Raw genomic sequence first — 114558 nt, forward strand, 5'->3', positions numbered from 1 at the left:
AGAGCTGCTGGAGGGCTTCGGCGAGGGCCTTGACGACGACACCGCTCTGCTCGCCCTCGGAGTCCCCGCCCGCAGGACCGCCCCTGCGACCGACCACTCGACAACGAAGCAACCACGATGAGCCCACTGAACATCATCCGCCGGGACGCCGAGGCCGGACCCGTGCTGCACGTGGCAGGCGCCCTCGACTACCAGCAGGCCGCGTCCTTGCGCGAGCAGGTCGAAGCGCTGGCCCTGAGCGCGGGGCAGAGCCTGGTCATCGACCTGTCCGGCCTGGAGTTCTGCGACTCCAGCGGTATTACCGCCCTCCTCGCCGCCCGTCGTCGCGCCCACACCGCCGGCGCCGACCTGGCCCTGGTCGACGTCCCCGCCAACACCTTGCGCATCCTCACCGTCGCCGGCCTGGATCAGGTCTTCACCATCCGTTCCAGCACGGACTGACGGACTACGAGACGGTGGACGTCGGCGGGATCCACCGGCGGGCGCGGGGCGGCGTGCTGGAGACGTCGTATTCCTTCCTGAGTTCTTCGGGGATGGCGTAGTGCATGACGCGTCCGCGTGTGAGGGAGGACAGCTCCAGGACGGCGGTGAGGCTGCCGAGGCGGTCCAGCGCCCAGGCGCCGAGAGGCGAGCGGTCCTCGATGGCCTCCAGCACACCGAGGAGGTGGGGGACGGTCTTCACGACGGTGTCCCACGCGGTGCTGGGTACGCGCAGCCAGTCGGCGCAGGTGTCGCCGATGAGGTAGCGGATGAGGGCGGAGACGACCGGGTCGAAGAAGGTGCCGGGCACGACTTCCTCGTAGAGGTCGATGAGCTGCCGGGTCAGGTGTGCGCCTTCCTCGGAGGGCCCCATGTGCCGGATCATGTACAGGTCGAGGAACTGGCGGGCTTCGTCGAGCGTCTTGGGGACCGCGTCCTGGTCGATCCCGAGCATCGCCCCGACCACACGCCAGGCGTAGTAGTAGGCCTCCGCGCCCTCCGTCGACATGTGGATGTTCAGGCGGTGCAGGCTGTCCAGCACGAGCAGCGAGAAGAACATCTGCCCGCCGATCAGGTCCTCCTGACAGATCGGCGTCCCGAGCGTCTCGGTGTCCCAGCGGTTCTCGCGCTTGAGGTGGTGGCGGATGGACGCGTGCAGCAGGCGGACCTTCTGCGCGGCCGGGATGAAGCGGCTGCCCGCCTCGAAGGCCCCCGGCTGCATCAGATAGACGGTGAACTGGCCCGTCTCCGCCATCCGCTTGGAGGGGTACGCCAGTCCGTGGGTCGTCGACAGCAGCTTCGCCACGGCCGGCACGACGTAGCAGGCGGGCATGGAGGCGAAGGAGAGGGCCGTGGAGATGTGCACGTTGTTGTCGATGAAGAACAGCCGGGCCTTCTCCATCTCGCCCCAGTCCACCCAGGCCGGCGGACAGCTCGTGGCCGCGAGGTACTCCCGGGCGGCGTCCGGCAGCCCTTCCGGCAGGGGAGCCCCGGCGGTGGAGACGTACCGCATCAGCGTGTTGAACTTGCCCACCTCCCCGCGTTCGAAGAGCGTGGCGACGGTGGCGTCGGCGAGTTCGTCTCCGGGCTCGCGCAGGGCGGTCATCGATGCCTCGGTGTGCAGCATGACTGGGCTCCTCGTTCTCGGGTTGGGTGCGGGTTGACGTCGACGCGCGCTGCTCGCGCGGGCGTCAGGACAGGCGGGCCGCCGCCGAATGGGCCAGCGCCGTCAGGGCTCTGGCGGCGGGCGCCGACACCTCCGCTGTGTGCAGAGCGTCCAGCGCCTCCCGGACGCGGACGGTGATCATGTCCTCGATGCGGTCGGGCGTCCTGAGTTCGCGCATCATGTCGCGTACGGCGCGCAGGCCCTCCGCGTCCAGATCGGGCCGGCCCAGCAGGGCGCGCAACCGGTCCCGGTCGTCGGCACCGGCGAGGCGCCAGGTCTCGGCGAGCAGTGCCGTGGGCCGCTGACCGCGCACGTCGTCGGCGTTGGCCTTGCCGGTGCGCTCCGGGTTGCCGAAGAGGCCGAGGAGGTCGTCCCGCAGTTGGAACGCCTCGCCCAGCGGCAGGCCGTACGCGGAGTAGCCCTCGCGGAGCCGACCGGCCGCGCCGGCCAGGGCGCCACCGATCAACAGGGGCTGCTCGACGGTGTACTTGGCGGTCTTGTACCGGATCACCTTCAACGAGGCCGCGGTGTCCGGGTCCGTGCCGGTACGCAGGATCTCCAGGCACTCGCCCGCGATCAGCTCCCGGGTCAGTGCCGACCACAGGGGGCGGGCCCGGGCCAGATAGGCGGCGGGCAGACCGCTGGTGGCGAACAACTGTCCGGCGAGCCCCATCAGCAGATCGCCCACCAGCATCGCCAGCGACCTGGCGGACGCCGAGGCGCGCGGGCGGTCGAGGACGGTGCCGCGCAGTGCGACGTGGGCGGTGGGCCGGCCGTGCCGCATCGGGCTGTCGTCGATGAGGTCGTCGTGCACGACAGCGGCGGCATGCACCAGCTCCATCGAGGCCGCCGCCCGCACCAGAGCGTCGCTATCGGGCTGGCCCGCACCGCGCCAGCCCCAGTAACAGAACGCCGCCCGCAGCCGCTTGCCGTCCGCGACCGCCGCCTCCAGCTGGTCGGCCACCGGACCGAGCAGGGGGTCGATGTCCGCGAACAGCTCGGCCTCCTGGCCGACGAACTGACGCAAAATCACATCGACGCGGTCCTTGAACCGCGCGGGTTCCCACAGGTCAGATGTCATCGGCGGCCCGTCGAGCCAGCGTGTGCCGGGCCAGGGTCTCCAGGTGGGCCGGGGGCACGGTCGCGAACCGGTCCCGCACCAGGCGCCCGCGCGCCAGCAGATCGTTCTCGGCCTCCGCCGCCAGCTCGGAGGTGTCCGAGCGGCGCAGCAGCCCTTGCGCCGTGCCCAGGGCGGCGCCCAGCGTGCTCACCCCCAGATCCGCCAGGCCCACGGCCAACAGCACGGCCCGCTCACCGAGTCCGCCGATCCGGCTCGCTTCTCGCGTCATGACATCTCTCCCACCAGAGCACGCACACCCGGCGCCCGCTTCCTGCGGGCCCGCACATCATGGGCCCACGCCAGGCACATGCCGGGGGAAACTCACGATCGAGTGAATGCTTTGCTGGATGACGGCCCGGGTCCCCTGGCCGTCACTGGAAAGCGTCACGACCTGGTGTGTGCCGGGGTAGCCGATGCGGAATGTGTTGTCGTCGATGGGGGCTATGTGCCACACGACGTAGAAGGAATGGACAGCGAGCTTGGGCGGGTACGAGCGCTCTGATGAGGTGACCGAGGCAGGGCACGCGTCGAAGGCACCCCAAGATGCTGCCCGCCAGGGCAAGGCCAGCAGTTGCTGGAGGTAGTGGCAGAGGTGCCTTCGGCGGGCACCGCGATCTCGTCGCTCTGTGCGCGCAAACCGGATACCCGCGCTAGAGCCAACCGGCCCGCACGCTGGTCACCGCATGTGCATCCACATCGCTCTTCGGCCGGCCGAGTTCCCCGGACCAGACCCGCTCCAGCATCCGGCCGACGGTGCCCACGATCTCGGGGGCCGCTGTGCGAAGACTGTCCGCGTCCGCCACCGAGATCTCGTCCGCGGAGATGACGGCCTCGTCCAACAGGCTGGAGATGTCGGTGAGCCTGTCGCTCAGCCACGTCAGCGGGTCGTTGGACAACTCCTCGACGAAGGTCCGCGGGCCGGGTTCCCAGCCGGCGATGCCGGGGTGGTGGTGCGTGCGGTCGAAGGTGTTCGGGGCGGCGTCCGCGTCCTGGAGGAGATCTACCCGCCACAGAGGGCGCCCGATCGTGATGGGGCGAGCCGAGTAGAGGGAACCGGGCAGCTCGCCGCTTTCGAAGACTCGTAGTTCCAGCCGGACCCCGCGCTCGGGACTTTCCTGTCCGTGCAGCGGACTCGGGTTGAGGAAGTAGAGGTCGCTCACCACGACGCCGATCCGCTCAAAGGCGAATGCGTACAGCACACCAACCCCCAGGGGCTACTCGTGAGCCAGGCGAACCCTGTCCTGCCGAGCCTACGGAGGTCCGCCCGCGCCGCACGATCCAGAACCGGCCAACGACGCACCAGGGCGCCGCCACGGCGATGCACGCCCTGGCTGATACGGGCGTCCGTTCCCCCGGAGCCCGCTCACCGCGACCCGTGAGTATGTGACGGCCGTGCGGGCGGCCCTGCGCAGGGAAGCGATGGCCGAAGCGCCGGACGGCTTCCGGTTCGCCCCGGTGGTGCACGACCTCTCGCCCCGCGAGGGCCGACCGCGGTGCTCAGTCCACCTCGTGGCGGCTCGCGCGGCGCGCCCCGACCAGCAACAGGGCGGTCGCGAGCAGCAGGACGGGCCAGGGAGTGAGCGTGAGGACCACGGCGTCGATCACGGTCCAGAGCCCCAGGATCCACGCGATGAACGACGGCGGCCTGATGCCGCGGCGATCCAGCCAGAGCACGGTCAGGCCGACCACGACAAGCGGCACGCCGAAGCTGCCCAGGCTCAGCCAGTACGCGCTGTTGGCCGGGCTCATCGCCGAGAGGTCGTCATCCCGCAGCGCCCCGCTGAACCACGCGTCCGCGTGGGTCGCGGCCTCCTCCACGGTCAGGGCGCCGAGTGTGTGCAGAGTGCCGTACAGCACGATCAGCCAGCCGGCCCACTTGATCATCTGAACTCCCCCTCGTACTCCGCGAGTTATACGCTGACGTACAAGGCGAGAGTAGAGCCGTTATACGGCTTCGTACAACAAGTGGGAAGGTGGGGTGGGTCACCCATGGGCGCGCTGCGCACGCCGCGGGAGAAGTGGATCGAGGAGGGGCTGCGCGCGCTGGCCGAGGGCGGCGTGGAGGCCGTGCGGGTCGAGGCCCTGGCCAAGGCGCTCGGGGTGACCAAGGGCGGGTTCTACGGCTACTTCGCCAACCGGGGAGCGCTGCTGGAGGCCATGCTGGACACCTGGGAGCGGGAGTGCGTCGACGACGTCCTGGCCCGGGTCGAGCGGGAGGGCGGCGACCCGCGCGAGCAGGTCCGGCTGGCCGGGCGGCTCACCTTCTCCGGTGACCGCCTCCTTCCCATCGACCTGGCCGTCCGCGACTGGGCCCGCCGCGACGAGGCCGTCGCCGAACGCCTGCGCCGCGTGGACAACAGCCGTATGCAGCTGGCGCGTGACGCGATCAGCACCTTCTGCTCCGACCCCGACGAGGTCGAGGCCCGCAGCCTGCTCGCGTTCTGCGCGGCCATCGGCAACCACTTCCTCGCCGCCGACCACCTGGGCGGCACCCGAGCCCAGGTCATGACGCGCGCCGCCAACCTCATCCTCGACATCCCGCCCGGCCAACCTGATCGGTGACCCGCGCCTCACAGGCTCGCCAGGAGATCGTCGAACGGGGGCGGGACCTGGCCGGGGGAGAGGGCGTCGACGAGGAGACGGCCGTAGCGGATCTTGCGGCCCTTCTTCGTGCCGAGGAAGCGCCGCAACTGCTGGTGCCTGGGCCGGCCGTCGTGCGCGGGCTGGCGCAGGAAGGTCTGCCAGGCGCGGAGGTCACCCTCGGCCGCGACGATCTCCTCGACCGCTGCCGTGCCCAGCGCGCGGATGAGTTCGTCCTCCAGGTCCGCCACGCACACGAAGAAGTCCCGGCGCGGTGCACGCGCCCGCTCCAGACCGCGCTGGTAGAAGCTCTGTTCGTTCTCGTCGCACAGCCCCGTCAGGCGCAGACCGAGGCCGGGCGGTCCGAGCAGGCGCGCGTAGCGGCCGATGCTCATCGCCCCGCCCATCGGTACGACGCACACCCCCTCGGCGGCGAAGTCCCGGCCGCGCCGGGCGGCGAGGGCTTCGACGGCCGCGTGGTCACTCGGCCCTTCGAGCAGCACCGCCGTCCGCACCCCCAGCTCCACGGCCAGCTCGCCCGCCGGACCGCCGGGACCGCCGTTCGCCCAGCCGCCGACCGCGTCCCGGAATGCCCGCATGTCCACCATGGAGCGAGTGTGCACGTCCGCGCGACGGCACGGCACGGAATATTCGCCCCGCTAGGCCGCAGGCGTCAGTGCTGCGTCAGCACTTCTGGGAACCATGGCGCCCCTGGTGTCGTCCGGGAGGAAGTTCATCATGAGCGCGTCTTTCAACGAGTCCTGCGACGGGACTTCCGCTGTGTCTGCCACGACGTCTGCCACGACGTCTTCCAGGGACCGACGCCCGTCGGCCGTCGTACGGCGTGGCGGGCGATCCGGCGCACTCCTGGTCTTCCTGATGGTCGTGTGCGCCGCGCTGGGCTGGGGGCCCGCGTCCTCCTCGTACGCCTTCGCCGCCGATGCCGCCGCGCCCGCTTCCGCCAGGCAGATCGTGAACATCGTCTCCGCGCCCAGCGGCTTGTGCGTGGAGGTCCCCGCCTCGGAAGTCGGCCAGCCGGTGCGCCAGGGCCGTTGCTTCGGCAAGCCAGGGGCGCGGTGGTACCTCCAGTCCTCCGGGGCGGCGAGCGACGCGGTCAACATCGTCAGCGCCGGCAGCGGAGCCTGCGTGGAGGTGGCGAACTCCAGCCCGGACAACGGCGCCGCCATCCGCCTCGGGGCCTGTGACAGCCGCCCCGGGGCGAGTTTCCGGATCGTCCCGGTCGGTGACGGTGTCGGATTCCAGACCATGACGTCTACGACCCCCAAGTGCCTGGAGGTCACGGAGTCCTCCACCGCGGACGGGGCGGCACTGCGGCAGTGGGACTGCAAGCAGCAGGCCGGCGCGATGTTCTTCCAGCGGCAGCCTCCCCGGCAGTGGGAGACCACGCTCGTGAACGGCAACAGCGGAAAGTGCCTCGGGATCCTCAACCAGAGCCGTCTGGACGGCGCCAGGGCGATCCAGCGCACCTGCACCGCCGGCACCGACGAGCGGTGGCAGGTCGTCGAGCTGGGCGAGGGCAACGTGGCGGTGGTCAACGGCAACAGCGGTAAGTGCCTGGCCATCAGCAACGGCAGTCTGGACAACGGCGCCAACGCGAACCAGTTCTCGTGCGACGGCTACAAGTTCCACACCTGGGCGATGAGCCCGGCGGGGGACGGAACCTACACGCTGGCCAACCTGAGGAGCGGAAAGTACCTCGGCGTGCGCGGCCAGAGCACGGAGGAGGCGGCCCAGGCGGAACAGTGGGACCGCACGGCCAACACGGATCAGCTGTGGCGGATGAGCCCGACGGGGACGTGAGCGCTCCCTTAGCTTGTTCTTTAACTACCAGGATCTTCCGGATCTGCCGATGGCCTTGAGGGTCTCAGGGCGTTTGACGGTTTTGCCGACGTCGTAGCGGGGTGCGGGGTGGCGGTTCTTGGTCCCGGGCGGTCGTCCGGGACCGGCGCCACGAGGTTGGGGAACACGGGCGGGACAGAGCAGGTGGGCTCGGATGTTCCTGAAGCCCCGGCGGACCCGGGCCAGGTCGGGCGAGGCGGAGCTGGGTGTGCGCGACGGCCAGGAGCCAGGTCCAGCGGTCCGCGGCTTCGGGTGTACGCAGCTTCGGGGTGGTCCAGCCGAGCGTCTGTTTTGCGAACCTGAAGGTGTGCTCCAGGTCGAATCTCCTCAGAAACCCCTGCCACCAGCGGTCCACGTCCGCCGGGGGCGGCACCGGTTTTCGACGACCACAGCCATACCGGCGGAGCCTCCCGTTCCTTGGAGAGGTGCTCGGCTTTGAGGCGGACCAGGGTGCCCTCGACGATGGGGAGTTCACCGTCGTGGTCGAGCCAGGCCGAGCGGTGGGTGAGACGCGGGTGGACCCGGTGCCACGCCTGGGCCTCGGCCTTGCCGTAGTTCATCGTGTCGGTGGCCGTGGTGATCGCCGGTTCGGGCCAGGCCTCGGGTTTGTTGAAGCGGAACTCCTTGCCGTGCTTCGGCGGTCGCCCACCCTGGGGATGGGCCAGGGCGTACTCCTGGAGCGGGGGCCTCGGCAGCCTCATCACCCGGTCGCCGCGGATCTGGCCGACCAGTTCGACGGGCAGATCCCGCAGGACCCAGGCCAGGCGGGTGACGTCATAACCGGCGTCCATGACGATCGTGATGTCCGGGGCGCCGGGCGTCCACTGGCCGGCCGCGATGAGCCGTTCCACCACGGCGCGGAGCTGGGCGGCGGTGATGGCGGTCGCGTCGTCTAGAACTCGCTCCGGAAGCATGACGCTTGTGCGAACGCTTCCTGCCGGACATCGTGATGCAGCAGACTCACCCCTGGCGGCCTTGGTCCCCATTTGGGTCTTGTGAAACGCGCGCTCTGGACAGCACGCAGGCTCACGCCAAGGCCGCCCCCACGTCCGCCGAACTCCCTCCTGAGCGTTCAAGTTCGGGACGCAGTTCGAGGCCAGAAGAAAAAGATCAAGCTAGTGCGACGGGTCTAACCAAGGCAACCTTGCTGAAGAACGTTGCCCACCGTTTCTTCACACAGCTTGTGGAAGCTAGGGAGATCGCCGGGGAATAGTGCGCACACGCATGTGTTTTCTTCTTGGGTAGGACTGCTACTTCCCCCAGCCCAACGCACCCGCTGCTCACTGGCGACTGTTCGCGCCCATGCAGGTGAACAATCCCGTTTTGGACTACCTCTCGCCGCCGATACCAAGCTGCGGAGCAGGCGAATGGTCGGCCCCTGGGTGCCGCGCGTCACGCCCTGGCCTCCGAGGTACTCAAACACTCACTCAGCTTGTTCTTTGTCTTCCGGAGCTGTTCGGGGCTCAAAGATAAAGAACAAGGTAAGTGCCTGTTTCTGAACCCCGAATCGGCAGGTCAAAAGCCGTCGGTGTCCCGTCTCAGTTGGTCTGGTCCGTGGACAGTGCTGTGACCTGCGGCGACCAGTTCATTTGAGACGCCGGGGGGCCGGGAATCTCAGGTGATCCGGTCCCGGGGGTCGGGATGGCGGGTGTTGTCTCAGGTGATCGGTCTGGCTCCGCCGTCGGGTTTGACCGCGTCCAGGGGCGAGGCGGCCACTGACCCGGACGCGCCGGCACGGAGGAGTGACCTTCCGGTCACTGCTGTCTGAGCGCGGCCGAGGGTCGGTCTGTGTGCGCCGGCGATCCACGCGCAGTGGCGATGGTGGTTGTCACATTCGTAGGCACGGCGGTGTCTTCATGCCAAACAGGCAAACGTCCAAGGAGAACACCATGGCGCTACGCATCCCGAAGGCCGAGCTCCCCGCCGGGCTCCGCGAAAACCTGGTCAAGCAGCTCGGTTCCGTGCCCGAACCCAACGAGGTGCTGTGGAACAACCCCAAGCTCGCCGAGGACAACCAGGAGTTCGCAGCCAAGGTGGCCACCTGGGACGCGGCCGACGCGAGCCTCAAGACGTTCGCGCACATGGCCGTCGCGGCACAGGTCGGCTGCAGCTGGTGCCTCGACATCAACTACTTCGCGGCGCTGAACCAGAACCTGGACCTGGCCAAGGCGAGCCAGGTGCCGCGCTGGCGGGAGTCGGAGGTGTTCACGCCGTTGGAGCGGGAGGTAATGGAGTACGCCGAGGCCATGACGAACACGCCGACGACCGTCACCGATGAGCTGTCGGCGAGTCTGCTCGGCCGGCTCGGCCCGGCGGCGCTGGTCGAACTCACCGTGTTCATCGGCTTCGCCAACCTGGCTGCCAGGTGCAACACGGCGCATGGGATCACCTCGCAGGGCTACTCCGATGCCTGCGAGATCCCGCTGGCCGGGCGTCCTCAGACGTCCGGCGTAGCGTCGGCATCATGACCGAGGACCCGTTCGTCGCCCATCGCAGCCTGCTGTTCACGGTCGCCTACGAGATGCTCGGTTCCGCGGCCGACGCGGAGGACGTGCTTCAGGAGTCCTGGCTGCGGTGGGCCCAGGTCGACCCGTCGCGGGTGAGCGACGCGCGGGCGTACCTCGTCAGGACCGTCACGCGGCAGGCGCTCAACCGGCTGCGGACGTTGGCGCGCAGCCGCGAGGACTATGTCGGCGAGTGGCTGCCGGACCCGCTGCTGACCACCCCGGATGTCGCCGAGGACGTAGAGCTCGCGGAGAGCGTCTCGATCGCGATGCTGACCGTCCTGGAAACGCTCGGGCCCACCGAGCGGGCGGTGTTCGTGCTCCGCGAGGTCTTCGAGCTGCCGTACGGCGAGATCGCCGAGGCCATCGGGAAGTCCGCGGCCGCGGTGCGGCAGATCGCGCGGCGAGCGCGCGAGCATGTGGCGGCCCGGCAGCCGCGGGTGCGGGTGAGCCGGTCGGAGCAGCAGGCCGTGGTGGAGCGGTTCCTGCTCGCGTTGCGTACCGGGCAGTTGCAGGAGCTTGTGGAGGTCATGGCGCCGGACGTGGTCCTGATCGCCGATGGTGGCGGGCTTGCGGCCGCCGCTCTGGCTCCGATCCACGGGGTCGAGCTTGTGGCGCGGGTGCTCGCGCGCACGAACCGGGCGGAAGCGACCCCGCTCGCGACGACGGCCGTGTGGCTCAACGGGGCACCTGCGGGCCGGATCGAGATCGACGGCGAACTGGCCACAGCGGTGAGTCTCGTGGTGGAGAACGGGCAGATCACCCGGGTCTACTTGGTGCGAAACCCGCGGAAGCTGACGAGACTGGACAAACCGGTTGAACTCGCCAGGTAGGCCAACTCCCGCTCCGGCGTGGTGAGTGTTCCGGGCGAAACCGCCCGGAACACTCACCACCACAAACCGGGCCGGAACCCGACGGCGGCCAGGACCGAGGATGCAGGACGGACGCGGGATGGGCCCACGATCCGACATAGATGTTCCCTGACCCTCGAAAGGCCCTACCACTTGAGATGCGTGAGACCCCGCCGGGCCAGGCCAGACCGGACGCACGAGCCCTGACGGACCGACCCACGCTCCGGGGTTCGGAAACAGGCACTTACGGAGAGCCGTCGGCGTCCGCCTCCGCCGCCAGACTCCGCACATGCGCCCGCGCCTCGCCCAGAAGCTGAACGGGCACGAGCCAGTAGTCGTAGATGCCGCCCTGCGCGGAGTTGTATCCGCAGAGCACGGCCACGCCGGTACCGAGGCGTTCCTTGAGCTCCCCGGCCAGCCAGCCGACGAAACCGCTGTTGTCGGACGCCGACGGGAAGTGAAAGGCGAGGACGCCGAAGACCTCCGCCTCCCCGCCCCGCGCCGGTTCGAGAACCGACCAGCTCTGCGCGTCCCGCACCAGAGCCAGGGCCTCGGCGGACGGCTGAGGTACCGGCCCCGCCGGGTATTCGTGGTAGGCCCATGTGCCCGGCAGGACCTCGAAGTCGGCGTCCGCGAGCACGTCGCGCAGCCGTGCGCGGGTTTCCTGGGGTGATTCGTGACTGATGCTGACCATGGCCCGTCCAACCGAGCCCCCCGCTCCTAAATTCCCGCCACCCACCGCCTGCCGTGACCCGCCGCCCGGCCACAGGGGAGAATGAGGTCCACTTACCCCTCGACCAGGAGAAACATGTACAAGCGCCTGCCCGTCCTGGCCCTCTGCCTGGCGACGGCCGCTCTCGGCATCTCGGCGTGCGACGACTCCGGCGACAACCGCTCCGGAGCCCCGGCCCGGGCGGCGTCGACGGCCCCGCCCTCCCCCGAGAGCCCGTCGGCCGCCTCCTCCGGGGACGACGCGAAGCCGCGCCAACTGACGGGCGCTATGCCCGCGTTCTTCCTCAAGACCATCCGGGACCACTACCCGGACATGGACAACATCAGCGACGAGAAGCTCCTCGCCCACGGCAACGCCTTCTGCGCCGCCGAAGGCCAGGCACTCGCCGATCAGGCGAAGAAGACGATGAAGGAACTCGGCACCACCCCGAAGCAGACCGCCCGGATCATGGGCAGCGCACACGGCTACTGCCGCCTGGGCAGCACTCAGTCCGGCAACTGAGCGTCAAGCCGGAAGCGGCTCCTCCAAGAGGGCGCGTACGGCCGGTGTGTCGGACCGCTCCGCAAGCTCGGCCCGCAGCAGCTGCCACTGCTTCGCCACGGCGACCGAGGAGGAGTGGAAGAGGAACTCGGCGGTGCGAAGCGCCCGCTCCAGTGCCTGGTCGGTGTCTCCGCAAGCGAGCTGAGCCCGGGCGAGGAAGCCATTGCACAGGGCCGCGTTCTGGCCTTCCACGGGGGAGCCGCCTGCCGGGCCCGCGTCGAGGAGGGGCAGGAGGTGGTCCACCGCCGGGCCCATCTCGTTCAGGCTGAAGTGGGCGGCGCCGGCATGGAACTGGATCGCCTCGCCCGTGAACCACTCCAGACAGTCGGGGTCGTCGTCGTGCAGCGCGGGGCTGTGCAGGGTGCGGGCGATGTCCATCTCGCGGGCGCTGGCGCGGTGTTCACCCTGCTCCGCGTACGCGCGGCCGCGGAGCACGCGGATCAGGGATGCCAGTCTGGGGCTGTACCGCGAGCGCAGGCAGGCGTGTTGGGCGGCGTCGAGCAGCGTGAGGGCGGTCCGGACCTCGCCGTAGTGCAGGTGCTGCATGGCGAACTGCGTCAGGGCCCAAGCGCCCAGCCGGTTGTCCTCCGCGGCGGACGCCGCGCGCAACGCGGCCATCAACGCGGACTGGGCCCGCCTCTGGTCACCCAGGTCGAAGGCGAGCCGGCCGCTGTAGCAGGCGGCATCGGCCGTCAGGGCCAGCAGGCGTGCTCCGGTGGCCCGGTCGTAGGAGGCGTTGCGCGTCAAGTCGCACAGCAGCAGGAGCCAGGAGTCGGCGAGGATACGGGTGCCGGTGGAGCCCAGGGCGTCGAAGAGCTTGCGGCCCTCCAGCCGGCGAAGCTCCAAGGAGGAGACGGCTGTCGCGGAGAGCCGTAGACCACGGCGGTCCGGGAGTTCGAGCGGGGCGGCGGCGTTCAACCAGGCAGTGGTGAGGCTCCTGATGCTTTGGTCACAGGCGGGGATGGCGTCGTCCCGACCGTCTGGCTCGGGCGACGAGCGTGCGATGCCTTCCAGGGCCACGAGTGCCTCGTCGCAGCTCCACGGCTGCTGGAGCAGTGAGGCATGTCCGGTAGCCACATACAGCCACTCCGGCCAGCCGAGGCGCACCACGTCGGTGCGCGGGACGCCGTGCACGTGTGCCATCGCGTACTGGGCGCTCAGCTCGGGAGTGATCTTCCCGGACTCCCAGCGCGCGACCTTCTCCCGGCGTGCCGCCATGGTTCCGAAGCCCAGTTCGGCATGGGTGTCGGCGATGAGCTTGGCATAGGCGGCGTGGGACAGCTCGTCCCGTCGGCGCAGCAGCGCGAGGGGGTGGCGGATGGAGCGATAGGTCATATGCACGCGGATTTCGATGCCGTGGGTTGTGATGCCCGTGGGAGAGATGGGGAGAAACATCCGCTTAACCGTCAATCCGGACATTCCCAGCATAGTCAGTAGGCGTGAGGGGTGCAGGGGACAGTAGATGCGATGTGCATCAAAAGGAGCGGCTGGGGCTCGTTCCCAGGCTTGTTCCGGGCGGGGCAGGCACATCCGAGGCACACCTGGATTGCTGGAGAACCCCGTGCGTTCGCGGTTCCCTTTTCTTACGGCCGTCCTTCGTACCCGCACATCAACAGGGAGACGACTGTGCCCCCTCAACTCGCCGTTCCCGTCCCCGGACCGCCACCTGAACGCTCGGCCGCCCGAGGCGCGCCGACGACGGTGCCGACCGGCGCCCGCGGACACCGGACCGACCGCCCCATGTCCGTACTGCGCTGGCCCGCGCAGGCCGACGAAATCGAGGCGCACCGAGCGCGGGGGGTCCCCCGTCTGCTGCTGGTCGCGGCGGGTACCCGGCCCCCCGTCTGCGTCGACCCGCTGGAGGACTGGACCCGCACGCCGGTGGACGAGGTGGACCTGCGGGCGCGCTGGGCCGCCCTGTGCGCCAGGTCCGCCTGCCGGAAGCCGAAGATCGACCAGCACGGCGTCCTCCGGTACGCGGGCCAGAGTGTTCCGCTCGCCGCCGGTGAAGCGGCCCTGGTGAGGCTGCTCCTGGACTCCTACCGATCGGTAGTGAGCCGGGACGACCTGATCGCACACATGTGGCCGCACAGTGCTCCCGCGCAGCGCAACGCCCTGGACGTGCGCGTACTGCGGGCGCGCCGCCGTCTCCTGCCGCTGGGCCTGGTGATCAAGACCGTATGGAGTCAGGGCTATCTGCTCGACGCCCAGCAGGACCGGGAGGCCTCGTGACCGGCGCAGATATGACCGACTCAGACATGACCGGCACGCATAGCCGCACGGAGGGATGGCAGACCCTCGCCGGCCTGGCGCGACGCGGGGCCGAACGCCGGCCGACAGTCGCGGCCGTACGGTGGCGGGACGGCGAAGGGGTGTGGCGCACCCGGTCGTACGCCGACGCCTGGCGGGAGAGCGAGGAGATCGCCCGCGGGCTGATGGCGCTCGGCCTGCGCCCCGGTGACCGGGTGGCGATCCAGAGCGCGCTGCGTCCCGAGTGGTCGTTCACCCTCCTCGGTGCGGCGGCCTCCGGTCTCGTCCTGGTCTCGCTCCTGCCCACCACGGTGCCGGAGGAGATTACACATGTCATGAACGACTCAGGTGCCACGGTTCTCATCTGCGAGGACGCGGACCAATGGGCGAAGGTGACGGCCGTCCGGCCCCGGCTGCCCGCTCTGCGCCACATCGTGCTGATCGACGCCCCGGACGGAGCCGACGGCGTCATGACGCTGGCGGAGCTGCGCGCGCTGGGCCGCGAACAGATACCGAGCGCCGCCTTGCGCCGGCGTGAGGACGCGGTGCGGCCCGACGACCTGCTGGTCATCATCTACACCTCCGGCACCACGGGGCCGAAGAAGGGCTGCGCCCTCTCGCACGGCAATTACGTCAGTGTCCTGCGGGCTCACCCCGCCCCGCCGCCCCAGCCCGCCGACGCCCCCCCGGGCCTGAGCAACGGCACCCTCTACGTCGTGACCGGGCCGCACACCATCGCTCTGCTGATGCAGCTGCTCACCTGGTGGTCCGGCTACACCCTGGCCTACTTCAGCGGCGGCTCGCCGGAGCGCATGCTGCGGGAGATACGGGAGACCACTCCGAAGATTCTTCCCTTGGTGCCGCTCGTACTGGAAAGGATCTACAGCGCGGTTCTCGGATCCCGGCCGGAGGGGGAGCGGCGCCGGCTTGTGGAACAGGCCCGGCTCGGCCTACAGGTCCGGGAGCGGCGCGCCAGGGGCGAGAGCCTGCCAGCTGAGCTGGGCCGCTGGTTCGATGAGGCCGAGGCGGGTGTGTTCGCCGAGGTGCGCGCTCACTTCGGTGGCAGGGTGCGACGGGTGACCGTATCCGGCGCCGCGGTGTCCCAGGACCTCCTGGCCTTCTTCCTCGGCTGCGGTGTCCCGGTCGTGGAGTGCTACGGAATGACCGAGACCGCCGCGGCCGTCACCTCCAACTCTCCGGATGACTACCGACTGGGCACGGTCGGCAGACCCCTGCCGGGAGTCGAGGTGGACATCGCGCCGGACGGTGAGGTGCTGGTGCGAGGCGGCAACGTCTTCTGCGGCTACTGGGGCTACGACGAGGGCCGGTTCGGCGCCGTCCGCGATGGCTGGCTGCACACCGGCGACCTCGGCGAGATCGACGAGGACGGCCGGCTGCGTCTGCTGGGGCGCAAGAAGGAGGTGATCCAGCTGTCCCACGGCATGGCCGTCACCCCTCACCCGCTGGAGAGGCAGCTGCGGGCCAGCCCCCTGATCTCCCACGCGGTGCTCTACGGCGAGAGCCGGCCCCATCTCGTGGCACTGCTCACGCTCGACGAGCGGCACGCGTCGGCGTGGGCCGCCGAGCGGGGGCTGCCGACCGACCTGGGTGCCCTGGTCCGCCGCCCGGAGCTGCTGCGTGAACTCGACGGGGTGGTCGCACGCGCCAACTCCCGCCTCCAGGAGTACTACCGGGCCAAGGCGTTCACGGTGCTGGACCGCGATCTGTCGGTGGGCACAGGGGAGTTGACCATTTCCCTGAAGGTGGCCCGCCCGGTGGTGTACGCGCTCCACCGGGAGCGATTCGAGGCTCTCTACGACTGATGGCTCCCCGCACGCGAGATGCCCGGCAGATTTCCTGCCGGGCATCTTGCAGTGTGGCGGCCGCCACCGTGCAAAGCACTCAGCCCACGAGCAGCTTGGGGCGGTGATGGTCCAGCCAGACGTACAGATCGAGCACCTTCTCCAGCAGCATGCGATGCCGCCCTGGATGCGGCACCCGGGTCGGGTCCGCCTCGGCCGCGCGCAGCGCCGTGGGCCTGTCGACGAGGGTGAAGACGTCGTGGTCGGCGAGGGCGAGGACGCCACGCACCTGCTCCTGGAGGGCGCAGACGTACCGGCGGTCCTGCGTCATGGGATAAGGGCTCTTGGTGCGTCCCAGCACCACGTCCGGGACCACCTCCCGGGCGGCCGCCCGCAGCACGCTCTTCTCGCGGCCGTCGAAGACCTGCATCGACCAGGGAATGTTGAAGGCGTACTCGGCGACCCGGTGGTCGCAGAAGGGCACCCGGACCTCCAGCCCCACGGCCATGCTCAGCCGGTCCTTGCGGTCGAGCATCCCGCCGAGGCTACGGGTCATGTGCAGATACAGGAGCTGGCGGGCACGTCGCTGCTCGGCGCTCTCCCCGTCCAGGACGGGGGTCTCGGCGAGCGCGTCGCGGTACCGCTGCGCGGCGAACTCCGGTATGTCCAGGGCCACGCGGAGATCCGGCGGTGTGTACGGGCGCTCCTGCCGGGCCGTGCCGAGAGCGGCGGTGAGCCAGGGGAAGCCGGCGGCCTCGCTGACCGCCCGGTCGTGGAACCACCAGTAGCCGCCGAACATCTCGTCGGCCCCCTCCCCGGAGAGGGCGACCGTGGAGTGTTCCCGGATCGCTCGGAAAAGCAGGTACAGGGAGTGGTCGAGGTCACCGCGGCCCACCGGCAGATCCCGGGCACTCACACAGGCCCGGCGGACCTCCGGGTCGGCCAGCGCCGCGGGGTCCAGCACCAGATCGGTGTGGTCGGTCCCCAGGTGATCGACGACGGCGCGTACATAGGGTGCGTCCGGGCTGATGTTGTACTCGTCCGGTACGAAGTGCTCACTGTGTCCGGCGAAGTCCACCGAGAACGACCGCAGCCGCGCCGCCCGTCCGTCGGACGCGAGTCCGGCGAGGGCACTGGAGTCAAGACCGCCGGACACCAGCAGGCAGCGGGGGACATCGGCGACCAGCTGTTCCCGTACGGAGTCGTGGAGCAGCTCCCGCAGCCGCCCGGAGGTCGTGGCCAGGTCATCGGTGTGCGGCAGGGCCCGCAACCTCCAGTACTCCTGCTCGCGCACGCCCGAGCGACCGACCGTGGCCACATGGCCCGGCGGCAGTTCGCGCATGCCCTGCCACACCGCGGCACCCGGCGTCTTCACGCCGAGCACGATCTCCCGTATGCCGTCCAGGTCCACGGTCCGTGGCACCGCGGGGTTGGCCAGGACGGCCTTGGGTTCGGAACCGAAGAGCACCCCGTCGGGTGTGGGGTAGTAGTACAGCGGCTTGATGCCCAACCGGTCCCGGACCAGGAGCAGTTGCTCGGATCGGCCGTCCCAGACGGCGAAAGCGTACATGCCGACCAGGCGCTCGGTGAGCGCGGCGCCCCACTCCAGGTAGGCGCGCAGCACGACCTCGGTGTCGCAGGCGGTGCGGAACGGGTGGCCCCGGCGGCGCAGTTCCGCGCGCAGCTCGGCGAAGTTGTACACTTCGCCGCTGTACGTCAGGGCCACGACGCCGTCGAGGGTCTGGGCGGTCACCGGCTGCGCGCCGCCCTCCAGATCGATGATCGCCAGACGCCGGTGGCCGAGGGCCGCATGCCGGGAGTACCAGGTGCCGGAGCCGTCGGGACCGCGGGCCGTCATGGATCCCGTCATGGCTTCGAGTACACCCTCCTCCCGGGTGAGATCGCGGTCGAACGACACCCAGCCGGTGATTCCACACATACCGCTGCTCCTTGCGTACGGGGGAAGAGGTCAGTCGGTGAAGATGTGATCGCCGCGGACGGTCTGCCCGTCGGCCGTCGGCTCGGCCGGGTCCGAGCCCATCGAAGTGATCCTGTTGTCGCCGTCCACGAAGACGACCTTGGGCTCGACCTTCTGCGCCTCCGCGTCCGCGACGACGCCGTAGCCGATGATGATGACCAGGTCGCCGACGTTGATGAGACGGGCGGCGGCGCCGTTGATGCCGACCACACCGGTGCCCCGGGGGCCCTCGATGATGTACGTGGAGAGGCGGTTGCCGTTGTTGATGTCGACGATGTCCACCTTCTCGCCGGGCAGCAGACCGGCGGCGTCCATCAGGTCGGCGCACAGGGTGAGCGAGCCGACGTAGTGCAGATCGGCCTGGGTGACCGTGGCGCGGTGGATCTTGGACGTGAGCATGGTGCGGAACATGGCTGTACTTCCTTTCGAGGTGACTTGCGGAGTGGATCGCTGCTCTTCAGGGGGTGGATTCCGGTGGTCTTTCAGACCTGCACGGACTTGATCTCCAGGAACTCCTCCAGGCCGAGGACACCGTGCTCACGGCCGTTCCCGGACTGCTTGTATCCGCCGAAGGGGGCCCGGGGGTTCAAGTCGGCGCTGTTGACCCCGACTTGACCGGCGCGCAGGAGCCTGGCCACCGCGAGGGCCCTGTCGCGGTCCGGTGACCAGACCGCGGCGGCCAGCCCGTAGTCGCTGTCGTTCGCCAGCCGTACGGCCTCGGCCACACTGTCGTAGGGCTCGATGGCGAGAACCGGACCGAAGACCTCGTCGCGGTGCACCGCCATCCGCGGGGTGACCTCGGAGAGCACCGTGGGGCGGACGAAGTAGCCCCGGGGCAGGCCGTCCGGCGGCAGGGCCCCTCCGGTGACGAGGCGTGCGCCTTCGTCGAGGGCTCTGGTGATGTGCGCGCGGACCCGGTCCCGCTGAGTGGCGGACACCAGCGGGCCGAGGCGGGTCCCCTCTGCCAGCGGATCACCGGCCGTCATGGCCTCGGCCGCCTGCCGTGCCGCCCGTTCGACCTCGCCGAGCCGGGAGCGGGGCACCACGAGCCGGGTCAGCGCGCTGCACGTCTGGCCGGAGTTGAGGAACGCGTTGACCACGACCCGCGGCACCGCCTCGACCGGGTCGGCGTCGGGGAGCAGCACCGCGGGGCTCTTGCCGCCCAGCTCCAGCGTGACGCGTTTGACCGTCTCCGCGGCCAGTCGGCTGACCCGTTTACCCACCGCTGTCGACCCGGTGAAGGACACCAGATCGACGCCCTTGTGCGCGGCGAGTGCTTCGCCCACCACCGCCCCGGTGCCGCTGACCATGTTGAATACGCCGGGCGGCAGGCCGGCCTTGTCGAAGATCTCCGCCAGTGCCCAGGCGCCGAGCGGTGCCACCTCACTGGGCTTGAGGACGACGGTGTTGCCCGCGGCCAGGGCATAGGCGACCTTCGCGGCGATCTGGTGCAGCGGGTAGTTCCACGGGGTGATCGCTCCTACGACGCCGTAGGGTTCGCGCACGATCAGTGAGCCGCCCTCCTGACGTTCGTACGCGTACGCCGATGCGACATCGGCCGCCTGCCGGAACGACAGGACGGGCAGGGCGACATGCGCGGCCCGGGCGAACGCCAGCGGCGCCCCCACGTCCCGGGCGGTGAGCACGGCCAGCTCGGCCGCTCGCTGTTCCAGCCGGTCGGCGACGCGCCCGAGGTACTCCGCGCGGCGGGCAGTCGGGGTGTCCCACCATCCCGGAAAGGCGCGTCGGGCCGCGTCGACGGCCGCGTCGACGTCGGCGGACGTGCCCTGCGGGACGGCGCACATCACCTGCTCGGTCGTCGGGTTGACGACCTCGATGACGTCGGTGCCCCGCGAGGGTCTCCAGGCACCGTCGAGGTAGATCTGACTGTGGTGGTGCATGTCGTTGTCTCCTTCGTGCTGCTGGGTGGCTACCACCGGGCTCGCAGCGCCCGGCCGACCTCGTCCACCGCTTCCTGGAAGGCGGTCAGTCGGGGGAGGAGGAAGAAGATGTGGAGCATTCCGGCGTATCGGCTGACGGTCGTCGGCACTCCGGCGGCCCGCAGCCGTCGGCCGTACTCCTCTCCCTCGTCCCGCAGCGGGTCGTACTCGGCGGTGAGGATCAGCGCCGGCGGCTGGCGTGACAGGTCGTCGGCGAGCAGTGGCGCCGCCCAGGGGTGGGTGGCGTCTTCCGGGCGGGCCAGGTAGAGGTCCCAGAAGTGCTCCATCGCGGCCCGGGTATTGACGTAGCCGCGGGCGTGCTCCTGGTAGGAGGGGAACGGGGAATCGCGTGCGGGCGCGGTGATCGGGCAGATCAGCAGCTGGAGGCCGATGTCCGGGCCGCCGTGTTCGACGGCTATCCGGCAGGCCGCGGTGGCGAGGTTGGCGCCCGCGCTCTCCCCGGCCACGACGAGGCGGTCCGGTGCCGCCCCGAACTCGGCGGCCCGCAGGGCGAGCGCGTCGACGGCCGCGTAGGCGTCGAGCACGGGCCCGGGGAAGCGGGTCTCGGGCGCCAGCCGGTAGCCGACCGAGGCGACCACCGCTCCCGTGGCGGCGGCGAGTCCGCGCAGCGGGCGGTCGACGAGGTCCACGCTCCCCGCGACCCAGCCGCCGCCGTGGAAGAACACCACGAGGGGCCGGGGCCGCCCGTCGGGCGGGCCGGGCCGGTAGACACGGACGGGGATCGGCCCGCCGGGGCCGGGGACCGAGGTGTCCGTGACCTGTGCCATCGGTGCGGGCGGGCCTTGCACCTGTATGAGCCCGTCCAGGAGTTCGCGGATGACCGCCACGCTCACCTGCTCGAACGCCGGGAAGCCCTGCTCGTCCAGAGCGCGCAGTACACGCTCCGAGTCCGTGTGGAGGGGCATGGTGCTCCTTCGGATCAGGGGCGGGTGCCCGGGGCGGGCCGCGGGGGCACGGCCCGGTAGTCGGCCCGGTCGAGGCGGGCCGTGCGGCGGCGGTAGTCCGCGGTCTGGCCCGGCCAGTTGTTGGTGACCCGCCCACTGCTGTGGCGGTACCAGCTCGTGCACGTCGACCAGACCGACCGCCGCAGCCGCCGCTGCACGTCCCGGTCGAAGGCGTCGGCGACCTCGGCGCGCACTTCCAGGAAGCGCGTCCTGCCCCGGGCGAGTTCGCGTACCGCGGCGGTGATGTACCGGATCTGACTCTCGATCATGTAGATGGCCGAGCCGGCGCCGATGTTGGTGTTGGGGCCGTAGATCATGAACATGTTCGGGAAGCCCGGGACGGCCATGCCCAGGTAGGCCCGTGCGCCGTCGCGCCACACCTCGGACAGCTCCCGCCCGCCGCGACCGCGCACCCGCAGGGAGGCCAGGAACTCGGTGGCCGCGAAGCCGGTCGCGTAGATGATCGTGTCGACCGGATGCCGGGTGCCGTCCGCGGTACGGACCGCGCTGTCGGTTATCTCGGTGATCGGCTCGGTGACGAGGCTGACGTCGGGACGGTTCAGGGCCGGGTAGTACGTGCTGGAGATGCCCACCCGCTTGCAGCCCAGTTCGCTGCGTGGTGTCAGCTTCTCGCGCAGTTCGGGGTCGTCGAGCTGCGTGCGCAGCTGCATCTGCGAACCGCGCTCGGTCAGCCGGGCGGTCGGCCACCGGCGGGTCAGCCCGGAGACCAGGGCCTCGTTGAAGAGCCACCAGCCGAGCCTGGCCAGCTTCTGGGGCAGCGGCGGCAGCCGGCGGGACCACCGGGAGGGCGGCCGATAGGTCCGGTCCCACTTGGGGACCACATACGGCGCCGAGCGCTGGAAGACGGTCAGGTGCCCGGTCAGCGGCGCGATCTCCGGGACAATCTGCAAGGCGCTCGACCCCGTGCCGATCACGGCCACCCACCGGCCCGTCAGGTCGTGGTCGTGGGACCACCGCGCGGAGTGGACCGTGTGCCCGGTGAACCGGTCCGCGCCCGGTATCCGCGGTATCCGCGGATTGCTCAACTGCCCACAGGCCGGCACCAGTACCTCGGCCTCGATGGTCTCCCCCTCACCGGTGCGCAGCCGCCACAGCGCGGAACTCTCATCGAACTCGGCCGACTCGATCTCGGTGTTCGGCCGCAGGTGCGAGCGCAGTCCGTACTTGTCCGCGCAGTCGTGCAGGTAGCGCAGGATCTCGGCCTGGGAGGCGTACCGGCGGGCCCAGTCGCGGCGGGGTTCGAAGGAGTAGCAGTACAGGTGCGAGGGGATGTCGCAGGCCGCGCCGGGATAGGTGTTGTCGCGCCAGACCCCGCCGATGTCCGCGGCCCGCTCCACGATCACGAAGTCGTGGTGTCCTGCCCGCTTCAGCGCGATGGCGAGACCGATACCGCCGAAGCCGGCGCCGACGATCGCGACGCGGGGGCGACGCCCGCCGCGCCCGGCCCGCTGGCGGGCCCTCACTGCCCCGCCTCCGCGGGCGCGGGCGGGATGTTGTGGTTGAAGCGCAGCAGGTTCTCCGGGTCGTACTGTGCCTTGACGCGTGCCAGCCGCCGCAGCCGCGCGTCGTCCCAGAACCCCGCCACCCGGTCGGTCCCGGGCTCCTCGCTGAGCAGGTTGAGGTAGGACGCGCCCGACCCGAAGGCCCGCAGCGCGGCTCCCGCCTCCTTCACCCAGGCCCGGCACCGGTCGTTCTCGGCGGGGTCGTGCCACTGCCCGACGATGTGGATCAGCCAGCTCTCCTCGCGGTGGGAGAAGGCCGTGGCGTCCGGTTCGATCCGGGTGGGCTGGGCGTCGAAGGGGATGACCTGCATGACCGTCTCCGGCGACGGGAGATCGCTGCCGATGCGGGCCACCGTCTCGATCTCCGCGCTGCCGAAGCGGGGCAGGAACTCGCTGGTCCAGTACTGCTGATGGCCGCGAGGATTGGCCGGGTCCAGCATGGACTGCACGGTCACCAGCGGCATCGGCTCGACGACGTCGATCAGCGGGCTGCCGAACTCCCGGATCGGCCGGATCACGTCCCAGCCCTCGTCGAGCGGCCCCGAGTAGCGCAGGAAGAAGCCGACGACGGGCCGTCCCCGGTGCTCCTCGGGGAAGAACCCCAGGGCGGGAACGCGCAGGAAGACGACGTCGGTGCTCAGTTCGTCGGGCGTCGAGCTGATGGTGTCCCGGAGGAAGCGCAGGACCTCGACGGCCTGCTCCACCGGATACGCCACCATGCCGGCCAGCATCATCGGCCCCACGGGGTGCGCCCGGTACTCGAAGGAGGTGACGACGCCGAAGTTCCCGCCTCCGCCGCGCAGTGCCCAGAACAGCTCCGGATTCTGTTCCGCGCTCGCGGTCACCACCTCGCCGTCCAGGGTGACCATCTCCGCGGACAGCAGGTTGTCGCACGTCAGCCCGTACTTGCGTTGCAGCATGCCCATGCCGCCGTTGAGAGTGAGGCCCGCGATGCCGGTCTCGGAGACCTGCCCCGACGGCACGGCCAGGCCGTGCACCTGGGTCTCTCGGTCGACATCGGCCAGCGTCGCCCCCGCCTGTACGCGTGCCGTGCGCCGCTCCGGGTCGACGTGGACGCCCCGCATGAGCGACAGGTCGATGACGATGCCGTCGTCACAGGTGCTGTGCCCGGCGATGCTGTGTCCACCACCGCGTACGGCGATGGGGAGCCGCTGCTCCCGGGCGAAGGCGATCGCGGCGATGACATCGGCCGCGCCGCGGCAGCGCGCGATCACCGCGGGACGGCGGTCGATCATGGCGTTGAAGACGGCGCGCGCCGCGTCGTACGGGGAGTCGGCAGGGGTGATCACTTCGCCGAGGAGCGCGGCGCGAAGCTCCTCGACGGCCGCGGAATGCAGGGGGTTCATGGATGTTCCTCCAGGGAGCGCGGAGAGAGTGCGCGCGCGTGTCAGTGGTGAGCTGCTGCCGCTTCGGCCCGACGGCGTGCGATGAACTCCTCGAACTTGTCGTGGAGTTCATCGGTGGCACGCATGAGGCGGCCACTCTGCGGGTTGACGAGGGAGTGCACGGACTGGGCTTCCGCGAGGAGCCTGCTGCCGTTCGTCCGGTAGATCTCGTAGTGGCACTCCAGGTGCCTGCGGGGTGTGATGGCCCACGTCCTGATGGTCAGATCGTCCAGGTACTTGGCCGGCTCGTGATAGCGGGCGCGGAAATTCGTCGTGGTGATCTGGTAGTTCCAGAAGTCGACGCCGACGGCCAGTGCGAAGGCCTCGCGGCCCAGATCGAACCACGGCACGAAACTTGCGTAATACGCATGTCCTTGCACGTCGCACTCGCCCCATCGGACGCGTGCCGTGGTGTCGACGTGATTCCAGCCTTCGAGGTTCGGTACGGATTCAACCCAACGCGGCATGGCGGCTCGTTTCTCGTGAAAGGTTCTACGAGTGCTGCCCGGAGGCATTTATACGGCTCGACCATAGGAACGCCGTAAAGGCGCGTCAATCATTCCTGACGTGCATCTTTCACCGTGCCGCAGATGCCCTGGCATCTTTCTCGGAACTTACAGAAATCCTGGTCGAAACGGGACTTCGGTTGACATGGATTTCTCGACGCGCTTAGCGTTCCGGTGAACGAAGGAGCAGGGCGAATCCGGCCCACTCGCATTCAGCGCGCATTATCCTTTCGTGTTTCGCGCAGTTCATTTCGCATTTCACAGAACGTCAGCGAATCGGCGGTGTTTGTCGATGGACATTACGGAATACCTCCGCTGCTCGGTGCCGGCGGCGGTGCACTCGGCAGGGGTCGACCTGGTGGACCTGCGCCGCTGGGACCTGGCCGTGACCCGCACCGGGGGAGCCGTGCTGCGACGCGCCTTCAGCGCCTCGGAACGCGCGGCGGCCAGGTGCGCGGCGGATGGCGAACTGACCCCGGCACGGATCCTGGGGCACGCCTTCGGCATCAAGGAGAGCGTGGTGAAGGCTCTGGGAGGACTGCCGCCGGGCTCCGCCTACGCCGACATCGACGTCGGCACCGGGCCACCGGAGCAGGACGGCGGCGGCCGGCAGGTACACCTCCGCGGTGAACTCGCCCGCTGGGCCGCCCGGCACGGCGTCACGCTGACCGGCGGCACCCGTGAACTCGCGGACGACATGGCCGTGGCCTGGGTCGTGGCCGCCCCCACCATCACCCCGGCAGGTCCCCGATGAACAGACCCACGGCATTCGTCTTCCCCGGCCAGGGCAGCCAGTTCCCCGGCATGGGACGGGAGTTGGCGCGCTTCGGCCCCGCCGCCCGCGATCTCGTCGACCGGGCCGAGGACGTCACGGGCCTTCCCGTCGGCGCCCTCATGACCGAGGCCGACGCGGACACCCTCGCGGACCCGGAGTACGCCCAGGTCCTGGTGTTCGTCTGGTCCCTCGCGGCGCTGCACCGGCTGCGCGACAGGGGCCTGGCCCCCTCGGCCGTCGCCGGGCACAGCCTCGGCGAGTACACCGCGCTCACCGCCTGCGGCAGCCTCGACCCGGACACCGCGCTCTCCCTGGTCTCCTGCCGCGGACGGGCCATGAGCACGGCCGCCCGGCAGACCGCCGGCACCATGGCCGCGATCGTCGGACTGGCACCGGAAACCGTCCGCCGCCTGTGCCAGGAGGCCTGCGACGACACCGGCTTCGCCGTCGTCGCCAACCTCAACTCGCCCCGGCAGACCGTGGTGTCCGGCACCGTCGCCGCGGTCCAGCGCGTGGTCGACGCCGCCCGGGACGCCGGGGCGCTGCGCGCCCGCCGCCTGCCCGTCGGCGGCGCCTACCACTCGCCCCTGATGGCCGGGGCGCCACTGGGACTGATGGGCAAGCTCGCCGAGGCACGCCTGGCCCCTCCCCGCATCCCCCTGGTGTCCAGCGCGACCGGGCAGCTGGTGAGCGACATCGAGGAGTACCGCGAGGTGCTGTTCGCACAGATCCTCCGCCCGGTGCGCTGGCAGGACACGGTGCACACGCTTCTGGGGCTCGGCGTACGCACCTTCGTCGAGGCCGGGCCCGGGCGGGTGCTGTCCGGACTGGGACGGGAGATGGCCCGCGAGGCCCGGCACCTGAGCGTCCACGAAGCGCTCGGCGCCACACCGCCGCCCACGGCGGTACCGGCCTCGCCCGCGGGGCCGCCCACCGCACAGGACCACGTCACCTCGAAGGCAAGGAAAAGCACGTGAGCGATCTCAACGGGCGCATCGCGCTGGTCACCGGGGCCACCAAGGGAATCGGGCTCGCGGTCGCCACCGACCTGGCGCGCGCCGGAGCCACCGTCCTGCTCAACCACCGCCGGAACCCCGAACAGGCCGAGGAAGCCCTGCGGACCGTGCGGCAGATCCAGCCGGACGCCGCCCTGGTACAGGGCGACATCTCCCAATCCGCGGACGTGGAGCGCATGTTCCGCCTCATCCGCGCCGAGTACGGCGGCATCGACGCGCTGGTGCACAACGCCGGCATCACCCGGGACGGCTACGCCGTGATGATGGGCGACGCCAAGTGGCAAGAGGTGATCGACACCAACCTCACCGGAGCGTTCCTGTGCATGCGCGCGGCCGGCCGGATGATGGCCGCGCGACGCCGGGGCTCCATCGTCACCATCGGGTCCACCAGCGCCTTCAACCCGCCCGCCGGCCAGGCCAACTACGCGGCGGCCAAAGCGGGCGTACTGGCCATGGTCAAAGCCCTCGCCAAGGAACTCGGCGGCTACGGCGTCCGCGTCAACGCCGTCGTCCCCGGCTTCGTCGACACCGCCATGACCCAGAAGATGCCGCCCGCACAACTGGCGGAGAACCTCAAGCGCGTCCCGCTCGGCCGCATCGGCCGGACCGAGGAAGTCGGCTCGGCCGTGCGCTTCCTGCTCAGCGACGACGCGGCGTACATCACCGGCACTTCCCTCGTCGTCGACGGCGGACTCATCAGCTGAACCGCCCGAGCACCCCCGACCCCACCCATCCCAAGCAAGGAGCCCCTCATGACGATGACCCTCGAAGAGGCCACCCACCGCGCCGGAGCGCGCCAGGAACTGGCCGAAGGCGTCAAGTGCCTTCTGGTGGAACGGCTCTCACTGGACGTCGACCCCACGACGATCGGCGACGACCAGCCGCTCTTCGGCCGAGGCCTGGAACTGGACTCCATCGACACCCTGGAACTCGCGATGGCCGTCGAGGACACCTACGGCGTCACTATCACCGACGACGACACGCACAGCCTGCTCTCACTCAACCGGCTCGTGGACCACATCGAGGCGGCCTGGACATGACGCACCACCAGTCACCCCCGCGGGCAGCCGTGCTGAGCGCCGACGACATCGCCCGTCTGCTCCCGCACCGCCACCCGTTCTTCCTCCTCGACCGGGTCACCGCGCTCCACCCCGGCGTGAGCGCCGAGGCGATCAAGAACGTCACCGCGTCCGACGCCGTACTGGCAGGGCACTTCCCCGGCCGCATGCTCTACCCCGGCGTGCTGCTCGTCGAATGTGTCGCCCAGCTCGCAGCGGTGATCTACGGCAGCGCCGGCGCGCTGCGCACGACCGGCGAGATCGTCGGAGACGTGGCGGACCGCGTCGGCTACCTCGCGGAGATCCGCCAGGCGAAGTTCCTCAAACCGGTGCTCCCCGGCGACCAGGTGGTCTTCCGGGCCCAGAGCGGCCCCCGCCTCGGCGGACTCATCTCGGTGACCGGACAGGCCTCGGTCGGCCGCGAACAGGTGATGACCGTACGGCTCGCCGTCACCGAGCGCGAGGACGCGTAGTCGGCCCCGCCTGACCCACCCCCCATCTTTTTCCTCTCGTCTGCCCAAGGAGAGCCCCATGAAGACCAGCTACACAGACACGACCGAGGAGTACACGGCGCTGCGCGAGGCGTGCGGACTCATCGACTACGAAGGCATGGGCCTGGTGCGGGTCTCGGGCCCCGCCGCCGCCGAGTACCTCGGCCGGGCCGCCACCCGCGGCGTCGACTTCCTCCTGGAGGGACAGAGCACCGCGGCCCTCCTGCTGCGCGAGAACGGCACCGTCATCGCCGAGGTGCTCATCCACTGCCACGCCGCGCACTACCTGGTGGAGATCTGGCCGTCCCAGGCCGCGGAGGCGACCGCCCACCTGATCGACGCCGCCCTGGCCTACGAGGACGTGACCGTCCAGGACGTCAGCGCGGAGTACCGCGTCCTCGCGCTGGAGGGCCCCGCATCCTTCAAGACCGCACAGAGGTACCTGCCCTTCCCCGTCGCGTCCATGGCGTACCGCAGCTTCGCCACGGCCGAGTGGGGCGAAGGCCAGGGGCTCGCTGTCTCGCGGACCGGGGTGACCGGCGAGTACGGGTACAAGTTCTTCGCCCCCGCCGCCGAGGGGGCGCGGCTGCGGGCCGAGCTGCTGGCCGACGGTGCCGTCGAATGCGGCAAGGACGCACTGGACGTGTGCCGGATGGAGGTCCGGTTCGCCAGCCTGGAACACGAGAGCGCGGGCCACGAGGTCACCCCCTTCGACCTGGGCCTCCAGTGGATGGTCGACCCCGGCCGGGAGGTCGCGGGCCCGGCCGCCGAACGTGACGGCGCGCTCCGCTCCCCGGTGTGCTGGATCGCGGACGAGTCGCTGAGCGCCCGCCCGGAACAGGGCACTGCCATCGCGGTGCGGGACGCCGAGGTGGGCGTCGTCACCCATGCCGTCCGCTCGCCCAGGCTCGGGCGGATCATCGGCACCGGCCGGGTGGACGCCGCGGTGGCCGCCTCGGGCCAGGACTTCCAACTCGCCGGGTCCGATACGGCGATCCGGACGGTCTCCGCCCCGTTCCTGACCGCCACCAGCCTCGACGTACCGCTGGATTGAGACCCCGCGTGGCACAAAGTGCGGCGGTGTGCGCGCGGAGCGCGCCGCCGCACCCCGGCTGTAAGGAGAAGACATGAGTTCCACCAAGGGCTTTCAAGAGGGCGTCGCCATCACCGGAATAGGCCTCAGCTGCGCGCTGGGCAACGGCGTCCAACAGGTGTGGCGGGGCATCCGCGAAGGACGCAGCGGCATCGGCAAGACCGAACGTATCGACGTATCGACACTGAGCTGCCAGTACTCCGGCGAGGTGCCGTCGGTGCCCGCGGCCGGGCAGCGGCTGCGCGGACGGCTCGACCGTGCGACGACGCTGGCCCTCAACGCCGCCGAAGAGGCCATCGAGGGAGCCGGGCTGAGCCTGACGGAACACGACGCCTACCGCATGGGCGTCGCCGTGGGCACCTCGGTCGGCGGCCTGGAACGCGGTGAGGAGTTCCACTGGGACCTGCTGCGCGACGGGCCAGGGGCGCCACGCCGCGACCGGCTGTTCCACTACCCCCTCTACACGTCCGCGGACGCCCTGAGCATCGCCTTCCAGCTCAAGGGGCCCAAGGTGGTGATCTCCAACGCCTGCGCGGCCGGTTCCAACTCGATCGGGTTCGCGGCGGACGCCATCCGGGACGGCCGGGCCGACATCATGATCGCCGGCGGCGTCGATGTCCTGGACATCCTCTCGCTGGCCGGATTCGACAGCCTCAACGCCCTCGATCCGGCCCCCTGCGCCCCGTACTCCCGCAGCACCGGCCTCAACATCGGTGAGGGCGCGGCGATCCTGGTGCTGGAATCGGAGTCGTCCGCCCGGCGGCGCGGTGCCGCGATCCTCGCCCACCTCCTGGGCTACGCCCTCACCAGCGACGCCTACCACGCCACCGCGCCGGACCCGGCGGGCAACGGAGCGGTCCGTGCCATGCGAAGGGGCCTCGCCCAGGCACAGCTGACCGCCGCCGACGTCGACTACGTCAACGGGCACGGCACGGGCACGCCGACCAACGACAGTGCCGAGACGAAGGCCGTCACCTCCCTGTTCGAAGGCCTCTCACCGGCACCGGTGAGCAGTACCAAGTCGCAGGTCGGCCACATGCTCGGCGCGGCCGGCGCCCTGGAGGCGGCGGCATGCGTCCTGGCGCTGCGGGACGGCGTGCTGCCGCCCACGGTGAACGTCGAGGAGGGCTTCGACGCGCCCCGCGACATCGTCGCCAACCACGCCCGTGAGCAGGAGCTGGACGTCGTCGTCTCCAACTCCTTCGCGTTCGGCGGCAACAACTGCTCACTCGTCCTGGGACGCCACCCGGCCCCGCCCGCGCCCCGTCCGGACCGGCGTGTCGTCATCACCGGCGCCGGACCCGTCTCCTCGGTCGGCAGCGGACGGGAGGCCTTCCTCGCCGCGCTCAGGGAGGGACGGTCCGGCATCGGCCCGGCCCGCCTGTCCGACCTCGCGCTCTCCCGCAGCGGACAGGCCGCCGAGATCGACATCGCCGACTGCCGTCGCCACGTCGACCGCGCGTACGCCCGGCGGCTCGACCAGATCGGACTGCTGACCCTCGCCGCCTGCCGACTGGCCCTGGACGACGCGGGCCTGCGGATCGGGAGGTCCGACGCCGAACGCGTCGGCATGGTCTTCGGTACGTTCAACGGGCCCGTGGAGACGGTGGAACAGCTCAGCAGGACCATCGGCACGGATGGCCCGCACCGGGTCAACCCCCGCCTGTTCCCCAACTCCGTGATGAACGCGGCGGCCGGACACGCCTGTCTGGCGCTCCGGATCCGGGGCCCGCTCTCCACGCTCGCCACCGGCTGCGTGTCCGGCCTGAGCGGTCTGGGTTACGCCGCGGATCTGATCCGCCGCGGCGAGGCCGACGCGATGCTCGCGGTGAGCGCGGACGAGCTGACTCCGCTGGTGCACTACGGGTTCGACCGGCTCGGCCTGCTCTCCTCGGACACCTGCCGCCCCTACAGCAGCACCCCCAGCGGGACCGTTCTCGGAGCGGGCAGCACCGCCCTGGTCGTGGAGTCCCTGGAACACGCTCTGGCCCGCGGCGCCACGGTACTGGCCGAAGTACGGGGACACGCGACCACCTCGGACGGCTACCGCATCGCGGGCAACGACCCCTCGGGCCGGGCCTGGGCGGAGAGCTTCAAGCGGGCGCTGGACGACGCGGGAATGACCGCGGCCGACATCGGAACCGTCTACGGTGACGCGCGCGGAACCGCCGTGCTCGACCTGGCCGAGACTCGCGCGGTCGCCCAGGTGTGGCAGCCCGGCGCGGTGGGGCTGAGCAACCTCACCGGATACGTCGGCCATGTGCACAGCACCACCTCCCTGATGTCGGCGGTGTGTGCCACCGAGACGCTGCGCACCGGGTGGAGCCCGCCCCTCGCGGGCCTCTCCGAGCCGCTCGACGGGATCGAGGGATACCTGCGGCCGCGCACCCAAACGGAGCGAGCCGACCATGCCGCCGGTCGCTCCTGCCTGCTCACCGCGGCCAACTGGGGCGGCACGTACGCCTCGCTCGTACTGAGCCCGTGGGAGGCCGAGCAGGGGAGGACGTCGTGAGGGGCAACCCCCCCTTGGTCCTGCATCTCGCCACTCCCCAGCAGACGCCGCCCGCCGGCGACCCACGCTGGGGCACCTGGCTCACCGACGCGGAACTCGCCTACGCACGCGGCCTCCTGCGGGCCGAGGAACACCTGTCCGCCCGGAAGTTGGCCAAAGAGGCCGGCGCGGGAGTCCTGGGGTGGCGGTGCGAGCCACCCTGGCAGGACATGGAGGTGCGGCGGCGTCCGGGGGCCGCACCCGCTCTCCACCTCGGCGAGACACTCTCCCGCGAGTCCCTGGCGCCGGGCACTGCAACGCCGGGCATCTCACTGACGCACGCCCGCGGTTACGCGGCCGCGCTCGCCTGGCTGCCTCCCGGCGGGGGAGCGTCGTGAGGGCCGGCCGGCCCGGCGGCCAGGTGGCGGTGGTCACCGGAGCCCTCGGCGGGATCGGCCGGGCCGTGACCACCCTGCTCATGGAGCAGGGCGCGGGGGTCGTGGTGACCGACCTGGACGGCGAGGCGTGCCTGGCCGCCGCAGCCGAGCTGAATCGCGGCCCGTCCCGCGGCCGGGCCTTCGGCCACCCCCTGGATGTCACCGACCCCGACGCCTGGGAGCAGGTGACCCGGTACGCCCGCCGCCGCTTCGGCCACCTCGACGTCCTGGTCAACAACGCGGGCACCTTGGCGATCGACGGCGTGGAACACCTCGGCGCACACGACTGGGAGCGCGTGGTGGACACCTGCCAACGCGGCACCTGGCTCGGCATGCGGGCGGTCACGCCGTGCCTGCGCTCGGCGGGCGGCGGAGCGGTCGTCAACATCGCGTCGGTCTACGGCATGGTGGGCTCGGGCGCTTCCTTCGCCTACCACGCGGCCAAGGGCGCCGTCCGCGCCATGACGGTCGCCGCCGCCGTCGAACTCGCCCCCGCGGGCATCAGGGTCAACACGGTCTGTCCCGGCATGGTCGAGACCTCGATGACCACCACGGTCCCTCAGCAGTTCGTCGACGACGTGGTCGCGGCGACACCGTTGCGACGCCGGGCCCGCCCGCGCGAAGTCGCCGCCGCCGTCGCCTTCCTGGCATCCGACGCGGCCTCCTTCATCACCGGGGCCGAACTCGTCGTCGACGGCGGCTACACCGCCCGCTGACCCGGCTCACGAGCCTCCCGCCTGCCCCGAGCCCGAGAAAGGAGGAGAGGCGATGGCCAAGCACGCCCGGCCCAGGTGCCCGTGGACCGCCCTCGGCGTGATCTGCGTCGGCTTCTTCATGATCGTGCTCGACACCACGATCGTGCACGTCGCGGTCCCGGCGATGCTGGAGGACCTGGACGCCGGTCTGGACCGGATCCTGTGGATCGTCAACGCGTATGTCCTCACCTACGCGGTCCTCATGATCACCGCGGGACGATTCGGTGAGCGCTTCGGCCCCAGACGGGTCTACCTGGCCGGGCTGCTGCTGTTCACCCTCGCCTCCGGCCTGTGCGCCCTGGCCGAAAGCGCCGGCCAACTGATCGCCCTGCGCGCCGTTCAGGGCGTGGGCGCGGCCCTGCTGACCCCGCAGACCGGCGCCTTCGTCACCGTGCTGTTCCCACCGGAGCGCCGGGGTGCCGCCTTCGGCGTACTGACCAGTGCCATCGGGCTGTCCATCGTGGCCGGGCCGCTGCTCGGCGGGTTCCTGGTGACCTGTGCCGGATGGCAGTGGATCTTCCTCGTCAACGTGCCGGTGGGGCTCGCCGCGCTCGTGGCGGCGTTCGTACTGCTGCCACGCCCGGCGCCGGTCCGGCGTCACGGCTGGGACCTGGCCGGTCTCGTACTGGTGACGACAGGTCTCACCGCCTTCACGTTCGGCCTGCTGGAGAGCGACCACGCCGGGTCCGCGAGCATCGCGGGTCCGGTCACCGCCCCGTGGGTACTCGCCTCCGGGCTCGTACTCCTGTCGGTCTTCGTGCTCCAGCAGCGCCGCACCAAAGGCCGGCCCCTGCTGCCCCGGGCGCTGTTCGCCCACCGGGACTTCGGCCTCGCCAACCTCATCGGCGCGGGCATCCACTTCGCCGTGATCGGCAGCGCCTTTCCGGTCGCCCTGTTCCTCCAAAGCGTACTGGGCTGCTCGGCGTGGGAGGCGGGTCTCGTCACCGCGCCGACGCCCCTGGCCGCGGTCGCCGTCGCCCAGGTGGCCGGCCGCCTCGTCGACCGGTTCGGCGGCAAGGCCCTGCTGCTGGTTGGGCTGTTGACGTACGCGGGCGGTCTCGCGCTGATCGTGGTTCTGGCCCGGCCGGGCATGAACCCGTGGGGTCTGCTGCCCGGGCTGCTCGTCGCGGACATCGGCATCGGCTGTGTGCTGGCACCGGTGACACACCTCGCCATGAACACCGTGGACAGCTCGATGGCCGGCGCCGCTTCCGGCGTACTGAACACCACCCGGCAGGTCGGCGGGGTCCTCGGCAGCGCGGCGGTCGGAACCCTGCTGCAATATCGCCTGGCGGCCGACGCCCATCAACGGCGCCTCACCGCAGCGGAGTTGCTGCCGCGGGCGGCGCGGCGGGCCTTCGTGTCCGACCCGGGCGGCGAGGTGCCCGCATTCCTCGATCCGCGCGGTGTGGATCTGTTCCTCCGCCTGGGGGCCCAGGCACAGCGGCAGGGCTTCGTCGACGCGATGCGGGAAACGGCGCTCCTGCCGATCGGCGTGCTCCTCCTCGGCGCCGCCTGCTGCCTGGCCCTCTCGGGCGGCACGCGGCGCTCCGGCGCGGACAGCGGATGAGGACGCCATGAACGGACGTACGCCACCGCGCGGCGCGGCCCATCCGCCCTCTCCGCCCTCTCCGCCCTCTCCGCCCTCTCCGCCCTCTCCCACCTCCCCACCCCACGAGTTCACCGTGGTGCGCGGACAGCCGAACGACGAGGAACTGGCGGCGGTGGTGTCGGCGCTCCTGACGCTCTCCCGCAGCCGCGCGGTCGGCGCGCGCGGCGATGGCGCGGCGGTGCGCCGCGCGCTGTGGACGCGGTCGTGGTCGTGGTCGCCGGGAGGCTACCGCGCTCCTGGCTCGTGGCAGCGCTGAGCGGGAATAGCTCAGCGGGAATCAGCGGAAATTGGCGAGCGGGAATTGGTGAGCGGTGCCGCCCTGCTCGCGTATTGCGGGCTGCCCTCATGTCATTTCCGGGGCCCTTTCTCTTTCCTTACACCCAGCCTTGCTATTCACGATTTACGGATCATACGCTGCGCTCGCTCATCAAATGCCGACCGGAAAAGCGCGTCGGCCTGAGAGAAGGAGTCGGCGATGGCCGGAACTCTTGGAACTGCCCGGAGCAGAAAGCGGTCGGCGGTGATCACGGGGAATTCGCCTCAGTCGCAACTCGCCTCCCTCACCGGAATGCGGTTCCTTGCCGCAGCGCTGGTGGTCTGCACTCATTTCGGGCTCTACGTGCGGGGAAACCCCGACTTCTGGCGCAACTCGGGCCAGGTCGGTGTCTCGTTCTTCTTCATCCTGAGCGGATTCGTGCTGACCTGGTCGTCGCGCCCGGACCGGAGCGCCCGCGACTTCTGGCGCCGTCGCCTGTGCAAGGTCTTCCCGAACCACCTCGTGACGGCCGCCGTCCACTTCGCGCTGCTGTGCCTGGTCGGCGCGCGACTCACGGAGTGGCAGCTCGTGCCCACGGCGCTGCTGGTGCAGTCGTGGATCCCCGGCTTCGACCTGACCACCGCGGTCTCCCCGGTGAGCTGGTCGCTGTCGTGCGAGCTGTTCTTCTACGCCGCGTTCCCGTTCCTGCTGCGGTGCGTCGTCCGTATCCGCGACGGGCGGCTGTGGTGGTGGGCGGCGGGGACGGTCGCGATGATCGTCTGCGTACCGGTCGTCGCGACGTACCTGGTCCCGGACGGCAACCCCATGACGCCGCTGCTGCCCTACATGAACAACGACGCCTGGTTCGTCTACTTCTTCCCCGTGGCCCGCGCCCTGGAGTTCCTCCTCGGAATGCTGGTCGCGCGCCTCGTCATGGAGGGGAGGTGGCTGCCTGTGGGCAGGGTCCCGGCGATGCTCGCGCTGGCGCTCGGTTTCTGGATGTCGATGGGCGCGGGGCTGTACTCGTTCGTCGCGATCACCGTGGTCCCCCTGGCGCTGGTCATCGGTTCGACCGCGGTCGCTGACGCCGGAGGGCGCCGGTCCATCCTCAGGGCCCGGCCGATGGTGTGGCTGGGCGAGGTGTCCTTCGCGCTCTACCTGGTGCACAAGCCCGTCATCGACTTCAGCGCCAGGGCGCTGGGCATTCCGCGCTTCAGCGGCATGGACCTGATCGCGCAACTCGGCTTCTTCGCCCTGATATTCGGGGCGTCGGTGTTGGTGGCATGGGCGCTGTACCGGATGGTCGAACGGCCGGCGATGCGGCGTTGGAGCCGGGCGAGGAACCGACGGCAGACTTCTGATTGACGAAATCGAAAGGGTGAAATGCAGGGCTCCGGCCGGTGGCGACCTTCCGCCACCGGCCGGAGCTATTTCTGTATGCCCGATGTCGATACGTTGTTCTGCCCGATGCCCGATGCCGGATGCCGGTGCGTCGGTATCGCATTGCGCAGCATCATTTCGGCATGGCCTGAGCAGGTGCCTCCGCCAGACCGAAGCGCCGATGAAGCGCGCGCAACGGACGGGGCGCGTACCAGTTGTGCCTGCCCAGCAGCCGCAGGCAGGTCGGCACGAGGACGCCGCGGATGAGCAGCGCGTCCAGCAGGACAGCCAATCCGCTCCCCAGGCCGAACATCTGCATGAAACTCACCGAACTGGTCGCGAAGGCCAGCAGGCTCACCGCGAGAAGCGCTGCCGCCGCCGAGACGATGGATCCGCTGCGGCCCAGCCCCCGCGGGACGGCCTCGGCCGTGGGCAGCCCTTGGTCGTGCAGTTCCTTGATCCGGCCCAGTACGAACACCTCGTAGTCCATGGACAGCCCGAACACGACGCAGAACATCAGCAGCGTCATGGCCGTGTCCATCGGCATCGGCGTACAGCCGAGCAGCCCGGAGAAGTGCCCCGTCTGGAAGATCCACACCATGGTGCCGAGGATCGCGCCCATGCCGAGGGCGTTGAGCAGCAACGCCCGCAGGGGCTGCGTCACGCTGCCGGTGAAGAGGAACAGCAGCACGAACGTGCTGGTGGCGATCATGGCCAGGGCGAGGGGCAGCCGGTCCCCGATGGCCTGCTTGGTGTCGACGGCCCGGGCGGCAGGACCGCCGACGAGTGCCTCGCCGGGTCCGGGCAGGGCCACCGCACGCACCCTTTTGACCAGGTGGGCGGCTTCTTCTGAGGCAGGCGGGTGGCTGGTGCGCACGGTGATGTGGTGCAGATCCGACCCCGGCGAGGTCCGTGTGTCGTGGTCGATGGAATCCACGCCGGTCACTTCCGATACGGCCCGCGCGTACGCGGCGACGTCCGACGGCGCCGACCCTCCGGTGACCACGACGTCGAGGGAGTCGACGCCCCCGCCGTGCGGGAATTCGGCGCGCAACGCGGCGGCGACGGTCCGGCTCGGCGTGTTCTCGGGCATGACGCGTTCGTCCGGGGTGCCGAAACGGACTCCGAGCAATGGCGCCGCCGCGACCACGAGGACGGCGAAGGCGGGCAGGGCGGTCCGCAGCGGGTGGCGAAGGACCGTGCGGGCTATGCGCTCCCAGAGCCGGTCACCTCCGCCGGCCCGTACGGACCGGGGAGTGAGGCGCGGGCCGAGCACGGTGAGCAGCGCAGGTGTGACCAGGAGCGCGCAGAGCGCCGCGGTGGCGACGACGCCGAGACCGGCGTAGGCGAACGAGCGCAGGAAGGCCAGTGGGAAGACCAACGGCGCGGCGAGCGCGGCGGCGACCGTGGCGGCGGAGAACACGATCGTGCGCCCGGCCGTCGCCACCGTCTGCCCGACCGCCTCACGAGGGTCCTGACCGGCGGCCAGTTGTTCGCGGTACCGGCTGACCATCAGGAGCCCGTAGTCGATCGCCAGTCCGAGGCCGAGAGCGGTGGTGAGGTTGATGGCGAAGACCGATACGTCGGTGACGCGGGCGAGCAGGTGGAGTTCGGCGAAGGTCCCGAGGACGGCCACGACACCGATCCCCAGCGGCACCAGCGCGGGCGCCAGGCCACGGAAGACGAGGACCAGCAGGGCGAAGGTGACCGGGATGGCGATCCCTTCGGCCAGTCCCAGGTCCTTGGCCACCTGGGTGCTGATGTCGTGACCGAGACCGGAGGGCCCGCCCGCGACGACGGTGAACGCCCTCCCCGGAGCGCCCTCCTCGCGGCCGTCGGCATCGGCATCGGCCTTGTCATCGGCATCGGCATGATCGGCTATGAGCGCGGCGGCCCGCTCGGCTACCTCTTCACCGTCTCCGGCGAGCTGTACGAGTACGAGCGCGCCGCTGCCGTCCTCCGCCCTGAGGGCAGCGGCCGGTGTCCGCCAGTACGAGACCACATCCTGGACTCCCTGGCGCCGTGAAAGCCGGTCGGTGAAGTCATCGCCCGCGGCCCGCACAGCGGGGGAGTCGACGGTGCCCGCTCGTGGCCGGACCAGCAGGACGAGATCGGGCGTACCGCCGAATTCTTTGTCGAGCAGCCGGGCCGCGCGGCTTGAGGGGGCGGTCGGGTCCTCGAACCCGCCGCTCTTGAGCTGTCCGAAGACGCCGATCCCCGCGGCGCCGGCCGCGAGCGTCAGCAGCCCGGCCCAGATGAGCACCGTACGTGCCCTGTCGAAGAGGAAGAGTCCCAGTGTGCGCAGCATGTGCTGCCTCCCGGAGGGCCGGGCGGGCCGTGTGCCGGGAGGCGCACGGACCCGACGATGTTTACGCCGTTAACTTTGCATTCCATGTGCACGCTGTCAACATTGGAGGGTGAGTACACCCAAGGCGCCGCGGAGCGGCTACCACCACGGTGATCTGCGCAACGCACTCGTAGGGGCGGGCGTCGCCCTCGCCACGAAGGGCGGCCCCCAAGAGGTGGTCCTGCGGGCCGTGGCCAGGGAGGTCGGCGTCTCGCCCACGGCCGCGTACCGGCATTTCGCCAACAGGGAAGACCTGCTGCACGCCGTCAGACTGGCGGCGCTGGCCCGGCTCGCCGGGGCCATGGAGCAGGAGGTCATCGCGGGGAAGCGGCGGCGCGACCCGGTCGAGGACGCGGTGCGCCGCCTGCGTGCCCTGGGGGCGGGCTACCTCCGCTTCGCGCTGGCCGAGCCGGGGCTGTTCCGGATGGCCTGCTGCGACACCTCGGCGCAGACCGCGGACTTCTCACTGGTCTCCGACTCCCGCGCCTTCGCCCTGCTGACCGAGGTGATCGACACGCTCGCCGGGCACGGTCTGATCGAATCCGGCAGCCGGCCGTACAGCGAGATGGCGGCGTGGGCGCCGATCCACGGCATGGCCACCCTGCTGCTCGACGGCCTGCTCGACGCCCTTCCGCCACGACAGCGCCAGGCCGCGGTGGACCGGGTCATCGAGGTCACGGTCGAGGGGTTGTGCGGTCAGGGCGTCGTCGCGGACGCAGGCCGGTCGTGGACGCGACGGCTGTGGTCCCCGGTGCGAAAGAGGGAGGGCGGACCGGGGGAGAGGCCCTGACCGGCGCCGACACTCCGTGGCGCTCCTGCCGCGGACGGTGAGGGGCTGGAGAGCGCCCAGGTCGAGCTCCACGGGTATGTGCTTGCCATGGGTATTCCTGTCGGGGTGTGTGCTTGTGTGTGGGGGGCGACCGTCCGTAGGGAGCGGCCTCCTTGTGCTCCCCACTTTCGCCCGCGGGACATGCCCGGCGGACCCGACCGGCGTCCGCAGCGGACCCCGCCGACCGGCGGGGTCCGGGGCCGCCCATCAAGAAGTCGCCCGGGGCGACCAACCATGGCGAGTGCGCGTTGTGCGGGCTCTTTGGGATGCCTCACCCGGTGAGCCGACGGTCGATCACCGTGCGGAGTTTCCCGCTTGCCGCACTGCGTTCGAAGTCCGAGGGGCTGACCGTCTCGACCGTCAGGTCCAGCAGCCTTTCGCGGGTCACCGCCTCGCGCAGCTCCGGGCTGTGGGCCAGCAGGGCCTCGGTCACTGCCCCGGGGTCGCGCACCGCTTGTTCGTCGACCCTGATGACGATGCGTTCGCGGCTCTCCGCCGGTTCCACGACCATCTGCAACTCGCCGCAGTAGCCGAGGCGTTCCGCGACGATGCGGGCCAGAACCCGGTAGTTGAGGAAGTACGTACCGGCGCGGACCACGTCTCCGGTGCGGCCGAGCAGTTCGAACCGCGGAGTGGTACGGCCGCACTCGCACGCACCCTCGACCCAGCGCCCCAAGTCCCCTTGTTCGTAGCGGGAGATGGACGGCGCGCTACGGGTGTGCGGGGTGAAGACCAGTCGGCCCGTCGCGCCGTTCTCGACCGGCCGGTCGGCGTCTGTTTCGAGGATCTCCAGGGTGAACAGGTCGTCGAACAGATGGTGGACGCTGCCCTCGGCGCTCGCGCACTGGTGGCCCATGGTCCCGAGGTCCGTGCCGCCGTACACGAAGGAGCGGAACACTTCGACACCGAAGTGTTCCTGGAGGTGCGCGCGCTGCTCGGCGCTGAAGTGCTCACCGCCGTAGAAGATCTTCTTGACGCCCCGGTACTCGCCCAGCACGTCACCGGCGTGCTGGAACAGCTGCCAGATGTACGAGGGCATAGCCATCAGGGTGTTCGCGCGGTGCCGGACGATCAACCGGGCGTCCCGCCTGTAGTCCGTGCCGGCGCAGACGGGCAGCTGGGCCGCGCCGATCTGCTCCAGCAGGCCGTGCCCGTACAGAAAGCTGGCGTACATGTCACCGGCGTAGAAGAGGTTCGCCACGCGGTCGCCGCGCACATCCAGCCCGGCGGCGACGAGCCCCTCCCCGGCGCGGCGCAACTGGGTGCGGAAGTCCGCGTACGTGTAGACGGACACCGCCGGGGTCCCGCTGCTGCCGCCGCTGGAGAGGTGGAGCTGGGCCTTGTCGGACGGGATGTGGGTGGTGAGCCGCTGGACGTCGGCCTTGGTCAGGACGGGACCCGTGGCGTCGGGCCGCTGCCGGAGCGGGGGCACGGGTTCGCCGGGGGCGCGGCGGCGCAGGTCGTCCAGGCGGGTGTCGTGGGCGAAGCGGTCGTCGAGGCGGACGCTGACGCGGCGGCTGTAGCGTTGCAGTGGATAGAGGCCGTCGTGCGGTTCACCCGGATAGCTGTCCAGCATCGAACCGACAGGGGTCACGCGCAGCGCACCGGCGGTGAACAGCGTGGACGCGAGTTCGGGGACGTCACCGCGCGCGGCGGCGAGCCCGGCCGTCTGTAGGAAGCGGCGCATGGGGCGCAGTGTCGTGACGATCCGGGTGCGGGGGAGGGGCTTCACCCACACCGTGCGGTACAGGGGTGAGGCGCGCAGCGCGCTCCGGTGGTCGACGAGGACGCGCCAGGATCCGGCGGGGCTCTCGTGGACCCGGGTGAGCCCCAGGTGTTCCTCCGATCGCGCCACCAGCACGGTCGTGGTGATCTCGGCCTGTTCCCGCGGCGTGGGGCGGGGCGGCGGCAGGGCGCCTCCCCGGCGGTCCAGGGCATCGGCGAGACGGTCGGCGAACGCGGACAGTTCCGCTCGGTCGTCGGTGTCCAGGTAGACGACCTGGGGGCTGGAGCACGCCTGTTGGTCCAGTCGGCAGACGCTGTCGGCGATGCCGTGCAGGGTCTGCTGGTCGTCCCACAGGGCGGGGGTCACGTAAGCGAAGGAGATCTTGTGGCCGAAGGCGATCAGGCGGCAGCCCTTCGGCACCTGGGCGGCCACTCCGGCTATCGCCTCCTCGCCGCCCCAGGCGGCCACCGCGTCGGCCGGGGCGCAGACGCGCTTCAGCCAGTCGGCGCGCGACGAGGGGAATCGCAGCACGATCAGACGGGCGGCGAGGCGGCCGTCGGGGTCGAGTGCGCTCAGCGCCTCCAGCAGGAGGTGGGTGAACAGCGAGTCGCTGCCGCTGACCTTGACGACGTTCATGTTGCCGGCGAGCAGGCCCTCCACGGCGCTGAAGATGCCGACGATCGGGTCGTTGCCGGCCGTGACGTGGGTCAGCAGGCCCACGGGCTGCCAGGACTCGAAGACCGGGGCGCGGAAGTCGGTCCGCGCCAGGCTCTGCGGAGCGGTGCCGCCCAGCTCCACGGAGACCTTCCGCTCCAGGCCGTCGCGGCGCAGGAAGTCGGCGATCTCGGTCAGGCTCTGCTCGGCCGCGTCGGGATCGTGACCGTGGGCCACGAGGTGCTCGGCCAGCCGCGTACGGGTGGGGTGGTCCGGCGTGCTCAGGATGCCGCTCAACCGGTCGCAGGCGGCGACGACTCGGCGGGCGGGCAGGGGCCGCGCCAGTTCGTCGGCGACCAGGACGGGAAGCTCCGCGAGGCGCTTGTCCGCTTCGGTGTCGTCGATCCAGGAGCCCTGCCAGAGATGGTCCTGGGGGCTCTGGCCCTGCTGGAGATGATCCTGCGCGATGGGGGTCATGACGCTTCCTTGAGCAGTTCCGCTGCGGCGACCGCGCAGCTGCGATTGGTAGTGGTGCCGGCGCGGCCGTGGAGTTCGAACCACGGTGTCTCCAACCCGCAGCCGCACTCCGAACCCGGGTGGATCGACACCAGGTCGCCCATGACGACGCTGTGCACCGGCACCGACGTCATGAAGGGCGCCACGCAGTGCAGATAGCCCTTCTCGCCGTAGGGCAGGGGGCGCAGTGTCCTGATGTCGCGCGCGAAGATCCGCGACCAGACCGGCGCGTGCAGGTTGTGCCGTGCGCACTCGGCGTAGGTGACACCGTGTTCCACCGCTCCGTAGCTGTCGCGGACGCGTTCGTGCGGGATGCCGAGCTGCTCTTCGACGCGGTCGTACAGTTCGTGCTTGCTGATCTGGCGGCCGGTGTGGCCCTTCCAGCCGCCTCCGAGGTAGACGAAGGAGTCCGGGCTCAGCTTCAGCGGCGGGATGCCCATGGCACGCATGCGCTCAAGGGTGAACCACAGGAACGAGGGGAACCCCAACAGCCGTACGGGCAGGCCTTGTTCCGCGTAACGCAGCAAGGCGCTCACGCAGCCGAAGGCGTCGAAGACGTGCTCGTCGCCGACCGCGCGCAGTGCGTAGGCGCGCTCGTTGACGGGGGCCAGGTCGCACAGGAAGTCGTCGGTGAAGGCGGTGCCCAGCTTGAGCCGGCCGGTCGGTTCGTAGCTGTAGAGCAGGTAGTTGGTGGGCTGGTCCGGGGTGACGAAGCCGTAGTGGTCCAGAACGAAGGCGGCCATGCGCATCACGGAACCGATCGACCAGCGGTCGAAGAACATCTGCGACTTCTGGCCGGAGGTACCGGAGGAGGTCAGGTGCATGGACACGTCTTCGGGGGCGACGGACACCACTTCGTGGGCCTTGAAGAAGTTCGCGTGGATCAGCGGGACCCGTGCCACGTCGTCCGGCGTCCGCACGGACCCTGCGTCCCGGCTCGGACGGGCGTTCCACACGCTCCGATAGAAGGACGACCTCTCCGCGTGCCAGCGACAGGTCTCGTCTAGAGCCGAGGCGAACAGCTTGTCGATGTCGGTGCCCGTGGCGTAGGGGTCGCGCAGGTCACCCAACCGCTGTACGTGAGCGAGCCGTTCGGGATCGGGGACCGAAAGGGAACCGAAGTACCTCTGGTGGGCGGGCCGTGCGGCCGGCGCGGAGGACTGGGGCATCATGCGTCCCCCCGGCTCGACCGGCCGTGCAGCTTCAAGTATGGGGTGAACCGGTCGTCCACGCAGAGCGAGCGGGTATCGGGGCGGTCGGTCGTGCGGCTGAGTACGACGTAGTCGTGCCAGACACCGTCCTTGAGGCGCATCGCCGGGTAGACGGCGCCGGCGGCGAAGCCGTACGCGAGGAACCGCTCGATCTGCCGCCGGTCGTGCAGGGGCAGCACCGCCTCGACGTACGCCGCACCGCGCTCCGCCATCGCCTGGACGACCTCGCCGAGCATTCCTTCCGGCGCTTCCGGCGCTTCCGGCGAGTCCAGGGATGAAGGGCCGCCCAGGAGGAGGCCGCTGCCCGCGGTGGGGTCGATGACCGCGAACTGCTCGTACCTGCCGTCCGACGAGGCGAGCAGGGTGTTCGGCTGGTGCAGCGCCACGCCGGTCTCTCGGGTGTGCGCCCGTGCGTAACGCCGACGGACCAGCGCCGCGTCCTGGCTCACGTCAAGCCCGGCGCCTGACCGCGAAGAGGTGCGCTCGACAGACGGCTCAGGGCGTACGCCCGTGAAGTCCGAGTTCGAGTCCGGGTCGAAGTCGAAGTCGAAGCTGACGTCAAGGCCGTGGCTTCCGGCGGCCGCCAGCAGGGCGGCGACCTCCTCGGGGACGCGGCCGAGCGCCTTGCGAGGGGCGGGAACCCCGTCGCGGTAGCGGACCAGCAGGGCGAGCGTCTCCGTCTCCCGCAGCTTGACCGCGCCGGGCAGCAGGCCCATGGGCTGGAAGCCGTGCCGCAGCAGCACGCGCTGTGCGGCAGGTGAGACACAGCGAGCGGTGGCGTACACCGAGTCCAGCCGCCCCAGCGGGCCGAAGGCCGAGGCGACCAGGGCATCCAGCAGCAGGCCCGCGATGCCCTCGCCGCCACGGTCGGGATGGACGGCGATTCCCTCGACCTTGCCGATGCGCGCGACGGGGTCGGTGCGCAGCAGCCCCGATCCGACCACGGCGCCGGTCGCCACGTCACGGGCGACCCACCACTGCACGGCGGCATCGGTCAGGGCGGCGGTCATCGCCTGCGGGTCCGTGCCCAGGCGCAGCGGGTACGCGTCGCCGTACACCGTGCGGTACAGACGCAGCAGGACGGTCACGTCGTCGAGCGCCGCGGAGTCGATCAGGACGGTGTGCGAGAAGGGGCGAGCGAGGTGTGGACGCTCGACGGTGGCGGTCAAGGTGTGTCCCTTCGGTGCGGGGTGCGAGATGCGAGGTGGGGAATCAAGAGGCAGGGGGCGGGTTTTCGGAGAGTGGTTCAGACAGTGGTACGGAGGTGGGTGCCGCGGCGGCTGCGGAACGCGAGGACGGCGGCGATCGGCAGCAGTCCGGCGGACTGGACCAGGAAGAGGCTCTGCGGGGAGAGCAGGTCGCCGGCCAGCCCGAAGACGAAGGCGGCGACGGGAAAGCCCGCTCCGAGGAGCGCCAGCATCGCGGAGAAGAACACCGGCTTCGCGGCGGTGGGCACAGCGCGCTGGAAGGCGGCGACGAAGACCACGTTCACGGCGCCCACGGACCAGCCGGCCACAGCCAGGCACACCAGAAGTGCGGTCCGGTCGGGCACGATGCCGGGGACGACGGTGGCCGCCCCGAAGAGCGCCACGCATCCTCCGCCGACGGGTCCCGGGTGCCCGGGAAGCCGCTTGCCGGTGAAGACGCCGACGAGCATGCCCAGCCACAGCGCGCCCTCCAGCAGGCCGAGCGTCAAGGCCGGCGCGTGGAGCACGTTCTTCGTGTACAGGGGGAGGACGACGAACGTGGCGGTGATGAAGAAGTTGGCCGCGGTGAAGCAGACCAGTGCCAGCTTGATGAAGGGCAGCCCGGACAGGAGCCGCCAGGCCTGGCCGATCCCGGACGAGACCTCCTCCTGTGCCTCGCCGCCGAGCGGATGGAAGCGGACGGTGCGCAGACAGACGGCGGCGCCCAGGTAGGCGATCGCGCCGGCCCCCACCACTCCGGTCGGACCGATCAGCTCGACCAGGACCGCGCCGAGCAGGGCACTGGCCATGCCCACCAGAGAGAAGCTCGCCTGCTCGAACGCGGTGGCGTCCTCGATGTCGCGATCCTGGACCAGTTCCGGTATGGCCTTGGTCAGGCACGGGTCGAACAGCGCCTGGCAGGCGGCCAGACCGAACATGACGGGACAGACGGCAAGCGTGGGCATTCCGGCCGGTGCGGCGAAGCCCGCAAGCGTCACCGTGAGGACCACCCCGCCCAGCGCGGCGCCACTCAGCACGCTCCGGCTGCGGTGTCGGGCGATCACACGTGCGATGACCGGCGCGAGCACCACAGGAGGAAGCGCCGCGGACATCAGGAAGAGCCCCGAGGCCAGCCCGCGATCCCCCGCGGCCACCTGGCCCATGAGCCACCACAAGGCACCCATCTGGTACATACGCGTCGCGCTCTGGCTCAGCAGCTGAGCGGCCCAGACGCGGGCGAAACCGCCGTTGCGGACGATCAGCGGCGTTCGCTCGTGACCGGTGTCCTCGATGGGGGGAGCGGTGAGCTGGCAGGCCATCGGTGTGCTCCTTTGCTTGACGCTGAGCTGAGCTGAGCTGAGCTGAGCTGAGCTGAGCTGACCTGAGTGGAGGGGAGAGCTGAGCGGGCGGAAAGGAAACGGTGAAAGGGGACGCTGGGCGGTTCCGTTTGCTGTGCGTTCCTTGTGCAACCACCCTCGCCCGCTGCCCCCGGGCGCAGGATCCGCCCGCCGTCGGGAGTCGCCCCGCCGATCGGCGGGGCGCGGGTGCCGCCCCCCCGCTCACCGCAGGCGCCGCACCTGGCCGCGGCTTACGGTTGGCACGTGGGACAACCAGGGCATGAGGGGACGATCCGGGTGGTCGTCGTCGATGACGAACAGCTCGTGCGTTCCGGTCTGCGGATGATCCTGGCGGCGGCGCCGGACATCGAGGTGGTGGGTGACTGCGGTGGCGGCCAGGCCGTGGACACGGTTCTCGCGCACCGCCCCGACGTGGTGATGCTGGACATCCGGATGCCGGACGTGGACGGGCTGACCGTGCTCAGGCGCCTCAAGTCGACACTGGGCGACAAGGCTCCGGCCGTCACCATGCTCACGACGTTCGACGCGGACGAATACCTGATCAGCGCCCTGTGCGACGGTGCGTCCGGATTCCTGCTCAAAGACACCGAACCGGAGCAGCTCGCCCGGGCGGTCCGGGTCCTGGCCGCGGGGGGACAGACCCTGGACCCGTGGGTCACCCGCACCATCGTCGGGGGGTTCGTGGAGGGCGCCGACGGCGCCCAGACCGCCAAGTGCGCCCTGAAGCAGCTGACCGACCGCGAACGCGAGGTGCTCTCGCTCGTCGCGCGGGGACTGTCGAACGCCGAGATCGCCCAGCACATGCACCTGGCCCACGGCACCGTGAAGGACCACGTCAGCGCGATCCTCGGCAAACTCGGCGGGCTCAACCGGGTCCAGGCCGCGGTGCTGGCCGTGCGGGCGGGCCTGGCCGGCTGCGACCCCGCGGGCTCTCAGGAACCGCTGTGAGGAACCGGCTGTCCGAACAGCACAGACGCCTGCTGTTCCTGCTTCTGCCAGTGGCCCTCGCCCTCGTCGACACCATCGTGTCGATCGGCCCGCTGGGGTCCTCGCCGGCGGAGGTGATGATCGGTCTGGCAGGTGGCTTCGCGCTGCTGGCGCGCCGACGGGCGCCGATGGCGGTCTTCCTGGCCATCGTGCCCGGTGCATACCTGGGCACCGGCTGGTTCGCCGCCATGGTCGCTCTCTACACCGTGGCTCGTCGGCACTCCGACCGCCGTCTGCTGATCTCCTGCGCTCTGCTCGTCGCCGTTGCCCACTACCTGCCCTATCCCCTCGGCGTACTGGCGGAACAAGGGTGGGAGAACTTGAACGCCGAGAACGCCGTACTCATATCCCTGGTCCCGGTCGCACTCGGTCGCGCCGTCGCCATGCACGCGGAACTCGCCACGCGCCTGCGCGAACTGACCGAGAGCCGAGCCCGGGAACACCAGCTGGCGGCGAGGCAGGTGCTGGCCACGGAGCGGGCAAGGCTGGGCCGGGAGATGCACGACGTCGTCGCCCACCAAGTGAGTCTCATCAGCCTTCAGGCGGGCGCACTGCGCGTGAGCAGCGCCGACCCCGCCGTCAGGGAAGCCGCGGACGCCATCCGGACGTTGTCCGTGCGCACCCTGGAAGAACTGCGGCACATGGTCGGTCTTCTCAAGGCCGCGGGCGGAGACGGCGAGCTGACCCCTCAACCCCTCCTGACCGACCTGCCCCGGCTCATCGACGAAAGCGGGCTCGACATCGACGCCGATATCGAGGCGACGGCGTGTGGCACATGCCCCGACGCCGTGGAGCGGGCCGCCTTCCGCATCGTCCAGGAGGCTCTGACCAACGTACGCAAGCACGCGCCCGGCGCGAAGGTCTGGGTGAGCCTTCAGGACCAGGGCCATCAGTTGTTCGTAGAGGTTCGCAACGGCCCCGCCTCCGACGGCGCGGAGCCCTTGGGGCTGCCGAGCGGAGGTCACGGGTTGGTCGGCCTGCACGAGCGCGTCCACCTTCTGGGCGGCAGCATCGCGACCACGGCGCGCGCGGACGGCGGCTTCCTGGTCAGCGCGATCCTGCCGATCAGCGGGCCCTGACCCTCAGGTAAGGCGCTCGGGGACAGAGGCGAACAGGTCCTCGTACTGGACGAAGAGGCGCGGGACAGGGGCCCCGGCAGGGGCGTGGGCGCCGGTCTCGGAGAGCGCGGTCCAGCACGCGGCCGTGAGCCTGCGGGCGTGGGCCCCGGGCCAGGGCCGGGGGAGCAGCTCGGGGGGCAGGAGGGGATCCGGTTCCATGGCGTGGCTGAAGGCCGCGGCGAGCTGGATGAACATGGCCAGCTGCTCGGGCCCGGTGGGGCCGTCCGGCCTCGCGAGACGGTCGAGGTACACCTGGGCGAGACCGGCGAGGCGGTCGTGGCGCGCGGCGATGTCGCCCAAGGGCCAGAGGGCTGCCGCCAGGGCGGGCGGGTGATCGAGGCCCCCGACGCGCAGGTCGGTGCTGGTGAGGCAGGTGACCGCGTGGGCGACGTCGAGGTGGCGGGCCTGCGCCTCGACGAGTTCCTCGATGGGGTTCGCGCTGACGTAGAGGCCGCTTTGGACCGGGGCGGCGCCGAGGTGGCGCAAGGTGTCGCGGAGGGTGTCGCGGGAGGTCCTGTTCGACTCGGGGATGGCGAAGGCGAACAGGTGCCAGACACCGTCCCAGGCCGCGAGGCCGTGGTCCTGGCGGTAGGCGTGGCGGACGTAGGCGACGTCAGGGGTGATCGAGCCGGTGAAGTCGGCGACGGCCTTCAACAGAGCCTTGCGGCCACGTCCTTGGTGGGTGAAGCGGCCCTCGGCGACGAGCCGCTTGATGCAGAGGCGGACCTGTTGGTCGGTCATGCCCAGAAGTCCGGCGACGGCGTACAGCTCACCGGAGTCGACGGTGCCGTCCTCGCGGACCAGGGCGTGGACGAGTAGTCGGGTGGGAACGGTGCTCATCAAGCCTCCTGGCGGTTCGTCGTCATGCCCGGCGCGATGGGCCGGTGCATGGTCGTCACGGCGCCGAACCCCATCAGTTTGCGCAGGTAGGGGGTCTTCTCCGTGTGTACGGGGAGGAAGCCGTGGCGTTCGTACAGGGCGCGGGCGCGCGGGTTGACGTCGATCACGTCGAGACGGACCCGCCGACAGGAGTGATCGGCGGCCACGCCCGCGATCTCGCGCAGCAGGAGGCCGCCGATGCCTTTGCCGCGGTGCTCAGGGGCGACGGCGATGCCGTCCATCACGAGTTCGCCCTCGGCGGGGCGCCGTTCCATCAGGGCGAGAAGAGCCAGGCGGGGCAGTCCGCGCAAGGTCCCGTAGGCGGCCAGGATGTCGCCCGCGCCGCCGCCTATCAGGGCGCGTTCGGCGAGTTGGTAGCCGGCCACCCCCGCCACCTCGCCGTCGACGAGGGCGGCCACACCGCGGTCGTGGTGGAGATGGGACGCGAGGAAGGCGCGGGCCTTGTCCGGTGGGTTCATGGCGGCCCCGAGCTTCCGCCCGAAAGCCTCCCAGTACAGGGCGGCCACGCGCGTCTCGCTGCCCTTCGGGATGCCCCTGCGTATCTCCGGGCCATCCACGCTCGTCGGGCCATCCACACTCTCCGGCCTGTGTCCCCTCGGCGGGGTGTCCATCGGCTCCATCGGCATTCCCTCCGCACGGCGGGCCGGGGCGCCCACCCTTGCACTATCGACCTTACTACGCTCATTCTAAGTACGAACGTATCAGAAACGATAGATTTTTTGGGGGAGAGATGAACCGACTGATGACTCCGCTTGTGCGGCGCCGACGGCGCGCCCTGACGTGGTCGCTGGTCGCGGTACTGCTGGTGGGTGCGGGGACCGTCGGTGTCGCGATCTGGCAGAACACCTACGCGCTGCGGGAGGAGCGCATCACCGTGCGCCACGACGGTCGGCAACTGGACGGAGTCCTGGCCCGGCCGCAGAAGGGCAACGGCCCCTTCGGACTGGTGGTCCTCGTCCACGGCGACGGGCCTGTCGACGCCACGCACGACACCTTCTACCGGCCCCTGTGGGAGTCGTTCGCCAAGGCCGGCTACGCCTCGCTCTCCCTGAGCAAGCCCGGCGTCGGAGCCTCCGAGGGGAACTGGCAGAACCAGAGCATGGACGATCGCGCGGACGAAACCCTCGCCGCGATCACCTGGGCCCGCACCCGCCCCGACATCGACGGCAGGCGCGTCGGCCTGTGGGGAGCCAGCCAGGCCGGGTGGGTGCTGCCCAAGGTCGCGGCCCGCGACCGCGCCGTCCGGTTCGTCATCGCGGTCTCACCGGCCGTCGACTGGCAACGGCAAGGGCGCTACAACCTCCTCGCCGAACTGCGCCGGGACGGCGCCACCCAGGACGAGACGCGAAAGGCGCTGCGACGGCGCGAGACGACCCTGCGCCTGCTGCGGCAGGGCGCGACCTTCGAGCAGTACCGCACCGCGGTCCCCGACAACGACGGCATGACCGCCGAACGCTGGCGGTTCATCACCAAGAACTACCGCTCCAACGCGAGCGAGGACCTGCGCGCCATGCGCGGCACACCCACGCTCCTGGTGCTGGCCGGGCACGACACCAACGTCGACGTCGCCGACACCGAGGCCGCCTACCGCCGCATCCTGCCGCCCGCCTCCCTGACGGTGCGGCACTACCCCGACGCCACCCACTCGCTGGTCGACAACGCCGTCGAGAACTCCGAGCCGCGCCTCACCCTGACCGCCGTCTTCGCCCCCCGGCGCCTGTACGCCGTCGGATTCCTCGCCCACCAGCGCGACTTCGTCGAGCAAATCACCGACCGCAAGGGGACCGAGTGACCACCGCGACCACCGCACCCCCGCCCCGAGCGGCCGGCGGACGCCTCGCCCACGTCGACGCCCTGCGCGGGTTCGCCCTGCTGGGCATCCTCGTCGTCAACATCGGCTATCTGGCCTCCGCCTACCACGGCACGGGCCTGGAGGACCCCGGCTTCACCTCGCCGCTCGACAACGCGGTCCGATGGTTCGTCACGGTGTTCTTCGAGGCCAAGTTCTTCCTGTTGTTCTCGTTCCTGTTCGGCTACAGCTTCACCCTCCAGCTCTCCTCCGCCGAACGGCACGGCGCACGTTTCGCCTCCCGCTTCCTGCGGCGCCTGGCCGGCCTGTTCGTCCTCGGTGCCCTGCACGCGGTCCTGCTGTTCCCCGGGGACATCCTCACCACGTACGCGGTACTCGGCCTGATCCTCCTGGCCGCCCGTCACCTGCGGCCCCGTACCGCCGTGTACACCGCCGCCGCCCTCTTCGTCCTCACCGCCGTCGCGTACGCCGTACTCGCGCTCTCCGCCCATGCGGCGGGCGGCTCCGGAGTGGACCCGGCCACGGCGGCCGGTGCCGAAAGGGCCACCGAGGCGCTGCGCGGCGGCCCGGCATCAGTGGTCGCCGCCCACCTGGAGCAGCTTCCCGACGTGCTGATCCTGCTCGTCCTCTTCCAGGCACCGGCCGCCCTGGCAGCGTTCCTTCTCGGCCTCGCGGCGGGAAGGCGCCAGGCCCTCGGGGACATCGCCCGCCATCGCGGGACGCTGGGGTCGCTCCAGTGGGCGGGCTTCACGCTGGGGCTGTTCGGCGGTGTCGTCTACGCCCACGCGAGTCTGGAGCACCCGGGCAGTCCGTACCAGATCCTCGCCATGGGCATCGACGTCGTCACCGCCCCGCTGCTGGCCGCCGCCTACGCCGCGACGGTCCTCAGGCTCGCCCGCGGCCGGTACGCGGACCGGCTGATCGCGCTGCTCGCCCCGGCGGGCCGCATGACCCTGACCAACTACCTCGCCCAGTCCCTCGTCTGCGCCCTGCTGTTCACCGGCTACGGCCTGGCCCTGGTCGGCGATGTCCCGCCTTTGGCTGTCCTGGCCATCGCCCTCGTGCTCTTCACGGCGCAGGCGGCCGCGAGCCGCTGGTGGCTGCGTCGGCACCACTACGGCCCGCTGGAATGGCTGCTGCGCGCCTGGACCACCCTGACCTGGTCACCCCTGCGCTTACCAGCGGCTCACAACAGAACGCCGCGCCCCGGTCCGCTTCCAGAACGGCGTGGGGCGCGGCGGTCGCCGCGGATCAGGTGCCGGGCTTGCGGCCGTAGACGAAGACCTCGTCGCCCTTGCGCAGCATGTCCCAGTACTTCACGGCGTCCTTCTTCGTCATGTTGACGCAGCCGTGGGAGCCCGGCGGGGACCAGACGCTGATGCCGACCGAGTGGAACGCCTGACCGCCGTCGAAGAACTGGCTGTAGGGCATCGGCACGTCGTACAGGCTCGACACATGGTCGATGTCCCGCCAGTAGACCTTCTTCAGCCCCGTACGGGTCTCGTGGCCGTCGCGGCCGGTGCGCACCGGGACCGGGCCGTACTTGAGGTCCTTGCCGTCCTGGATCCAGCTGAGCTGGAGCGTCAGGTCGACACAGGCGATCCGCCCCTTGTTGGTCGGGCACTTGCCCGCCTTGTTGGGGTTGTCGCCCACCGCCTTCTGCTTGTTCATGAGGTTCATGACGCCCCAGGTGACGCTGCCCGCGTACCCGGCGTTCGGGGTGATCTTGTGCTTGGTCTGGAAGGCCTTGATGGCCTTGCAGTCGGCCGCCGACTGCTTGCCGTCCACCGGGCGGCCGAGGAACTTCTCGACCTGCTTCTGATACGGCCCGGTCTGCGTCGAGCACGACGCGGCCTGAGCGCTGCCGGTGCCGAGCGCCACGGTGAGCGGGGCCACCAACACGGTGATCCCCAGGGCGACGGCTCCTCGTCTGCGTATGTCCCCCACAGCTGTCTGCTCCTCATTCGTCATTCGTCCGCGGTTCGGACTCCACCTGCTAGACGGCACGGCCCCGGGGTTCGTTGTAGGGCGAATTGACACAGGTGTGTAACAGGGGGTGTTTTGTCGCCGGGACGCGGGACGGACGAGGCGCGTAGGCCTGTGTGGAGTCGGGCATCAGAACTCCCCGGATGCCTGCTGGATGATCTCTTGTGCCGCCTGGACGAGATCGGCGTTGCTCTCGGCCGGTGTGCCGTCGGGTAGTTGGAGTACGTCTTCCAGGCCGATCCGCGTGTCCAGTCGGCGTGCGGCCGCCAACCCGAGGATGGGCCAGGCGGCGTCGTCCTCCCCGTGCAGGAGGATCCGCGAGGTGGTGACTGGGCGGAGTTCGTCGAGCAGGTCGGCCGCGGCACGGATCGCGGTCTGTGGGCTGGTGTCGGTGATCTCGGCAAGGACGCGCAGGACGCGGTGGGATGCGGGCCAGTTGAGGAAACGCCGTGCCGCGAGGGTTCCGGAGTAGATGCCGGCTTCGATGCCGATGCCTCGGTCCAGCAGGGCGGTGGCGACTTCGGCGGCGCCCTCCTCATGCCAGTTCACGGAGGCGTGATCTGGCAGCACAGTCCAGGCTCGGACCTGCGCCGCGCGTGCTCCGGGGTCCGGTGTGGCCCAAGCGCCGGTGGTGACACCGACGGGGATGCCTGGAACGGCGGCCCGTACCGCTCTGAGGGCCGCGGCGACGGCAGCGGGGTCCAGAGTGTCCGCGCCGTCGCGGTCCTTGGGGTGGAGATGGATGTCCTGGGCGCCGGCGGCGACGGCTGTACGGGCTGCCGCCGCCAGCTCCTGTGGGGTCACGGGAAGGTGAGCGCATTCGGTACGGCCTCTGGCGCCGTTCAGACAGACTTGCAGCATGGAGTGATCTTCTCAGCCGGGTCTGTCATGCGGAGACTGCTTCGGGCTCACTGGTCCCGCGGGCCGCCAGCCCTTTGACCTGCGACGTCAAGGTGGCGGAAGCTCACTGCATGACGCGGACACTCCATCCTCTGGGGAAGAAGCCGTTGCTGGCCGGCCCCACTATGCCGATCACGTTGCCTGCGCATGCCGGCTGGTCGTAGACCACCACCGGTGAGTTGGTGTAGTTGTGCACGATGAGATTGAGCGCGCCGCCGGTATGGCACGACCACCGGGCGGGGTCGGTGAAGACACGTCCGTTCAGGTCCAAATTCCCGACTGCGGCGTTGGCCGACTGGGTAAGTCCGAGCGTGAGCAGAGCGCTCCCGCCGAGCACGCCGAGTGCGCGCGTGAGACGACGCAAGGCGACCTCCCTGATCCTGAGATTTCGGCCCGCTCACCCGCCGGTTCGATCTGAACCCTCGGGGCGGCGCCTTGAACGGCCCGAACGGTAAGGACGAGAGCGTCCCAGCCGCCAGGGGCTTTCCCCACTCTGGGACGGTGGAACGGCGAAACCGCCTTCGACCAGCGACGATACGCGCCGCCTGGAACGCCGATACGGGATGGCCCGTCCCGGACAGCCGATACCGCCGTGTCCCCGGAGTCGAACTGAGCTGCGAGGGCAGTGGACCCTCGAACGCGTTTCGTACGCCAAATGTGCGCCAGGCGTACGGTCCCTGGATAGGGTGTGGCTCAGGAGGCATTCATGTCTGAGTTGTTCGACGCGGTCGACGCGCTTGTCGCGTCCCGCTCTTCGCTGCCGTCGGCGGAGGAGCGCAAGCGGCTGCGGGTCGCGCACGGCCTGACGCTGGACGAAGTCGCGGCCGCGTTGAAGGTGCGGCGGGCCACGGTGTCGGGCTGGGAGTCGGCGAAGAAGCCGACCGAGCCCCGAGGCCCGGAGCGTGAGGCGTACGCACGACTGCTGCGGCAGCTCGCGGAGCTCTACCCCGCCGACGCAGTCGTACCCGCCCAGGACACCACGGCCCCGGCCACCGCCGCGCCCGGCCCGACGGGATCGCGGACGCTGCCCGCGGACCTCGCGCCCGCCGACGCGGACATGACCGCGACCGAGTACGCCCGGACCAGCTCCGCCCCCGACGCCTCTGCTGTGGCGGCCGCGTCGCGTCCGGCCCGCACCACCAGACCGTCGTCGACACCGTCGCGGCGTCCGGGCGCGAAGAAGGGGGCCCCTGCCGTCGCCTCGGCCGCCACCCCGGCGGCCATCACCGACCCACGGTTCGAGAACGGTCCGCTGGCAGTCGTCGATGTCGAGGACGGGCAGGCGCTGGCGTACTGCACCGGCGGCCTCGTCCTGGACGTACCCGCCAAGTCGATCCCGGCCCTGGTGGACTGGACACTCAAGGAGGCGAAGCTCGGACAGCCGAAGCTGTCCGGTCCGGGCAAGGACGCCGACCCGCTGCTCGTGCTCACCGAAGCCGCGCTGAAGCGCTACGGCCTCCCGGCCACGCTCACGGAGGAGGAGCGGCTCGCCGGCCGCCTGCCGGACAGCCACAAGGTCATCAGGCAACTGGCCCGCGCGGAGTGGAAGCTGACCAAGCGCGGCTTCGGCCCCTGGGCGCGGATCTACCGCCCCGCCACCGGCTCGGAGCGCGCCTGCGTCCAGCTGTGCATCCCGTCCTGGAACGCGCTCGACACCCGGCACTGGGCCGAGGCCGGACAGCTCCCCCCGGCCGAACTCGCCCGCGTCCTGGGCGTATACGCGTCCCGGGTCATGACCCCGCGGGGCTCGACCGCCGTGACCGGCCTGGAGCTGATGACCGCGCTGCACCCGCCGACCCGCGCCTCCGAGCCGGACGCGAAGGGCAAGCGCCACTCCGAGCACAACCCCGGCAGCCTGGGCAAGGACCCGGTGGACTGCGCGCCGTGCGAGGCCCCCGACGGACATCCGCTGCTCAAGGACCTGCCGCGCTTCCACATCCGAGGCCCGGCGGAGAAGCTGTTCGAGGAGGCGTACGACTGGGCGCGCCCGATGACCGATGACGAGTGCACCCTGCGGCACCTGGTCGGCATCGACGTCAACATGGCCTTCGCCGCGGGCGCCAACGGCCTGCCCGTCGGCCTCGGAGCGCCCACGTACGTCACGAACCCGGTGTTCGACCCGAAGCTGCCCGGCAGTTGGCTCGTCGACCTCTCCCACGTCGACCTGTCGAGGGTGAAGGCCGGCAAGGAGTGGGTGGAACTGGACGGGACGCTGCTGCCCAACCCGTTCACGCCGAAGGGCGAGCGCCCCGAGGGCCCGGCCTGGTACGCGACGCCCACCGTCGCGTACGCCGTGGAGCTGGGCTACGAGGTCCACCCTGTGGAGGCGTACGTCCGGTACGACAACGGCCGCTACCTGGACGGTTGGTACAACCGGCTGCGCGACGCCTACCTCGCCACGATGGCCGACCTCGGGGTCGGCGCCGACCTCGCCCCGGCCGACTTCCTCGCGGCGATGGACGACTACCGCAGCCGCGACCCTGAGCTGGCGATCGTCGTCTCGGCGATCAAGGCGACGGTGAAGGGCGGTCTGGGCAAGCTCCGCGAGCGCCCGCGCGGTGAGGGCTGGCGCCCCGGCGAGCCGTGGCGCGCCCTGTCCCGTCCGACGTGGCGGCCGGACATCCGCGCGGCGGTCATCTCCCGCACCCGCGTCAACCTCCACCGCAAGATCGTCAAGCACGCGGCGTTCACCGGGCAGTATCCGGTCGCGATCCTCTCCGACTGCGTCGTCTACGCGGCAGGCGGCACCGGCCCGCTGGACTTCCTGCCCTACCGGGACGGCAAACCGCTGCCCGGCGGCTTCAGACTCGGCATCAACCCCGGCCTGGTCAAACACGAGGGCACCCAGTCCGTGCTGTGGGGTGAGGAGGTCCGCGAGCGGTTCAACGCCCCGGAGCTCAACCTCGCCCGGTACATCAAGGACGGCACCGTCACCGACGTCGACAACGGAGAGTAGGAGAAGGCGACGATGAGCCTGTTCGGGGACGGCCTGGAAGCCGCGGTGCAGAAGGCGCTCACACGTCCGGCGCCCAAGAACGCGGGCCCGCAGATGCGGTACCTGGTCAAGCAGCTCAAGGGCACGAAGGCGGTCGCGGAACTGCTCGGCGTGTCCCAGCGGCAGGTGGAGCGGTACGTGGCGGGCAAGGCCAGGAAGCCGCGCCCGGATCTCGCCTCGCGCCTGGAGCGCGAGGTGAAGAAGCGGTGGCAGCCGCAGATCCGGGCCAGGGCCCGCGAGAGGGCGGCGTCCACGGACGGCATCGTCATCGACACCCGCGCCCGCATGGGCTACACCGCGCCGATCGGGTCGACGGACCAGGACCGCATCCGCCACCTGACCGTCGCCCTGCCGCCGCAGCACGCCGCCCGCCTCTTCGAGGCCCAGGAGGCCGGCGCAAGCGACCGCGAACTCAAGGAGATCACGGCCGAAGCGCTCAGGGAGGTGTACTTCCAGGACGGAGGCCGCCGCGCCGGCAGCCTGGAGGAGGTGCGTTTCACGGACGTGGAGCACCTGGAGTTCGAGCTGTAGCAGCGGCGACCCGAACGGCACGGGAGCCGCGTACGACTTGGCGCTTCGTCAGGCCAGTGGCCCCGCGGCGCCTCTCCTCACCCCAATGCTTCGAGGAGTTGGCGTTCGCGTTCGACACTCAGGCCGGCCCGTCGTGGCCGGTCAAGACCCGCTTCCCGCTCCCAGGCCAAGGTCTGTTCCAGCAGCTCCGTCAGGGGACGGTGCCGCAGGCCGGCCGCCGTCGCCGCAGCGCCGTCGCGGGCACAGAAGCCGGCCCAGTCCGGGTCGGCCACCCACAGCGCGAGCGACTCCGGCCCCATGGCCTGCACCACCTTCTGCCCGAGCAGCCAGTCGTCGTCCGCCTCCACCACCGGCCCGGTGTGCCCGCCGATCTCCCGCGACAGGGCGACCCACTCCCCGAAGGGCACGATCGGGCCGACCGCGTTGTACGTTCCGGTCGTCCCCTTCTCCGCACAGTCGAGCAGCCAGGCCGCGAGGTCACGCGCGTCGATGACCTGCGTCGGACTGTCCGGTGAGGCCGGCACCAGCAGCGGGGCCAGCGGCTCGCGGGCCGCGCGGGCGACCCAGTACCCGGATCGGCCGCTGTGGTCCCCGGGGCCGCCGATCAGCCCCGCACGCGCAATGAGAAGCCGGTCTCCCACCGCGGCTGCCGCAGCCTCCTCGCAGGCCACCTTGGCCTGCCCGAACTCGTCGCGGCCGGCCGTATCCCCCTCGGTCGCCGGGAGCAGCTGCGCCGACTCGTCCGCGTGCGCCTGCGCGTGCGAGGCATAGGCGCTGACCGACGACACGTACGACCAGTGGCGCGCCCGCTCGCCGAGCGCCGCCAGCGCCGCGCGGACGAAGCCTGGTTGCGAGGACACCTCGACCACGGCGTCCCAGTCCCGGCCCGCCACACTTTCGTACGCCGACGGCTCGTTCCTGTCAGCTACGACCAGCGCGGCGCCCTCGGCTGTCCCGCCGCTCTCCCCGCGGGCCAGGCAGGTCACCTGATGCCCGCGTTCCAGTGCCTGCCGCGCGACCTCGCGGCCCACCCATGCCGTTCCACCCAATACCAAGACGTTCATGACGCTCACTCAACATCAACTGTGAGCCGGTGCGTCACCGCTTCGCCGAGGGCGTAGCGGTCCTGGGTAAGCGGTCACTCTCAGACGGAGCTGCGGGCATCTTCGCGTTCCGGTTCCGGTGTCGGATCCTTCTTCCTTCCGACAGCAGGCAAGGCAATCAGCAGTACAACCGATCCGAGAAGTGCGATGACCGCGATCCAGCCCGCCCCGACGTGCATGGCGTGGATGAACGCGTCGTCAGCAGCCCGAGCGAGAGCGGGCCGGTGGGCCGCGGTGGCGACATGGCGGGCCTGTTCGGCTGAGACTCGCGCCTGGTCCTGCACCGGGCCGGGCGCGCCCTCCAGTGACGGCTCGATCGCACGTCGGTACATGATCGACATGATCGTGCCGCCTACTGCGATTCCCATCACGCTGCCGGTCTGCCGCACGGTGTTGGTGACGGCCGATCCCGCACCGGCCTGGTCCAACGGCAGGTCACTGATCAATGCGGCCGTAACGGGCCCGATCACCATGCCGACCGACAACCCCTGTAGCAACAACAGGACCTCGATCCAGACGAGCGGAGTCTGGAGCCCGAGGAACCCGTACCCGCCCATGGTCAGCGCAGCCACGGTGAGCGCGGGCACGGTGACAAGGCGCAGCGGCAGGCGGCGTACCAGGCGCGAGGCGATGGGTGCCCCCGCGAGCGCGCCCAATGCGGTCGGGATATTGGCCAACCCCGCCTCCATCGGCGAAAATCCGAGCGCGCCTTGCAGGTAAAACGCGTTATAGAAGGTGATGGCGGCCACGCCGAAGAGCAGCAATCCGAGCGCCACATTGCCGCCACTGAATGCGCGTTGTGCGAACAGTCGCGGATCGAAGCTGGGCACCTTGACGCGCAGTTCGACGAGTACGAAGACGGTTAGCAGAACCAGACCGACAACGATCGGCGCCCAGACGTCGGTACGAGTCCACACCGTCACCTGTCCCGCCCGGATCAGCCCGTAGGCCAGCGCCACGAGCCCACTGATCGAAAGCAGCATTCCAGCGGGGTCCAGTGGCCGCAGGGTGGGGCTGCGGAAATTCGGAACCAGTACGGTGAGCCCGACCAACGCCAATACCGCGACCGGGACATTGATGAGAAATACGGAACCCCACCAGAAATGGTCGAGCAGGAACCCGGCCAGCACCGGGCCGGCAGCCATTCCGACACCGGCCGACGTCGAGAAGATGCCGATCGCGGCAGCCCGCGCGGGGCCGGTGAAGGTCCACATAAGAATGGCCATCATGGCGGGCGTGATCAGCGCACTGCCCACCCCCATCGCGGCTCGGGCTGCGATCAGCTGGCCCGCACCGCTTGCGTACGCCGCCCACAGCGAGGAGCCGGCGAAGACGACCAGCCCGCTGGAGAACACAGTCCGGTGACCGAACCGATCGCCCAACGCGCCCGCGGTGAACATCAAAGTGGCGAAGGCCAGGGTGTACGAACCGGTCGCCCATTGCAGCTGACCGGGATCGGCCCCCAGCCCACGGGCCGGGTCCGCGAGGGTCTCCAGCGTGGTGCTCAGGACGGTATTGTCCAGCCAAATAAGCAGCGAACACGACATAAGAACGGCGAGAATCAACTGCTGCCTCAACCTCGGCAACGTTGGAGGCGTGGTCATGAATACCTTCGGATATCGATCGGCGGGAACCTGAACGACTGGACCATAGGTAAACTCCACGACGCCGTCAAGCTTAGATTTTCTTGTCTTTACTGTTGCGACCGAACGGCCTGTATGCCCTCTGTCGGATTTGCGGACCGAACAATTTTGTGCCCTCTGACCGATTTGCGAGTCGCGGAAATTCATGACTCCCGGGTTTGCGATTGGACGTATTTCATGCCCTCGGGAAACCGCGTGATCGCGGCGCTCGCTGCCAATCCGAGCGTGACACCGACGGCGGCGGCGATGGTCAGCGCCGCGACCCCCGGCCCGAAGGCGAGCATCGCCAGACAGAGCACTGGCAGCCGCCGAAGGGGCGTGGGCGGCTGTCGTCTCACGCCAGGCGGGATCAAGAAGAACCGTGTGACGCGCCGGACGACCGCGTACTTCCGCATGGCTCGGCCGAGCGCGATAACACGACAGCGGTGATGGCCCCGTTGATCCCGGGACCATCACCACACCCCCGAACAACGCCCGCTTCGTGACCGGGCGTGCCGTTTCGCCGTTTCGAAGAACTCAGGTTCAGACCTTCGGTGATATGCCGAGGCCCACATTGTTGGCGGCCCCTGACGAGTCCACCGCGGCGCTCTGGGACATGGTTCGTCCGAAGCACACCGACCACGAGTTCGGCCCGACCCCTGAGGACGAGCACACCCAGGAGCCCAGCCGGGCGGATGAGGTGTACAGGTCCATCGATGCCTTGACGGAGTAGAGGCTGGTTCGGTTGTTACGCACGATCACCGCGGCCTGGACGGCGCCCCCACCCGGCGACCTGATCGCGCATACCTGCGCGGCCACACTGGCGGCGATCGCTTTGGTACCGGCGCAACGCCACGTACTGGGGCTGGAGGTGATCGGGTTTGTGTTTCCGTAAGCACGCCAGGTGCCGCTGTCGGCGGCTGCGGCGGCTGCGGCGGGTCCGGCGGTCGCCAGACTCAGCCCGAGAACTGCGGTGATGATGGCTGTCGATCCTGTGACCATCCGTGCGAATCGCATGTGATTCCCTTCCGGTTCTTCTCTGGAAGCTCTCGCCGTCACCAGATGACCAGGCGATCTGAGCGCCCCGCAGTACGAGCAGTACGAGCAGTACGAGCGGGACTACCACCCGGCCGGGCGGCACACGGATGCACCGCCCGACACGAGTTCGTTTCGACCCCGGCCACGCCGAACGCCATGAATGCTCCGGGCTGCCGGGACGTGCGGCTACGCCCTTAAGCCGTGGCTTAAGGGCCCACGGCCACCCTGCGCGGGGCGCTATCGGTTCCCGTCCAGCAACTCCCGGCCCAGGACGGTGGCCATGTGCAGTACGGAACCACCGCGCCGGCTGGTGGTGATGAGGCGCGCTTCGCGCAACGCCTTGGTGTGCTGACTGACGGCCGCCAGGGATACACCGAGTCGCGCGGCCAGTTCGGTGGTGTTGCAACCGTCGGCGGCGACGCGCAGCGCGGCGGCCCGGGTACGGCCGAGCAGGGTGCCCAGGGGATCGTCGGTCATGGGGCCCTCGGGATGCCACAGCGCAGCGCCGGTGGCCGGGTCGGTCACCGCGGGCACGGTGAGCCGCGGCACCGACGCGTCGTCGTACGGGTCGTACAGGAGGCTGAACGCACGCCAGGTGAACAGAGTCGGTACCAGGACCAGCCCTCTGCCGTTCAGATGAACCTCGACGGGGCGGGGGTAGCGAATCTCCAGCACGGGCGGGCGCCAACGCACCAGCGGCGGGCTCAGAGACGCCAGCAGCGCGTCGACTCCCCCTTCGAGGAACGTGCGGGCGTACTGCGCCCGTACGACGTCCAACTGGGGCCGGGACGCCGCCCAGTACGGCGCTACGGCCACTCGGTGGCAAGCCACGAGGCCCGCCGCCAGCAACCGCCGGGCTTCGCCGTCCCCGTCGGCGACGGCTCGCGCCCACGGCATGTGGGCGGGGCGGACCGCGACGGGCTCCAGCTCGCGGCGCACCTGGGTGCGCGGCGCCCGCAGCAGAGCCTCCACGGCGTGGTCGATGTCGGGTGAGTCGCCGGCCAGCGCCAGCAGGTCGAGACCCGGGCCTCGACCCGGCAGCAGTGCGGTGAGGGGCTCGGCGTCCTCGCCCAACTGGCCGGCCACGGTGGCGCGCCACCGTTGAAAGGGCAACGGGAGGGAACGCCTGCACAGCATCTCCAGGCTGTAATACGTCTCCGCGGCGGCCCCGATGGTACTGGCCACCCGGGTGCGGGCGAGATCCTCCGCGGTGAAATAGATCCGCAGCACCACAGACTCCCGTCACGGAGCGGGGGACACCCCCAGACGCGGTGCCGGTCCCCGGCCGCCACCTCCGTGGCGACCGTGGCATTGTCGGACGGGGCGAGCGGGTTCTGGAACGCGCTTTCCGGACCTTTGACCGTGCGGCGTTCCAAGGCTTCGGGTTCGGCGCCCCCTTACTGAGCCACCGGGCAATTCATGAAGCTGTCGAACAAAGTGTGGACGTCGGCCTCGGTCCAATCTGCCGGATGGTCCCGCAGATGTTCGAACCTCTGGTACAGGAACTCCCAATCTCGGAAATCGGGCCCCGCTGTCGAGTAAGGGAGGTCGAGTCCCGCATTGGCCTGGACGTCACGGAGATAACGTACGATCTGCCCGGTATCGTTCATATTCATCACTGCGTCGTAGTACGGCCTCGCGAGCTGCGCCTGACGGAGTGCCTCGAATCCGTGGTACTGGTTGACTGCATCGAACGCGGCTTGACCGACCAGCCCTCTATTGCCGATCTCATTGATCCGTGCCGTCATGTGATGGGACAGCATGCCGATTGCACTGTTGTCCGGACCGTCGCCGGGCCAGAGGTTGTTGATGTTGTTGTTCATCGAATCCAGCATCGACTGCACATCGGCCACGGTTCGGAGTTGGAAATGGTTGGCCGCGTTCCCGCTGTGCGCGGTCCACCAGTTGGCCAGCGCATCCTTCATGAGGGCGTGGTCGATCACATGTCGTCGATGCTGGCCCGGGGTGACGGCGACGATTTGCTTGGTGGAGGAGGAGAAAGCCCTGCGATCCAACACGCGTTGAATCGGGAGGTCTTGACGCTCCCGCGCCCCTCCGGAGGAGTGACCGGCGGACATGCCCTGTTCCCCGGCCGCCACTGCCTGAAAGGTTTCCCCCACGTCCGCCCGCTGTAGTGCTCGTGTGGCGTTGGCTTCCGCTTCGCGTTCGAACCGGTCGGACGGGTCCGAGACCTTCAACCCCGAGCCGTTAACGGTGCCGGCGACAGGCCCGGAGCGTTGTTGTATGACATGGGTCAACTCGTGGGCGAGGGTGTGCTTGTCGCCACCGCCTTCGCCGATGATGACGTGGTTGCCGGACGTGTAGGCACGGGCGCCGACTTCGGCGGCGGACGCCTTGGCGGCCGAGTCGTTGTGGATGCGGACGTCGGAGAAGTCCGCGCCGAGGCGTGCTTCCATGTCGGCGCGGGTGGCGTCGTCCATGGCACGCCCGGGGGATCGCAGGACGTCGTGAACGGCGGACCGCTGCACCGCAGGCTGTCCGTTCTGCTGATGCCCACACCCGGCGCTGTGCTGATGCTGATCCTGGGCCCAGGAATGGCCGGCCTGGCGGAGCAGTTGTACGACGGCGGCGTTGCCGGCCGTCGCCTGTAGGCCCGGCAGACCGTGCGGCCGCGAGGGCGAGGACGACTTGCGGGCTGGAGTACGGCCGCCGTCGGCCCTCGTGCCCGAGGGGTTCTCGTGATCGTGCAAGGGGTCTTCCTTTGGTGCGAGTTCGTCGACTCCCTCTGCATACGCTGCGGGGGACCGCTGATGCCAGGTACGGCCGGGCAGTGACGGCTGGCCGGAGGGGCAGGGCCCACGGGGTATCGCGGTGTACGGTCATGAAGTGCGTTGACGCCGCGACGTTCAGGGGGCCTTCATGTCTTCCACCCCACCTCCCTCGTTACCACCTCCGGGGAACGAGCCGCCGAGAAGCGGTTCACCTTCGACCGAGCCGTCCTCGCCTGATCCAGGGCCGACTCGCGTAGGCACTCGGTCTGCCGCGTCCGGTGACAGGGACGGGGACGGCAACGCCCGGCCGAACACGGCCTGGCAGTGGACGCTCAGGGTGTTCGCGGTGATCGGCGCTATTGGCGTCCTCGTCTCGTCGGCTGTCGCGATCTGGGGACTTCCCGCGGCCGTACAGAGTTCGGATGTCGCGAAGAGGGCCGAGGCCCGTGAGCGGAACAAGGACAAGCAGGACGACGCGAAGGAGGAACGCCTCACGGTCGGCCCCGCGATCGACATCGCGGCTGGGGATCCGAACCTCCATTTCAGCCGCCGGTTCGCGCTCGCTCAGCGCACCACGAATGCGGACAGTCTTCCGGACGGCGGCTTCCTGTCGCACAAGTACTGGGCCTGGTTCGCGAAGAACAAGGGCCTGCGAGTCAATGAAGCAACGGTCCGCGTCACCATCTTTCCCATCCACCGGGGCACGGTGGTGATCCAGAACATGCGGATCACCAACCTCTCCTGCCGGCCCACGCGCTACACCGGTACTGCTGTGGTTCCCCCCAACTTCGGAGACAGCGGAGGCGAGGCGCTCCCCACGGCAGTCGCCTTCGACCTTACGGAACCCATTCCGAGGCCGTGGAAGAACGAAGGCCTGATGTCTGCCGACGGCGCGTGGAAACTCTCTGGAAACGCCTTCGCCAAGGCCATCTACCTCGATGGGGGCGAAGATTTCGACGCCAGGGCGTTCGACCTCTCCTTCTTCACCAAGGACAAGGACTGTGAGTTCGGTGTCGAGGTGAACGTCACGACCGCCGGGCGGGGCGACGAGTGGTACCCCGTGATCTTTCCCGGGCGACGGTTTACCTACAAGGTGGCTGGACGCCCGGAACGGTACGAGACTTCCGTAATCAGCGAAAGTGTGGAGAAGCCACCTGTTCTCAGGGGCCCACGCACCCCAATGGAGCCGCCAACCCTACGGAAAGGCACGTTCTTGCCGGCTCACGGTCGCACCTGAACGCTGTCGGGACATGCCGGGGGCTGCCGAGGGCCTTTACGTGATCACAGGAGGAAAGCCCGCAGGTGCTGCTACCGGGCTGACCGCCTGGGTCGCCCTGTCCATCTGCACATAGCTCGCCGTGTACTCGACCCCTTGCGGTACGAAGTACTCCAGTTCAGCAGGGTTGGTCGACATCTGGCCGTAGGTACGGACATGGAAGGTGACGCCGTACCAGAAGGGTGAGCCTGCGTTGTTCTGCGCGTGGCGTGTGCACGCGAGCAGCATCAATTTGAGAGGCTCCTCAAACCTGCGGTTGAAGTTCTGGTTCGTGCTGTTGGTCATGGGCGTCAGATTGATCGAGACTCCGTGGCCGCCCAGGTTGTCGTTCCACAGGTGCCCCTTGATCCAGCCGTCGCCGTCCCTCTGGTTGAGCTCGTTGACGATCGTGCATTCGGCGGGCGCTGGACGAGAACCCCCGTAGGTGTTCCCAGGCGCGTTGACACTCGGCCCCAAGGTGACCGAGACACTCGACCCACCCGTGCGGGTCAGTGGCCCGCCGTAGGGGTTCATGGGACCGAAAGCAGGAGCGCCCCACACCGGCGAGTGCCTGTCCCAGGCGGGGAGCGGCAGATTCCCGGTGGCGCCTCGCGTGGCGACCCGCTGCACCCGGACTTCCCCGGTGGCGGGCGCCCTGCTCGACCGGTCTTCCTCCACTGGCGACTCGCGCTGTACGGGACTGCTCATCGCACGGGTGGCGTTGGCCTCGGCCTCTCGCTCGAACCGGTCACCCGGATCGGAGACGCGCAGCCCCGCGCCGTTGTCCGTGCCCGCCACGGGGCCTTGACGTTGCTGGATGACGTGGGTGAGTTCGTGGGCGAGGGTGTGCTTGTCACTGCCACCGTCGCCGATGACGACATGGCTGCCGGAGGTGTAGGCGCGGGCGCCCACCTCGGCGGCCGACGCCTTCGCGGCACTGCCGGTGTGCAGGCGGACGTCCGAGAAGTCCGCACCGAGGCGGGTTTCCATGTCGGTGCGGGTGGCCTCGTCCAGGGGCTGTCCGCCACTGCGGAGGACATCGTGGACGGCGGACCTCTGTACGGCCGGCTCGGCTTGCTGGTGTCCGCAGCCCGCACCGTGCTGGTGCTGTTCCTGCGCCCCGAGGTGGCCTGCCTGGCGGAGCATCTGAACAGCCGCGGCGTTCCCAGCGGTGCGCTGCAGTGCCGCGAGCGCCTGGGCGGACGTGCTCCCGGCGGCCGCACCTGTTGACGCCTGGGTGCGGTCCGGTGGCCGGCTGGGCTTCTTCTCGTCGGCGGGTCGGGGGTTTTCGCGGGGGCGCATGGAGGCCTTCCGGGGAGCGGACTCGGGATCCTCCCTGCATACGTGGCATGCGGCTCGCCGCGCCAGGTACTGAGGGGCAGTGTTCAGTGGCTGAACAGGCAAGGGGGCGGGTCGAGATATCCGAGGTCCTGGCACCAACTTCCCTGGGGTACAGTAGATCTTGAGCTGGTCACCGCAACACGCGGTAGCTGGCGATGCGTCGGTGGTCCAAGGAAAGACGCCCCGCTTCCTGCGGGGAAATGCAGGTGCAAGGCCTGCCCGGCGCTCGATACGGGGCCCGTACGCGCACAGCGCGTACGGGCCCTTTGCGTTCCCGGACAACCGGCAGCGTGCCGGACGAGCGCTCGCGTGCCGGACGAGCAGTCCGAGGCTCTGGTGGACCAGTCGGTGAAGCTGGTCCGCGTCATGACGGGATGCCAGTTAAGGCATCCGGCCCCTCGGCCCGCCGAGGGACGCTGTCAGTGGCCCGTGCCACACTCCCGGGATGCACCACGACTCCCTCGAATTGCGTCAACTCACTTCGCCCCAGATGGTCGACGCCCGGCTCCGTCATGCCTTGATCGACTGCTGGGTCGACGTCACCAACGCCGGCGGGGCGGCAGGCTTCCCGTTCCCGCCCATAGATGCCCAGCAGGCAGCACCCGCCCTCGACGCCATCCTCACCAACCTCGCTCCGAACACCTGCCGCCTGCTCGTGGCTCTGGCCGAGGGGGAGGTGGTGGGTTGGCTCAACATACGCCGCGACCCCTTCGCCCTCATCGCCCACTGGGGAACGCTGCACCACGTTCAGACCCATCCCCGCGTCCGCGGTCGCGGCATCGGCGTCGCGCTGATGGCACGGGCCCGCCAGGTCGCGAGGGAAGAGATGGATCTGGAGCATCTGCACCTGGCCGCGCGCGGCGGGGTGGGACTGGAGCACTTCTACGGTCGGCTCGGGTGGAAAGAGATCGGCCGCTGGCCCGACGCCCTGCGCTTGGCCTCAGGAGACGACCGTGACGAGATCCTCATGATCCTCGCGCCCCTCTGAGGATCAAATCCGGGCGCTCTTGCTCGGTGGGATCCGTAGGAGTGCGCCGTGCGCAAGGGCGGATCGGTCGGCGTGAGTTGGTTCTACTCGTTGGGGGGTACCCCCGGCCCCCGTGCGATCAGGACATCGGCTTCGTGGTGCCAGCCGAGGGAGGAGTAGAGGTGCTGTCCTTCCTTACTGGCGATGAGAAGGCCGGTACGGGCGCCCTGGGCCACGGCGGCCTCCGCCAGAGCGCTCATCATGGCGCGGCCCAGGCCGCGGCGGCGGTGCGCCGCGTCCGTCTCGATGCGGTCGGCGATCGCATCGGCGCCGATCACAGCGATGGCGCCGTGCGCCGCCACCCCTCCGGAGGAGTCATGGAGGGAGACGACCGTGACTGGTCCCTCCGTGCGGACCTCGCGTTCATACGGCGCGGCCGGCGCGTGCTGCGGGTGCTCGGTCAGATCGGTCGTCATGAACCACTCGGACCGTTGGAGCACCTCGAGTCCGGCGGCGCTGACGACGGCTTCGACGGTGCCTGGGAGCAGCGTAGGTACCGTGAGCCAGGTGGTCTGTTGTGCGGCGGCGACGGATGCTGCCAGCCGTGCCAGGGACTTGGGTTCCTCGTCCGCACGCAGCGCGAACACCTCGACCTCGCGGCCAGGTTGGTTGCACTTGGACCACAAGCCGTCCTCGCCGGACTCGACCGGCTCGGCCGCGGGCAGGGAGCGAGCCACGGTCCAGCCGTTCAGCCAACGTCGTATCAGTGCTGATTCGATCTTCGTCATCCGGCGATTAGAGCATGACCACCATTCTCGTGTTTCCGCTCAACCGGCCAAGGCAGCGGTCGGCGAGGTTCTCTACGGGGTGGGCCTGTATACAGGAGGCGGACTCCGGCCCGGTGGCCCTACCCGCCCACAAGACCGTCCAGGATCTTGGCCACCTCGGGGGGACGGAGCCACACACCGAGGTGGCTGGCGTCCACGGTGTGCACGTCGAAGCGGTTACGAGGTGTGAGTCGGTCGGCCTCCGCGATCATCCGGTCCTGCATGGCCGGTGGTATCGCCTTGTCCTGCGAGAAGCGGATGTAGGTGCGGGGAATCCGGCCCCAGGTGTCGGCTCGGCCCCGCGCGTCGGCTGTCAGTACCTGCGGGGCTTCCGCCGGCTCGAAGGTGTTCAGGCAGGCACGGAACTGCTCGTCGGTGGCGTCGGCCATCAGTCCGTACTTGAGCGCGGCGAGGAACTCGGGGCCCCCCGAACGCCAGTTGACCATCGAGGTAGCGACCTCGGTATGCCCGAGCGTCGCCAAGTAGGCAGTTATGCTGGGCAGTTCGATACAACACCAGGCGGAGACGTAGACGACCCGGCTCAGTAGATCGGGCACCACATTGCCGACCCCGCTGATCGTCGCTCCGCCGCCGCTGGTGCCGACGAGGACGACGGGGCCGAATTCGCAGACGCGCCGCACGGCGTCGACGACGTGGGCGACGTTGTCCTCCAGGGTGACTTCGGCCAGCGGGGACGACTGCGCTGTGAACGCGTCCAGGTCCTGGGGTGCCTGATACGAGAGGGGAAAGCAGGCGTCGGCGCCGTGCCCGGGCAGATCCACCGCCAACGACCGGTGCCCCAGGAGGGTGAGCTCCCGCAGCAGTGGCGACCAGACGGCGGAGTTGCTGTGCGCGCCGTGGACGAGTACGAACGTCGGGCGATCATCCGGACGCGCCTGACTCTGACGTCCACTGCCAGAGGACATGGTCTCTCCTTCGGTCACCATGAGGGACGGGCAACTGCCCACCCTCCCATCCGTGCTGACGGCCCAGAGCACCGAGGCCCGTGATCGAGACGGACACTATCCGTACGCAGGCTTTGTCAGACCCCCCTGTCACCATCGGCGCATGGGGTTCTTCGACGATCTGGTGTTACCCGAGGAACCGGCCGCGGAGCGGACCGCGTTGGTACGGCTGAGCCCGCCGGGAGAGGGCGCCGCGCGTTACGCGCCGCCCGTCGACTGGTTCGCGCCGGTGCTGCACTCGCAGTTGGAGGTGGCCGGTGCCGGATCGCATGTCCGGGTGGTGATGACGGGATGGTCCCTGTGGCCGCACGCGGCGACCCTGCATCTGTCAGTCTTCCGCAAGGCCCGCTGGCGGAGTGCGGACTCCGGCCGGCAGTCGGGGCTCAGGGTCGGTCTGTTGTTCTGCGACGGCCGTCGGGTGACCTCATTGGACCCCACGGTGCAGCGAGCCGTGAAGTGGACAAGGCCGGATGGAGAGAAGTCCACGGCGATGACGGACCAGGCCGTCGGGCTGATCCCACTGGACCCCGGCTTGCACGGGTCCCGCCGGTCCCTCTTCAAGACCGACGTCGACCTGTATCTGGCGGAACTGCCACCGCCCGGCAAAGCGCATCTGGTCGTCGAGTGGCCGGACGAGGGCATCGACGAGACGCGCACCTCGATCGACACGGCCGCCTTGCATGCCTCCGCGGCGCGGGTGCTCGAGGTCTGGCCGGGCCTGGAGCCACCGGACCCCGCGGGGCAGCCGGGTTCCTTCTCGACCATCGAGATGGGAGGACCGCCTGGCTTCCTCGCCCCGCCTCTGACTGGACATCAGCGCATGATGCTGCGCCGCCAGGAGGAGGAGCGGCTGCGCTATGAGCCGCGGGCCGACTGGGAGCGGATGGCCTACGGCGATTGGGGGAACGCGGCGGTGATCCGGGCCCGGCTCGATGGGGGCGCGCCGCCCAGCACCCGCGCCGCAGGGCAGGAGTCGACCCCGCTGCACCTGGCGGCGGAGCGCGGGGCGGCGGAAGCGGTCGCCGCCCTTCTGGCCCATGGCGCGGAGGCCGACGCACGCGATGAGGACGAGCACACGCCTCTGTGGTACGCCGCCTGCACCGTGGACGAGGGCAGCGTCCGTGCGCTGATCTCCGCTGGTGCCGATGTGTGGACCCCACAGATAGGGCCCTGGTCACCGGGCCGGCTGCTGCTGACCACACCGCTCGCTCCACTCGTCGCTGGACTGCCCGGGGCAGTGGAACTGCCTGTCGAAGAGGCCGCTGCCTTCCGGGAAGCGGACGCGCTCATCGCGGCGTGCGGCGATCGAGAGCTGTGGACCGAGGGGCTCGGTCTCTGCTTCGTGCGGGGGCTGAGCGAGGAAGAGGTCATACGGCGCCTGGGTGCTGACCCCGCCAAGTGCCCGACGGCGGACCTTGAACACGGCCCCTTCGACCTGACGGACTATGACGAACCCCTCCGCTATGCAGGCGTGGTGAGCGTGCCCGGCGCGCCCGGCGGCTGCGTGATCACACAAGAGGGGTACATGCCGAGCGACGACGCCGTGCTGCGCGCGATATCGGCAGGCACTGACGCGTACGGCATCTACTTCAACCCCAAGGGCGGCACTTTCGGAACGCTGGCTCGGGACGGTGAAGTCGCTCTGTCCGAGGAGATCGACCTGTGGCCGGACGAGTCGGCCCCGGCCGCCCACTGGCACTTTCGCTTCTGGCAGCGACGGCACACGTTCCCCCACGGCGCCAATACCCTCGCCTACGCCGCTGCTATGGCAGGTCTGCGTATCAGCGACGCCCAGGAAGCGGTGGAACGTCGCTCGTCACGCCGCTGGGTGGAGCTGCCGCCACAGCTTCACGATGTCCCTTGAGCGGGCCCTGGAGGCTCTCGCGAAGGCTGCGGTGTGTCAGTCCTCGTCCGCACTGGACAGAGCTTCGGCGATCATGCGGGTGGCGAAGTCGGGGTCGTCGGTGATGCGGTTGATGTGTTCCGCGAGCAGGAAGGCAGTGGCTTCCAGGGGATTCATCTCCGCCTCCGTCCAGTCCCCGTACTGTTTGCGCCACAGGTTGGGGCTCAGGCCGGTGCCCGCGGCGATGACCAGGCCGGCCATGGTGGGGATGGCCTCGGGGCGGACACTCTTGGGCATCATGCGCATCGTGGTCACGAGCGTGGGCACCACGTACTCGATGACGTCCTTGCCGTGTTCCTCGTGGGCCTTCTGCAGCCACGTCATGAACATGTAGATGAGCGTGCACGCCCCGTCCAGTACGTCATGGACCTCCCTGGGACCCAGTGACGTGGCGAACTGGTTGACCAGCGCCTGGTGTTCGGAGCTGGCCCCGCTCTTGCCGTCGCGGATGCCTTTGAGTCGAGAGTCGATGATCATCAGGGCTGCGCCCACGTCGCCGACGGGAGAGTGCGCGGGATCGCAGGGCGATGACACAGGATTCCTCCTCGGTGGCAGCGGTGGGCAGCGCGGCGTGTCTGTACGCTAGACGGCCAATGCGGGAAAGATCCGGCGAATGCCCTTCTTGGCGTGGAGGGGCTGTCATCCCTTCGCTAACGCGCTTTTTGTGATCGCGAATGATCTCCCAGGGGCAGAGATCGCGGGTGTTCGGGCGCTGGTTCTGCCAGGCAGGTCAGTTGTCGATGGCCTGGTAGAGGGTGGTCCAGAAGCCGTGCATGGCCCGCGCTGGATCCGGGGTGGACATCCCGTTCATCGACGACGGTAGCCTGCTCGGTCTCGGTCACGACCCCGTGTCACCGGCTGCGGAGCGTTTCGGCGACACCGTCGGCTCACTGTCAACGCCGAGCGGAGCGACAGTCCGGTGATTGAGGTGTCCGTCGCCGAACTCCGCAACCTGCTCGCCGGTGCCGATCGAGACCTGGCCGACCCTCTAGCACTGGTAGCCGATTCTTCGAGATCCCGCCTCACCGGCGGCGCCACGTGGTGGCGTTCCAGCGGCGCTTGCTGGAGCTGGGGGCGCGCTCCCTCGGTCTGAACGATCAGGCGTGGAAGGTGGCCACGGAGAAGGACCTGATGGTCGAGCGGTTCGCCCGCGAAGGTATCCCCCAGATGGACACACTCACGCTGAGCGGTGCGAGCCGGTGGCCGTGCGTGGAGGCATTCGAGCGGCTGGGGCGGGATGTGGGGGCCTAGTCGACCTCGTTCCCCGCCACGGCGGTGTCGTCTTCGAAGTCGACGTCCACCCCGGCTTCAACTCCGTGCGCCCCGTCGAAACCATCGCCATCCCCTACGTCCAGGCCCACCTCGACCTGCTGTGACCCCAATCTGTATTTGGGGGGGACTTTGCATTTGCCCAGAAGGGATGGTGGCCGATGGATCGGGCGAGCCCTCTGCTCCGGTTGGACCGAGCGCCGATGAACCACTCGATCACGGCGCCCTGCGCCTGGGACGAGAGTTTCACCCGCCTCAGATGACGTCGGCGAGCGTGATGGCCAGGGCCAAGAGGCCGAAGGCCACCGGTGCCACCACAAAGAGGGACAGTAGCGGCAGGAAGCCGATGAGGCCTTCGCGGATCTTGCGGCCTGGCCGGAAACGCCCGTGTGGGCGGGGCAGTTCCGTCCGCAGGTCGAGGCGTTCGGCGGCGCGGTCCGAAATGAGTACTCCCGCACCGGGCGGCCGTGCCATCAGCGCGCGACGGACGAGTACGTCGATGGTCTCGTCACCGCCCCTCAACTTGTTCAGGATGAGCCGCACGCCGTGCGCGTCCGTCAGGATCAGCCGGTCGTCGGTCCGCGTCTGGCCCGGCACCTCGAGACGGCCGACCTTGGTGAGCCGGGCGAGATCGATGGTGTGCCGCCCGGTGAGGGTGCGGGCGAAGAGGAGGTCGCCATCGTGCAGGCGGGCGTGCCAGCCCATGTGGGCATAGACCGCCACCAGGCCGCTGACGAACAGCGAGACCAGGTTCAGGATGAGGAACCCGTCGGAGATCCTCCCGGCCCGGACGAGGACGACGGGGACCGCGAACATGACGACGGGTATCAACAGGACGCCGCTGTCGGCGGCCAGCCGGGCGGTGCGGCCCTGTCCGGCGGAGGCCGTGGTGGTCTCGGTGGAGTCCGCGGTGAGCCCGCGCGTGTTGGTCGTCATGGCTGTGACGCTATCGCCCTTGGCTTCGCCCCGCGGTTTCCGGTCACGTGGCCAGGTCCAGTCATTCCCCGACGGCCAGCACGTGTGCGCGCCCTCCCGCGTGCGTGCCGAACTCGCCCTCCGGGTCGGCGGCTTCGACGTAGCCCGCGATCTTGTCCGGCTGCTCGGCCTCGTAGTGCATCGGCACCGCGCGCCGGGCGTCGAGAGTCTCCGCGGCAGCGGCGGCTTGGCGCGGGACCGGCGCGGCGGACAGCGGGCTTGGCGGTTGCAGGTGCGGCGCGTCGACCACCGCGCCGTTCGCGGGCAGGAACACCGAGAACGCAGTTGTCCGGCGGCTCATGAACAGCGGCGGACGACGTGGTGGCTGGTACGTGGACGGCGCCGCGGTCCCAGGATGGAGAGCGCGGTGCGCCGCCGGGACCACAAGGGCCGGCCGGGGTGATCAGCAGCTGTACCGGTCCTGGGAACCGCTCCCCGAAACGCACCGCTGGTCGTGGCGCGCGGCAGCGTCTGGAACTATCAGCCGCAGCACCTGCACGCCGTCTATCGCAGGGTTACCTCTCCTCCAGGCCCCGCACCTCCACCACACGGATCAAGGAATTCAGCATGGCGGAACTTCGCATACTCATCGTCGGCGCCGGGATCGCGGGGCTGTCCCTGGCCCGGGCCCTCGAGGGCAACGGCATGAGTGCAGACGTAGTGGAGCGCGACGGTGAACTACGTTCCGCGGGAACCGGGTTGTATCTTCCGGCCAATGCGGTGCGCGCACTGAAGCAGTTGGGCTTGGGCGATGAACTCGTAGGCCGGGCGCACCCCGTGACACGGCAGCGGATCCTCGACCACCGCGGCCGCGTCCTGGCGGAGTTCCCCCTCAGCACGATCTGGGGCGAGGTGGGCGGCTGCTTCGCGATCAGCCGGAGCGAACTGCACGTCATGCTGCGCTCCTCGCTCGTTGCCCCGGGCATACGGCTCGGCACCGCCGTGACCGACATCAGCGCCGAGGGCACCGTCACGTTCTCCAGCGGTGAGCAGCGGACGTACGATCTCGTCGTCGGCGCTGATGGTGTCGGGTCCACGGTGCGCCGTACCGTGTTCTCCCACGAGGCACCACGTTTCCTGGGGCAGGTCTGCTGGAGGTTCGTCGCCGAGCAGACGCCGGAGAGCGCAGGGACGACCGACTGGACCGCGCGACTGGGCAGCGGAGGTCGCACCTTTCTGACCGTCCCTCTGGATGACGACCGGGTCTACTGCTATGCCGACATCAACAGCGCGGATCCCGAGGCGCCGGCCGGTGACTGGCGGTCACTTTTCGCGGGGTTCGCCGGTCCCGTCCCGTCCTTGCTGGAACAAGCCGGGGGCGCGCACTTCGCATCGCTTGCGGAGATCGCTGTCACGGACTGGGTGCGCCCGCGCGTGGTGCTCATCGGCGACGCCGCGCACGCCTGTTCGCCCAGTATGGCCCAGGGCGGGGCGATGGCCCTCGAGGACGCCCTCGTGCTGGCGGACCTCCTCAGCACGGCGACCGCCGAGACTGTCAGCCCGGCTCTGGCCGCTTATCAGGAGCGCCGCAGGGCCCGCATCCAGTGGGTCCTGGCACAGAACCACCGGCGCGACAAGGCCCGCAACCTTCCCTCCCCTCTGCGCAACCTCACCCTCCGGTTCGGCGGGGAACGCCTCGTCCGAACCAACCACGCACCTCTGCACGACACTCCGTAGCTCCCTGCCCCTGGCATCTGGCGCGGTGCCGGAGAGCACCGGATGAGCACGGGCACCGACGGGATCTACCCAGGCCTTTGGCAGTAACCCTGCTGGAAGGCAGCCCAGAAGTCCTCGTCGATCCCGGTGCCGGCGAACGAGTTCCAGTTGGTGTGGGCGACGAGTTGGTCGCGCCCGTCGCGGCTGTTGAGGACGTAGGTCAGGTACCCGGGTGCGCTGCCGCCGTGGCCGTACGCACGGCCGCACTTGGTCGCGTAGACATAGACCCCCAGGCCGTAGGCGACAGCGGGCGGGGCGCTTCCCGTTGTGGGGACCGTGTCGGTGAGCATCCGGCGAAGCAGGCCTTGGGGCAGTAGACGTCCTCGCAGCAGGGCCCGGTAGAAGCGTGCGATGTCGGCCGCGGTCGTGACGAGGGCGCCCGACGCGCCGGCCTCGGACGGGCTGAACGCGGTGACGTCGAACCGGGTTGGGTCCGGCGCGTTCGGCAGCAGGAGCGAGACGTCCGCGTAGCCGTGTACGTGGGCTCCGTCGATGACGGTCTGTGCCAGCGGGTACGAAGTGTCGCGCAGCCCGAGCGGGGTGAAGACGCGGCGTTCGAGGTTGGTGCGCAGATCGCGGTCGGTGATCCGTTCGACGATCAGGTCGAGGAGCAGGTAGTTGGTATTGGAGTAGCGGAACCGGGTCCCGGGAGCTGGGAAGTACCGGGGCTGGGCGAGGCCGATCCTGATCAGCTGGTCACGGGGCCAGTACTGGTCAAGCCCGCGGAAGTAGGGAAGCAGCCCGTCGATGTAGTCGTACAGCCCGCTCGTGTGGTTGAGCAACTGGCGGACAGTGATGGGCGCGCCGGACAGTGCGTTGTCGGCGCGGACCTGGTCGGGCAGCAGGCTCTGCACGGTGTCGTCGAGGCGCAACCGGTGCTCGGCGACGAGTTGCAGGACGACCGTTGCGGTGAAGGTTTTTGTGACGCTCCCGGTGCGGAACTTCAGGTCCGGCGCCATCGGCGTGCCGGCGGCACGGTCGGCGACGCCGGCCGCGCCGAAGCGGTCGTCCGAGCCGCGGCGGGCGAGGAGGAAAGCGCCTGGGTTGGGGTTCGGGTCCGCCACCACCTGGTCGACCAAGGCTTGCAGGGCCGGGTCACGGCGGCTGCCGGCCGTCTGTCCGTCACTGGCCTGGCGTGCGGCGGCCGTACCGGGTGGCAGCAGGAGGGCAAGAGCAAGTCCCAGACCCCATAAGCGGGTTGAGCGGTGTCGGATCATCGCAACGTCCTCTCCGATAGCAATATGGACGTACGGTTATAGCACGCGATACCGTCCTCTCGTGCCGAGAGTTGCCGACCATGACGCCCGACACGGGCAGATCACCGACGCCGTCCAACGCCTGATCGTGCGACACGGCCTCGCCGCCGTGACCGTCGCGCGGACCGCCGCGGAAGCGGGAATGTCCGTCGGTCTGGTGCAGCACTACTTCACGGCGAAGGACGAGATGCTGCTGGCCACGTTCACCCGCGTGAACGGGCGTTTCACCGCACGGGTGGACGAGCTGGTGAACCGGGGCGAGGCCGAGGGCCGAACCATCGCCGAGATGCTGCGGCAGGCGTTGGCCGAGCTCGTGCCGCTCGACGACGCCCGCCGCGCCGAGTTCCTGGTCCGTCTCGCCTTTGCGGACCGGGCCGCGCACAACGCCCGCCTGGCCGCCGTCCAGAGAGAGACCCTCGTGGGCATCCGCTCACGCGTCGCCCAGGCCATCGACAATGGCACGGCATGCGGCGAGGTCGCTCAGGGAATCGACGCGGCTGACCAGGCCCTGCAAATCGTTGCGTTCACCGAAGGACTCGCCCTGCACGCGCACATCGACCCCGACGGCACACCGAAACCGGCGATCCTCGCGGCGCTGGACGGCCGGCTCGGCCGCGTCTTCACGGGAACCTGTCGACATACTCAGCCCGGCTAGAGATGGGCAAGGCGGCACCTTGGGACGCAACACCCGACGGCATCACGATGGTCGTGCTCGCTGGGTGTCACTTCAGGTGTCGGGTGAAGAACTGGGCCGCCGCGACCGCCGCGACCGCCGCGACCGCCGCGACCGCCGCGACCGCCGCGAACTGCGGGACGCCGGTGCGCCCGCCCTAGCGCCCGTCTGACAATTCCCGTCGGATCAGCGAGCGTCCGCCGAGCCGGCAGTCCGGAGGTGCTCCGACCGTCCGGCGCGTTTTGCCGGGCCGGATCACGAACGGCGGGCCAGCAGGTGGGCGTCGAGGAAGCCCCGTTCGGAGCCCGGATCGTGAAGCAGCCGGGCGAAGGGAACGAGCCCGGCATCGGCCAGCAGTTCGGCGAGGCGGTCCGCCGGCCAGCTGTAGGCAGGCGCCACCTTGTGGTCGAACCAGACCGGCTCCGGTCCGTCGGTCCCGAAGAAGGACACCAGGAGCAGACCACCCGGAGCCAGAACGCGTACCTGCTCGGCGAGCAGCCCCGGCAGTTCCTCCGGAGCGGTGTGGATCATCGAGTAGTGGGCCAGTACACCGCCGAGCACACTGTCCTCGATCGGCAGAGACTCCATCCGCGCCTCCTGGAAGTGCAGCGCCGGATGGGCCCGCCGGGCGTGGTCGACCATGCCGGGGGAGAGATCGAGCCCGAAGGCGTCCAGGCCCAGCTCGTGCAGCATGGCCGTCAGATGCCCGGGCCCGCACCCGACGTCAGCTGCCCGCAGGTTGCCCGTCGCGCGCACCAGTTCGGCGAAGGTGCCGATCATGGCCCGGGCGAACGGTTGTGTCTCCAGCCGGTCTGCGAACAGCGATGCGTACAGCTCGACGACTCCGTCGTAGGCCGCCCTGGTTTCGTCCTGATGATTCGCCACATGCAGGACCCTATAGCCGGTCTGATCATTGATCTTATGGCAGGTCGAGGTGAGCTGACGGATGCGGCGTGGGAGCGAATAGAGCCCCTGTTGCCGCGGGTGGATGGGCGTGGTCGTCCGTGGCGTGATCACCGGCAGGTGGTCAACGGGGTGCTGTGGCGGCTGCGGACCGGGGCTCTGTGGCGCGATCTGCCCGAGCGGTACGGACCCTGGCAGACCGTCTACGAGCGGTTCGCCCGCTGGGAAGCGGACGGGACCTAGGCGAAGCTGCTGGAACACGTCCAGGCCCGCGACGACGCGGTGGGCCGGGTGGAGTGGACCGTCTCCGTCGACTCCACGATCAACCGAGCGCACCAGCACTCGGCCGGCGCCCGCAAAAAGGGGCCGCAGACGGGGACGAACTGGAAGATCCGGGCCGCTCGCAGGAGCGTCAGGCCCTCGGCCGGTCCCGGGGCGGGCTGACCACCAAGGTCCACCTCGCCGTCGACGGCCGTGGCCTCCCTCTGTCCATCGTGCTCACACCCGGCAACGTCAAAGACGCCACCGCCTTCGGCCAGGTCCTCGACAGCATCCGCATTCCGCGCGCTGTTACGGGCCGACCTCGTACGACACCGGCGCGGGTGCTGGGCGACAAAGCGTATTCCAGCCGGGCGATACGCCACCTGCTGCGGCGCCGGGGCATCGTTGCCACGATCCCCGAACGCCGCGACCAGATGGCCAACCGCTGGCGACGCGGAGCTCACGGCGGTCGCCCACCCGCCTTCGACAAAGACATCTACCGCAACCGCAACGTGTTCGAACGATGCTTCGCCCGTCTCAAGCAGTTTCGTGCGATCGCGATGAGGTTCGACAAGCTCGCCGATCGCTATCGGGCTGGAATCGTTGTGGCAGCTCTGGTCCTGTGGCTCCGCGAGCCCGCCGAGTGATCATTTGTCAGACAGGCCCTAGTGGCGTGCAGCGTCTTCTCCCTGGAGCCGAAAGCGTCGAACAGGTCCAGGGCCGCCTGTCGGTCGTTCCCTTCGTCGTCCCACTGCAACAGGACGTGCAGCGGAATGGTGACCTGGCGGGCCTCCTCGAACATGGCGCGAGGGACGAAACTCCCGGCGAACAGAACGGCGGCCGAGACGCGCGGCTCGACCACCGCCAGCCGGACCCCGATGCAGATCACTCCCCCGAGTACCCGACCGGGCCGCCGATCTCGGGCAGCGACAGTTGTACGGGGCGCAGCGTTACGTGGGACGTGCTTGTCGTGCCGCTTGCGGTCTTATGGCGTTCCCCGTCCCTCCGGGCGTCCCGTGGCTCGGCGGGTGGCGACGAGCCCCATCCGAGGCGCAAGCTCATTGCCCTGTAACGGAATCCTCCAGCCGGTGAGGGGGGACTCCGGAGACGAAGGCGAGGATGTCGCAGGCCGCTTCGTGCAGGCTGTCGAAGTGGCGATGCTCGCCGTCCACCGCTCCGGGGGAGTTGACGCTCCATACCGTCATCCCGGCCCGCAGCCCTGACCGCACCCCGGAGGGGGCGTCCTCGATGACCAGTCAGTCCTTGGGCTGGGCACCGAGTCGTGCGGCGGCTCGCAGGTACGGCACCGGTGACGGCTTGCCTTGCTCCACCGCGGCCGCGTCCGCCACGACCTCCGGGACCGGCAAGTCCGTCCGTGCGAAGCGCCCACGCACCCGGTGCTCATAGTTCGACGTCACTAGCGCCCAGGTGGCGGTGCGGACGTCGTCGTCCTCCAGCTCGTGCTGTGCGGCCAGGCACTCCCCGGGATCGTGGTCCCGAGCGACCCGCGCGAAGGTCTCCACCGGCCTCGTCCGCAGCGCCACCCGGTAGACCTCGTCGGGGTCAAGGCCGTATCGCTCTGCCCACGTCCGCCAGACCAGGCGTTGATTGTCGACGGCATCGATCAACGTGCCGTCGACATCGAACAGGACATACGTCATCGCACCAGTTTTCCGATCTGAGCTACCTCTGGTACCAGGAGTACCGTTGGTACCGCGAGTACCGTACGATTTCTCGTACATGGTACGACTGGAGGCTGCCGGAAAAGTGTGTGTCCGTGACAGTCTCTAGTCAGTCGTCTGTCATCCGCGGTCGGGGCAAGGAGGAACGACCGAATCCGAACGCGGAATGTCCAACGGGGTGTCTAGGAGCGACTGATTCCGTTTTCGGAATGTCCAACGGGGTGTTGTCCCACGATTGATTACGTGACATTGAATGACTCCGAGTGCCGGCCTGACCAGCCCGCCCCCTGGAGTCAGCCGTGCGGGAGGCCACGGGCCCACGCAGCGACTGACCCAGCTCGTCTGATACCGCTCGTCTCGACGCGCCGCCCTCGGGGCGGCATCCGGAGCGTGGCGCAGGCACATCTCGGAGCATTGCAGACCTGACTACCCATCCGCTGCACTCACTGCGTGAGGAGTCCCCATGCAAGCGTTAGGTGTACTCGTCGTCGATCGCCACCCCGTGGTCAGGTACGCGCTGTCGTCACTGCTCGACACGAGAGTGGCGTGGACGGCGGAGGCCGCCACGAGTGACGAGGCGTGGAATGCCGTCACAACGTCCTGCCCGGGTGTCGTCGTACTCGAACTGGAACTGGACGGCGCGACCAGCGGTGCCGATCTCTGCCAACGGGTGAAGGCGATGGAGGACGCGCCCCGGGTCGTCGTCTTCACCGGAGACACCTCGCCCGGGGCCGTCGTCTCCGCCATATCGGCGGGGGCCGACAGCTTCCTGCACAAGAGCGTGGGCAGTTCGGAACTCGTGGACGCGGTGGTGCGCACGTACAACGGCCAACGCATGTGGATACTTGGCAAGAACGAACGCGAACACGTGGACGTGCGCAGCGTCATGCCCGACGGGCTGCCCGCCATCACCCGCCGGGAAGAGCAGGTCCTGAGCCTCGTACTGCGCCGCTATACCAACGAGGAAATCGCCAGCGAACTCTCCCTGGCCTCCCAGACCATAAAGAATCAAGTCAGTAGCGCCCTGCGGAAACTGGGCGTCAGCGGCCGACGTGAACTGTTCCGTAAGTACTCCTCTCCGACCGGGGTGACCACCGGGGCCCGGGGTTGACCATCCGGTCCCCGTCCGTGCACGTCATCGCGGTCCGCCCGGACGTTCCCGGACGAACTCACGCGCACCTGCCCGCGCGCCGGGGGAGTCGAGGATCCCCGACAGCAGCTCGCGGTGCGACCGGTACTCGTCCGCCAACTCCCCGTCGCGCACCCGAGCGAGGACCCCCTTGCTCGCGAGGACGGCGTGGTCCGCATGCGCGGCGATCTTCTCCGCCAGCTCGCAGGCGGCCGTCAGCGCCGTCCCCGGGGCCACCACACGGTTGACAAGACCCAGCGCGAAGGCCCGCTGCGCATCGATCGGTTCGCCGGTCAGTGCCATCTCCATCGCCACGGCCGGCGCGATCGCGCGCGGCAGCCGCAGCAGTCCGCCGGCCGCGGCCACCAGCCCTCGGCGCAGCTCGGGCAGCCCGAACACCGCGTCGTCCGCCGCCACCACCATGTCGCAGGCGAGCACCATCTCGAAACCACCGCCGACCGCCGCACCCTCCACGGCGGCGATCAGCGGCTTGCTCGGCGGCTGCTCCGTCAGACCGCCGAAGCCACGCCCCGGCAGGGAGGCGCGCTCCCCGCGGGCGAAGGCCCCGAGGTCCATGCCGGAGCAGAACGCCGGCGGGGTGCCGGTCAGGACGCCGAGACGCAGCTCCGCTCGGGCATCCAGTTCCGTGAAGGCGGCGGCGAGCCGTTCGGCCATGGCGCGGGTCAGCGCGTTGCGTACGCGCGGCCGGTTCAGTTGGATCACGAGCACGGGGCCGCGGCGCTCGACGAGCACGTCCGTGCCGCTCCCGCTGCCCGCTTCGGCCGGACGATCCTGCCCGAACTCTTCGCTCATTGCTTCTGCCCACCCTGAATCGGTGCACTTGACGGGGGTCGGAACCATCAGCGTAGTGACGGTTCCACCGGCTACCTACGCCCTGGAAGTACTCGTCCTGCGGCCCGTTCGAGTACCCCCGATGCCTGTACGGGCAGGTTCGGGCACGCTCGGTGCGGCCGAGGCCGGGAGCGGCTGGTCGCCGCCCCCGGCCTCGGTCACGTCCGGCGCCGGACGGTCACTGCTTGCGGTAGACGGACACCGCGTCCCTGCTGTCGTAGTGGAAGGGCTCCTTGCGCCAGCCTCCCCAGCGGTCCTCCAGCGTCAGGCCGCCCAGCCGGGCCATCAGGTCCTGCTCCGAGGGCCACACGAACCGCATGGTCGCCGCGATGATGCGGTTGCCCTTCTCGCTCATGATGACGTCCGTGCGCTTGACCATCTGCGTCGTCGGGTCGACGTGGTTCATCTCGAACCAGGCGAGCCGCGGGTGCCCGGCCAGCCGGCCCGAGATACGGAACGGCTCGGTCATCCCGTAGTCGTTCTGCCGCCCGCGCTGGTAGTACGTCATGTCCGGCACGATGTTCTGGACGACGAGCCGCCCGCCCGGCTTGAGCCGCTTGGCACTGTTGGCCAGGCAGCGGGCCTGCTCGTCCTGGTCGGGCAGGACGAACAGGGTGGCGAGGGCGATGAAGATGACGTCGTAGTCCTCCTTGACGTCGACATCGGCGAAGTTGCCCTCGAAGACCTCGATCCGGTCCCCGCCCGGCTTCTCCTTGAGCTTCAGCAGCATCTTCGGCGAGGCGTCGATACCGGCCACCCGCACGCCGCGCTGCGCGAGCGGCAGGGCTACGCGGCCCGTCCCGATCCCCAGCTCCAGGGCGGTGCCGCCCTTGGCGAGGCCCGCGAGGAAGTCCGCGGCCTCCTCGGCATCGTCCCGGCTGTCATCGGGGGTCCAGCTGTCCCAGATGTCGGCGTACCGGTCCCACTCCTCCGCCGCCTCTTCCTGCCACTGCTTGCTGGTCTTGCGATCGGTGTGCGCATTGGACATGTCGTCACTCACCTTCCATCACGTGGAGAAAACGCGTTGCCGTCCCGTGGCCCTGACGAGTCATCCCATGGCCTTGGCGAACCCGGACTCGGGGCGCCGACCCGACTTCACATCGGTGAGCGCGCCGTCGAGCGCATCGGCTATCTCCGCCACGTCGTCCTCGGTGATGACCAGCGGCGGCATGAGCATCAGATTCGGTACGACACGCAGGCTGGAGCTGAGCACGCCTCGGCTCTCCAAGGTCATGCGCAGCTGGTTCACCTTGCCCGGGGACCACGACGGACCGCCGGGCTCGCCGAGCTCCAGGCCGCAGAACAGGCCGAGAGCGCGGAAGGCCCTCAGCTCGGGGTGCTGGGCCTGGAGCTTGCCCAGGGCGGAGAGGAGATCAGCCTCACGGCGGCGTACGTTCTCCAGCACGCCGTCCTCGGTGAGCGCCCCGATCACCGCGAGCGCCGCCGCAGCGGCCACCGCGTGGCCGTCGTTGGTCGAGCCGACGCTGAGCGCGGTGTCGCCCGTGGTGCGCTCGTGCAGCTGCTCGTAGAGGCGGTCGTGGATGGCGACGGCCGACATCGGCACGTACCCCGAGGTGATGCCCTTGCCCAGGGTGATGATGTCGGGGGTGACATCGGGCAGTTGGCCGGCGCGGGTGAAGTCGCCGACCCGGCCCATGCCGGTGACGACCTCGTCGAAGATCAGATGGATGTCGTGCTGACGGCAGAACCGGCCCAGGGAGCCGAGGTACTCGGGGGACAGGATGTGGCCGCCCTCGCCGACGACGGGCTCCACGATCACCGCGGTCACCCGCTCGGGGCCGAACTCGGTGATCAGCCGTTCCATGTCGCTGACGCCCTGCGTCGCGCCCGCCGAGAACGGGCCGGGAGCGTGGTGCACCTCGGGGAGCATCGGCCCGGTCTGGTGGTGCAGGTAGGGGACACCGGTCACCATGCCGGCGCCCGGCCCCTGCCCGTGGAAGCCGTCCCACATGGCGAACACGGCCATGCGCTCGGGCTGCCCGGCCCGCAGCCGCAGGAAGCGCGACAGCTGGAGGGCCATCTCCACCGCCTGGGCCCCGTTGCTGGCGAACCGGACGTGGTTGATGCCCTCGGGCAGATGACGGACGAGGGCCTCGGCGCAGTCCACGGTGACCTGCGCGGGACGTCCGTAGCCGTAGCTGTTGGCGAACGGCAGCCGGTCCACCTGCTGCTTGATGGCCTCCTTGACGCGGGTGTTGCCGTAGCCGAGCGTCACGTTCCACAGCCCGGAGCGGCCGTCCAGGTACCAGCGGCCACCGGAGTCACGGACGCGCACGCCGTCGCCCTCGGTGAGCAGGTCGTCGCGGGACAGCGCCTTGAGGTACGGGCGCGGCACGCCGCTGTTCCACAGGGCGTAGTCGGCGGGGTCAATCACGATGGGTCCCTTTCTCTGCTGGATAGGTGCTCTCTGCTGATTACGTGCTCTCTGCTGGATACGTGCTGGTTCTGTGCTGGGGCGCGCGCACCGGCGTCAGCCGGGGCCGAGTCCGAGCAGGCGGGCCGCGTTGCCGTACAGCCAGAGGTCCGTGACCTCGTCGCCGAGATCCAGGGCGGCGACCTGCCGGGCGAGCGCGGCGACCGGATCGGCGTTGACCCAGGTCGCCGAGCCGAACAGGACCCGGTCGCGCAGCACCGTGGTGCCGTACAGGAGCAGGGATTCCCAGCCCGATCCGGGGCGGGCCATCCACTGCGGTCGGTGGGAGGAGATGTCGAGGTAGACGTGGCGGTGCCGCTGGGCGATGGAGATCAGCTCAAGGGTCCAGGGCCAGGCGGCGTGCCCCGCGACGATCGGCAGGCCGGGGTGACGCAGGGCGATCCAGTCGACGTTGCGGGGATGGCACAACTCGGCCGCGTGCCGCGAGAAGTGGTGCCCGGTGTGCAGCCACAACGGCATGCCCAGCTCTCGTGCCCTGCGGTAGACCGGGTCGTACGCGGTGTCGCGCGGGTCGACGCCCTGCCAGAACGGGGTCACCGCGAAGCCGCGCATACCGAGAAGATGGCAGCGTTCCAGCTCGGCGACGGCACGGCCCGGGTCGGTCAGGTCAATGCCCGCCCAGGCCCGGAGCCGGTCGGGCGCCTTGGCGGCGACGGCGGCGACCCGGCTGTTGACGTCGTCGCCGTCGGCGGTGGCGCCGCCGCAGCTCATCAGGATCTGGTGGACGACGCCGTTGTCGTCCATGGTCTTCAACAGCGCGTCGGAGTCGACGCGTTCGGGCTGACCCGACACGAGCAGGTCGACGGCACCGTCCTGGTCCCCGGCGTCTAGGCGGGCACGGAAGCGCGGGTAATCGGCGCCGAAGACCGCGGTCGCGTGCCGGCCGAAGGCGCGCAGGTACGCCGGCGCCACCGCGCCGAGCCCGCGGAAGTACGTCCGCCAGCACTCGCGGTCCAGGGACAGCGCGCAGACGTCGACGACACGGTGCGCGGGGGCGGCCGGCTCAGCGGATGCGGTCACGGGTGACCTCGATCCCGGCCGCCACGCGGTCCCAGGTGTCGGGGGTGACGCCCTGGGCGCGCAGCGTCTCCTTGCGGACCTTGCCCGTGTCCGTCACGGGAAGCTCGGACAGGACACGCAGATAGCGCGGCACCATGAAGTGCGCCATGCGAGGCCGCAGGTACCCGATGAACTCCTCCGGTTCGAAACGGGCCCCGGGCCGGAGCACGAGGGCGGCGAGTATCTCGTCCTCGGCGAAGTCGCTGGGCACCGCCACGGCGGCGGCGAACGCCACGGCGGGATGGCTCAGCAACTCGGCTTCGACCTCCATCGAGGACACGTTCTCGCCGCGGCGCCGGATGGCGTCCTTGATGCGGTCCACGAAGAAGTAGTCGCCGCCGGGCTCACGCACCACGGCGTCCCCGGTGCGGAACCAGCCGTGCCGCCATGCCCCCGCGGTGGCCTCCGGCATGGCGTGGTAGCCGTGGAACAGCGACCACGGCCGGTCGGCGCGCAGCACCAGCTCGCCCACGCTGCCGTCGGGTACGTCGATGCCGTTCGCGTCGACCACCCGGCACTGCACCCCCGGCCGCGGCCGCCCGCAGCTGCCCGTGCGCTGCGGATTGAGCGGTGACACCAGCGGCGCCGAGGTCTCGGACATGTTGAACCCGGTGTAGACGTCCACGCCGAAGCGGCGGCCGAAGTCCAGGGCCTGGCGCGTCAGCGGTATCACGCACGCGGCCCGCAGCGGGTGTTCGGCCTCGTCCGGCCGGGGGGCCAGACCGAGCAGGAAGTCGACCATGGCGCCGAGCAGGGTGCACATGGTCACCCCGTGGCGGCGCACCACGTCCCAGAACTCGCCGGTGCGGAAGTTCTCGGTGACGACGATCGAGCCCCCGAACAGGAGCATGCAGTAGGCGACTTCGGTACCGCCGCCGTGGCACAGCGGCAGGTTGAGCAGATACCGGTCGTCCTCGCCGATGTCGTCGTCGAGGAGCGCGGTCACCGTCGAGTAGTGATGGACGTAGGAGACCAGGACGCCCTTGGACGGGCCGGTGGTGCCCGAGGTGTAGATCACCGCCATGGTGTCCCAGGGCGCGACCGGCCGCTCGGGCGGGACGAAGTCCTCCGGCAGGCCCCGCAGCGCCGCGGGACCGTGCACGCGCGGGGCACCGGGCAGGGCGTCCGGCCAGGGCGCGTCCGGTCCGCCGCCGAGGACGACGACCTCCTGGAGGCGGCTGTCGCCGATGTGCTGGAGCCGCTCGACGAGCAGCGCGTGCACCACAAGGACCCGGGCCCCGGAGTTGTCCAGTACGTGTTCCAGGAGCGCGCCCCGATAGGCGGTGTTGACAGGGACGTGGACGGCGCCGAGGAGATTGACGCCGTACCAGACGCGCAGCGCGTCCAGGCCGTTGGGCAGCCAGCACAGCACGGTGTCGCCCTGACGCACGCCCAGCCGGTACAGGGCGGCGGCGGTGGTGCGCGCGTCGTCGTAGGCCTGCCCGTACGTCCAGTGGGTGCCGTCCTCGAAGACGGCGTACACGCGGTCGGGATGGGCCTCGGCGCGGGCGGCGAGCAGCGCGCCCGTGACGCAGTGCTCGGCGTCCGGTACCCGTGCGTCCCCCGGCGGGAGGATCTCGACGAGGCGGTCGGCCGCCACGTCGAGATCCCGCGCCGCCGTGGCCGCTGACGTCGTGGGGCCCGTCATTCAGGGATCCCGGGCACGTCGACCATGTGACCGCCGGAGGCGTCGTAATGGCGCAGCGTCCGCAGGTACTGCTCCCAGTTGACCAAGGTCTGGGCACTCCTGCTGACGGGGCGTACCGGTATCAGCGGGCCGATGCTGACAGCGGGCGGGCGGGTGATGGCCCACAGCACGACATCGGCGATGTCCGAGGGGTCCAGCAGATCCGTGACACCCACCCCCAGCGACTCGGGGTCCTGCGCCAGGTCCGTGCGCACCCAGCCGGGCAGCACGGCGATGGCGCGGACCCCCAAGTGCCGGTTCTCCAGGTCGATTTGCGCGGTCAGCGCGTTCAGGGCGCGTTTGGTGATGGAGTACGGGGCCGACCAGTCGGCCTGTAGGAGACTGCCCTCCGAGCTGATGTTGACGATCCAGCCGTGGCCGCGCTCGCGCATCCCGGGGAGCACCGTGCGGGCCAGCAGGAAGGGGACGTCCAGATTGAGGTGGAAGGCCTGCCGCCAGTGGCGGGGGTTGGTGTCGTGGATGGGTCCGGTGCGAGCCAGGGCGGCGTTGTTCACCAGGATGTCGACGGGGCCGAGGGCCCGCTCGGCGGCGGTCACCGTCTCCTTGGGCACGCCGTCGGCCGACAGGTCGGCGATGAGCGTGACGGCGGGCACCTCGTGCCCGGCCACGTCGCGCTCGACGCAGGCCAGTTGGTCCTTGCGGCGGGCGACGAGGGCGACAGAGGCGCCGGCCGCCGCCAGCGCGCGGGCGATGCTCGCCCCGATGCCGGACGAGGCGCCGGCGACCAGCGCCACCTTGCCCTTGAGGGGCCTGTCCTCGGTCACCTGTGGTCCCCTTCCGGCACGGCGGGGCGGGGGCGTGGTACGCAGGGCGTCACAGCCGGGTTCCTTCCTCGAAGGGTGTGCTCGGGTGGGGCCAGGTTCGGCAGTCCGGCCAGGCAGTGACCGCCGCCGTCGACGCGCAGCTGGGTGCCGGTCAGCCCGGCAGCGGCGGGGCTGATCAGGTAGCAGACGAGCGCCGCGACCTCTGTCGCCTCGCTCATCCGGCCGGTCGGCACGAGCCGGTTGGTGGCCTCCAGGAACGCGGGGTTGGTGACGTCCGTCATCGGGGTGCGGACGAAACCCGGAAGCACGCTGTTGGCCCGCACCTTGTGCCGGGCCGCCGAGGTCGCGAAGTGGGTGGTGAACTGCGCGGTCGCCGCCTTGCTGAGCCCGTAGCTCGCCAGGTTCGCCACCGGCGCGCTCACCGCGGCCAGCGAGGAGACGGCGGCCACGGCCCCGCTTCGGCCCGCAGCCACCCAGTGTTCGAGCAGCGCGTCACACATACCCGCGTACGACAGCGAGTTGAGGGCCAGCAACTGCTGTCGGTTGGCGGAGTTGTCACCGGAGCCGTCGAAGGAGACGGCGCCCGCGCCGTAGGCGAGCGCGTCGACGCCTCCGGCACGCTCCCACGCCTCGTGCACGAGGTCGGCGGCCCGCGCCGGATCCGACAGGTCGGCGGTCAACACCCAGGCCGTGCGGCCCAGTTCGCGGACCTCGGCGGCGAGCTTCTCCAGCTCCGGGCGGCGGCGCGCGGCCAGGACGACATCGGCGCCGCGTGCCGCGCACTCCCGAGCGATACTCGCCCCGATCCCGCTGCTGGCGCCGGTGACCAGGACCACACGTCCGGTCAGCCGGAACGGGTCGGGCACCGCGGCGCCGTCACCTTCGGCGGCGGACGCGTCCATTCGCGGTGGGCGTGCCGAAGGCATGGGCACGATGCTCGCGTCGAGTCCGCCGTCCAGCGGCAGCGTCTCGCCCGCGACGTTGCCGAAGCCGCGCGAGGCCAGCAGCCGCAGTGCCGCCGCCAGTTCCTCCGGTGCGACGGGGCGGCGGGTGACCAGGTGGCGCAGCAGTTCACCCGCCGCCTCGTCGGTCAGCTCGTGCCCGAGGAACGGGGTGTAGCCGACGCGCACCGTGTTGGCGAGCACGCCCCGGCTCGCGCAGTGCTTGGCCAGGTGCTGCCACCACGCGTGGTCGGCGGCCCGCTGTGCGGCGGCCTCGGGCTCCGCGTCGTCGTGGACGTGCGGGCCCGTGTCGGTGACCAGGACGGCGCGGCCCTCGCCCCGTCGGGCCATGGCCTTCAGGACCCGGGCCACGTGGGGGCGGCGCAACGGAGGTGAGGGCCGGGCGCCGAGTGCTTCGTTGCCGATGGCCACGACGCAGTACACGTCCGGGGGCTGGGTCATGTGCGCGCTCTCGTCGTGCGTGACGTGGAAGCCGTGTCGCTCCCAGACCTCCCGGACCGCCCGCGTGTGGTCGGCGCCGGGCGGGGACTCCAGCAGGACGCGGCGGCCGACGGGCGCCAGGGAGCCCGTTTCGAGCACGGGCCCGGCGCCGGGCGGCGTGTGCTCAGTCATCGGTGCCTCCCAGGAGAATGGCGCTGGCCACGGAGCCGATCGTGTAGTTGAGACTGAGGGCCAGGTCGATGCGCGCGGGCCGCCCCTGGGTGCCGGGCACCGGGTCGAAGGTGCACACGTCGGCGGGCTTCTCGCAGTTCGCGGTCGGGGCGATGTGGCCGTGGCCCATCATCTGGAGCGTCGCCGCCACACCGATCACTCCGAGCGGGGCCCCGCTGTGTCCGAACACGGCCTCCTGGACGGTGACGGGCAGCCGGGCCGCCCGCTCACCGAAGATGGCGGGCATGATGTTGCCTTCCATGAGGTTGAACGCCCGGTCGCCGGTCGCGGCGCCGTTGACGTAGTCGATCTCGTCCGGCGATGCGATCCCGGCCATGCAGGAGCGCGCGGCGCGCACCGCCCCCGTGCCCTCGACGTCGAGGGCGAGGTTGGGCTGGGCGTTGCGGGTGGTGGTCTGGCCCAGGAGCCGTCCGTAGGTCCTGGCGCCCCTGCGCCGCGCGTGCTCGCGGCTCTCCAGGATCAAGGTGGCCGCGCCGTTGCCGTAGTTGAGGCCGGCGGCCCGCTGGTCGTAGGGGCGCATGGGCTCGTCGACGAGGGTGGCGGTCTGCGGTTCGCTCCCGGTCACCGAGCGTGCCTCGAGGTCCGCGTACTGCCGCAGTCTGCTCTCGCGCCAGTAGTCGGCGCCGGTGACCACCGCGATGTCCGTCTCGCCCGCTGCGATCATGCGGGCCGCGTTGCCGAGCAGCACGGACGAGGAGGCGCACCCGCAGGACAGCGTGTAGCTGGGGCCGGTGGCGCCGACGAGGCCCGCCTGGGTCGTCTCGACGTCCGACATCACCGCGTTGAGAACGTTGCGGAACAGTATCGAGCGGGCCTCGCGCGGGCTGATGTTCCGGGTGTCGGCGAGGAGCACCGGCAGATACGTGTCGACGATGGCGTCGGCCGTGGCGTTGCGGCCCGCGAGTACGGCGGCCTCGCCCAGTGCGCCCGAACGCCAGTCGAGCGCGGCGTCCTCGCACGCCTCCAGGAGGGCGAGCAGCCCGTACAGATGGATGTCGGAGTACTTCTCGACGAAGCGCGGCGGGATCTCCGGCAGTCGAGCGGCGACGGAGTCCGGGTCTAGGGGGACGCTGCCGAAGTAGGTGCCGTCGTCCTGCGCGAGGAAGGAGTCGCCGTGCGCGACGGCCGTCCAGAACTGCTCGGGTGTCGCCGTCGGCGCCGTACGCCCCGGCAGACAGAAGCCCATGCCGGTGACGAGTGCGTCCCGGGGGCCCTTGGTCGTGGTCACCGCATTGGCCCTTCGCTCAGATCCGGTACAGGAGGCTGCCCCAGCACCAGACGCCGCCGCCGATGGAGGGGGAGAGCACCAGGTCGCCGGGTTTGACGACGCCGCGCTCCCGCAGTTCCGAGACGGTGGTGGGGATGGAGGCGCTGGAGACGTTGCCGCGGAAGGCGAGGTTGGTCAGGACGCGCGCCGGGTCCGCTCCCAGGTTGTGCTGGATGCCCTTGGCCAGCGGCTCGGTCCCCGAGTGGGGGATGAGCCAGTCGATGTCGCCGATCGCCAGTTTGTTGCGGCCGAGGATCTCCTCCACGGTGTCGCTGATGTGGGCCAGGGCGACGTCGTTGAGGTCCGGGTGGCTCTTCACCCATCCCTTGTCCCCGCTCGCCGCGGACATGTGGGCGAGGCTGCCGTCGGTGTGGAACACGGAGTCGATGAGCCCGGGGGAGCCGCCGGGGGTGGCTTCGAGGACACACGCGCCGGCGCCGTCCGAGACGAGCATTGAGCCCTTGGAGCCGGGCCGCACCCGCCGCGTGACCCGCTCGGTGGTGGCCACCAGCGCCTTGCGGTAGCCGGTCGGGGCGGTCAGGAACGACGCCGCGGTGTGCACCGCCTGGATGAAACCGGCGCAGGAGCCGCACACCTCGAAGGCCATGGAGCCCTTCATTCCCAGCTCCGCCGCGGTGAGCGCGCCCACCTCGTGCACGTAGTTGCGGTCCGTCCAATGGCTGACGACCATCACATCGATGTCGTCGGCGTCGACCCCGGCCTGCTCCAGCGCCTGCCGGGAGGCCTGCGCGGCCATGAACACGGGGGTCTCGTCGTCGTTGGCCCGGTAGCGGGTGCGGACACCGACCCCGCCGATGACGCGGTCCTCCACGTGGCTCGTCGTCGCGTTCTCGACGCCGTGGTTGTGTATTTCCTCGGAGCCGAAATAGTGGCCGAATCCGGTGAAACGTATTCCGGCGTCTTCCCAGATTCCGTGCAGGCCTGTGGTCATGGACGAAAAACTAGTGGCGTCGGCATTCGGCTGCATCTGGCCTCCAGTACTCGATGATTCATGCCGCGGGTACTCGAAGTACCCCGCGAAAAAGCCGTAGTTCACCCACGGGTGGCGTCGTTACGGAACCCAGCCGGGCGGCCCGCCGCCGTCGACCCGAATGACCGATCCGGTGATATAGGGGTTTTCCGCGGCGAAGCACACCGCGTCCGCTATCTCTTCCTCCGTCCCCCAACGGCCCAGCGGGACAAAACGCTTCAGCCCGTCCATATAACGGGCGTGCCGTGGAAAGGCCGTGCTCTTCTCGCGCAGTGCCTCACCGTCCATCACGCCCGGCGCGACCGCCGCCACCCTGATCCCGTAGGGGCCGAGTTCATAGGACCAGGTACGGGTCAGCGCCTCCACGCCCGCCTTCGCGGCGGTGTACGCGGACTGCCCGTAGGCGCCCGCCGCGAGACCGGAGGAGACGTTGACGATGGCGCCGGGCACCCCGTGCCGCACCATGCCGGCGGCGGCCTCGCGGCCGACGAGGAAGACCCCCGTCAGGCACAGCCGCAGCGTCTGCTCCCAGTCGTCGAGCGGATGCGTGAGCAGCTCGGCGCCGCTGCCCTCCCGCGGTTCGCGCAGTAGCAGACGGGAGAGGTTGCGGCCCGCGTTGTTCACGCACAGGTGCAGCGGCTCGCTCCGGGTCAGGTCGGCGAACACCTCCCGCACCGACTCCTCCGAGGTGACATCGGCCCGCACCGCGCGCAGGTCCAGGCCCTCGGCCTCGGCCATGGCCCGCACCTTCTCCAGGCGTCCCGGGTCGAGGCCGAGGACCGTGGTGCGCCATCCCCGCGCCACCAGCAGCCGGGCGACGGCCAGGCCGAGGCCGCGGGTTCCCCCGGTCACCAGCGCATTCCTGGAATCGGACATGGCCGTTCACCTCTCGCTCTCGGTTGTCGCGTGCGCCGCGGCGGTACGGCCGTTCACTGGTACCGGAAAACCATGGCGCCCCAGCTCAGGCCGCGCCCGATGCTTACGCCCAGGAGTAGTTCGCCGGGTTTCACCGTGCCGTCACCGACGTATTCGGAGAGCGCGCTCGGCATTCCCACACTCGATGTGTTGCCGCGGCGCGGAAGATTCAGGAGCATCCGCTCGCGCGGAATTCCGAGGCGGTCCGCCATCGGATACAGGAGGTTGGTGTTCGCCTGATGCGGAATGCACCAGGAAATCTGTTCCGGTGCCAGGCCGTTGCGCTTGAGGACCGTCTCTCCGGCGTCGACGAGCATGTCGGGCGTGACCTCGGAGAGCACCCCGCCGCGCATCACCATCTTGTCGTTCTCGTCGATGTCGAAGGCGTCGTAGTAGCGGCCGTCGGCGCGCAGGACGACGTCGATCATGCCGCTGCGCGTCGGCAGGCCGTCGGCGCCGCCGCCCGAGGACTCGCCGCGCCGCCACACCGCGGCCGCCGCGCCCGCGCCGAAGAGCGCGGAGTTCTTGAACCCGAAGTTGAGGATGGCGTGCGGGCTTTCCGCGCACACGACGAGGGCGGTCCGGGCCCCCGTCGTCGCCAGCAGCCCGCGGGCCACCACGCTCGCGTACAGGAATCCTGCGCAGGCGACCGCGGTCACGTCGAAGCAGAACGCGTCACGGGCGCCCAGCTGCCGCTGCACCGGCAGGGAGATGTCCATGTAGTTGTTGCCGAGGGAGGAGGGGTTGGCACGTGGCCGGGCGGTCGCGCTGGTGCCGACGATCACGTCCACGTCGGAGATGTCGAGGCCCGCGTCGTCGAGAGCGCGCCGGGCCGCCTTGACGCCCATCTCGGCGAACCGTTCCTCGGGGCCGGCCCAGTGACGGGTCCGCACGCCCGTGTACGCGCGTATCCAGGCGTCGTCCACGTCCAGCTCGGGCAGGCGGGCGAAGTGGTCGTTGGTGACCGGCTCGCCGGGGAAGTAGTGGCCGACACCACTGAGCACGACCGGCGGGCCTCCGCCGTCGAGCGGTGACCGGGTTTCGGGCATGGGGGAGGTCCTTTCCTCGTCTTCCCGTCGTTGTGTGCTGTCCGTCGGTGCGTCAGAGCTGGTAGAGCAGGGCGCCCGAGAACCACCCCGCGCCGGCCGCGGGCGACAGGATCACGTTGCCCTTGCGCAGTTCGCCGGACTCGGTGAACTCGGACAGGGCGCTCGGGATCGTGGCGCTGGTCGTCTGGCCGCGTGTCCGCAGGTTCGTCAGGACCCGCTCGGGGGCGACGCCGATGCGCCGCACCAGCTCCTCACTGATCCGTGCCGAGCCCGGATGCGGCACGACCCGGTCCACATCGGCGATGGTCATGTCGTTGCGCCGCAGCACCAGGTCCGTGGCCTCGCCCGCGGTCGCGGCGGCCACCTGGGAGATCGTGGGCAGGCTCACCGTCCAGCCGTCGCTGCCGCGGGCCTTGGAGACGCCCGCGTGCTCGCCGTAGCTGAGCACGACGGAGTCCCGCAGCCGGGACTCGTCCGGCGCCCCCACCTCCAGAACGGCCGCGCCCGCCCCGTCGCCGCCGACGTACGAACCCCGCCGACCGGGCTTGAGCCGACGCGAGAACTGGTCGGAGCAGATCACCAGGGCGTGCCGCCAGCGGTGACTGGTCAGCATCGCGGCGGCCGTCTGCACGGAGTGGACGAAGCCGACGCAGGCGGCGCACACGTCGAAGGCCAAGGCCCGCCCGGCGCCGAGGCGCATCGCGATCCGGGGCCCGTCCTCAGGCGCGTACCGCCGCTGCGACCAGGAGGAGAAGACCACCAGGTCGAGGTCGCAGGCCTCCAGGCCGGCGTTGCGCAACGCGTGCCGTCCGGCCTCCACGGCCATGTACGGCACGCTCTCCGTGTCGTCGGACAGGTGCCGCCGCTCCACGCCGAGGTCCGGGCCGAGGACCGCCGCCTCCATCTCCGGCGCGTCGGGCAGGTCGGCCGGGATCTCCTCGCTGTGCCGCGGGAAGTAGTGGCCGAAGCCCCGGAAGGACAGGCCGCGGCCCACCCAGATTCCACCGCTCACACCGTGCTCCTCACCTGGTGGGATCCTGCGGATCGCGTCACCTGTAGAAACCTTGCGGATCGAGACTGCGCAGCCAGGCGATCTCCGCCTCGGTGACCTGCGGTTCCGCCGTGCAGCCCGCGCCGCTCACCGGCCAGCGGGTCAGCGCCGCCACGGCCTCCTCGGGGGAGGCCGGGCCGTCGTTGAGCGGCAGCCAGGTGGCGAGGCGGAAGGCCCCCCGTGTGTCCTGCTCGCGCCGGAACCGCCCGAAGTGGCTGACCACTTCCCGTACGCGGGCACCGGGACTGGTGACATAGGCGACCCGCTCGACGAACTTGCGCGGGGAAGCCGTGGACAGCACCAGGCAGTCGGTGCTCGTCGCGATGTCGTTGGCGCCGCCGGAGCCGGTCAGCCAGCGTCCGTCGGCCAGCAGGCTGGTGTTGACGTTGCCGTCCGCGTCGACCTCACCGGCGGCCAGGACGCCCAGGCAGCGCGGGTTCGCCGACACCATGCCGCCGAGGATCTCGGGGATGCCCACGAGCTGCTGGGAACGCGTGGCGTGCAGCTGGCTGAAGAGGAAGACGTCGCCGGGCTCGGGGTCCATGCCGTAGAAGCCCAGCTCGGCGCAGACCGGCACCCGCACGCCCTGTTCGCGCAGGAGCGCGGCGGCGAGCCAGGCGGCCAGGTGGGAGACGCCGATGCCCGCGAGCAGGGTGTCGTAGCCGTCGCGCGTGACCCGGTCGGCGATGGCGCGGGCGCCCAGGACGATGGTCCGCTCCTGGCGCGTCACGGGCTCGGCGGCGATGGCTCCCGCGGGGAGCGGCACCGGGGGAGTGGCGGGCTCGCGAGAGGTGAGCGGCCCCGAGGCGAGGGTCAGTTCGGCGCGGCGCGCCTCGCCCAGCTTGCGTACGTACTGCGCGTGCCCGGCGGGCTCCTCCACCCACTCGCGGTACCACTCCTTGGCGCCGTCCTCGGTGGCCAGCCGGTCCACCAGCTCGGTGAGGAAGGCGTAGTCGTCGCGGTACCCGCTCACGTCGCCGCGCTCGTCGCCGGTGGCGAGACCGCGCAGCGACTGCGGGTGCGCGCCCAGCGGCGCCTCGCACAGGGCGAGCACGCGCCGGCCGGGAATGACGATCCGTTCGGGGTGCCCGTCGGTGAAGTCGTCGGGCACGATGCGCTCCACCGAGGCGAGCACGCCCTGTTCGGCGGCGTACGCGGCCCAGGCGCCCTCGCCCGCGGGCGGCACGAGGACGATGTTGCCGCGCCGGTCCGCGCAGGCGCCGTGCACCAGGGTGAGGTCCGGACGCAGCCGCTCCACGAGACCGAACGGGCGCTCTTCGGCCGACCGGCCGGGCAGGCGCAGGAACTTCGGTCCGCCGAGCGGCTGTTCGCCCTCCGGCAGCGGGCGTGTCCCGGGGCCGTCGCCGGTGAGACCGCGCTCCAGATCGCTGCCGATGAGCGAGGACGTCACGGCGTACGGCAGCCCCGTGGCCCCGGCCATCAGGCGCTGGGTGAAGCTGAGCAGGGACCACAACTCGCAGGTGAAGGGGATGCCGCGGGCCAGGTCGCGGTAGAGCGGGTTGGGGCGCGGCGTGGGGTAGGTGTCACCGAGGAAGCAGGTGATCAGATGCCTGACCGCGCCCGACATGGTCAGCGCGTGCATGGCCGTGTGCGTGGCCGACGTGCTGACGGTGAACTCGCCGCGGCCCGCGAACCGCCGTGCCAGCGCGTAGACCATGGCGTTGGGCCGCGCCATCGTCATGGCCAGGTGCAGATGCATCCCCGGCGTCACGTACCGGGACACCAGGGAGTCGACGTCGGGGACGACGTCAGGGACGATGTCGGGGCGTGGCGCGGTGCCGCTGTGCGTGCTCATGGTCTCCTTCAGGGGTTCGGTCCGCGCGGGTTCGGCACCGGTCATGCGGCGCCGAGTGCCAGTACCGAGGTCTGGCTGCCGATGGCGAAGGCCAGCGACACCGCGAGTTCGGTGCGGGTCGCGCGGGCCCCCTCGGCGACGTGGTCGTGGTCGCACTCCGGGTCGGGCACGGCGTCCGCGTAGTTGGCGGTCGAGCACAGGCACTGGTGGTGCAGGGCCAGCGAGGTGGCCGCCGCGTTGACCAGGGCGGCGGCGCCCAGGAGGTGGCCGTACACCGGCTTGACGGAGCTGAGGGGCGGCCAGGCGGACCGCGGGCGGCCCTCGTACAGGGCACCGAGCATGCGGCTCTCGGCCACGTCGTTCTTCGGCGTGGCGGTGCCGTGCGCGCAGAACCAGTCGACGTCCCGCGGGGTGCGGCCCGCGTCCTGGAGCGCCCCGGCGACGGCGGACGCGGTGATCTGCCCGCTCATGTCCATGCCGAAGGGGTGGGTTGCCTCGTTCAGCGCCCTGTGGGACAGGAAGCGGGCGTAGCCGCCCGCGCCGCGTGCCCGGGCATGGCTCTCCCGCTCCAGGCACAGGGCGACGGCGCCCTCGCCGAAGGCGAAGCCCTCGCGGTCGCGGGTGTAGGGGCGGATCGCGCGGCGGGGGTCGGCCGACTCGGCCGACAGGACGCGGTCGCCCATCGCCTGGAAGGACTGGAACACCAGGGGGGTCAGGGGGAATTCGTAGCCCACCACGACCACGGCGTCGGCGGTGCCCGCGCGAATGAGGTCGGCGGCGAAGCCGATGGCGTGGTGCCCGCCCACGCAGGCGGAGCTGAGCGTGGTGACGAGTCCGCGCACGTCGCCGTAGATGGCCGACAGCGTCGCCGGGGCGCCCGGCATGCCGCGCAGCATGGCGCCGCTGTCACCGAAGTGGGCCGTGCTGCCCGCCTCGTGGTCTTCGTGGCCTTCTCTGTTGCCGACGCTGTCGTCCTCCCGCAGCGCCTGGCTGACCCACTCCAGGGGGCCGCGTGAGGACGAGGCGATGAGGGAGAGGCGCAGCGGGTCGATCTCGCCGGACCCGAGACCCGCGTCACGGCGGGCCTCCTCGACGGCCGACATGGTCACCAGCGCGTCGCGCGTGTACCGGCCCGCGAACTTCTCGTTCAGCTCCGGCAGGAACTTCCGGTGGTCGAAGTCGCGCAGCTCGCCGGCCACGCGTACCCCGGTCCTGCCCGGTACGCAGCGCGTCAGCCGGCCGAGTCGTGAATTGCCGTCGCGCACGTCCTGCCAGAATTCGTTGACATGGGTCGCGCCGGGGAGCATGACGCCGATACCGGTGACGAGTACGGAGTCCCCGCGGTTTTTCCGTGCAGCGGATTCAGCCTGTGCAGCCATACGGGAAAGCTATCCGCCGGGAATTCGAGGGACATCGGCCCACCGGTACCCGGGAGAATCCCCCTGTGGTACTTGAAGTACCAATTATTGATTTCAGTACTACTGATACCTGTGGTGGCGGAAACCGGGTACCAGGAGCCGGTTACGCCCCGACCCGCACCGCTCTAGCGTCGGCGGCCTGTCGACAGCGGCACGCAACACAGGGAGTCTCATGGCGCATCAGCAGCAGGATCCCGGTCGCGACGCACTGATCACGGGCATGGGATTCGCCCTGCCCGGCCCAGGAGGACTGTGCGCGACGTCCGCGCAATTCCTGGACATCGTCTCCACCGGCGCCTGCTACGTGGAGAATGACGGCGTCTTCTTCGGTCAAGTGCGCACCGATATCGCGGATGTGAAGGAGCGTTATCCCGAACTTCCCGTAAAGGCTCTGAAACTCTATTCCCCGGTGCAGTTGCTCGGCCTGATCTCCATGGCCGAGGCGTGCGGTGACGCCGGACTCGACTGGCGCTCGGGCGCCCTGTCGCAAGCGGCGATCCTCGCAGCCCGGGACGGCGGCGACTGCTGGTCGGCGCAGTACGCCGACATCCTCAACACCGATCGCACCCAAGCCACCAAGGACGAGATCAACGAACTGGGCACCCGTCTCGCCCTGACCGGCATCCCCATGGACGTGGCCAACGTCCAGGTGTCGGTCGTGGCCGGGACCGGCCCCAACTTCACCGTCTCCAACGGCTGTACGTCCTCCGCGGTGCTCCTGGGCATGGCGGGCCGGATGATCGCCGACGGTGAGGTGGAGGTCGCGGTGGTCACCGGCGCCGACGTGTTCGGCCTCGGCTTCCTGCGGCACTACGCCGACCTCCTCGACCGGTACGCCGAGCTGAGCGCCGAGGAGGGCATCACCGTCGACGCCATGGAGGACGCCGCACTGGCGATGGGCGCGCAGATGCGCCCGTACGACAAGAACTCCCCGGGCTCCAACATGGGCAACGGCTCCATCACGCTCGTCGTGGAGAGCCGCGCGCATGCCGAGCGGCGCGGCGCGACCCCCTACTCCCGAATGCTGGCGCAGCGCACCCGGCGCAGCCCGCAGCACAGCGCCTTCGCCATCGACCGTGCGGGGACCGGCATGGTCCAGGCCTCCCGGGACGCCATGGCGGGCCTCGTCGAGGCCGAACAGATCGACTACGTCAACGGAGGGGCCGAGGGCGACCGCGTCTTTCACGAGACGGAGTCGAACATCATGCGCAGCCTCTTCGGGGACCGCGCGACCGCGATGCCCGTCACCGTGCAGGAGGCCTGCTTCGGGCACAACGGCGGTCCGCTCGGCGCTCTGGGAGTGGCGGCCACGTCCCTGATGATCCAGCGCGACCTGGTGTTCCCGACGGCCGGCTGCGTCGACCCGGACGACACCTGCCTCTTCGACCCGGTGCCGGGCACCACCGCCCGGCCACTGCGCATCGATCACGCGCTCTCCTTCAACTACACCGTCGGCATGGTCAGCAGCGCGATCCTGCTGGGGAAGGCGTGAGGCCCGCGGACATGGACCACAACAGGACACGCGCGGCCGTGCTGGCGGGCGTCGCCGGCTGGGTGCCGCCCGGCACGGTCACCAACGCCGACCTGGAAGCCCGCCTCGACACCACCGACGACTGGATCCGCAGCCGCACCGGCATCGCCGAGCGGCACACCGTCCCGCCGGGCATGGCCACGCGGGAACTGGCCGTGGAGGCGGGGCGGCTGGCCCTGAAGTCGGCCGGCCGCGACGACGTGGACGCGGTCGTCCTCGCGACGGCGACCCCGGACCGCCTCTGCCCGGCCACCGCCCCCGAGGTCGCGGCGGCGCTCGGGCTCGGCCCCGTCGCCGCGCACGACGTCGCCGCCGTCTGCGCCGGATTCCTGTACGCGCTGTCGGCAGGAGTCGGGGCGATCGCCGCGGGCTTCGCCGACCGCGTCCTGGTCATCGGCGCCGAGACCTTCTCCGCCATCGTCGACCCGCAGGACCGCAACACGGCCGTCATCTTCGGCGACGCCGCCGGAGCCGTCGTGCTGCGCGCCGGTGACCCCGACGAGCCGGGAGCCATCGGCCCGATCCGGCTCGGCAGCGACGGCACGCACAGCGACCTCATCCAGATCCCCGCGGGCGGTGCCCGGCAGCGCGCCGCCCGGACCGTGCCCGAGCCGAGCGATCACCACCTACAGATGCAGGGCCGCAAGGTCTACCGGCACGCGAAGGAGCGCATGGCACAGTCGGCGCGCGAGGTCATCGAGCGCTCCGGCTGGACGGTCGAGGACGTCGACCGTCTGGCGACCCATCAGGCCAACGCACGCATCAGCGAAGCCGTCGCCGACGAACTGGGCGTCCCGCGCGACCGCGTCCTGTCCAACATCGAGCATGTCGGCAACACCTCGGCCGCGTCCCTTCCCCTGCTGCTCGCCGACTCGGCCGCGGCGGGCAGGCTGCGGACGAACGACCGGGTGCTGCTCGCGGCGTTCGGCGGCGGGCTCGCCTGGGGCGCGGCCTCTCTGACGTGGCCGGACGTCACGGCCCTGGCCGTGCATACGTACCGCGGCTGAGGCGGACCAACCGCCCGTCCCACCCACCGACGCAGCGTCCCCCGGAGGAAACGGTGTACGAATCGGTCAAGTCCCTGCTCACCAACGAATTCAAGATCTCCGAGGACCGGATAGCCCCGGACTCCACGCTGGAGGACCTCGGCCTGGACTCCCTGGCGTCGGTCGAGTTCGCCCTCGCCCTGGAGAAGGGATTCGGCGTGGAGATCACCGACGACGAGGTCGTCGAGCTGGAGCGGCTCGACAGGATCGTCGAACTCGTCGAGCGCCGCAAGCAAGCATCCTGAGCCGTGCCCAGGTCCCTGGAGAGCGCGGTGCGCACGGACCTGGGCACGACCACCGGACAGCCGGGGCCCGTTACGGGCCCCGGCTGCTTCCTGTGGTCAGGGCCGGTCCACGGGCGTTGGGCGGCCGTCGGCGGACTCCCTCGATTCCTGTTTCACCAGATCCACGCCGTCCTCGGGCGCGTCACCGCCGCCCTCGGTCGCCGGGGTGATCCGCCCCGCCGAGGGCGGGATGAACAGGAAGACGGCGACCGCCACCACCACGAGGATGACGCCGGTGCACAGCGACGTGACCCCGAACGCGTCCGTGAACGCGTTGTCGGCTCGCCGCTTCAACTCCTCCCCGACGGCACCGGGCAGGGCACCGGCCACTCCGACGGCGTCGGGGAGGCCTTCGCGCGCGGCATCCATGGCCTTGGGGTCCACCCCGGCGACGGGGTCGTCCATCTCCCTGCGGAAGAGCGCGGACGCCACGCTGCCCATGATCGCCACGCTCAGTCCGTTGCCGAGTTCGTAGGAGGTCTCCTCGATGCCCGCGGCGCCACCCGCGGTATCCGCGTCGGCCGTCGACATGATGGCGTCCGACGCGGCCGTCATGGCGCAACCCGCGCCGGCGCCGATGCCCGCGAGGGCGATGGCGAAGACCCAGTACTCGGTGTCGGGCTCGACGTTCATCAGGACGAAGAACGCGGCGCCGATCAGGCCCATGCCGATCATCATGGCGTACCGCGTCCCGTACCTCGGGACGATGACGGACATGATCGGGGCCCCGATCATGGTGGCCAGGAGCAACGGCAGCAGCTGAAGGCCCGACTCCATCGGCGAGGCGCCGCCGATGAACTGCCAGTGCTGCGTGAGCAGCAGCATCAGCCCGCCCATGCCGAACATGGCGAGGACCACGGACACCACCGCCACGGAGAACGCGCGGTCGCGGAAGAGGGTCGGGTCGAAGAGCGGATCGCGGATGCGCAGCACTCGCACCACCAGGGCGGTGAGCAGCACCAGGCCGAGCACGCCTGTGATGATCGTCTGCGCCTCCAGGCCCTTCGCGCCGCCGTGCTGAATCGCGTACACGAGGGAGATCAGACCGGTGACGGACAGCAGGGCTCCGGCGGTGTCCCAGCGCGGCGGATTCGGATGCCGGGACTCCGGCACCAGGGTCAGCGCGGCGATAAGGGCGAGGACCATGATGGGCACGTTGATCAGGAAGACCGAGCCCCACCAGAAGTGCTCGATCATGACACCGCCGACCACCGGCCCGACCGCGGCACCGGCCGCGGACATGGTGGCCCACACGGCGAGCGCCACCGTCCGCTCCTTGCGGTCGGTGAACACGTTCCGGATGATCGAGAGCGTCGACGGCATGATGATCGCGGCGCCGATTCCGAGCAGCGCGCGGGCCGTGATCAGCATCGCGGGCCCGCTCGCCCAGGCCGCGGCGGCCGATGCGCCGCCGAAGACGATGAAGCCAAGGCACAGGAAACGTTTGCGGCCCAGGCGGTCGCCGAGCGTGCCGCAGCTGATGAGCAGGCCGGCGACGACGAGCGAGTAGACGTCGACGATCCACAGCAACTGCACCGACGAGGGTCGAAGTTCGGTGCTGAGCGTGGGCAGGGCCACGTTCAGCACCGTCAGGTCGAGGGCGACGACGAGAAGGCTCAGCGAGAGGACGCCCAGTACCGCCCATCGGTTTTTCGCCCCGGGGACGCCGCCGTCGTCACCGCCCTCACCTCCTCCGCGGCCCGCGCCCTGCTGCTCATGCACCACGCCGTCCATGACTGGCCTCCTTCGGGATTCCGTCAACTGGTCTCGTACGTCATACCAGCTATCGTACGTCGTACGAGACTGCGTTAGCATAGGGCTGTGAATGAAACTTCTGGACGAGAAAACACACCGAAAGGCCAACCCGGCTCGATCTGGCTGCGCGAGGTGAAGCAGCGGCCGGCGAGGCAGCCGCTGAGCCGTGAACAGATCGTGCAGGCGGCGGTGCGTCTCCTGGATGAGGGGGGTGTCCGCAACCTGCGCATGCGTCAGCTCGCGGACTCGCTGAACTCGGCACCGATGTCGTTGTACTGGCACGTGTCGACCAAGGACGACCTGCTGGAACTGGCCATCGACGCGGTGTTCCCCGACCCGCCTTCCCGGTCCGGCACGGGGGACTGGCGCGACGACATCAAGGCGGGCGCGACGGATTTGTTCGAGGTACTGCTGCGGCACTCCTGGATGATCGAGCTGATGGGCGGTCACCCCCCGGTGGGGCCCCGCGCGCTGGCGCACACCAGCGCCATCATCGAGATCCTGGAGCAGGCCCACTTCTCCCCGAGGCAGCTGGACTCAGCGCTCTCGGCGATCTACTACTACACCGTGGGCGCCGCCTTGTCCGAGGCGTCCTGGCAGGCGATGGCGCGCCAGAGCGCCGAGAGCGAGGAGGAGTGGGTGAGTCGCCTCGGCCCCTACCTCGGCATGGCGACCCAGTCCCACCCGGCTTCCCTGGCCGACTACGTCAAGCGCAGCGCTTCGAGCAGCACGGGCCAGCGATTCCACGACGGCCTCGAATGCATGGTGTCCGGCATGGGGCAGATGCGTTCCCAGGACTCCTGACGCCCTGGCACACCCCCTCGGCCGCCGTCGACCGCCCCTCAGGGGGCCGGGGTGGCCCGGGAGTAGTGCACCGGCAGCGCGGTCAGGCCGCGGGCGCGCATCGAGGGACGCCACTCCGGATCAGCCCCGGCGAACTCGAGGTTCTCGAACCGGTCGAGGAGCGCGGCGAGGGCGATCTCGGTCTCCGCGCGCGCCAGCGGGGCGCCCACGCAGTAGTGGATCCCGTGACCGAGCGCCAGATGGCCTGTGGCATCGCGGCCGAGGTCGACCCGGTCCGGATCGGGGAACCGGTTCGGATCGCGGTTGGCGGCGGACAGCGACAGCAGCACCGTATCGCCCGCGGGGATCACCGTTCCCCCGATCTCCAGGTCCTGCGTGGGAAACCGGCGGATGGCGAGCAGGGCCGGCCCTTCGAAGCGCGCGAACTCCTCGACCGCGTCGGCGATCCGTGCGGGGTCCTGCCGGAGAAGGGCCATCTGGTCCGGGTTCTCCAGCAGGGCCAGTACCGCGTTGCCGATCAGCTGGACGGTGTTCTCGTAGCCGGCGAAGAGGATGAGGAATGCCAGGGACATCAGCTCGTCCTCGGTGAGCCGGTCGTCGTCCGCGTCCCGGACGGCGATCAGGTCGGAGAGCAGGTCGTCCGCGGGGCTGCTCCTCTTGTGAACCAGGAGTTCCGCGAGGAACCCCAGCATGCCCGCGAAGGCCTCCTTGGCGACCTGGGGCCGGCTGGGGTCGGGCGCGACCAGCACGTTCGACCAGGACCGGAAGTCCCGTCGGCGGTTTTCCGGGATGCCCAGGAGTTCACAGATGACGGTGATCGGCAGGGGGGGCCGCGTAGGCGGTCACCAGGTCGGTCGTGCCGTGTGTGCCCAGCGCGTCCAGGAGCCGGTCGGCGGTGGCCCGTATCGGCGTGCGCAGTTGCTCCACGCGGCGGGGGGTGAAGGCTCGTCCGACCAGGCGGCGCAGGCGTGTGTGGTCGGGAGGGTCCATGTTGAGGAGGTTCGCGTCGAGGGCGGGGGGCAGCGCCAGCCCGCGGTAGTTGCCCTCCCGCGCGTTCGTTTTGTCGAGCGAGAGCCGAGGGTCGGCGAGAGCGGCGCGTACGTCGTCGTACCGGGTGACGAGCCAGGCGGGTCGACCGTCGGTCCCGGTGACGCGGTGCACGGGAGAGGTGGTGCGCAAGTCCCGGTACACGTCGTACGGTCGGGTGATCAGGTCGTCCGCAAGATCCATGGACTCACTCTAAAGGCTAGCCGGTTATGCCGACGACGCCATCGGGCGGCCGACGGCTGCTATCGGCCCACTTCGACCCGGAACGAGAGCCGGTCGCCTTCCGTTTGGAGTGCGGCGCCCTGAACGGCCGGGTCCTTGTACGACCGCACCTGTTCGATCAGGATGGGGCAGCCGTCCTTGTCGTCGAGACAGCCGCCGAGGTCGGGCCCGAAGGTGTTGACCCGGGCCACGCCCGCCTGCTGCCTCAACCACTCCTCGATCAGGGAGACTTGTTTGGCGCAGTGATCGACACACGGGTCGGGCCATGTGTACGTCACTTGTGCCACGTTTCCGGCGATGCGGGATGTGGTCGGCCGGGAGAAGCCGCTGGGGGCGGTCAGGGCGTCGGCCACACTCCGGTTGGCCTCGTACGTGCTGTTGTCGGCCCGCTGGTCGAGGAGGTACCCGGCACTCAGGGCCAGCGCGATCACCAGCATCGTCGCGCCCAGCTTGACCCACGGTGAGATCCGTCGGCGCGGTGCGGGCCGCCGCCCGGCGGCGGGCCCCGCCGCGTCCTGCCGCAGGACGGGGCTCCTCGCCGGCATCGTGGGGAGTGCGAACGCGACGGGGGTGGCCACTCCGGGAGTTGGCGCCGCGGCGCCTTTCAGCTGGGCCCGCAGCTGATCCATGGTCAGGCGCGCGGCCGGATCCTTGTGCAGCAGCCCGTCGAGTACGGGACCGAGTGCCCCCGCCCGCACAGCAGGAATCGGCGGCTCCGTCGCGACGGCGACCAGGACCGCGCCCGGGGCCGTCCCGGCGAACGGAGCGTGGCCCTCCACGGCGGCGTACAGCGTGGCGCCCAGGGACCAGAGGTCGGACTCGGCCGTCGCGGGCAGGCCGCGGACCTGTTCGGGAGCCATGAACGCGGGCGTGCCCATGATCATGCCGGTGGCGGTGAGGGTGGCGTCCCCTTCGAGGGCGGCGATCCCGAAGTCGGTCAGAACGACCCGGTCCTCTTCGAGGAGGATGTTGGCGGGCTTGATGTCCCGGTGCGTGATCCCCATCCGGTGCGCGGCACCGAGCGCAGCCGCCACTTGCCGTCCGACGTCGGCGACCCGCTGGGGCGTGAGCGCGCCTTGTGCCTCGATGAGGTCGGCGAGGGACCCGCCGTCCACCAACTCCATGACGATCCAGGGCCGTCCGTCGGGGCCGGATATCCGGTCGTGAACGGTGATGATCCCCGGATGCTTCAGCCGTGCGGCGGCGCGGGCCTCGCGGTCGAGCCGGGCGATCCAGTTCTGCCGCTCGGCCTCGCCCAGATGCTCGGGCAGCCGCAACTCCTTGACGGCGACGTCCCGCCCCAACTGCTCATCGTGGGCTTGCCAGACGGCGCCCATGCCCCCTTGGCCGAGCAGGCGGCTCAACCGGTAGCGCCCCGCGAGGAGTTGCCCGTGATCGTCATCCACGTATGGAATATAACTGGGCCGCCCGTGACCGCTGCGCGAGAACTGACGCCCAGCGTTCCCGACGCCTCAGCGTTCCCGGCGCCTCGGCCGCCCGCCGGTGGGCGGGCAGCCGGGGTCGCACCGAAGGCTCCGGGGTTACGGGACCGCCGCGGTCGGAGACGAGTCGTTGCGGACGGTGCCCCAGTGGATGCCCGTCTCGTTGTGGATGTGCCAGATGTCGTCCTCTGAGAGAAGGACCGATACCACTCCGGGGAAGGCCTCCTCGAAGTAGATGTAGGGCTTCCGGTTGTCGATGCGGGGCGAGTGGTAGTCGAGCCGGTCCTGCATGCCGTGCTGGGTGGTGACCGGGGTCGCGGGATGGTAGGTGAGGATGTTGGGGCTGGCGAGGTCGATCAAACCGTCGTCGATCAGCCGCCCCACCTCGTGGATGGTCTCGTCGATGCTGGCGCGCGTCTCTCCGTCGAGGCCGAAGAGCACCGAGGTGCCCAGTTCCAGCCCCTGTTCCTTCACCAGCCGGGCCGCTTCCCTGACCTTCGCCTTCCAGGGGCGGGTCTCGTCCCGGCGAAGGTTCTTGTGGATGTGGTCCATGACCTGCGTCGACATGCTCTCGATGCCCATGTAGATATAGGTGCACCCGGCGGCCTTCATCTTCCGCAGGATCTCGGCGGACTGCTCGGGCGAGTGCAGGGCCACGAGCGTGTCCACGGTGAGCTGGGCGCCCCACTGGAGCCGGCGCAGCCGTTCGAGGTCGTCGGGATCGCCGAGGCGCGCCCGGAAGCGGTCAGGTATTCGCTCGCCGTCCGCCGCGCGCAGCTCGGCCAGTGCGTCGCAGAACTCCGCGATGTCCCGGTAACGTCCGCTCCAGAACACGGAGTCGTCGAAGAAGAGCGACTCGGCGCCGTAGTGGACGTACTCGCAGACCCGCTCGACCGCCGTGCTGATCGGATCGCGTTTGAAGCGCTTCAGGGTGCCCGCCACCTGCACCGACTCCGAACAGAAGTTACAGCGGTACGGGCAGGCGTTGGACACCATGAAGTGGGCGGTGCGCAGGACCGCGCCGGTGTCGGGTGCGGTGAAGATCGGGAAGTGCGAGCGGATCGCGAACGCCTCGTAGGGCGAGGGGAGTTCGGCGAGGTCGAGCGTGCGACCGCGTAGCGGTACGGCGTCGAAGCCGTCGTCCGAGGCGAGCACGGCCAGGGCCTGGCCCGGGCCGGGGCCCTCCTCGGCGAGCAGCCCCTGGAGGAGCCCGAGGACGCGATCGCGGTCCACCCACTGCCGGTCGAGGTCGACGGCGAGGGCCACGGCTCGCATCAGCAGGTCCACCGCGTGATGGGCCTCGCCGGTCACCACGGCGTCGACGACCCTCGGCGCCCTGCCCTCCTGGATGACGGACAGGGGGCTGCTGGGCTTGAGGAGGAGCCTCTGACCGTCGGGCGTACAGGTGATGGTCTCGTCCGCGTGGCGGCCGCCGAGGATGACGAAGGCCTCCGGGAGTTCGCTCTTGACGAGGGAGGCCATCTCCAGCGCGTAACGGTGTGCGGGGGAGACCGCGCTGATCAGAACCACCCGGGGACGCACCTCGCGCAGCAGCCGGATCCAGCGCACTCTGGCCGCGTCGTCCCAGACGCGCGGGTCGAACACCGTCTGGTCGGTGTTGGGGTCGCTTTCGTAGGGCCGGTAGCCGTCCGCCCCGGCGGCCAGCCGGTATTCCTTGGACGGTAACCGGGTCCACTCGGGGGCGAAGTCGGTGTAGTGCGTGGCCTCTGCCAGTGGGCCCGCGTCGTCGACGGCTCGGCGCACGGCCACGGAGAGCGCCGTATAGAGGCACATCGGATCACCGGGGTAGGTGATCTCCCCCTCGGCCTGGGTCATGACGGGTGCCAGGACCGAAAGCACCGGGAAGTAGCGGCGTGCCGTGCGTCCCTGTGCCAGGTCGTCGAGCAGTCTCTCCCGGCGTACGCGGCGTAGTTGCCGGAAAGAGGCGAGGTCCGCCGCGTCCCCCGGCCGATGTACGCGTACATTTCCACCAGTGGATTGCACGCTTTCGACAGTGTGAATGGTCATCAGCCCTCCGGATCGTTATACGGCACTGATTGAGTTGGCCGTCTGATCCCGGTTGTGCGGGTCCGACACGGAGCGCCTGATAAAGCGGTTCGACTGGCATGGTTTGTCGACCGTGCAGGTAATCAAGAAAGCCCCCGTGATCTTTGTTGTCACTTTACTAGGCGGCGCCCGGTGCGAGTCAACAGGACAAAGAAGACAGTCACTTCGGCAGACGCCGGACAGCGGTGTCCATACGGTCCAGTGTTTCGTCGAGCACCTTGAGAGAAGTGCCGAAATTGAGGCGCACGAATCCGTTTCCTGTCGCGCCGAAGGACGGGCCGGAGAAGAGCAGTACCTTGGCCTCGTCGCGGAAGAAGGCCATGGGATCGTCGCCCACGTCCAGGCGGCGGCAGTCCAGCCAGGCGCAGAATCCGGCCTCCGGAATCCGGTAGGACAGTCCCGCGGGGAGCCGCTCGGCCACCCGGTGGCGGTTGCGGTCGAGCAGTGCCATGACCTCCTCCAGCCAGGAATCGCCCGAGGTCCAGGCGGCCTTGAGCGCCTCCACCGCGAGCACGCCCACCTGACCGAAGAGCAGGCCCTGCCGGTCGTCGACGGCCTCGCGCACGGCCCGCGGGCCCACATGGGCGACCGCGCAGCGGATCCCCGCCAGGTTGAACGCCTTGCTGCCCGAGGTCAGCGTGACGGTGCGGGCCGCCACCTCCGGGCTCAGTGAGGCGAACGGGATGTGCCGGTGCGGGGCGTGGGCCAGATCCGCGTGCACCTCGTCCGAGACGACCAGCAGGTCATGACGGAGCGCCAGATCCGCGAGCGCCTCGAGCTCGTCACGCCTGAACACCCTGCCCGTGGGGTTGTGCGGATTCACCAGGAACAGGGCGCGGCACCGCCCGGGCCCCGCATCCGCCACGGCGCGCTCCATGCGGTCCGGATCGAACCCCCAGCCCGTGCCGTCGTCCTCGACCGGCACCGTCAGCGGCCGGCGCCCGATCCGCTCGATGACCTCGACGAACGGAGGGCAGGCCGGGGTGTGCACCAGCACCGCGTCGCCGGGGGCGGTGGCCAGCTGGAGGACGGCCAGCATCGCCTGGTTGATGTCGGTGAACATCCGCACGTGGGTGGGGTCCGGGAGGTGTCCGTACCGGCGCCGGGTCCGCTCGGCGAACACCTCGCCGAGCGGACCGCCCCGCGACTCGTCGAACCACGTCGGATAGCCGAGGTCCCCCGCGGCCCGGCGCGCCACCGCCTCACGGATCGCGGGTGCCGTGGGAAAGTCCATGTCCGCGACCCAGGAAGCCAGCACGTCCGCTCCGGCGTGCGCCCATTTCTCCCCGTCCCGGCGTGACAATTCGCCGATGTCGAGAGAATCCAGTGCCGACTGCGCGGCCAAAGCGGTGGAGTTCATGGTGCGACCTCCCGGCCGGTCGGGAAAATCCCCTTGCGGAGCTGATACCCCGAAAGACATTGCATCAGGTTGTGCTCCTACTTCTCCAAGAAATGCTGTGACGCTCGTCACCTTGTGATGGCCAGAGGTGATCGATAATCTCGCCAACCAGTCGTTGTCGCAATGTATTTGGCAATGTGTCAGTCGGGGAACGGTCGCATGCCGGATGCGCGCATGCGCCGCCCGGAACTCCGAGACGGAAGGCGGGGAATTGACTTCCTATGCCGTTCAGCTCCCAGGCGACCGGACGAGCGGCGGCCCCCGGCCGCGCTGCACGGGAACGGCCCGCCGGAATGTCCCCGTGATGTACGACGCGGGCCTCGAGACGCTGGCGAAGACCTGTGGGACCACACGGGAACGGGTCGCCGTCGCCGCGTTCGCCGCTCTGCTGTACCGGTACACCGGCCGCAACCACGTCGAACTCGCCCTGAGCCGGGACCGATCCGACGACACCGCCGTCCGTCTGACGGTCACCGGGGAGACCACCTTCCGCGCGCTGGTGAAGGACGCCGGTGCGGCACAGGAGCACCCGGCGGGGGGCCACATCCCCACGGCCGTCAGCTTCGGAGCGACGGTGCCGGCCGACCTTCCGTACGAGGCACAGCTCGTACTGCCCACCCTCGACGAGGGGCCGCTGCCGGTCGAACTGCGCTACGACGAGACGGTCTTCGACACCGCCACGGCCGAGCGACTGCTCGACCATTTCCACGCCCTGCTGGCCGAGGGGCTCGCCCGCCCGGACCTGCCCCTGGCGGAGCTGGAGTTCCTCGGCGAGAGCGAGCTGCACCGGATACTCGTCGAGTGGAACGCCACCGCGGCGGAACTGCCGCACCCTGGGTCGTGTCTGCACGAGGCGTTCGAGGCTCAGGCCGCGCGCGCCCCGGACGCCGTCGTCGTGGCCCAGGACGACCAGTTGCTGACATTCCGTCAGGTCAACGCGGCCGCCAACCGGCTGGCCCACCGGCTGCGGAGACTCGGCGTCGGGCCGGACCGGCGTGTAGGCCTGTACCTCGACCAGTCGCCCGATCTCCTGGTCGCCATCCTCGGCGTGCTCAAGGCGGGCGGCGCCTACGTACCGCTCGACCCCGGCTACCCGAGCGCGCGCGTGGCCACCATGATCACGGGCGTCTCCTGCGTGGCCGTGATCAGCCGAAGCGACCTCGCCGACGGCCTCCCGCGGGCCGAGGGGCCCGGCGGAGCCCATCTGATCGTCCTCGACCGCGCGGCCGACGAGCCGGCCGCCGAGCCCGACCACGACCCGCATCCCGTCGCCGGCCCGGACAACCTCTGCTACGTCATGCATACGTCCGGCTCCACCGGCACGCCCAAGCCCATCGCCCTGTGCCACCGCGGCGTGATGAACAACATCGCGGACCTCAACACCCGCTTCGCCGTGGGACCGGGCGACAGCGTGCTGGGCCTGTCGTCGCCGAGCTTCGACATGTCCGTGTACGAATTCCTGGGCGTGCCCATCGGCGGAGGCACCCTGGTGCTGCCCTCGCCCGGCCGCACCAGGGACCCCGGACACTGGGCTGAGCTGTCGGCCCGCCACCGGGTCACCCTCTGGAACACCGCGCCCGCGCTGCTGGAACTGGTCCTGGAACACCTCGACCACGCCGAGCGGCCCGCCCCCGACGACCAGCCCGCTCACCCGAGGCCCGCCGACCCGCGGCCGACCGGCCGGGCGCTGCCCCTGCGCGACCTGCGGCTGGTGATGCTCGCCGGTGACTGGATCCCGCTGCGGTTGCCGGACCGGACCCGCTCCCGCGCACCCGGGTGCCGTTTCATCTCCCTCGGCGGGGCCACGGAAGCGTCCATCTACTCGACCGTCTTCGAGGTCGAGACCACCGACCCGGCCTGGACGAGCATCCCGTACGGGCGCCCCATGGCCAACCAGCGCGTGTACATCCTCGACGACGCCCTGCGGCCCGTACCGCCCGGTGTCACGGGCGAGTTGTACCTGGCCGGCACCGGGCTCGCCCGCGAATACCTGGACCAGCCCGAGCGGACCGCGGAGCGCTTCCTGCCGTGGTCGTACGGACCTGTGAGCGAGCGCCTCTACCGCACCGGAGACCTGGCCCGGTTCGACGCCGACGGACTGATCGAGCTGATCGGCCGGGTCGACCTCCAGGTGAAGATCCACGGCCTGCGCGTCGAACTCACCGAGATCGAGGCGGCGTTGCGCGACCACCCGGCCGTCAAGGAGGCCGTGGTGACGGCACAGACCGATGCCGCCGGAGCCCCGGTCCTGGTCGGCTACGCCGTGCCGCACGAGAGCGCCGGCTTCAGGGCCGACGACGTACGCGAGCACCTGGCGTCCCGGCTCCCGTCGCACATGGTCCCCGGCGTCCTGCTCACGCTGCCGGCCCTTCCTCTCAGCCCCAACGGCAAGATCGACCGCAAGGCCCTTCCCGCCGCGTTCGCGCCCGGAACGGCCGGACCGGACCCCGCGGCGCCCGCCGAGGACCGGCCGCGGGGCGCCTGGGAGGCACGGCTCGGCGCGGCCTGGCAGGAGGTCCTGGGCGTCGCGTCGGTGCGCCGGGACGACGACTTCTTCGTGCTCGGCGGCGACTCGATGAAGGCCATGCGCACCATGACGCTGATACCGGGCTTCACCCTCGCGGACCTGTACCGGTATCCGACCCTGCGGGAACTGGCCGGGCATCTGGAGAACACCGCGGGCGACCCGGGCGCCGAGCCGTCCGGCGACCACGTCTGACCGGGCGGCCGCACCGGCGGGTGGCACCGTGGCGTGCCACCCGCCCCGGCTCGTCACGCACCCGCCGAACATCGCACCGGGAGCCGGCTGACACCCGTCAGAAAGCTGGAGGTGATCCGCTCGACCGGCCCGGCCGGCTCCAGTTCACCGACCTGACGGCGCAACTCCTCCAGCATGACCCGCAGTTCCACCCGGGCCAGCGGTCCCCCCAGACAGAAGTGCGGGCCGTGGCCGAGGGTCAGGTGCCGGTTCGGGCTGCGGGAGATGTCGAAGCGGTAGGGCTCCTCGAAGATCTCCGCGTCCCGGTTCGCCGAGATGTTCCACAGCGTCACGATGCTGCCGGCGGTGATCCGCCGGTCCCTCAGCTCGATGTCCACCGTGGCGGTACGGCCGACGTGCGTCACCGGAGTCGTCCAGCGCAGCACCTCCTCCACCGCGGGATCGAGCAGCCCCTCGTCCTGGCGCAGCCGCTCCCACTGCTCCGGGTTCTCCATCAGCGCCAGCGCCGCGCCCGCGGACGACAGCCGTGTCGTCTCGTCGCCGCCGATGATGATGTTGTAGCAGTTCAGCAGTACCTCGGCGTCGCTGAGCCGGACACCGTCGGCCTCCTCGGTGGCGAGCAGGCTCACGATGTCCTCCCCGGGCGCCTTGCGGCGACCGGGAAGCAGTCCGGCGTAGTAGAGCAGGATCTCGTGCTGGGCCCGCGCGGCCTCTTCCCTGGATTCCCGCGAGCCCTCCGCGCCCAGCGCGGCCATGGTCATCTCCAGCATCGCGGCGCGGTCCGCGGGCGGCACGTCGAGCAGTTCGCAGATCGCGATGAGCGGGATCTGCGCCGCGACATCGGCGACGAAGTCACCCCCGCCCGCCTCCACCAGGGCCCCCACCAGGCCGCGGGTGGCGATCCGCACGCTGTCCACGACCGGGGCCATGGCCCGGGCCGAGAACGCGCCCATCAGCATGCGGCGCACGGCGGTGTGCCGGGGCGGATCGGTGACCACCAGCATCTGGCCGCCCGCGGAGTCCCCGCCGGTGAGCAGGGTGCCGAGCATGTTGCCCTGCTCCGAACCGAGCCGCGCGGTGTCCCGGTAGACCGCGGCGATGTCACGGTAGCGCGTGACCGCCCAGAACCCCGGGCCGCCGTCTCCGGTCTCGCACCGAACGACCGGGTGCTTCTCCCGCAGTTCGCGCCAGGTGTCGCAGGTGTCCGGGTCCGGATGCACGGCCGGGTCGATCATGTGGAAGGGAATCGTGGGCCCGCCGACGGGGCCGGTGGGGTCAGCGGTCATGCGAGGCCCCGATCAGGTCGTCCGCCCAGGCTCCTTCGATCAGCTCCAGGCAGTCCGAGCGGTCGGCAGGCCCGTACGCGACCGACCACCCGGCCGGCACGTCCGCCGCGGCGGGCCACAACGAGTACTCGTGCCGGTCGTTGACCAGAGCGAGGAAGCTGCCCACGGTGTCGGCCGGGGTCTCGAAGGGACTTCTCACAGGTGCCTCCAGACAGGTCGGGCAGAATGCCGGCGGGGCCGCTCACGCGGTGTGGTCCGGGCCGTCCAGGCGCCGGGCGAGCACGGCGGCGATGTCGGCCAGGGGGCCGGGGGCGAGCATGTCACCGTGCCGGCAGGCGATCGGATGACTCTCGATCCGTCCGCTCGTGTACGGCGCCCAGTCGCCCGGCCCCTCGGGATCCGGCGCCTTGCCCTCCATCGCCTCGAAGAACAGCACGTCCACGTCGACGGGCCGGGAGTCGTGCCGCCGCTGCGCGTTGACGTTGTTGGTGAACACCTCGGCCACCGAGGCCAGCTGACCGCTCGACAGCGTGCCGAGCGGGCTGCCGTGCTCCGTCAGGACGCGCAGGGCCGCCGCCGGGTCGAGCGGCGGCGCGCCGTCCGGGTGCCGGATCCCGAGTGAGTGCAGCACCTCCGCGAGGGCCTCGGGCTGGTCGTAGTCGACCGGACGGGCGTCCGGCCGCCGGGGATAGGAGTCGAGCAGCGCCAGCAGAGCGACCTCCTCGCCTTCGGCGCGCAGCAGCCGGGCCGCCTCGTGGGCGAGGATGCCGCCCATGGACCAGCCCAACAGGTGGTAAGGGCCCTGGGGTTGGACGGAGCGCAGCTGCGCCACATGGTCCCTGGCCATCGCGGTCAGGTCCGGGATCAGGGCGGCGGGGTCGTCCAGGCCACGGGACTGGAGGCCGTAGACCGGGCGATCGGCGTCCAGGTGGCGGAGCAGCCCCGAGTACACCCAGCCGAGCCCGACGCCGGGGTGGAAGCAGAACAGCGGCTCCCGGCCGCCGTGCGGCCGCAGCGGGATCAGTACGTCCAGCGCACCGCCCGGGTCGACCTCCGGCGCCGGACCGTCGAGGAGGGCGGCCAGACCGGCGACGGTCGGGACACGGAACAGGGTGTCGATGCCGAACCGGGCCCCGAAACGGGAGCGCAGCAGCCCCAGCAGCCGGAAGGCGAGGAGCGAGTGACCGCCGAGGTCGAAGAAGCTGTCGTGCGCACCGAGCCGGCCGTCCGGGCCGTCCGTGCCCAGGACCTCGCCGAAGAGTGTGGCCAGCTCCTTCTCCAGGGCGGTGCCGGGCGGGCGCTCCTCGCGGCCCGCCGCGCGGCCGGGGTCCGGCGCGGGCAGCGCCCGCCGGTCCAGCTTGCCGTTGGGGGTGCGGGGCAGGGCCGGCAGGGTGACGACCATCGGCACCATGTGCCGGGGCAGTGTGCCCTCGACGTGGCGGCGCAGCGCGGGGCCGTCGGTCGCGGCTCCGGGTTCGAGGACGACGTAGCCGACCAGCCTCCGGTCACCGGGACGGTCCTCGCGGACCGCGACGGCCGCCTGGGCGACGTGGGGGTGGCGGACGAGCACCGCCTCCACCTCGCCCAGCTCGATCCGGAAGCCGTTGATCTTGACTTGGTCGTCCAGCCGTCCGAGGAACTCCAGGTTGCCGTCCGGCAACCAGCGCACGAGGTCCCCCGTGCGGTACATCCGGGCTCCCGGCTCGCCGTACGGGTCGGCGACGAAGCGCTCCGCGGT

Annotated in this window: 100 protein-coding genes and 6 pseudogenes (2 of these 106 cut by a window edge); 42 read left to right on the plus strand and 64 right to left on the minus strand. The window is 70.2% G+C overall.

Annotated features, from left to right (window positions below; all coding sequences use genetic code 11):
* Both CP975_RS33230 and CP975_RS33235 read left to right on the plus strand, forming a co-directional pair.
* Positions 1 to 121: the end of a PP2C family protein-serine/threonine phosphatase gene (locus CP975_RS33230; protein WP_055530973.1), read on the plus strand. The gene continues 1256 nt to the left of window position 1, outside the view; the window shows 121 of its 1377 coding nt (coding positions 1257-1377); the start codon falls outside the window, past its left edge; the stop codon is at positions 119 to 121.
* Positions 118 to 441, plus strand: a complete 324-nt coding sequence (locus tag CP975_RS33235; RefSeq protein WP_055530971.1) for an STAS domain-containing protein — start codon at positions 118 to 120, stop codon at positions 439 to 441. Before CP975_RS33230 ends, CP975_RS33235 begins: the two co-directional genes overlap by 4 nt.
* A gap of 4 nt (positions 442 to 445) precedes the next feature.
* Here CP975_RS33235 and CP975_RS33240 read toward each other — a convergent pair whose 3' ends face one another.
* From CP975_RS33240 to CP975_RS33260, 5 genes are all read right to left on the minus strand, one after another.
* Positions 446 to 1606, minus strand: a complete 1161-nt coding sequence (locus CP975_RS33240; protein WP_055530969.1) for an oxygenase MpaB family protein — start codon at positions 1604 to 1606, stop codon at positions 446 to 448.
* A gap of 64 nt (positions 1607 to 1670) precedes the next feature.
* Positions 1671 to 2726 (minus strand): polyprenyl synthetase family protein, encoded by a 1056-nt coding sequence (locus CP975_RS33245; RefSeq protein ID WP_055530967.1) that lies wholly within the window; start codon positions 2724 to 2726, stop codon positions 1671 to 1673.
* Positions 2716 to 2994 (minus strand): hypothetical protein, encoded by a 279-nt coding sequence (locus CP975_RS33250; RefSeq protein ID WP_055530965.1) that lies wholly within the window; start codon positions 2992 to 2994, stop codon positions 2716 to 2718. The genes CP975_RS33245 and CP975_RS33250 overlap by 11 nt, the downstream gene beginning before the upstream one ends.
* A 421-nt stretch (positions 2995 to 3415) precedes the next feature.
* Positions 3416 to 3964 carry a hypothetical protein gene (locus tag CP975_RS33255; protein WP_055530963.1) on the minus strand — a complete coding sequence of 183 codons (549 nt, stop codon included), beginning with the start codon at positions 3962 to 3964 and terminating at the stop codon, positions 3416 to 3418.
* A gap of 298 nt (positions 3965 to 4262) precedes the next feature.
* On the minus strand, positions 4263 to 4649 hold the full coding sequence (locus CP975_RS33260; protein ID WP_055530961.1) for a DUF6463 family protein: 387 nt from the start codon (positions 4647 to 4649) through the stop codon (positions 4263 to 4265).
* A 105-nt stretch (positions 4650 to 4754) separates the two neighbouring features.
* On the opposite strand from CP975_RS33260, the gene CP975_RS33265 reads away from it, so the two are divergent.
* Positions 4755 to 5327, plus strand: coding sequence for a TetR/AcrR family transcriptional regulator (locus CP975_RS33265; RefSeq protein WP_055530959.1), 573 nt, complete (start codon positions 4755 to 4757; stop codon positions 5325 to 5327).
* A gap of 8 nt (positions 5328 to 5335) precedes the next feature.
* On the opposite strand, the gene CP975_RS33270 is transcribed toward CP975_RS33265, so the two are convergent.
* Positions 5336 to 5953, minus strand: a complete 618-nt coding sequence (locus tag CP975_RS33270; protein WP_055530957.1) for a TOPRIM nucleotidyl transferase/hydrolase domain-containing protein — start codon at positions 5951 to 5953, stop codon at positions 5336 to 5338.
* A 130-nt stretch (positions 5954 to 6083) separates the two neighbouring features.
* Here CP975_RS33270 and CP975_RS33275 point away from each other — a divergent pair, with 130 nt between their 5' ends.
* Entirely contained in the window at positions 6084 to 7166 is a 1083-nt protein-coding gene (locus tag CP975_RS33275; RefSeq protein WP_167532775.1) for an RICIN domain-containing protein, read from the plus strand.
* 24 nt (positions 7167 to 7190) lie between these two features.
* Here the strand turns inward: CP975_RS33275 and CP975_RS33280 are convergent.
* Positions 7191 to 8098: pseudogene (locus CP975_RS33280) on the minus strand (transposase); the annotation flags it as partial.
* A 996-nt stretch (positions 8099 to 9094) separates the two neighbouring features.
* Here CP975_RS33280 and CP975_RS33285 point away from each other — a divergent pair.
* Both CP975_RS33285 and CP975_RS33290 read left to right on the plus strand, forming a co-directional pair.
* The gene (locus CP975_RS33285) at positions 9095 to 9673 is read left to right on the plus strand and encodes a carboxymuconolactone decarboxylase family protein (protein ID WP_055530951.1); all 579 of its coding nucleotides are present in this window, start codon (positions 9095 to 9097) and stop codon (positions 9671 to 9673) included.
* A complete protein-coding gene (locus CP975_RS33290) occupies positions 9670 to 10542 on the plus strand; it encodes an RNA polymerase sigma-70 factor (RefSeq protein WP_055530949.1) in 873 nt (290 codons plus the stop codon). The genes CP975_RS33285 and CP975_RS33290 overlap by 4 nt, the downstream gene beginning before the upstream one ends.
* A 262-nt stretch (positions 10543 to 10804) precedes the next feature.
* On the opposite strand, the gene CP975_RS33295 is transcribed toward CP975_RS33290, so the two are convergent.
* On the minus strand, positions 10805 to 11254 hold the full coding sequence (locus tag CP975_RS33295; protein WP_055530947.1) for a DUF6196 family protein: 450 nt from the start codon (positions 11252 to 11254) through the stop codon (positions 10805 to 10807).
* A gap of 114 nt (positions 11255 to 11368) precedes the next feature.
* Between CP975_RS33295 and CP975_RS33300 the strand changes: the two genes are divergently transcribed.
* On the plus strand, positions 11369 to 11794 hold the full coding sequence (locus CP975_RS33300) for a hypothetical protein (protein WP_055530944.1): 426 nt from the start codon (positions 11369 to 11371) through the stop codon (positions 11792 to 11794).
* A 3-nt stretch (positions 11795 to 11797) separates the two neighbouring features.
* Here the strand turns inward: CP975_RS33300 and CP975_RS33305 are convergent, their stop codons facing one another.
* The gene (locus CP975_RS33305; protein WP_055530936.1) at positions 11798 to 13168 is read right to left on the minus strand and encodes an NsdA family TPR-like regulatory protein; all 1371 of its coding nucleotides are present in this window, start codon (positions 13166 to 13168) and stop codon (positions 11798 to 11800) included.
* A 405-nt stretch (positions 13169 to 13573) separates the two neighbouring features.
* Here CP975_RS33305 and CP975_RS33310 point away from each other — a divergent pair, with 405 nt between their 5' ends.
* Together CP975_RS33310 and CP975_RS33315 are read left to right on the plus strand one after the other, a co-directional pair.
* On the plus strand, positions 13574 to 14065 hold the full coding sequence (locus CP975_RS33310) for a helix-turn-helix domain-containing protein (RefSeq protein ID WP_150477668.1): 492 nt from the start codon (positions 13574 to 13576) through the stop codon (positions 14063 to 14065).
* A 26-nt stretch (positions 14066 to 14091) separates the two neighbouring features.
* A complete protein-coding gene (locus tag CP975_RS33315; RefSeq protein WP_070321214.1) occupies positions 14092 to 15906 on the plus strand; it encodes an AMP-dependent synthetase/ligase in 1815 nt (604 codons plus the stop codon).
* A 79-nt stretch (positions 15907 to 15985) separates the two neighbouring features.
* On the opposite strand, the gene asnB is transcribed toward CP975_RS33315, so the two are convergent.
* The 7 genes from asnB to CP975_RS33350 form a co-directional block, all read right to left on the minus strand.
* Positions 15986 to 17824: an asparagine synthase (glutamine-hydrolyzing) gene (gene asnB, locus CP975_RS33320; RefSeq protein WP_055530931.1), complete on the minus strand. Its 1839-nt coding sequence runs from the start codon at positions 17822 to 17824 to the stop codon at positions 15986 to 15988.
* A gap of 30 nt (positions 17825 to 17854) precedes the next feature.
* Complete coding sequence (panD, locus tag CP975_RS33325; protein ID WP_055530930.1) at positions 17855 to 18274, minus strand: aspartate 1-decarboxylase; 420 nt, start codon at positions 18272 to 18274, stop codon at positions 17855 to 17857.
* Between the two features lie 71 nt (positions 18275 to 18345).
* Complete coding sequence (locus tag CP975_RS33330) at positions 18346 to 19764, minus strand: aldehyde dehydrogenase family protein (RefSeq protein WP_055530987.1); 1419 nt, start codon at positions 19762 to 19764, stop codon at positions 18346 to 18348.
* Between the two features lie 29 nt (positions 19765 to 19793).
* Positions 19794 to 20729 carry an alpha/beta hydrolase gene (locus tag CP975_RS33335; RefSeq protein WP_055530929.1) on the minus strand — a complete coding sequence of 312 codons (936 nt, stop codon included), beginning with the start codon at positions 20727 to 20729 and terminating at the stop codon, positions 19794 to 19796.
* Positions 20730 to 20743: 14 nt separating this feature from the next.
* Positions 20744 to 22252, minus strand: coding sequence for a flavin-containing monooxygenase (locus tag CP975_RS33340; protein ID WP_055530928.1), 1509 nt, complete (start codon positions 22250 to 22252; stop codon positions 20744 to 20746).
* Complete coding sequence (locus tag CP975_RS33345) at positions 22249 to 23658, minus strand: FAD-binding oxidoreductase (RefSeq protein WP_055530927.1); 1410 nt, start codon at positions 23656 to 23658, stop codon at positions 22249 to 22251. Before CP975_RS33345 ends, CP975_RS33340 begins: the two co-directional genes overlap by 4 nt.
* A 41-nt stretch (positions 23659 to 23699) precedes the next feature.
* Positions 23700 to 24212 (minus strand): acyl-CoA thioesterase, encoded by a 513-nt coding sequence (locus tag CP975_RS33350; RefSeq protein WP_150477670.1) that lies wholly within the window; start codon positions 24210 to 24212, stop codon positions 23700 to 23702.
* Positions 24213 to 24495: 283 nt separating this feature from the next.
* On the opposite strand from CP975_RS33350, the gene CP975_RS33355 reads away from it, so the two are divergent.
* From CP975_RS33355 to CP975_RS33410, 12 genes are all read left to right on the plus strand, one after another.
* The gene (locus CP975_RS33355; RefSeq protein WP_055530925.1) at positions 24496 to 24957 is read left to right on the plus strand and encodes a 4'-phosphopantetheinyl transferase superfamily protein; all 462 of its coding nucleotides are present in this window, start codon (positions 24496 to 24498) and stop codon (positions 24955 to 24957) included.
* Positions 24954 to 25955: an ACP S-malonyltransferase gene (locus CP975_RS33360; protein ID WP_070321212.1), complete on the plus strand. Its 1002-nt coding sequence runs from the start codon at positions 24954 to 24956 to the stop codon at positions 25953 to 25955. The genes CP975_RS33355 and CP975_RS33360 overlap by 4 nt, the downstream gene beginning before the upstream one ends.
* A complete protein-coding gene (locus CP975_RS33365; RefSeq protein WP_055530922.1) occupies positions 25952 to 26698 on the plus strand; it encodes an SDR family NAD(P)-dependent oxidoreductase in 747 nt (248 codons plus the stop codon). Before CP975_RS33360 ends, CP975_RS33365 begins: the two co-directional genes overlap by 4 nt.
* 48 nt (positions 26699 to 26746) lie before the next feature.
* Positions 26747 to 27034, plus strand: a complete 288-nt coding sequence (locus CP975_RS33370) for a phosphopantetheine-binding protein (RefSeq protein ID WP_055530920.1) — start codon at positions 26747 to 26749, stop codon at positions 27032 to 27034.
* Positions 27031 to 27525: a 3-hydroxyacyl-ACP dehydratase FabZ gene (gene fabZ, locus CP975_RS33375; protein ID WP_055530918.1), complete on the plus strand. Its 495-nt coding sequence runs from the start codon at positions 27031 to 27033 to the stop codon at positions 27523 to 27525. The genes CP975_RS33370 and fabZ overlap by 4 nt, the downstream gene beginning before the upstream one ends.
* A 58-nt stretch (positions 27526 to 27583) precedes the next feature.
* The gene (locus CP975_RS33380; protein WP_055530917.1) at positions 27584 to 28597 is read left to right on the plus strand and encodes a glycine cleavage T C-terminal barrel domain-containing protein; all 1014 of its coding nucleotides are present in this window, start codon (positions 27584 to 27586) and stop codon (positions 28595 to 28597) included.
* 73 nt (positions 28598 to 28670) lie between these two features.
* Positions 28671 to 31148, plus strand: coding sequence for a beta-ketoacyl-[acyl-carrier-protein] synthase family protein (locus CP975_RS33385; RefSeq protein WP_055530914.1), 2478 nt, complete (start codon positions 28671 to 28673; stop codon positions 31146 to 31148).
* Entirely contained in the window at positions 31145 to 31525 is a 381-nt protein-coding gene (locus CP975_RS33390) for a holo-ACP synthase (RefSeq protein ID WP_055530912.1), read from the plus strand. Before CP975_RS33385 ends, CP975_RS33390 begins: the two co-directional genes overlap by 4 nt.
* Positions 31522 to 32280 carry an SDR family NAD(P)-dependent oxidoreductase gene (locus CP975_RS33395; RefSeq protein WP_055530910.1) on the plus strand — a complete coding sequence of 253 codons (759 nt, stop codon included), beginning with the start codon at positions 31522 to 31524 and terminating at the stop codon, positions 32278 to 32280. The genes CP975_RS33390 and CP975_RS33395 overlap by 4 nt, the downstream gene beginning before the upstream one ends.
* Positions 32281 to 32332: 52 nt before the next feature.
* On the plus strand, positions 32333 to 33889 hold the full coding sequence (locus CP975_RS33400; RefSeq protein ID WP_055530908.1) for a DHA2 family efflux MFS transporter permease subunit: 1557 nt from the start codon (positions 32333 to 32335) through the stop codon (positions 33887 to 33889).
* 115 nt (positions 33890 to 34004) lie between these two features.
* Positions 34005 to 34187, plus strand: a complete 183-nt coding sequence (locus CP975_RS35250) for an acyl-CoA carboxylase subunit epsilon (protein WP_055530906.1) — start codon at positions 34005 to 34007, stop codon at positions 34185 to 34187.
* Between the two features lie 312 nt (positions 34188 to 34499).
* Complete coding sequence (locus CP975_RS33410; protein WP_055530904.1) at positions 34500 to 35552, plus strand: acyltransferase family protein; 1053 nt, start codon at positions 34500 to 34502, stop codon at positions 35550 to 35552.
* Between the two features lie 148 nt (positions 35553 to 35700).
* Here the strand turns inward: CP975_RS33410 and CP975_RS33415 are convergent, their stop codons facing one another.
* The gene (locus tag CP975_RS33415; protein ID WP_055530903.1) at positions 35701 to 37875 is read right to left on the minus strand and encodes an MMPL family transporter; all 2175 of its coding nucleotides are present in this window, start codon (positions 37873 to 37875) and stop codon (positions 35701 to 35703) included.
* A 109-nt stretch (positions 37876 to 37984) separates the two neighbouring features.
* Between CP975_RS33415 and CP975_RS33420 the strand changes: the two genes are divergently transcribed.
* A complete protein-coding gene (locus CP975_RS33420) occupies positions 37985 to 38704 on the plus strand; it encodes a TetR/AcrR family transcriptional regulator (protein ID WP_055530901.1) in 720 nt (239 codons plus the stop codon).
* A 1564-nt stretch (positions 38705 to 40268) separates the two neighbouring features.
* Here the strand turns inward: CP975_RS33420 and CP975_RS36705 are convergent.
* The 4 genes and pseudogenes from CP975_RS36705 to CP975_RS33440 all read right to left on the minus strand — a co-directional run.
* A pseudogene (locus tag CP975_RS36705) lies at positions 40269 to 41600 on the minus strand (acyl-CoA reductase); the annotation flags it as partial.
* Positions 41597 to 42811, minus strand: coding sequence for a LuxE/PaaK family acyltransferase (locus tag CP975_RS33430; protein ID WP_246201714.1), 1215 nt, complete (start codon positions 42809 to 42811; stop codon positions 41597 to 41599). The pseudogene CP975_RS36705 and the gene CP975_RS33430, both read right to left, overlap by 4 nt.
* Positions 42808 to 44019 (minus strand): GNAT family N-acetyltransferase, encoded by a 1212-nt coding sequence (locus tag CP975_RS33435; RefSeq protein WP_055530894.1) that lies wholly within the window; start codon positions 44017 to 44019, stop codon positions 42808 to 42810. Before CP975_RS33435 ends, CP975_RS33430 begins: the two co-directional genes overlap by 4 nt.
* Positions 44020 to 44096: 77 nt before the next feature.
* A complete protein-coding gene (locus tag CP975_RS33440) occupies positions 44097 to 45356 on the minus strand; it encodes an MFS transporter (RefSeq protein ID WP_055530892.1) in 1260 nt (419 codons plus the stop codon).
* Positions 45357 to 45638: 282 nt separating this feature from the next.
* Here CP975_RS33440 and CP975_RS33445 point away from each other — a divergent pair, with 282 nt between their 5' ends.
* The gene (locus tag CP975_RS33445) at positions 45639 to 46343 is read left to right on the plus strand and encodes a response regulator (protein WP_281292898.1); all 705 of its coding nucleotides are present in this window, start codon (positions 45639 to 45641) and stop codon (positions 46341 to 46343) included.
* The gene (locus tag CP975_RS33450) at positions 46340 to 47461 is read left to right on the plus strand and encodes a sensor histidine kinase (RefSeq protein WP_055530890.1); all 1122 of its coding nucleotides are present in this window, start codon (positions 46340 to 46342) and stop codon (positions 47459 to 47461) included. Before CP975_RS33445 ends, CP975_RS33450 begins: the two co-directional genes overlap by 4 nt.
* A gap of 3 nt (positions 47462 to 47464) precedes the next feature.
* Here the strand turns inward: CP975_RS33450 and CP975_RS33455 are convergent, their stop codons facing one another.
* Both CP975_RS33455 and CP975_RS33460 read right to left on the minus strand, forming a co-directional pair.
* Positions 47465 to 48340, minus strand: coding sequence for a PaaX family transcriptional regulator C-terminal domain-containing protein (locus CP975_RS33455; protein WP_150477673.1), 876 nt, complete (start codon positions 48338 to 48340; stop codon positions 47465 to 47467).
* Positions 48340 to 48957, minus strand: coding sequence for a GNAT family N-acetyltransferase (locus tag CP975_RS33460; RefSeq protein WP_246201715.1), 618 nt, complete (start codon positions 48955 to 48957; stop codon positions 48340 to 48342). Before CP975_RS33460 ends, CP975_RS33455 begins: the two co-directional genes overlap by 1 nt.
* A gap of 185 nt (positions 48958 to 49142) precedes the next feature.
* Between CP975_RS33460 and CP975_RS33465 the strand changes: the two genes are divergently transcribed.
* Entirely contained in the window at positions 49143 to 50192 is a 1050-nt protein-coding gene (locus CP975_RS33465; RefSeq protein WP_055532987.1) for an alpha/beta hydrolase family protein, read from the plus strand.
* Positions 50189 to 51553, plus strand: a complete 1365-nt coding sequence (locus CP975_RS33470; protein ID WP_150477674.1) for a DUF418 domain-containing protein — start codon at positions 50189 to 50191, stop codon at positions 51551 to 51553. Before CP975_RS33465 ends, CP975_RS33470 begins: the two co-directional genes overlap by 4 nt.
* On the opposite strand, the gene CP975_RS33475 is transcribed toward CP975_RS33470, so the two are convergent.
* The 3 genes from CP975_RS33475 to CP975_RS33485 form a co-directional block, all read right to left on the minus strand.
* Positions 51462 to 52157 carry a L,D-transpeptidase family protein gene (locus CP975_RS33475; protein ID WP_055532966.1) on the minus strand — a complete coding sequence of 232 codons (696 nt, stop codon included), beginning with the start codon at positions 52155 to 52157 and terminating at the stop codon, positions 51462 to 51464. The two genes, CP975_RS33470 and CP975_RS33475, sit on opposite strands and share 92 nt — an antisense overlap.
* A 168-nt stretch (positions 52158 to 52325) precedes the next feature.
* The gene (locus CP975_RS33480; RefSeq protein ID WP_055532964.1) at positions 52326 to 53057 is read right to left on the minus strand and encodes a 3-keto-5-aminohexanoate cleavage protein; all 732 of its coding nucleotides are present in this window, start codon (positions 53055 to 53057) and stop codon (positions 52326 to 52328) included.
* 103 nt (positions 53058 to 53160) lie between these two features.
* Entirely contained in the window at positions 53161 to 53460 is a 300-nt protein-coding gene (locus CP975_RS33485; protein ID WP_150477675.1) for a hypothetical protein, read from the minus strand.
* A gap of 342 nt (positions 53461 to 53802) precedes the next feature.
* Here CP975_RS33485 and tap point away from each other — a divergent pair, with 342 nt between their 5' ends.
* Together tap and tpg are read left to right on the plus strand one after the other, a co-directional pair.
* On the plus strand, positions 53803 to 56052 hold the full coding sequence (gene tap / locus CP975_RS33490; protein ID WP_055532960.1) for a telomere-associated protein Tap: 2250 nt from the start codon (positions 53803 to 53805) through the stop codon (positions 56050 to 56052).
* Between the two features lie 12 nt (positions 56053 to 56064).
* Complete coding sequence (tpg, locus tag CP975_RS33495) at positions 56065 to 56622, plus strand: telomere-protecting terminal protein Tpg (RefSeq protein ID WP_055532958.1); 558 nt, start codon at positions 56065 to 56067, stop codon at positions 56620 to 56622.
* 77 nt (positions 56623 to 56699) lie between these two features.
* On the opposite strand, the gene CP975_RS33500 is transcribed toward tpg, so the two are convergent.
* From CP975_RS33500 to CP975_RS33525, 6 genes are all read right to left on the minus strand, one after another.
* Positions 56700 to 57686, minus strand: a complete 987-nt coding sequence (locus CP975_RS33500; RefSeq protein ID WP_055532955.1) for an NAD-dependent epimerase/dehydratase family protein — start codon at positions 57684 to 57686, stop codon at positions 56700 to 56702.
* Between the two features lie 80 nt (positions 57687 to 57766).
* Positions 57767 to 59389 (minus strand): MFS transporter, encoded by a 1623-nt coding sequence (locus tag CP975_RS33505; protein ID WP_246201716.1) that lies wholly within the window; start codon positions 59387 to 59389, stop codon positions 57767 to 57769.
* A 122-nt stretch (positions 59390 to 59511) separates the two neighbouring features.
* Positions 59512 to 59652: a hypothetical protein gene (locus CP975_RS36095; RefSeq protein ID WP_246201717.1), complete on the minus strand. Its 141-nt coding sequence runs from the start codon at positions 59650 to 59652 to the stop codon at positions 59512 to 59514.
* A gap of 238 nt (positions 59653 to 59890) precedes the next feature.
* Positions 59891 to 60364, minus strand: coding sequence for a hypothetical protein (locus CP975_RS33515; protein ID WP_150477677.1), 474 nt, complete (start codon positions 60362 to 60364; stop codon positions 59891 to 59893).
* 258 nt (positions 60365 to 60622) lie between these two features.
* Entirely contained in the window at positions 60623 to 61615 is a 993-nt protein-coding gene (locus CP975_RS33520) for an ArsR/SmtB family transcription factor (RefSeq protein ID WP_055532953.1), read from the minus strand.
* A 167-nt stretch (positions 61616 to 61782) separates the two neighbouring features.
* Positions 61783 to 63096: an eCIS core domain-containing protein gene (locus CP975_RS33525; protein WP_150477679.1), complete on the minus strand. Its 1314-nt coding sequence runs from the start codon at positions 63094 to 63096 to the stop codon at positions 61783 to 61785.
* Between the two features lie 358 nt (positions 63097 to 63454).
* Here CP975_RS33525 and CP975_RS33530 point away from each other — a divergent pair, with 358 nt between their 5' ends.
* Entirely contained in the window at positions 63455 to 64354 is a 900-nt protein-coding gene (locus CP975_RS33530; RefSeq protein ID WP_055532951.1) for a hypothetical protein, read from the plus strand.
* 36 nt (positions 64355 to 64390) lie between these two features.
* On the opposite strand, the gene CP975_RS36100 is transcribed toward CP975_RS33530, so the two are convergent.
* Entirely contained in the window at positions 64391 to 65674 is a 1284-nt protein-coding gene (locus tag CP975_RS36100) for an eCIS core domain-containing protein (protein ID WP_425474300.1), read from the minus strand.
* Positions 65675 to 66158: 484 nt separating this feature from the next.
* Here CP975_RS36100 and CP975_RS33540 point away from each other — a divergent pair, with 484 nt between their 5' ends.
* Positions 66159 to 66701: a GNAT family N-acetyltransferase gene (locus CP975_RS33540; RefSeq protein WP_055532949.1), complete on the plus strand. Its 543-nt coding sequence runs from the start codon at positions 66159 to 66161 to the stop codon at positions 66699 to 66701.
* A gap of 83 nt (positions 66702 to 66784) precedes the next feature.
* Here the strand turns inward: CP975_RS33540 and CP975_RS33545 are convergent, their stop codons facing one another.
* Positions 66785 to 67468, minus strand: coding sequence for a GNAT family N-acetyltransferase (locus CP975_RS33545; RefSeq protein WP_055532943.1), 684 nt, complete (start codon positions 67466 to 67468; stop codon positions 66785 to 66787).
* Positions 67469 to 67587: 119 nt separating this feature from the next.
* Positions 67588 to 68433: an alpha/beta fold hydrolase gene (locus CP975_RS33550; RefSeq protein WP_055532978.1), complete on the minus strand. Its 846-nt coding sequence runs from the start codon at positions 68431 to 68433 to the stop codon at positions 67588 to 67590.
* Positions 68434 to 68485: 52 nt separating this feature from the next.
* Between CP975_RS33550 and CP975_RS33555 the strand changes: the two genes are divergently transcribed.
* A complete protein-coding gene (locus CP975_RS33555; RefSeq protein ID WP_246201718.1) occupies positions 68486 to 70336 on the plus strand; it encodes an ankyrin repeat domain-containing protein in 1851 nt (616 codons plus the stop codon).
* 36 nt (positions 70337 to 70372) lie between these two features.
* Here CP975_RS33555 and CP975_RS33560 read toward each other — a convergent pair whose 3' ends face one another.
* The gene (locus CP975_RS33560; protein ID WP_055532929.1) at positions 70373 to 70909 is read right to left on the minus strand and encodes a hypothetical protein; all 537 of its coding nucleotides are present in this window, start codon (positions 70907 to 70909) and stop codon (positions 70373 to 70375) included.
* Positions 70910 to 71574: 665 nt separating this feature from the next.
* On the opposite strand from CP975_RS33560, the gene CP975_RS35255 reads away from it, so the two are divergent.
* Positions 71575 to 71751, plus strand: a complete 177-nt coding sequence (locus CP975_RS35255; RefSeq protein ID WP_167532776.1) for a hypothetical protein — start codon at positions 71575 to 71577, stop codon at positions 71749 to 71751.
* A gap of 148 nt (positions 71752 to 71899) precedes the next feature.
* On the opposite strand, the gene CP975_RS33565 is transcribed toward CP975_RS35255, so the two are convergent.
* Together CP975_RS33565 and CP975_RS33570 are read right to left on the minus strand one after the other, a co-directional pair.
* Positions 71900 to 72580: a hypothetical protein gene (locus CP975_RS33565; RefSeq protein ID WP_055532916.1), complete on the minus strand. Its 681-nt coding sequence runs from the start codon at positions 72578 to 72580 to the stop codon at positions 71900 to 71902.
* A gap of 61 nt (positions 72581 to 72641) precedes the next feature.
* Complete coding sequence (locus CP975_RS33570) at positions 72642 to 72920, minus strand: hypothetical protein (RefSeq protein WP_246201719.1); 279 nt, start codon at positions 72918 to 72920, stop codon at positions 72642 to 72644.
* Between the two features lie 266 nt (positions 72921 to 73186).
* On the opposite strand from CP975_RS33570, the gene CP975_RS33575 reads away from it, so the two are divergent.
* Positions 73187 to 74296, plus strand: a complete 1110-nt coding sequence (locus tag CP975_RS33575; RefSeq protein WP_055532908.1) for an FAD-dependent monooxygenase — start codon at positions 73187 to 73189, stop codon at positions 74294 to 74296.
* A 65-nt stretch (positions 74297 to 74361) separates the two neighbouring features.
* On the opposite strand, the gene CP975_RS33580 is transcribed toward CP975_RS33575, so the two are convergent.
* Positions 74362 to 75414, minus strand: coding sequence for a serine hydrolase domain-containing protein (locus CP975_RS33580; protein WP_246201720.1), 1053 nt, complete (start codon positions 75412 to 75414; stop codon positions 74362 to 74364).
* Positions 75415 to 75613: 199 nt separating this feature from the next.
* Between CP975_RS33580 and CP975_RS33585 the strand changes: the two genes are divergently transcribed.
* Both CP975_RS33585 and CP975_RS36290 read left to right on the plus strand, forming a co-directional pair.
* Entirely contained in the window at positions 75614 to 76246 is a 633-nt protein-coding gene (locus CP975_RS33585) for a TetR/AcrR family transcriptional regulator (protein ID WP_055532907.1), read from the plus strand.
* A gap of 64 nt (positions 76247 to 76310) precedes the next feature.
* On the plus strand, positions 76311 to 76436 hold the full coding sequence (locus CP975_RS36290) for a hypothetical protein (RefSeq protein WP_262363175.1): 126 nt from the start codon (positions 76311 to 76313) through the stop codon (positions 76434 to 76436).
* Between the two features lie 83 nt (positions 76437 to 76519).
* On the opposite strand, the gene CP975_RS33590 is transcribed toward CP975_RS36290, so the two are convergent.
* Entirely contained in the window at positions 76520 to 77149 is a 630-nt protein-coding gene (locus tag CP975_RS33590) for a class I SAM-dependent methyltransferase (protein WP_055532906.1), read from the minus strand.
* 36 nt (positions 77150 to 77185) lie between these two features.
* Between CP975_RS33590 and CP975_RS33595 the strand changes: the two are divergent.
* Positions 77186 to 78097, plus strand: a pseudogene (locus CP975_RS33595) (IS5 family transposase).
* A 1-nt stretch (position 78098) separates the two neighbouring features.
* On the opposite strand, the pseudogene CP975_RS36105 reads toward CP975_RS33595, so the two are convergent.
* A pseudogene (locus CP975_RS36105) lies at positions 78099 to 78361 on the minus strand (alpha/beta hydrolase); the annotation flags it as partial.
* A gap of 125 nt (positions 78362 to 78486) precedes the next feature.
* Positions 78487 to 79089, minus strand: a pseudogene (locus CP975_RS33605) (HAD family hydrolase).
* 484 nt (positions 79090 to 79573) lie between these two features.
* Between CP975_RS33605 and CP975_RS33610 the strand changes: the two are divergent.
* A complete protein-coding gene (locus CP975_RS33610) occupies positions 79574 to 80221 on the plus strand; it encodes a response regulator transcription factor (RefSeq protein WP_055532905.1) in 648 nt (215 codons plus the stop codon).
* 24 nt (positions 80222 to 80245) lie between these two features.
* On the opposite strand, the gene CP975_RS33615 is transcribed toward CP975_RS33610, so the two are convergent.
* The 14 genes from CP975_RS33615 to CP975_RS33680 form a co-directional block, all read right to left on the minus strand.
* Positions 80246 to 81052: a crotonase/enoyl-CoA hydratase family protein gene (locus CP975_RS33615; RefSeq protein WP_055532904.1), complete on the minus strand. Its 807-nt coding sequence runs from the start codon at positions 81050 to 81052 to the stop codon at positions 80246 to 80248.
* A 217-nt stretch (positions 81053 to 81269) separates the two neighbouring features.
* Positions 81270 to 82079 carry a class I SAM-dependent DNA methyltransferase gene (locus CP975_RS33620; RefSeq protein WP_070321249.1) on the minus strand — a complete coding sequence of 270 codons (810 nt, stop codon included), beginning with the start codon at positions 82077 to 82079 and terminating at the stop codon, positions 81270 to 81272.
* Between the two features lie 60 nt (positions 82080 to 82139).
* A complete protein-coding gene (locus tag CP975_RS33625; RefSeq protein WP_055532902.1) occupies positions 82140 to 83486 on the minus strand; it encodes an aminotransferase family protein in 1347 nt (448 codons plus the stop codon).
* A gap of 96 nt (positions 83487 to 83582) precedes the next feature.
* Positions 83583 to 84566: an amidohydrolase family protein gene (locus tag CP975_RS33630; RefSeq protein ID WP_055532899.1), complete on the minus strand. Its 984-nt coding sequence runs from the start codon at positions 84564 to 84566 to the stop codon at positions 83583 to 83585.
* On the minus strand, positions 84550 to 86253 hold the full coding sequence (locus tag CP975_RS33635; protein WP_246201721.1) for an AMP-binding protein: 1704 nt from the start codon (positions 86251 to 86253) through the stop codon (positions 84550 to 84552). Before CP975_RS33635 ends, CP975_RS33630 begins: the two co-directional genes overlap by 17 nt.
* On the minus strand, positions 86250 to 87077 hold the full coding sequence (locus CP975_RS33640) for an SDR family oxidoreductase (protein ID WP_055532896.1): 828 nt from the start codon (positions 87075 to 87077) through the stop codon (positions 86250 to 86252). Before CP975_RS33640 ends, CP975_RS33635 begins: the two co-directional genes overlap by 4 nt.
* A complete protein-coding gene (locus CP975_RS33645; protein ID WP_055532890.1) occupies positions 87074 to 88651 on the minus strand; it encodes an SDR family NAD(P)-dependent oxidoreductase in 1578 nt (525 codons plus the stop codon). Before CP975_RS33645 ends, CP975_RS33640 begins: the two co-directional genes overlap by 4 nt.
* Positions 88644 to 89939: a beta-ketoacyl-[acyl-carrier-protein] synthase family protein gene (locus tag CP975_RS33650; protein WP_055532886.1), complete on the minus strand. Its 1296-nt coding sequence runs from the start codon at positions 89937 to 89939 to the stop codon at positions 88644 to 88646. Before CP975_RS33650 ends, CP975_RS33645 begins: the two co-directional genes overlap by 8 nt.
* Positions 89940 to 89955: 16 nt before the next feature.
* Positions 89956 to 90930, minus strand: coding sequence for a ketoacyl-ACP synthase III (locus CP975_RS33655; RefSeq protein WP_055532883.1), 975 nt, complete (start codon positions 90928 to 90930; stop codon positions 89956 to 89958).
* A gap of 120 nt (positions 90931 to 91050) precedes the next feature.
* Positions 91051 to 91845 (minus strand): SDR family NAD(P)-dependent oxidoreductase, encoded by a 795-nt coding sequence (locus CP975_RS33660; protein ID WP_055532880.1) that lies wholly within the window; start codon positions 91843 to 91845, stop codon positions 91051 to 91053.
* A 53-nt stretch (positions 91846 to 91898) separates the two neighbouring features.
* Positions 91899 to 92933: a 3-oxoacyl-ACP synthase III family protein gene (locus CP975_RS33665; protein ID WP_055532878.1), complete on the minus strand. Its 1035-nt coding sequence runs from the start codon at positions 92931 to 92933 to the stop codon at positions 91899 to 91901.
* A gap of 52 nt (positions 92934 to 92985) precedes the next feature.
* Positions 92986 to 93945 carry a ketoacyl-ACP synthase III gene (locus CP975_RS33670; protein ID WP_055532876.1) on the minus strand — a complete coding sequence of 320 codons (960 nt, stop codon included), beginning with the start codon at positions 93943 to 93945 and terminating at the stop codon, positions 92986 to 92988.
* Between the two features lie 37 nt (positions 93946 to 93982).
* The gene (locus tag CP975_RS33675) at positions 93983 to 95800 is read right to left on the minus strand and encodes a CoA-transferase (protein WP_070321250.1); all 1818 of its coding nucleotides are present in this window, start codon (positions 95798 to 95800) and stop codon (positions 93983 to 93985) included.
* Positions 95801 to 95841: 41 nt separating this feature from the next.
* Complete coding sequence (locus tag CP975_RS33680) at positions 95842 to 97179, minus strand: beta-ketoacyl-[acyl-carrier-protein] synthase family protein (protein WP_070321248.1); 1338 nt, start codon at positions 97177 to 97179, stop codon at positions 95842 to 95844.
* Positions 97180 to 97390: 211 nt separating this feature from the next.
* On the opposite strand from CP975_RS33680, the gene CP975_RS33685 reads away from it, so the two are divergent.
* The 3 genes from CP975_RS33685 to CP975_RS33695 are packed head-to-tail and all read left to right on the plus strand — an operon-like array spanning position 97391 to position 100040.
* On the plus strand, positions 97391 to 98710 hold the full coding sequence (locus CP975_RS33685; RefSeq protein ID WP_055532869.1) for a beta-ketoacyl synthase N-terminal-like domain-containing protein: 1320 nt from the start codon (positions 97391 to 97393) through the stop codon (positions 98708 to 98710).
* Between the two features lie 11 nt (positions 98711 to 98721).
* Positions 98722 to 99756, plus strand: a complete 1035-nt coding sequence (locus CP975_RS33690) for a beta-ketoacyl-ACP synthase III (protein WP_055532866.1) — start codon at positions 98722 to 98724, stop codon at positions 99754 to 99756.
* Between the two features lie 53 nt (positions 99757 to 99809).
* The gene (locus CP975_RS33695; protein WP_055532862.1) at positions 99810 to 100040 is read left to right on the plus strand and encodes an acyl carrier protein; all 231 of its coding nucleotides are present in this window, start codon (positions 99810 to 99812) and stop codon (positions 100038 to 100040) included.
* Between the two features lie 96 nt (positions 100041 to 100136).
* Here CP975_RS33695 and CP975_RS33700 read toward each other — a convergent pair whose 3' ends face one another.
* Complete coding sequence (locus CP975_RS33700; protein WP_055532850.1) at positions 100137 to 101813, minus strand: MFS transporter; 1677 nt, start codon at positions 101811 to 101813, stop codon at positions 100137 to 100139.
* 153 nt (positions 101814 to 101966) lie between these two features.
* Here CP975_RS33700 and abrT point away from each other — a divergent pair, with 153 nt between their 5' ends.
* Positions 101967 to 102638: an HTH-type transcriptional regulator AbrT gene (gene abrT / locus CP975_RS33705; RefSeq protein ID WP_055532842.1), complete on the plus strand. Its 672-nt coding sequence runs from the start codon at positions 101967 to 101969 to the stop codon at positions 102636 to 102638.
* Positions 102639 to 102676: 38 nt separating this feature from the next.
* Here abrT and CP975_RS33710 read toward each other — a convergent pair.
* From CP975_RS33710 to CP975_RS33725, 4 genes and pseudogenes are all read right to left on the minus strand, one after another.
* Positions 102677 to 103868, minus strand: a pseudogene (locus CP975_RS33710) (cytochrome P450 family protein).
* Positions 103869 to 103927: 59 nt separating this feature from the next.
* Positions 103928 to 105313, minus strand: a complete 1386-nt coding sequence (locus CP975_RS33715) for a serine/threonine-protein kinase (RefSeq protein ID WP_246201722.1) — start codon at positions 105311 to 105313, stop codon at positions 103928 to 103930.
* Positions 105314 to 105448: 135 nt separating this feature from the next.
* A complete protein-coding gene (locus tag CP975_RS33720; RefSeq protein ID WP_208835598.1) occupies positions 105449 to 107353 on the minus strand; it encodes a B12-binding domain-containing radical SAM protein in 1905 nt (634 codons plus the stop codon).
* A 223-nt stretch (positions 107354 to 107576) separates the two neighbouring features.
* Positions 107577 to 108776, minus strand: coding sequence for a MalY/PatB family protein (locus CP975_RS33725; protein WP_055532834.1), 1200 nt, complete (start codon positions 108774 to 108776; stop codon positions 107577 to 107579).
* 343 nt (positions 108777 to 109119) lie between these two features.
* Here CP975_RS33725 and CP975_RS33730 point away from each other — a divergent pair, with 343 nt between their 5' ends.
* A complete protein-coding gene (locus CP975_RS33730) occupies positions 109120 to 111534 on the plus strand; it encodes a non-ribosomal peptide synthetase (protein ID WP_055532818.1) in 2415 nt (804 codons plus the stop codon).
* Between the two features lie 53 nt (positions 111535 to 111587).
* Here CP975_RS33730 and CP975_RS33735 read toward each other — a convergent pair whose 3' ends face one another.
* The 3 genes in view from CP975_RS33735 to CP975_RS33745 are tightly spaced (at most 42 nt apart) and all read right to left on the minus strand, a layout consistent with a single transcriptional unit that may run on beyond the window.
* Positions 111588 to 112820 carry a cytochrome P450 gene (locus tag CP975_RS33735; protein WP_055532811.1) on the minus strand — a complete coding sequence of 411 codons (1233 nt, stop codon included), beginning with the start codon at positions 112818 to 112820 and terminating at the stop codon, positions 111588 to 111590.
* The gene (locus CP975_RS33740; RefSeq protein WP_055532809.1) at positions 112810 to 113019 is read right to left on the minus strand and encodes an MbtH family protein; all 210 of its coding nucleotides are present in this window, start codon (positions 113017 to 113019) and stop codon (positions 112810 to 112812) included. Before CP975_RS33740 ends, CP975_RS33735 begins: the two co-directional genes overlap by 11 nt.
* Before the next feature lie 42 nt (positions 113020 to 113061).
* Positions 113062 to 114558: the 3' end of an amino acid adenylation domain-containing protein gene (locus CP975_RS33745; RefSeq protein ID WP_055532807.1), read on the minus strand. The gene runs 5526 nt beyond the window's last position; the window shows 1497 of its 7023 coding nt (coding positions 5527-7023); the start codon falls outside the window, past its right edge — the gene reads right to left on this strand; its stop codon occupies positions 113062 to 113064.

The sequence above is a fragment of the Streptomyces alboniger genome (assembly GCF_008704395.1).
Classification (GTDB): Bacteria; Actinomycetota; Actinomycetes; order Streptomycetales; family Streptomycetaceae; genus Streptomyces; species Streptomyces alboniger.

What these genes read in the sequence shown, in the direction of transcription:
- CP975_RS33655 (WP_055532883.1), bottom strand. Translation starts at nt 90,930, where the DNA reads ATGACCACAGGCCTGCACGGAATCTGGGAAGACGCCGGAATACGTTTC.
- CP975_RS33545 (WP_055532943.1), bottom strand. Translation starts at nt 67,468, where the DNA reads ATGACGAAGATCGAATCAGCACTGATACGACGTTGGCTGAACGGCTGG.
- CP975_RS33265 (WP_055530959.1), top strand. Translation starts at nt 4,755, where the DNA reads ATGGGCGCGCTGCGCACGCCGCGGGAGAAGTGGATCGAGGAGGGGCTG.
- CP975_RS33360 (WP_070321212.1), top strand. Translation starts at nt 24,954, where the DNA reads ATGAACAGACCCACGGCATTCGTCTTCCCCGGCCAGGGCAGCCAGTTC.
- CP975_RS33700 (WP_055532850.1), bottom strand. Translation starts at nt 101,813, where the DNA reads ATGGACGGCGTGGTGCATGAGCAGCAGGGCGCGGGCCGCGGAGGAGGT.
- CP975_RS33355 (WP_055530925.1), top strand. Translation starts at nt 24,496, where the DNA reads ATGGACATTACGGAATACCTCCGCTGCTCGGTGCCGGCGGCGGTGCAC.
- CP975_RS33665 (WP_055532878.1), bottom strand. Translation starts at nt 92,933, where the DNA reads ATGCCCGAAACCCGGTCACCGCTCGACGGCGGAGGCCCGCCGGTCGTG.
- CP975_RS33295 (WP_055530947.1), bottom strand. Translation starts at nt 11,254, where the DNA reads ATGGTCAGCATCAGTCACGAATCACCCCAGGAAACCCGCGCACGGCTG.
- CP975_RS33285 (WP_055530951.1), top strand. Translation starts at nt 9,095, where the DNA reads ATGGCGCTACGCATCCCGAAGGCCGAGCTCCCCGCCGGGCTCCGCGAA.
- CP975_RS33610 (WP_055532905.1), top strand. Translation starts at nt 79,574, where the DNA reads ATGCAAGCGTTAGGTGTACTCGTCGTCGATCGCCACCCCGTGGTCAGG.
- CP975_RS33660 (WP_055532880.1), bottom strand. Translation starts at nt 91,845, where the DNA reads ATGTCCGATTCCAGGAATGCGCTGGTGACCGGGGGAACCCGCGGCCTC.
- CP975_RS36100 (WP_425474300.1), bottom strand. Translation starts at nt 65,674, where the DNA reads ATGCGCCCCCGCGAAAACCCCCGACCCGCCGACGAGAAGAAGCCCAGC.
- asnB (WP_055530931.1), bottom strand. Translation starts at nt 17,824, where the DNA reads ATGTGTGGAATCACCGGCTGGGTGTCGTTCGACCGCGATCTCACCCGG.
- CP975_RS33735 (WP_055532811.1), bottom strand. Translation starts at nt 112,820, where the DNA reads ATGACCGCTGACCCCACCGGCCCCGTCGGCGGGCCCACGATTCCCTTC.
- CP975_RS33455 (WP_150477673.1), bottom strand. Translation starts at nt 48,340, where the DNA reads ATGAGCACCGTTCCCACCCGACTACTCGTCCACGCCCTGGTCCGCGAG.
- CP975_RS33415 (WP_055530903.1), bottom strand. Translation starts at nt 37,875, where the DNA reads ATGCTGCGCACACTGGGACTCTTCCTCTTCGACAGGGCACGTACGGTG.
- CP975_RS33620 (WP_070321249.1), bottom strand. Translation starts at nt 82,079, where the DNA reads ATGTCCAATGCGCACACCGATCGCAAGACCAGCAAGCAGTGGCAGGAA.
- CP975_RS33615 (WP_055532904.1), bottom strand. Translation starts at nt 81,052, where the DNA reads ATGAGCGAAGAGTTCGGGCAGGATCGTCCGGCCGAAGCGGGCAGCGGG.
- CP975_RS33675 (WP_070321250.1), bottom strand. Translation starts at nt 95,800, where the DNA reads ATGAGCACGCACAGCGGCACCGCGCCACGCCCCGACATCGTCCCTGAC.
- CP975_RS33565 (WP_055532916.1), bottom strand. Translation starts at nt 72,580, where the DNA reads ATGACGACCAACACGCGCGGGCTCACCGCGGACTCCACCGAGACCACC.
- CP975_RS33465 (WP_055532987.1), top strand. Translation starts at nt 49,143, where the DNA reads ATGACTCCGCTTGTGCGGCGCCGACGGCGCGCCCTGACGTGGTCGCTG.
- CP975_RS33550 (WP_055532978.1), bottom strand. Translation starts at nt 68,433, where the DNA reads ATGTCCTCTGGCAGTGGACGTCAGAGTCAGGCGCGTCCGGATGATCGC.
- CP975_RS33725 (WP_055532834.1), bottom strand. Translation starts at nt 108,776, where the DNA reads ATGAACTCCACCGCTTTGGCCGCGCAGTCGGCACTGGATTCTCTCGAC.
- CP975_RS33315 (WP_070321214.1), top strand. Translation starts at nt 14,092, where the DNA reads ATGACCGGCACGCATAGCCGCACGGAGGGATGGCAGACCCTCGCCGGC.
- CP975_RS33330 (WP_055530987.1), bottom strand. Translation starts at nt 19,764, where the DNA reads ATGCACCACCACAGTCAGATCTACCTCGACGGTGCCTGGAGACCCTCG.
- CP975_RS33440 (WP_055530892.1), bottom strand. Translation starts at nt 45,356, where the DNA reads ATGGCCTGCCAGCTCACCGCTCCCCCCATCGAGGACACCGGTCACGAG.
- CP975_RS33540 (WP_055532949.1), top strand. Translation starts at nt 66,159, where the DNA reads ATGCACCACGACTCCCTCGAATTGCGTCAACTCACTTCGCCCCAGATG.
- tpg (WP_055532958.1), top strand. Translation starts at nt 56,065, where the DNA reads ATGAGCCTGTTCGGGGACGGCCTGGAAGCCGCGGTGCAGAAGGCGCTC.
- CP975_RS33300 (WP_055530944.1), top strand. Translation starts at nt 11,369, where the DNA reads ATGTACAAGCGCCTGCCCGTCCTGGCCCTCTGCCTGGCGACGGCCGCT.
- CP975_RS33345 (WP_055530927.1), bottom strand. Translation starts at nt 23,658, where the DNA reads ATGAACCCCCTGCATTCCGCGGCCGTCGAGGAGCTTCGCGCCGCGCTC.
- tap (WP_055532960.1), top strand. Translation starts at nt 53,803, where the DNA reads ATGTCTGAGTTGTTCGACGCGGTCGACGCGCTTGTCGCGTCCCGCTCT.
- CP975_RS33260 (WP_055530961.1), bottom strand. Translation starts at nt 4,649, where the DNA reads ATGATCAAGTGGGCCGGCTGGCTGATCGTGCTGTACGGCACTCTGCAC.
- CP975_RS33290 (WP_055530949.1), top strand. Translation starts at nt 9,670, where the DNA reads ATGACCGAGGACCCGTTCGTCGCCCATCGCAGCCTGCTGTTCACGGTC.
- CP975_RS33380 (WP_055530917.1), top strand. Translation starts at nt 27,584, where the DNA reads ATGAAGACCAGCTACACAGACACGACCGAGGAGTACACGGCGCTGCGC.
- CP975_RS33575 (WP_055532908.1), top strand. Translation starts at nt 73,187, where the DNA reads ATGGCGGAACTTCGCATACTCATCGTCGGCGCCGGGATCGCGGGGCTG.
- CP975_RS33235 (WP_055530971.1), top strand. Translation starts at nt 118, where the DNA reads ATGAGCCCACTGAACATCATCCGCCGGGACGCCGAGGCCGGACCCGTG.
- fabZ (WP_055530918.1), top strand. Translation starts at nt 27,031, where the DNA reads ATGACGCACCACCAGTCACCCCCGCGGGCAGCCGTGCTGAGCGCCGAC.
- CP975_RS33335 (WP_055530929.1), bottom strand. Translation starts at nt 20,729, where the DNA reads ATGCCCCTCCACACGGACTCGGAGCGTGTACTGCGCGCTCTGGACGAG.
- CP975_RS33240 (WP_055530969.1), bottom strand. Translation starts at nt 1,606, where the DNA reads ATGCTGCACACCGAGGCATCGATGACCGCCCTGCGCGAGCCCGGAGAC.
- CP975_RS33515 (WP_150477677.1), bottom strand. Translation starts at nt 60,364, where the DNA reads ATGCGATTCGCACGGATGGTCACAGGATCGACAGCCATCATCACCGCA.
- CP975_RS33310 (WP_150477668.1), top strand. Translation starts at nt 13,574, where the DNA reads ATGTCCGTACTGCGCTGGCCCGCGCAGGCCGACGAAATCGAGGCGCAC.
- panD (WP_055530930.1), bottom strand. Translation starts at nt 18,274, where the DNA reads ATGTTCCGCACCATGCTCACGTCCAAGATCCACCGCGCCACGGTCACC.
- CP975_RS36095 (WP_246201717.1), bottom strand. Translation starts at nt 59,652, where the DNA reads ATGCTCGCCTTCGGGCCGGGGGTCGCGGCGCTGACCATCGCCGCCGCC.
- CP975_RS33275 (WP_167532775.1), top strand. Translation starts at nt 6,084, where the DNA reads ATGAGCGCGTCTTTCAACGAGTCCTGCGACGGGACTTCCGCTGTGTCT.
- CP975_RS33270 (WP_055530957.1), bottom strand. Translation starts at nt 5,953, where the DNA reads ATGGTGGACATGCGGGCATTCCGGGACGCGGTCGGCGGCTGGGCGAAC.
- CP975_RS33250 (WP_055530965.1), bottom strand. Translation starts at nt 2,994, where the DNA reads ATGACGCGAGAAGCGAGCCGGATCGGCGGACTCGGTGAGCGGGCCGTG.
- CP975_RS33730 (WP_055532818.1), top strand. Translation starts at nt 109,120, where the DNA reads ATGTACGACGCGGGCCTCGAGACGCTGGCGAAGACCTGTGGGACCACA.
- CP975_RS33385 (WP_055530914.1), top strand. Translation starts at nt 28,671, where the DNA reads ATGAGTTCCACCAAGGGCTTTCAAGAGGGCGTCGCCATCACCGGAATA.
- CP975_RS33500 (WP_055532955.1), bottom strand. Translation starts at nt 57,686, where the DNA reads ATGAACGTCTTGGTATTGGGTGGAACGGCATGGGTGGGCCGCGAGGTC.
- CP975_RS33690 (WP_055532866.1), top strand. Translation starts at nt 98,722, where the DNA reads ATGGACCACAACAGGACACGCGCGGCCGTGCTGGCGGGCGTCGCCGGC.
- CP975_RS33370 (WP_055530920.1), top strand. Translation starts at nt 26,747, where the DNA reads ATGACGATGACCCTCGAAGAGGCCACCCACCGCGCCGGAGCGCGCCAG.
- CP975_RS33645 (WP_055532890.1), bottom strand. Translation starts at nt 88,651, where the DNA reads ATGACTGAGCACACGCCGCCCGGCGCCGGGCCCGTGCTCGAAACGGGC.
- CP975_RS33685 (WP_055532869.1), top strand. Translation starts at nt 97,391, where the DNA reads ATGGCGCATCAGCAGCAGGATCCCGGTCGCGACGCACTGATCACGGGC.
- CP975_RS33400 (WP_055530908.1), top strand. Translation starts at nt 32,333, where the DNA reads ATGGCCAAGCACGCCCGGCCCAGGTGCCCGTGGACCGCCCTCGGCGTG.
- CP975_RS33680 (WP_070321248.1), bottom strand. Translation starts at nt 97,179, where the DNA reads ATGGCTGCACAGGCTGAATCCGCTGCACGGAAAAACCGCGGGGACTCC.
- CP975_RS33410 (WP_055530904.1), top strand. Translation starts at nt 34,500, where the DNA reads ATGCGGTTCCTTGCCGCAGCGCTGGTGGTCTGCACTCATTTCGGGCTC.
- CP975_RS33305 (WP_055530936.1), bottom strand. Translation starts at nt 13,168, where the DNA reads ATGACCTATCGCTCCATCCGCCACCCCCTCGCGCTGCTGCGCCGACGG.
- CP975_RS33430 (WP_246201714.1), bottom strand. Translation starts at nt 42,811, where the DNA reads ATGATGCCCCAGTCCTCCGCGCCGGCCGCACGGCCCGCCCACCAGAGG.
- CP975_RS33245 (WP_055530967.1), bottom strand. Translation starts at nt 2,726, where the DNA reads ATGACATCTGACCTGTGGGAACCCGCGCGGTTCAAGGACCGCGTCGAT.
- CP975_RS33635 (WP_246201721.1), bottom strand. Translation starts at nt 86,253, where the DNA reads ATGACGGGCCCCACGACGTCAGCGGCCACGGCGGCGCGGGATCTCGAC.
- CP975_RS33350 (WP_150477670.1), bottom strand. Translation starts at nt 24,212, where the DNA reads ATGCCTCCGGGCAGCACTCGTAGAACCTTTCACGAGAAACGAGCCGCC.
- CP975_RS33570 (WP_246201719.1), bottom strand. Translation starts at nt 72,920, where the DNA reads ATGAGCCGCCGGACAACTGCGTTCTCGGTGTTCCTGCCCGCGAACGGC.
- CP975_RS33480 (WP_055532964.1), bottom strand. Translation starts at nt 53,057, where the DNA reads ATGCTGCAAGTCTGTCTGAACGGCGCCAGAGGCCGTACCGAATGCGCT.